Here is a 92,171-nt window from a genome sequence, read left to right as displayed (position 1 = left end):
GGATAGCCGTTGGCGACGCCGCCGAGCGAGCAGATGATTTCGCGCAAGGCGCGGTCGTTCATGTCCATGACGCGGCGCCAGGCGACGCGGCGGGTATCGATGGCCTGCTCGTTGCCCCAGTAGATGTGGTTGTCGATGAGCGCTGAGAGCAGGTTATGCGCGGTGGTGATGGCGTGAAAGTCGCCGGTGAAGTGGAGGTTCATGTCCTCCATCGGCACGACCTGGGCATAGCCGCCGCCGGCAGCACCGCCCTTGACGCCGAAGTTGGGCCCGAGCGAGGCCTCGCGAATGCAGATGATGGCTTTCTTGCCGATGCGGTTCAAACCATCACCCAGGCCGACTGTCGTCGTCGTCTTGCCTTCGCCGGCCGGCGTCGGGTTGATGGCGGTGACCAGGATGAGCTTGCCGTCCTTGTTGCCCTGCACCGACTGGATGAACTCGGCCGACACCTTGGCCTTGTCATGGCCGTAAGGCAGAAGATGCTCCGTCGGAATGCCGATCTTGCCGCCGATCTCCTGGATCACCTTCTTCTTCGCACCACGCGCTATCTCGATGTCGCTCTTTACGTCGGCCATGGACTGTTCCCTCGGGTTCGATCTGATTTGCCGGAGCTTGGTCGCCCGGCGCTTTGTCGCGTGCATAGAAGCCCGAGAGGGAAGGGGTGCGCCGTCTCAAAACAGCCGCGCAATACACGGATTGCGACAGGGCGGAGTGGTCATCGGCGAATGGCGAAATCGCGACGGCTCAGGCCGTCGCGATGCTCATTCCCGTTGCGTCTCGGGCTATCGGCCGCTGATGTTTCACCGCCCGACCGCTATTACCGGTCGAGCACCTGGCGAATCTCGACGATCTGGGAGCGGGCGCGCAAGAGGTTGAAGCCCATCGTCGCCAGATGCGACGGGAAGATGAAGCTGGACTCGTTGCCGTTGGAGATGATCCAGGGCTGCATGTTGAGCGCGTCGCGCATCTGGGTCTGCATCGTATCCCACAGCGTGGTGATGTTGCGCTCGCGGATGACCGCCGAAAAGTCCGTGCGGGTGGCGTGCAGCATCCCGTAATAGGCGTAGAGCTGGCCGTAGGCGAACCAGAAGCGGTCATCGGCGCGGGGATCGAACCAGCCGGCGTCGGAGGCCTCGAGCTGGCCGCGCAGAATATCGGAGGTGGAGCCGATGTCGCCGGAAATGCGGTCGAGGAACTGGAGCAGGTTGTCGGCGCGCGCGTCGAAGGTCGCCTCGCATTTTTCCAGGCTGGTATTGAAGGTGCGAAGCTTGGTGATCGCCTCGCGATAGACGCTGGGCGTCGGCCGGGTCGGGCCGCGCAGGCCGACATACCAGGCGTCCTCGTCCCAGGCGAGCGCGGTGCGTGCGTCCTGCAGGTTCTGGTCTATGCGCGAGGTGCCGCGTGCACGGCCAAGGGCGTCCACCAGCTCCGTCGTCGTGCGGCGCAGGACCTGATTGATGCCGAGCTGGAAGGCGGCCTTGTTGTCGAAGAAGGGCGTGTTGCGCCACGGCACGCCGAAGAAGCCCAGCTTCGAGGCAAGCATGGAGGAAATCCATGCGTTCCTGTTGACGTTGAAGTCGATGAGATCGGCCGAAACGGCGGCAATCTCGGAACGCTTGCAGGTTTGAGGCTGGGTCTGCGCGGTCGTCGTGCCGCTCGCTCCGCCTGTCACGGGTTGTCCGCTCTGGCCGGTGCCGGAGCTGTCCCCTGAAATCGGATCGCCGGCAACGACGTTCGTCGCCTTCGCGGTGGTTGAGGTGGCGGCTATCCGGGTCGGGTAGTCGGGATCGAAACCGTTCCAGACCTGTGTGACGTAGAAGAAATAGCCGTAGAGGAAGACGATGCCGACCAGGATCAGCCCGAGCACGGCCCGTAGAATGAGGCCGCGATTGCCATACCAGCGGCCGGCCCACATGAAGGGCCACAACAGGATGCCGATGAGAAGGCCGATGCCGCGGCCGATCCATTGGAAGACCCAGGTGAAGAAGTTCACGATCGGATCAAGCATCTGGTCCCCCTCGTAGCTGCGAAGCACTGGTGCCGGACGGGCGCCACATCACGCCTTGTCCGACAGGCCGTAAAGGCGCGCGCGAAACGCATCCTTGTCTTTCAGATATGTGGTTTTCAAGAGGTCCACAACATGGGATCGCCATGGCGCGGTGAAGCTCTCGTAATCCTTGTAGAAGCCCTGCTTGTTGAAAACATAGCGCGAGATGAAATCGGCCGGCACGAAATCCGAGATCAGGCGGTTGGTCAGCCAGGCGTCGGGATGGTCCGGCTTGGCGCGCACCACCAGAAAGCGGTGCAGCGGATCGACGTCATCGAGCTTGAGCTGGCCGAACTGCGCGATCTGGCGCTTGGCGGCGTTGAGGAACGGGAAAGTGCCGTCGCGGTTGATCAGGTCGGCATGGCTGTGGATCCAGGTCTGGAGCCAGACCTTGTCGGCATTGGCGAGGCTGCGCTCGGGCTCTGACTGGCGGATAAGCGCCAGGATGGCCATTTCGGCGCGGTGTTCGAGATAGTTCGACGCCTCGATCCATGAGGCGCGGGGCAGTTCGAGACGGCCCGTTGAGGCAAGGAAACGGAACACGCGGTCGGCGTCATTGATCGAGAGATAGCTGACCTGCCATGGCCGCGAGCGGCGGAAGCCAGGTGCCGACGGATCGCTGATGACGGTCGTCATGTCGGGATCGACAAAGACATAGAGTCCGCCGAAATGGCTGGTCCAGTAGGCGTTGTGGCGGAAGATGACCTGGTCGGGCACCAGCGCGTTTTCGCGGATGTCGCCGGTGACTTTGGCCAGTTCGACCATGCGCTCCAGCATCGCGGTGTCGCGCCAGGCGTCCGGCTCCTGCTTCAGCCGGTCGACCAGCTTGCCGAGTTCGGTCGCCTTGCCGAGCACGTCCTCCGCCGACAGGACGCGGAACTCGACCTGGTTGATGGACAGCAGGTCCTCGATGTCCTCGACCTTGGAGACCGAATCCTCGATCTCGCCGTAGATGACATCCTTGATGGTCAGCGCGTCGATGGCGCGGGAGTTCTTGGTGAAGAACTCGTAGAGCAACTGCGAGGTGTTGGAAAACGCCGTGTGGACGACCGGCAGGTCGGCTTGCGCCGGCGTCAGGATGATGAAGCGGCGATTGACCTCGTTGGGGTCGAGATAGAGCCGGTCGTCCAGTTCCTCGGCGATCTGCGGGGAAAAACCGGAGCGGTCGATCTCGAAGGACTTCAGCTTCGTCGGCTTCAGCCCGAACGCCTTCAGCGCCTTGTTATAGCGCTCGATGAGATGCGGCTCCTCGACCGGCAACAGGCGGCCGTAGATGAGATCGTTGTCGCGGAGGAGGTCCATCAGAATTGCCCCTCACTCTTTTCCTGCAGAGACGGGGAAAGGTAGATCCCAAACGATGACGCCCCCCTCTCCCTGTTCTTCACGGGGAGAGGGTAAGGGTGAGGGGCGACGAGACGGTTCAAGAGAGGATCTCCCGGTAGGTCGACGCTGCCATAAATCGCAAATCTCGGGCCTCGACGGGATCCAGCCGGCGCTCAAGGGCGGCAATGATCGTGTCAATCACAGCATCTCGCTCAGTCAGTGCATCCGCATTCCAGAACCGCAAGACGGACCATCCTTCAGCAATCATGAATTGATCGCGTCGCCGATCATATTCGTTGTCTAGATGCTGGCTGCCATCGAGTTCAACCACCAACCGACCTTCGCGGCAGGCAAAGTCGGCGAAATACGGCCCGATCGGAAGCTGGCGTGTAAACTTGGCGCCATTCACCTGTCGCCCCTTGAGATCTGACCACAATGCCCGTTCAGCATCATTGTCTGCCTTGCGCAGGGATCGCGCTCGATGGGTTCGCGATGATTCCGGTCCGCGCATCAAGATGCCCCTCACCCTTACCCTCTCCCCGTGAAGGACGGGGAGAGGGGGGCGTCAGCGTTGGAGCTTCCTCCTTCTCCCTGTTCTTGGGGAGAAGGTGCCGGCAGGTGGATGAAGGGCAATGTTCCCTCACGCATTCCAAGCCCCCTTGGCCTTCAACCCCTCGATCTCGCGGATCGCCCGTTCGCGCAGTCTGGTGTCGCGGATCATCTTTTCGACGACGGCGTCGTCGGAGCGGTCGGAGTAGCGGAATTCGGAATCGGCGTAGCGGTTGATCTCCTGCATGACCATGTCCATCGAGAATGGCCCGCGCAGTTCCTCGATCATGGCGCGCTTGTCGTCGTAGCCCTTGTGCATGAAGGCTTCGGGCTTCTCGAACCACTCGTCGGGAAGCTCGATGTCCATGGCGCGCATCTTGATGGCGTCGGTGACGTTCTTGATGGCGCGGCCGGTGAAGCGGGGCTCGGCTTCCTTGATCTGATGCAGGTAAGTGCCGACATCGGCCATGGTCTTCGGCTCGCCATTCACCTTCATGAAGCGGTCGTAGACTTTTACCAGCCCGTCCTCATGCGGCTTGGAGTAGCCTTCATAGGCGTTTTCGACGGCGCGCTGGATTTCCTGCGCGGCGTAGAGATCGTGCTCGCCGAGAGGGATCTTGTGGTTCTTGCCGGCGAGAAGGACGAAGATGTCGATATAGTCGTCGCGGCTCTGCGGGCCGTCGACCAGCCAGCGGGCGCCGGCGCGCTGGCGCAGCGCGTCGTCGACATTTTCGGGATAGTTGGAAAACATGCCGAAGGAGCAATTGCCGCGAATGACGGTGGAGGCGCCGGAAAAGGCTTCCATCAGCACGCCGGTGATTTCCTGCTGGCCGGCCGAGGCGCGGTCGTCGGAGCGTTTGGCGGCGACCTGGTCTATATCGTCGACCGTGCCGAAGCCGATGGCGCGCGGGTTCAAGACATTGGTGATGAACTGCTTGCAGTTCTGGCCGGACTTGCCCTGATAGGACGAGATCTGGTCGACGCCGAAATTCTCGTAGACGAACTGGTAGCCGGCGGTCTGACAGTAGCCGTGGAGCAGGCCGGCGATCATCTGGATCAGCGTCGTCTTGCCGGTGCCGGGTGAGCCGTCGCCGATGAAGGTGAAGAGGAAGCCGCCGAGCTCGACGAAGGGGTTCAGTTCGCGGTCGAAATCATAGGCCATCAGCATCTTGGCGAGCTTGACCGACTGGTATTTGGCGATGTGGTTGCCGACGACTTCGTCCGGCTTCTTGAAGGTCATCACCAGCGGCTTCGACTTCTTGCCCGGGGCAACATCAAAGCCGTCGATGGTGAAATCGTCGGCGTCGATGCGGATATGCGCGTTCTCGAAGGTGCCGAGACCGTCGAAGCGGCCCTTTCGCGTCAGCAGGCCATCGATGGCGGTGCGGGCGAAGGCGCGGGCGCGCGTCATCAGGTCGGCGTCGTCCTTGGCGCCGGAAATAGCCCGGTCGAGACCGGCGATCAGCGCCTTCAGCGCGTCCTGCGCCGTGTCGAAGAGGAAATCCGGCTCGGCGATGTCATTGGGCGCCTCGCCATCGGCGTCGATGGTCTGGAGCAGATAGGAGGCGAGCGTGAAGGCCGAGACATAGGCCGAGGCTGTCAGCAGCTTCTTGAAATGCGTCGCCTCGTCGCCTTCCAGCGGTGCGCGGGCGTTTTTGGCCTGCAGGCTTTCGAGGTCGCCGCCGCGCGCGAAGACGTCTGCGACGGCCAGCGCGATGGCGAGGCCGCGGCGGGCGCGATAGAGCAGCGTGTGCTGCGAGATGCTCATCAGCTGGTCGTCGGGGCGGATCGCGCCGACGGTCTTCGCCAGCTCGATCTCGCGGGTCTTGCGCACCGAGCCGGTGGAGACAGTGGAGACGAAGCGGCGGTTGGTGCCGGCGAGTGCGGTGCCCGACTGGCCGGACGAATCCTCCAGCACGACGATGCGCGTGATGAAGCTCTGCGCGGTGGCGCGATGCTTTTCGATATCGGCTTCGGGAATGGTGGTCAGGCCGGTGTCCATCAATTTCCTCCCGGAAGCGCAGTGCTTTGAATGATCGAGATTCCCCCACTCCGGTTTGCTTCGCAAACCACCTCTCCCCCCTCCGGAGGGAGAGGAACCCAAGTTCTGTGAGGTCGCGATCTTGGCGATTGGCGTTTCCTCTCCCCCGGGCAGGGGGAGAGGTGGCGCGCGCAGCGCGACGGAGTGGGGGTGATTTCCTCGGCCGGAAGCAGATTTTCGCTAAACATCTGAAATCACCTGTCCGTTCGACAGGATGTGGACCTTGTAGCCGCCAAAGATCTTTTCCGTTTCGCCGGCGGCGTAGAGCGCCTGATAGGCTTCGTGCGGGATCAAAGCGTGTTTCTCGTAGTCGCTGACGCCCTGGCGGGCGGCTTCGAGATCGTCGGTGTTGATGAAGAATTCCTGTGTCGCCTTCTCGCTGGACCAAAGGCCGCGACGGCCGGGCTTTTCGCCCTTGGAATAAATCTCCTGGATGGTCCAGGTCAGCAGCCAGGCGTTTTCGGGCTTGCGCACCTTGGAAAGCACTTCGGCGACGGAAGAATTGTGCTCGGTGATGCCTGCCGAATAGAAGGGACCGAGCACGACGCGGCGCAGCTGCTTGGGATGCAGCGTCTCGAAATCCTTGTCGAGATTGTTGGCAATGGTTGCCGGCGACAGCGTGTAGGCGGAGTTCTTTTCGGTGAAATCGTCGAAGCGATGGGCAAGCTCTGGGTTGAGCAGTCCGTCGACGGGAAGCGGGATCTTCACCTTTTCGTTGAGCTTGCCGTCGCTGGTGACGAGCTGCCTGACCATGCCGTCGGAAGAATCCTCCACCGTCGCCATGTAGATCAGCGGCAGGTTGGCGCTGCCGTCGAACGACGCCCAATGGACGAGATAGTAGGGCCGCATGGTTTTCGGGTTGACGGAAACCTTGGCGGTCTGGGCCAGGAGAAACGGCCCGAAGACCGCGCCGTCCTCGACGTCTTCCAGATAGAGCCGCTCGGCCATGGAGCGCTGGAGGGCCTGCGGAAACGCCTTGTGGCGCAGGATGAAATCGGCCATCTCGCCGCGCAGTTCCTTGGGCGAGGGGATTGCGGCGAGGCGTTCGGTGGCCGTGCGACGATCGTTTTCCAGTTCGAGAACGTTCTGGAAGATCGGAAAGCCGCTTTCGGCGCGCGAGATCTTGAAGGTCTCCATGAAGCCGAGGCGATTGCGCCAGCAGGAGAACGACTTCTCCAGCCGCGCTATGTATTCGGCAACGACCTTGGCGACGATGCCATGCCGGTAGAGCGGCGAGCGATCGTCGCGCATGAAGATTTCGAGACCGCTGAGGGCGGCGCGAATGGCATCGAAATAGCGCGTGGCAGCGTCGGTCTCGGCGCTCATGCGGGTATGCCGGGCCTAGGTCCGCACATAATCCGAGGCGTTGTGCTTCTTCAGCACTTCCTCGAAGCGGCGGGCGAAGGCATCGTCGGCAAGCTTCTTGCGGCGCTGGATGTCGGCGGTCGCCACCATGTTCTTCTCGTGCATTTCGAGAAGGTCACCGATGTGCTTCTGCGCGGCGGCACCGATGCCGGCCATGGTTTCCTCGGCGGTGTTGTCGACCTGACTGCCCAGCGTGTTGATCTTGTGGGCGACATCCTGCTGCGCGGCGGTCTTCAATGAGTCCTCAAGTGCCTTGTAGAGAACGATGCGCTGCTCGGTGTCGATGGTCAGCTTGTTGATCAGCGTGTTCTGCGCGGCGATCTGGTTGTTGAGCGAATCGACGAAGGTCTGGAACATCGAGGTGTAGCGTTCCAGCGTCTGGCTCTCGGCCAGAAGCTCCTGCTCCTTGGCCTGCTTCTCGTTGTATTCGGTCGCCAGCTTCGAGCGGTCGCCCTCAAGCTGGGTGCGCTCCTTCTGGCTGGTGGAGGCGGCGATCTTGTTCTCGATGTCGAGCAGCAGCGGGTTCAGCTCCTCGATGCGCTTCTGCGTGGTCTCGAGATTGGTCATCGTCACCTTGCGGCGCTCGATAACCTGGGCGAGGCTGGCCTCCGAGGTCTTGTAGCGGGCGTCCAGAACCTGCTTCTGGGCCTTGAGGATGCCGACGATGGTGTCGGACTTCGCCAGCAGCTCCTGGAGATTGCCGGCAAGCGACATGTTGCGGACGCGGTCGGTGCGCATGCGCTGCTTCTTCTGGGCCGAAAAGATGCCGACGAAGCTTTCCCAACCGGTGTAGTTCTTCATGCTCTCGAATTCGGTGCCGAAGACGTTGGTGGCGTCCTCCAGTCCGATGATCAGGTCGGCAATGTTGCCCTCCATCACCTTCTGCTGCTTCAGCACATCCTCGATGCGGGCGTTCTCAATGTCGAAATCGGCGGAACCGATCTTCTGGTCGGAGGTGGCGAGCTTTTCCAGCACGGTGCTGGACTGGTCGATCTTGGTGCGCATGTCCTCGACGACCTGTTTGGTCTTCGCAATCTCGGCGTCGAAATTCTGCAAGGTCGCCATATTGTCCCTCCGGGTGGCCTGCTCAGGTCGGGCCAATATAGGGTTGGGTCGTATCGATTGAAAGACGGCAGGCGCGCGTTTTGGGAGCAGTTGCAGCAATCTACACCGGATGGTTGATGCTGCCCGTGTCGCGCACAGATAAGTGAGCGGCGCGGCTCGCTCCGCCTTACCGCTTGAAACCACACCAAAATGGTGTTTGGCTTAAGGATACGAACGGCAAGAAATCGTAGCTACTGCCGCACAAGAATCACAATGGGAGAATTCCATGAATATGAAAGCACTCGCCGCCGGCGTTGGCCTGGTGGCATTTCTGTCGGCTGGTGTCGCGTCTGCTGCCGATCCTGAAAGCTGCAAGACCGTTCGGCTCTCCGATGTCGGCTGGACCGACATCCAGGCGACCACGGGCGTCGCCTCGGTGCTGCTGACCGCGCTCGGCTACGAGCCGCAGGTCATCCAGCTGTCGGTGCCGGTGACCTATGCGTCGCTGAAGAACAAGGATCTCGACGTCTTCCTCGGCAACTGGATGCCGTCGATGACGAGCGATATCAAGGAATATGCCGCCGACGGCTCGGTCGAGACCGTCAGCGAGAACCTGACCGGCGCCGGCTACGGCATCGTCGTGCCGACCTATGTCGCCGAAGCCGGCGTCAAGACGCTGACCGATCTCGGCAAGTTCAAGGACAAGTTCGACGGCAAGATCTACGGCATCGAGGCCGGCAATGACGGCAACCGAATCATCCTCGACATGATCAAGAACCCGGCCGACAACCTCGAAGGCTTCGAGCTGGTCGAATCGTCCGAAGCCGGCATGCTCACCCAGGCCGAGCAGTCGATGAAGAACAATGAGTGGATCGCCTTCCTCGGTTGGACGCCGCATCCGGTTATGGGGGCGATGAAGATCACCTATCTCGACGGCATGGGCGATTCCGGCTTCGGTGCCGCCACCGTCAGCACCAATGTGCGCAAGGGCTACCTGACCGAGTGCCCGAATGCCGGCAAGTTCATCGCCAACCTCAAGTTCAATCTGGACATGGAAGGCGAGATGATGGACGCGATCCTCAAGGGCAGCGACGCCAACACGGTCGCGACCGACTGGCTGAAGAAGAATCCGGACGCCGTGACGCCCTGGATTGCCGGCGTAACCACCTTCGATGGCGGCGATGCGGCTGCTGCGGTGAAGACCGCGCTGGGCAGCTGAGCTGGTTACTTTCCCTTTGAGGGCAGGGCCGTCGGGGTGTTCTGATGGGCCTTAACGGCATAGACCCCCACCCCTAACCCCTCCCCACAAGGGGGAGGGGGACGGTTTCGTGGCCTTGGCCACCTAGAGCGTTGAAGATTGAGGCTGACGGCTATGGAGCACGTTTTCCCTCCCCCTTGTGGGGAGGGGGTAGGGGTGGGGGTAATCGCTTAAACGGGGCGCTGCACCTCCAAGCGATGCGTGCCGCGCCACCTCTCCCGCACGTGGGAGGGTAAAGAGAATCGAGGGGACGCAATGGATCCGGTTTCGCAATTCCTGGCCAGCTACAAGATTCCGATCGGTGCCTGGGGCAAGGCGTTCTTCACCTTCCTGACCGACAATTTCGACGCGATCTTCCGCGGCTTCTCGAACGGCCTCAACTTCCTTCTCAACGGTCTGGTCGACGGTTTGCTGATGGTGCCGCCGGTGCTGCTGGTGCTGATCATCGCGGGCATTGCCTATTTCCTGCAGCGCTCGCGGCCGTTGGCAATCGGCGTCGCGCTCGGCCTGCTGTTCATCATCAACCAGGGCCTGTGGAAGCAGACGGTGCAGACGTTGGTGCTGGTGGTGGCTGCTGCCGCGGCCTCCATGGCCATCGGCGTGCCGCTCGGCATCTGGGCCGCGCACAAGCCGAAGGTCTATCGCATCATGCTGCCGGTGCTGGACCTGATGCAGACGCTGCCGACCTTCGTTTACCTGATCCCGGTGCTGACCCTGTTCGGCCTCGGCAATGCGCCGGGCCTCATCGTCACCATCATCTTCGTCATCCCGACCGCCGTGCGGCTCACCCATCTCGGCGTCGTCTCGGTGCCGACTTCGATCGTCGAGGCGGGCGAGGCATTCGGCGCGACCAAGCGGCAATTGCTGTGGAAGGTCGAACTGCCGGCGGCCTTGCCGACCATCATGGCGGGGCTGACCCAGTGCATCATGCTGTCGCTGTCGATGGTGGTGTTCGCAGCCCTTATCGGCGCCGGTGGACTCGGCACGGAAATCAACCGCGCGCTCGGCTCGCGCAGGATCGACCTCGGGCTTGAGGCGGGTCTGGCAATCGTCGTGCTCGCCATCGTGCTCGACCGCATGACGCGCATCGGCGTCGGAGGCAAGAAATGAACGTCGCCGTAGACTTCAGGAATGTCGACATCATCTTCGGCCCGGACACGGCCGATGCGCTGGCCATGGTCGATGCCGGTGCGAGCCGCTCGGAAATCCTGGAAAAGACCGGCAATGTGCTGGGCTGCGCCGGGGCCAACCTCACTGTCCATGAGGGTGAGATTTCGGTGCTGATGGGCCTGTCCGGCTCGGGCAAGTCGACGCTGCTGCGCGCCGTCAACCGGCTCAACATCGTTTCGCGCGGGCAGGTTCTGGTCAAGGATGGCGACAAGACCGTCGATGTCGTGACCTGCGACGAGCCGACCTTGCGCCGCCTGCGCCAGAAGCAGGTGGCCATGGTGTTCCAGCAGTTCGGCCTCCTGCCGTGGCGCACCGTGGAGGAAAATGTCGGCCTCGGGCTGGAGCTCGCCGGCATGCCGGAGGCGGAACGCAAGCAGAAAGTCGGCAAGCAGCTCGAACTCGTCAATCTGACGCCATGGGCCAAGAAATACGCCCATGAGCTTTCGGGCGGCATGCAGCAGCGCGTGGGGCTTGCCCGCGCCTTCGCCACGGAAGCGCCAATCCTGCTGATGGACGAGCCATTTTCGGCGCTCGACCCGCTGATCCGCACCAAGCTGCAGGACGAGCTTCTGCAGCTTCAGGAGAAGCTGAAGAAGACGATCATCTTCGTCAGCCACGATCTCGAAGAGGCGCTGAAGATCGGCAGCCACATCACCATCATGGAGGGCGGGCGCATCGTCCAGACCGGCGCGCCGGAAGACATCGTGCTGCGCCCGGCCAACGACTATGTCCGCGAGTTCATTTCGAATGTGAACCCGCTGTCGGTGCTGACGGCATGGAACGTGATGCGCGACCGGCGCGATCTGGAATCGGCCGGCCGGGGCGGCTGGCTCTGGCTCGACCGGCGCCAGACGACGCGCTTCAAGATCGACAAGGACGGGATGGTGGCGGCCGCCGAACGCAACGGCCAGCCGGCGGTGTGGGTGTCGTGCGACGACATCGAAAACCTGCCTGATGACGCCCCGCAGGTGTTCTGGGCAAAGCCCGGCACCTCGCTGAAAACGGTGATGCTCGCCATGCACCGCTCGCAGACCTCGCCGGTGGCGTTGTTCGACGAACAGTCGCGGTTTGTCGGCGCGATCGGGATCAGGGACGTGTTGTCAGCGGTGCTGAGGCGGTAGACTCCTCGCGAAGCGGGTGATCCTAAGGCCTTTCACCGCGATGTGACTGGCTCTGGGTGCAATCGCATGGACCATCGACGGCGTCTGTGCGAAACTCTGTCATCGTCGCATCCATCATCCGCGCGTCCGATGCCAGAAACAATCACCATTCCCCGCACCAGAACCAAGCCGAAGACCGAGCGGCCGAAGCTGCACAAGGTCATCCTGATCAATGATGATTTCACGCCGCGTGAATTCGTCGTGCGGGTGCTGAAGGCCGAGTTCCGGATGAGCGAGGATCAGGCGCATCGCGTCATGATTACCGCGCATCAGCGCGGCGTCTGCGTGGTCGCGGTGTTTACGAAGGATGTCGCCGAGACGAAGGCGACGCGGGCGACGGACGCCGGCAAGGCGGCGGGCTATCCGCTGATGTTCACGACCGAGCCGGAGGAGTGAGCAGTCCTTCTCACCTGGAGACGCTGTGCTGCCCCTCATCCGGCCCTTCGGGCCACCTTCTCCCCGTGAACGGGGAGAAGGAAGGTCAGGTGTGTCTCACCCAGCCGGCTGCTTGGTCTTGCGCAGATAGGGCAGGATCGTATCGAAGGCGCCGAAGCGCTTGATGGCGTCTTCGTTGGAGACGGCGGCGGTGATGATGACGTCTTCGCCCTGCTGCCAGTTGGCAGGCGTCGCGACCTGGTGCTTGGCGGTGAGCTGGATCGAATCGATGGCGCGCAGGATCTCGTTGAAGTTGCGGCCAGTGGTCATCGGGTAGGTGAGGATCAGTTTTATCTTCTTGTCCGGGCCGATGACGTAGACCGAGCGCACAGTGGCGTTGTCGGCTGGCGTGCGACCTTCGGAGCTGTCGCCGGCGCCCTCCGGCAGCATGTCGTAGAGCTTGGCGATCTTCAGGTCCTTGTCGCCGATCAGCGGGTAGTCGACGCTGAAGCCGGTCGCGGTCTTGATGTCGTCCTTCCACTTGGCGTGGCTTTCGACCGGATCGACCGAGATGCCGATGATCTTGACGCCGCGCTTGCGGAATTCGCCTTCAAGGCCGGCCATGGTGCCGAGTTCGGTGGTGCAGACGGGCGTGAAATTCTTCGGATGCGAGAACAGCACGGCCCAGCCGTCGCCGATCCATTCATGGAACTTGACCGTGCCTTGGGTGGTCTCGGCGGTAAAATCGGGGGCGGTTTCGTTGATGCGCAGGCCCATGGCTCGCTCCTCTCGGTTCTTAACTATTGATTGGCCGCCCAAGATAGCGCAATCTGCGCGATTTTGGAGGCCGAAACGGGCTCTATCAGGTCTTCGGGAGAACGACCAAGGCGGATTTTCCACCTTTGGAGGAAAAACATACTCCTATTGGGGGAGGGGTTACGCCTTGGCCCTCAAAGGGGAAGCGTTAGCGCCCCTCGCGGTACCACATGGAGCCGAGCGCCAGGAGGAGCAGGCCGAGGCCGAAGAAGCCACCGAACATCGGCACGCGGCTGACCGATTTCAGCACGCTGTCATTGGTGGTGCGCAGGCCGATCCAGTCGCGGCCGGAGGCTTCCGCCGTGCCGCGTACGGGTACCACGCTCGGCACGCTGATGCCAGTGAGGCCGGCGAGCCGGCGCACGCTGCCGCCGCTCGCCTCGACTGCCGGCCGTACGATGTTCTCCGTCGAGATGACGTCGGCGAATTCCGGCGCGTTGATCGGGCCGATATGGGCGAGCGCGGTGAGATCGCCATTGGCGACCTGATAGAGGCCGATCTCGTTGGTCTCGACGCTTCCGGCGAAGATGCCCGGCTCGGATTGCGAAAGCGGCACGGTCATCGCCTTGCCGGACGGCGTGATGACCTGGGCAGCGCCGGGATCGTCGCTCATCGTCTGGCGGCGCACGTCCAGCGTCATGCCGCGGCCATTGGCGGTGAGGCGTTCTTCCTCGAGTTCCGGTTCCTTCATCAACCAGTGGGCGATGCGGCGATAGAGCGAGACATGCGGGCCGCCGCCCTCGAAGCCGCGCGCCCACAGCCAGCCCTGATCGGACAGGAACATGCCGACGCGACCTTCGCCCTTGCGGTCGAGCAGCAGCAGCGGGCGGTCGTCCGGCCCCTTCATCACGACTTCGCCCTCGGGCCGGTCGATGCCGATAAGGCGGAACCAGCGGCTCCATTTCGGCGGCTCGGTGCCGGAGCCTTCGAGGCCGCGCGTGACGGGATGGCGTTTGCCGACGTCCGTCAGGCGGGGATAGAAGGCCTGATCGACGACCTCGCCGCTGGGCATCGCCGGCAGGGCCGACATCAGCGGCGTGCGCGCGATCGACTGGTCGCCGGCATATTCGGGGCCGGCGGCAATCAGGAGCGCGCCGCCCTTTTCGACATATTCGGCGATGTAGTCGTAATAGAGGATCGGCAGCACGTCGCGGTGCTGGTAGCGATCGAAGATGATCAGGTCGAAATCATTGATCTTGTCGACGAAGAGTTCGCGCGTCGGGAAGGCGATGAGCGACAATTCGTTGATCGGCGTGCCGTCCTGCTTTTCCGGCGGGCGCAGGATGGTGAAGTGGACGAGATCGACCGAGGCGTCGGACTTGAGCAGGTTACGCCAGGTGCGCTCGCCGGCATGCGGCTCGCCCGAGACCAGCAGCACGCGCAGGTTTTCGCGAATGCCGTCGACCAGCGCGATGGCGCGATTGTTGGTGTCGGTGAGTTCACCGTCGACGCGGTCGATCTGAAGCTCGACGATGTTGCGGCCGGCAGTCGGGATGGTGATGTCGACCGGCATTTCCTGGCCGATCGTCGCGCGCTCGACCGAGACCTGCTGGCCGTTGACGGAAACGCGGACGTCGACTTCGCCGGTCGCGCCGCCGGTATCGAGCACGCGATAGGTCATGGCCAGCGGCTTGCCGACGATGCCGAATCGCGGGGCTTTTTCGAAGCGGATGCGGCGGTCGCGCTCGTTTTCCTCGCCGGTGATCAGGGCATGCAGCGGTGCGTGGAAATTGGGTGCGGCGGGCACATCATGCACTTGCCCGTCGGTGACCATGATGGCGCCGCCGATGCGCGAGGGCGGAACGTCTCGGAAGGCGCCGTCGAGGGCCGAGAACAGCCGCGTCTGCGTGCGCTCGTCGGCGGCATCGGCCTTGCCGGCCTCGACCACGCGCACCTCGAACTGCTTGAAGCGGGCAAGCCGTTCCTGCAGCGTGGTGACGGCCTGGTCGGTTTCGGCGGTGCGGTTGCCGATGTCCTGGCTCTGGCTGCGGTCGACGATCAGCGCGACGACGCTTTGCAGGGGCTCGCGGTCTTCATCGAGCAAAACGGGATTGATGAGGGCTGCGGCAAGGGCTGCAAGTGCTGCAAGGCGCAGCCATCCGCCGCGCTGGCGGAACCACAGGCCGAGGATGGCGAGGATCGCCAGGGGCACGATGATGGCGGCGACCAGCGGCCAGCCGAGCAGGGGTTCGAAGGAAAGGGACCAGTTGTTCACGCTACTGCCCCAGCCTTTCGAGCAGCACCGGCACGTGGACCTGATCGGATTTGTAGTTGCCGGTCAGCATGTACATGACGATGTTGACGCCGGCGCGGTAGGCATAGATGCGCTGCATCGGGTCGGCCGGCACGGTCGGCAGCATCGGCTCGCCATTGGCGTCGATAGCCCATGCGCCGGCGAAATCATTGGCGGTGATCATGATCGGGGTGACGCCGTCGCCGGTACGCACGGGACGATGTTCGGGATTGGTCGCCTCGGCCGAGGCTTCCACCCAAAGCGGGCTACCGTTGAAGCGCCCGGGGAAATCCGGAAGGATGAAGAAGGATTTGGTCAGGACGTGGTCGGCCGGCACCGGTTCCAGCGGCGGCACGTTGAGATTGCCGAGGATGTCGCGCAGCCGCTCGGTTGCGGGGCTGGCGGAGCCGGCGTCGATGCCGGTCGAATACTGGTCGCGCGTGTCGAACAGCACCGTGCCGCCCTGCTGCATATAGGCGTCGATGCGGGCGATGGCCTGCTCGGTCGGCATGGCCGCGTTCGGGTCGATCGGCCAATAGATGATCGGGTAGAAGGAAAGCTCGTCCTTCGCGATGTCGACGCCGGCCGGCTTGCCGGGCTCGAGTGCCGTCTTGTCGATGAGGAAGCGCGACAGGCCGTCGAGGCCGGCGCGGCTGATGGCGTCGATGGAGGCGTCGCCGGTCAGCACATAGGCGAGGCGGGTGGTCGAGACAGCTTCGATGGCTTCTGCATCGCCCGGCTTGGCGTCCTGCGCCATGGCATGCGAGGAGAGCGCGAACATGGCGCCGGCGGCAAGCAGGACGACAGCCGCCGAACCTGCCGCTCTTGCTGCCTTGCGGCGGCGGTTGAACATGCCGCCCATCCAGAAGACGGCGAGGGTGTCGAGAAGCATCAACAACAGGGCAGCAGCCACGAGCGGACCTTTCAGATCCCGGGATTCGTCGAAAGCATAGCGCATTTCGGTGACCGGCGCTGCGACCTGCGGACGGACGAGCGGGGTGAAGGCGGCATCGGCGCCAAGCAGGTTGTGGGCAACGACGCCTTCCTCGCTGCCATAGAGGCCGGGCGGGTTTTCGATGGTGACGGGTGCGGGGCCTTGTCCGACGGTCAGCGGCCGGGCATCGGGCGTCGGCGGCACGAGCGCGCCATTGGCTGCGATCATGCGATAGGGCGCGAGCGAGGCAATCTGGCCTTCGGCGTTTGCGGCAGCAGAACCCTGGTTGCGTGAAAGCTGGACGAGACGGCGCAGCATCTCGACGAAGCTGCCCGAGATCGGCAGGTTGGACCACGTCGCTTCCGGCGTGATGTGGAAGAGGACGACGGTGCCTTTTTCGCGCTTCGCTCCGGTGACCAGCGGCGTGCCGTCGGCAAGGCTTGCCCAGGTGCGCTCGACGATATCGGCGGTCGGCTCGGCCAGCACCTGCCGGCTAACGGTGACCTCGGAGGGTGGGGTCAGGTCGGCAAACGGGCCGGCTGGGAATTCTGCCACGGCCTGCGGCTCGGTCCAGGACAGTGCGCCGCCGAGCGAACGTTCGCCGAGGCGCAGGCGCACAGGCAGAAGCTCTTCGTCATTGCCGGCTGCAGCGAGGCGCGAGCCGGCGAAGCGCACCAGCGTGCCGCCATTGTCGACCCATTCGATGAGTTTCTGGCGTGCAGCGTCTGGGATGGTGCCGACGTCGGCCATGACGATCATCGCCGGCTTCTGGTCGAGAAGCTGCGGGATGGCGTCGGCAAGGTCGGGGCTACGGGGCTCGACGAGATCGGCGAAAGGCTCGAGTGCGCGGCGGATGTAATAGAGCGGCGACAGCAGCGGCTGGGCCTGATCGGCCTCGGACTGGGAGAGCAGGCCGACGCGCCGCCGCTTGGAGCTTTCATCCAGTACGCGCACGGCTCCGGCCTGGTTTTCGCCGTCGATGGCGATGGCGGCGAAATCGTTGCGCAGTTCGAACGGCACCTGCATCTGGCCTGTCGCCGTCGTTTCGCCTGCGCCGAAGGTGAGTGCGGCATCGGCGATGCGGCGGCCCTTGTCGTCGAATGCCCCGGCAGTGACCTGGCGCGGGCCGGCATCGCCGGGCGGACGAATGGCGGTTAGCGCAAAACCTTCGAGCTGGTTTTCGGCGGCCTTCAGCCCGACCGTGTTGAGCCGGTCCGGAACGACCCATACGACGTCGGCGGGGTTCTTGCCGAGCAGGGTGTTGAAGGCGGCTTCGTCGCCCTGGGCGGCTAGGCCGTCGGCAAGGATGGCGACGCTGGCGCCGGGCAGCGCTTCAAGCGCTGCGGCGACCCGCGCATAGACGGCTGGGCGATCGGTCGGAACCGGACGCGGCTTGGTGGCGCGCAGCTTGTCGCGGGCGGCATCGGCGTCGAAGGGGCCGATCTCGGCATTCGGCTTTTCGGCGGTGAAGGCGAGCAGGACCGGCACGCCCGTCGAATTGGCATCGCCGATCAGGCGCTCGGCGGTGGCGACGCGGCGGTCCCAGTCGGGAGCGCTTGCCCAGTCATTGTCGATGACCAGCGCCAGCGCGCTGCCATTCGTGGGCAGTTTTTCACGCGGATTGAACACCGGCTCGGCCAGCGCCATGACGACGAGGGCGGCCATCAGCAGGCGCAGCAGCGTCAGCCACCACGGGCTCTGATGCGGCGTTTCCTCGCGCTTCAGGACGCGGGCGAGAATCTTCAGCGGCGGAAACACTTCCGTCTGCGGTTTCGGCGGCGTCAGGCGCAGCAGCCACCAGATGACCGGCAGCGCCAGCAGGCCCCAGAGGATGGCCGGAAAACCGAAGGAGAGCGGGAGCCAGCTCATGCGCGGGCCCCGGAGGCGTAGCCGCCGTCGGCGGTCAGCGCCATGTGAATGCGCACCAGCGCGTCGGAGGCGAGGCGGTCGGTGTGGTTGACTGTGTAGCTCCAGCCGAGACGCTTGCACCAGGCCGCCAACTCATGGCGGCGGGCGTTATAGAGTCGCTGGTACTCCTCGCTCAGCATTTCGGCACGGCCGGCGGTCAGCTTGTCGCCGGTCTCGGGATCGGTGAATTCGGTGCGGCCGGCATAGGGGAAGGTTTCCTCGGCCGGATCGGCGATCTCGATCAGATGGGCGCGAACGCCATGCCGGGCGAGCACATCGAGCCATTCCTGGGTTTCCTCGACGGGATCGAGAAAATCGCTGGCAATGACGATATCGGAGAAGCGGCGGATGGCGGTGAGGTCAGGCCGTGCCGGCAGGCTGGAGGCGTGGGACAGGTGTCCGGCAAGCCGCTCGGCGCCGTTGCGGGCGGTGAATGGGTCGGTGAGGCCAGGCCAGGCGATACGCTCGCCGCTGCGCGACAGAAGCTCGGCCAGCGCAAGCGTGATCACCAGTGCGCGCGATTCCTTGGAAACGCTGGCCGTGGTCGATTTGTAGAGCATGGAAGCTGAAGGATCGGCCCAGAGCCAGACGGTATGGGCTGCCTCCCATTCGCGGTCGCGGACATAGGTATGGTCGTCGCGGGCCGAGCGGCGCCAGTCGATGCGCGACATGGCTTCGCCCTCGACATAGGGCCGGAACTGCCAGAAATTTTCGCCGATGCCGCGCTTGCGGCGGCCGTGCCAGCCGCCGATGACGGTGTTGACGACACGGCGGGCCTCGATCAGCAGGTCGGGAACGAGCGAAGCGCGCAGCCTTGCGCGGGCAAGGGCGTCTCGCGTGCCGACCGGGGAGGAGGCCTCGCCGATGCGTGCCATCAGACCCCTTTCACCAGCCGGGCGACGACATCGCGCACGCTCATGCCTTCGGCGCGGGCGGCGAATGTCAGCGCCATGCGGTGCTGCAACACGGGTTCAGCCAATGCCTTGACGTCGTCGATGGAGGGGGCAAGACGCCCTTCATAGAGCGCGCGGGCGCGGGCGCAGAGCGTCAGCGCCTGGCTGGCGCGCGGGCCGGGGCCCCAGGCGACATGCTTGTCGGTCTCGGCATTGCCCTGACCCGGACGGGCGGAGCGGACGAGATCGAGGATCGCCTCGACCACGCTTTCGGGCACCGGCATGCGGCGGATAAGCTGCTGGATTTCCTGGAGCCGCGAAGGCGTCAGCACATTCGCCGCCTTTGCGTCCTCGACGCCGGTGGTTTCGAGCAGGATGCGGCGCTCGGCCTCGATGTCGGGATAGAGAATATCGATCTGCATCAGGAAGCGATCGAGCTGGGCTTCCGGCAGGGGATAGGTGCCTTCCTGCTCCAGCGGGTTCTGGGTGGCCAGAACGTGGAAGGGGGCGGGCAGGTCGTGGCGGGCGCCGGCGACGGTGACGTGGTATTCCTGCATCGACTGCAGCAGCGCCGACTGGGTGCGTGGCGAGGCGCGGTTGATTTCGTCGGCCATCAGCAATTGCGCGAAGATCGGGCCGGGAATGAAGCGGAAGGAGCGCTTGCCGGCCTCGTCCTGCTCCATCACTTCGGAGCCGAGAATGTCGGACGGCATCAAATCGGGCGTGAACTGGACGCGGCGGGCATCCATGCCGAGAACGATGCCCAAAGTCTCGACCAGCTTGGTCTTGGCAAGGCCGGGAACGCCGACCAGAAGCGCGTGGCCGCCAGCCAGCAGTGCGACGAGCGTGCGCTCGACCACGCTTTCCTGGCCGAAAATGACCTTGCCGACGCCGTCGCGGACCTTGGAGATGTCAGCCAGTGCCGTTTCGGCCTGCGCCACCATTTCCTTTTCGCCGATCGATGGGTCCTTGACGATTATGCTCATGCCGCTTCGATCCTCGTTTGTCTGGAACGTCGGCCGGCAACGTCCAGTGCCGCGATTCGCACGCCTATGGTGCCATTGAATGAACTTAAATCACTCATCTAGGCTGACAAGCGCAACAACAGTGACTATTTCGTGACCATGACCAAAGTCGAAGATCATCGTGAACAGACCCTGACCAGCGTTGCCGACACCGCCGGGCTGTCGGCGCTGATCTCACGCGCGGCCCGCGCAGGCAAGGGTCTGCCGCCGGTCGAGCGCTGGAATCCCGACTTCTGCGGTGATCTCGACATGGAGATCCGGCCGGACGGGACCTGGTTCTATCTCGGCACGCCGATCGGGCGCATGCCGCTGGTGCAACTGTTCTCGACGGTGCTGCGCAAGGATGCCGACGGCAAGACCTATCTCGTCACGCCGGTGGAAAAGGTTGGCATCAGGGTGGTCGATGCGCCGTTCGTTGCGGTCGAGATGAATGTCTCGGGCGAGGGCGATCGCCAGGTCATCACCTTCCGCACCAATGTCGGCGATGTCGTTGAAGCGGGGCCGGAACATCCGCTGCGTTTCGTTGACGAGGACGAGACCGGCGGTCTGAAGCCCTATGTCCTGGTGCGCGGAAGGCTGGAAGCGCTGGTGGCGCGGCCGGTGATGTACGAACTGGTCGAACATGGCGAAGAAATCGAGATCGACGGTGAGCTGATGTTTGCGGTGCGGGCAGGCGGCGAGGTCTATCCGATCATGCCGGCCGAGAAACTTCGGCAGTTGAGCGCCTGAGCCATGGACAACGCAGTCGCAACGCATTTTTCGGCTCTCGATTTCCGCAGGCGTGTGGAGCGGGAGCGCGAGCCGGAACCGGACCCGGACTATGGCGACCATCGCTTCAATCCGGGTTTTGGCCATCTGATCCGCCGCGATAATCTGCGTGACGCTGCCGTGTTGATTCCCGTGGTAGATCATGGCGACGAGGCCAGCGTGATCCTGACCAAGCGCACAGAAAAACTGCGCAATCATTCGGGGCAGGTGGCGTTTCCCGGAGGACGCATCGACCCGACCGACCCGACGCCAGAATTCGCCGCACTGCGCGAGACGATTGAGGAAATCGGGCTGGGCGAGGATCATGTCGAGGTCGTCGGGCGCATGCCGGACTATGTTGCCGGCAGCGGTTATCGCATCGCGCCGGTGCTTGGCATCGTGCGGCCGGGGTTTCATCTGACGATCAATCCGCATGAAGTGGATACGGCCTTCGAAGTACCGCTGCGTTTCCTCATGGACCCCGCCAACCACCATCAGAGCAGCCGGATGTGGAACGACAAGGAATGGGTCTTCTACGACATGCCCTATGGTGGGCAGCGCATCTGGGGCGTCACCGCCGGCATCATCCGCACGCTTTATGAAAGGCTCTATGCATGAGCGATAAGGCGTCGATCGCCGACCGGGCCAAATGGCTCGGCGACAAGGATATTCAGCGTCTTCTGGCAGCGCTCTCGGCTGATGGCGAGGAAGCACGCATCGCTGGCGGCGCGGTGCGCAATGCGCTGCTGGGCGAGATGGTTTCCGACATCGACATCGCCACGACCAATCGGCCGGAGGAGACGACGCGGCGCGCCGAGGCTGCCGGCTTCAAGGCCGTTCCGACCGGGGCCGAGCACGGCACGATCACCGTCATTGCCGGCGGCAAGCCGTTCGAGGTGACGACGCTGCGTGCCGATGTCGAGACCGACGGGCGGCGCGCCAAGGTGCGCTTCGGCCGTGACTGGAAGAGCGACGCCGAGCGGCGCGACTTCACCATCAATGCGCTTTACGCGGAAGCAGACGGCACCGTGATCGATCTTGTCGGCGGGCTTGCCGACCTCGAAAGCCGCACCTTGCGTTTCATTGGCGATGCGGAAGCGCGCATTCGCGAAGACTATCTGCGCATCCTGCGGTTTTACCGGTTCTTCGCCTGGTACGGCTCGGGCCGGCCGGACGCCGAGGGCGTGAAGGCCAGCGCGCGGCTGAAGGACGGGCTCGACCAGCTTTCGGCGGAGCGCATCTGGGCCGAACTGAAAAAGCTGCTTTCTGCGCCCGACCCCTCGCGTGCGCTTTTGTGGATGCGGCAGGCCGGTGTTTTGACGCGCATCCTGCCCGAGAGCGAGAAATGGGGCATCGACGCCATTCACGGGCTGGTGAAGACCGAGCGTGATCTGGGCTGGAAGCCCGATCCGTTGCTGCGGCTCGCGGCGATCGTGCCGCCGGATGCCGCGCGCATGGCCGGGCTGGCCGAGCGGCTGAAATTTTCAAAGGTGGAGAGCGAACGCCTGCTGCAGTGGGCGGGCGCGCCGGCGCCGGTATCGACCTGGACTGAGGGCGCTTTTGCAAAGATGCTCTATCGTGGCGAGCCGAAAGGTTTTGCCGATCGCCTGCGTCTGGCGCTGGCTTCGGCGCGCGCCCGTGCGGTCGAGGACGACAAGGCGCTGATGGAAGCCGGCGGGTTCTCGCGATTGCTGGCTTTCGCGGAAAAATGGGAAAGGCCGGATTTCCCGGTCAAGGGCGCGGATTTGACCGCGCTGGGTGTCACGCAAGGGCCGAAAATGGGCGATACGCTACGAGCGCTGGAAACCGCATGGGTCGATTCCGGCTTTGCGCTCGATCGCGACGCGCTGCTTGAGCGCGCCGCCGACAGTTTTAAAACAACAAGTTAGCGGATTTCGATCAGGCCGCGTCGCGGACTTTTTCGATCCGTGAGCGGATCGCTTCGATCATGGTTTCGCGGATGATCGTCTCGCCGTGTGTTTCGCGCATATGCTCGACTGCGCGGCGCATCACTTCGGCTTCTTCCTCATGCTTCGTATGCCAGTCGCAGCCGGGAACAAGCGATCCGCATTGAAATTCCTTCATTGGTTTTCCTCCTAATCCTCGCTCTTGGTGGCGGACAGGATGATAACACGGAATGGGGCAATAAGTTGCGTCTGCGGGCCTGGATCAACTCATTCTGATCAAGGCTTGTTTCAGTTCAACGAAACGGCATTCGAACGGGCCAGCCAATCGCTGACGAGCTTGGCGTCTTCGTCGCCGAGGCCATGGTCGGCCTTGATCATGTGTGCGTCGATGCGCGCGCCGTGATCCTTCAGCATCGCTTCGAGGGCGGGTGCGAAGGGCGAATAGGTGACGTCGGCCTGACCGGCGACGACGAGATAGCGGACGCTGGACAGATCGACCGCCGGGATTTTTTCCAGCACCGACATCGGCCGCAGCAGCACGGCGCGCTCAACGAGGCCGGGGTGAAGCAGGGTCAATGCGGCCAGCAGATTGGCGCCGTTGGAATAGCCGACGAAGGTGGTGTGATCGAGATCGAGCATCTTCTTCTTGACGGCGTCCTGCAGGAAACCGGCAAAGGCGTTTGCTTCCGAGCGGATGTCGCGCTGGTCGAATCGGGTCGGCGTCAGGCGGGCGTACCAGCGCTTGCTGCCATCCTGTACGACGCGGCCGCGCACGCCCATCAGCACCGAGCGCGGGGCGATGCGGGAGGCGAGCGCCATCATCGTCGTCTCGTCGCCGCCCGAGCCGTGAAGGAGCACAAGCGTTTCGGCAGTGGCCTTTTCCGGTCGCTTGACGAGGACGGTGAAGTCTTTCGCGCGGATGATGGACGACGAGGCGGCCGCGGGCGGAACGGCGGCGCTGTTTGCAGGAGCGCGCGAATCCTGTTCGATCATGGCCTTGACTGGCTCGGCTTTAAGGCTTTTCACGGGCGTCTCGGCCGACAGATCCGGGCAGCGCGCCGCAGCCGCACCTGCGGGTTTCGGTGATTCCTTGCTGCTGTTGGAGGCCGCCATCTTTGCCTGCGAACCGTTGCGCTCGCAATCAGATAGATCGCGCGCGCCGGCTGCGCCAGCAAAACCGAGGACAAGAATAAGCGCCATCGCGCCGAGGAGAGACTGCTTGATCATGGACGGACACTGTCAGCTAAAAGTTAACTAAAATTCTAGAGCCTGATCCATCACAAGAGATTCCGGATCGTGCTCTATCGTCTTGTTTCGCCACGATCTTTCCGGAAGCCGGGTTCCGGCTGCCGATCATGGTTTAGCGCGTTTCGCGGGAGGCCCAACCCCACCGCATTTCATGTGTCATGCGTAGATTCTAAGTGTTACAGCGTCCTTTGCGCGTCGACTGGACGCGCGGCGCTGTAAGCAGGGCGGCGCGTTTTCACGCTCGCCCCAGCTTCATCCAAGTCCTAATCAGAATATTTTCGTTTGTCACCACGCAATCTTACAGGTGGTAACAATCCGGCATAAGTGTCGCTTTCAGGTCACATTGCCTATAAGCGACATGCTACGGGCGAGGTCACGGCCACTTCACCTCGGGCGGCATGCTCGACAGGATCGAGTTGACGTTGCCGCCGGTCTTCAGGCCGAAGATGGTGCCGCGGTCGTAGAGCAGGTTGAACTCGACATAGCGGCCGCGGCGAATCAGTTGCTCCTCGCGGTCGCCATCGGTCCAGTTCAGGCCGAAATTCTTGCGCACCAGATGCTGGTAGACGACGAGGAAGGAACGGCCGACATCCTGCACGAAGCGGAAATCGGCTTCCCATCCGCCCTTTTCCTGTGGCGACTGCAGGTAGTCGAAGAAGATGCCGCCGACGCCGCGCGCCTCGTTGCGGTGGGGGAGATAAAAATACTCGTCGCACCAGGCCTTGTAGCGGTCGTAGTCGGCGATTGCGGCATGCTTGCCGCAGGCGAATTGCATCGTCTTGTGGAAGGCGAGCGTGTCCGGGTCGTCCTGCGTGCGGCGCCGGTCGAGCACGGGGGTGAGGTCGGCGCCGCCGCCGAACCATTGGCGCGAGGTCACGACCATGCGCGTGTTCATGTGCACGGCGGGCACGTTGGGGTTCCAGGGATGAGCGATCAGCGAGATGCCGCTTGCCCAGAAACTGGGATCTTCCTCGGCGCCGGGCATCTGCTTGCGGAACTCCGGAGAGAATTCGCCGTGGACGGTGGAGGTGTGAACGCCGACTTTTTCGAAGACGCGGCCATGCATCATCGACATGATGCCGCCACCGCCCTTGCCCTCCTCGCGTTGCCAGGGGGTCTTTTCGAAACGGCCCGGCGACCAGGAGGCCTGCGGGCCGGTGAGATCGTCCTCGATCTGCTCGAAGCCGGCGCAGATGCGGTCGCGCAGTTCCTCGAACCAGGCGCGCGCGCGTTCCTTCTTGCCTTCGATGTCCGCAGGCAATCCCGCCGGTATTTCAGCTCGCTCCATAGGCACTCGTCTCCACTCACTGTCTTGCAGGCCTGCCGTCCCGTGATTGGCGCCTGCGAAAATGACTCGTCTTTTCCCGCGCGATCCCTAATCTGTAATTGATCAGGGTCAAGGAGTTAGTCGTGCGTACCCCGACGAGACCGCCGCTCGATGGTCTGAAAAGAAGGCTCGATCAAAGCCGGGCTGAGCGTGAACGTACGCCGCGCGACGGCTTTTTGCGCGAGACCTTCGTGTTGCCCCGTCCGGACGCCCGCGCCAAGGCGCAGGAGTGGTTCGAACGCTGGCCGAAGCAGGCCTACTGGACAACGATCGAAAGCTGGTTCGAGCGACCGGGCGATGTCATCGAATTCACCATCCGGCGTCTGCCGACTTCCGACTAGACTGTGTTGAGATTCAGGCGGGCGGTGGCCAAGTTCAGAGCTTTCCGCATTCGCGGCTGGATTTTCGATGCGATGCGGTCAGAAGCAGGCGCGGGCCGGGTCCATCTTCGCTGAGATGGTCGTCGGCATTGTGCAAGGGGCAGCGGTCGATGGACATGCAGCCGCAACCGATGCAGTTGGTCAGCCCGTTGCGCAGTTTCTGCAACTGAAGAATGCGCTGGTCGAGATCAGCGGCCCAGCCTTCCGAAAGCACGCGCCAGTCCTCCCGAGTCGGCGTCCTTCCGTCCGGCAGCGCGGCGAGGGCGGCGGAAATATCGGCCAGCGAAATGCCGACCTCCTGCGCGACCTTGATGACGGCGACGCGGCGCAGCACGTCCTGGCCGTAGCGCCGCTGGTTACCGCCGGTGCGGTGGCTTTTGATCAGGCCCTTCGTCTCGTAGAAATGAAGCGCTGAAACCGCGATGCCGCTGCGATGCGCCACCTCGCCGACCGATAATTCCCTGCCCATGTCCGACTTTCCGCTTGACCTCAACTAATGTTGAGGTTGTAGCAAGATATCCTTCAGGACGCAAATCGAAGGATGAGATGATGTTCACACGGCTGAGAATCGGTGGGTCGGTCAGGGTCCGGGGGCGCAAGATCGCAAGCTGGGCGATCGTGGCCGGCGTGGAGGATGTTTCAGCCGAGTTGCCGGATCGCTTCGCCCGCAGCCATCGCGGCACTCAGCGCGAGATTGAGGCTGCGGCCGCCGCCCTTCATCGGAATGAGGAGCCGCGCGTCGGCGGTCTCATGCACGTCTTCTGGTACGCCCGCCGATTCGCGGCCAAACAATATTACGTCGCCGTCAGCGTAGCGAAACTGCGTGTAGGGCAGGGCGGCTTTGGTCGAGAAAAGAACAAGGCGGCGGCCTTCGGCCTTTCGCCACGCCTCAAAAGCCGTGAAATCGACATGGCGCGTCAGGGAGGCCATTTCGAGATAATCCATGCCGGCTCGTCTCAGGTTCCGGTCGGAAAGATCGAAGCCGGCCGGCTCTATGATATCGACGGCAATGCCGAGGCAGGCGGCCATGCGCAGGATGGTGCCGGTGTTGCCGGCGATGTCGGGCTGGTAGAGGGCGATGCGGATGCCGTCGGCCAATATCTTCACTCGCTAATGTGTTGCGGTACAGCCACAGGCGCCGCAAGGTTGCGACAATTTGGCAGTTACGCGTGGTCTTGCGCGCCGAATGCGGTTATAGAGCCGTCATTGTCAACTCGAACCGACGGAGGCAGTCATGACTATGCGTGTATTCTTGCTCCCGGCCCATGCCGCACGACGCTGACGGCGGTTTTCGGTTCGAAGCTTTCCTTTGACATTCTAAAGCACCAGTAACTCCATTTCCGCGTATTCGTGCGCGTGTCTTTGCTCCCGATCCACGGCCTCTGGGCGTGATGTCGGCCTGGGTTTGGCGCTTTAACTCTGACATTTCGAAGCTTCAGGACTCGATTCCCGCCGGAACTCTTTTCCGTTTTCAAAGGAATCCGACGATGTCTTTTTCATTCAGGGGACGAAAATCCCCACCTGAACCAGCCCCTTTGTCGCGGCAGCCGAACGGTCGCGTGAGCCTGTCCGAACGCAAGCTGTCGGCCTGGGCGATGGTCATGGGCGTGCGGCTGCCGTCTGACTACCCCGAGAGCCGGATGCGGCGTCGCGGCGGTTTGCCCGATGTCGACTTTTCCGGTGCAAGCCCCGATCCGGGCTACCGCTCGCCATTGCAAAGGCTGAGCGATCGCATTGCTTCGGCGTTGCGGTCTCTCAGGGACTGGCGGGCTCCTGCCACGACCGTGGCAGGAGCGGTCGCCGAAGATATCGGCGAATCCGCGCGGACACCCTACATTGAGGAGAACGGGCCCGCCCTGGCGGGCAAGCCCGATCAAGCCGGTGAGGAGACGCTCGAATATGATGGCGGTGAATCGGTTCGCCGCGCTGCATGACGCAACGCTGTAACATGATCGCGGATTGATTCCGGGGCATGTTACAAGTTGTTGCTTTTACGAATGATTTGCCCGAACGGCGCGCCGCTTTTCGGGAAAGGCACCAAACAGAGAATGAACGATGTTTCGCTGGTTTGAAAAAAGGTTAGATCCGTTTCCCGCCGCGGAGCCGGTCGAGCCGCCCAAGACGCTGGTGGCCTTCTGCCTCCATTACACCAAGGGATCGTGGCCCTTCATTGCCGTCTCGGCTGTTCTGACGGCGCTGGTCGCGCTGGCCGAAGTGTGGATGTTCGGCTTCCTCGGCTCGATCGTCGACTGGCTGTCGGCACAGAATCGCGAGACGTTCCTCCAGACAGAGGGCTGGAAGCTGGCGGCGATGGCTTTCGTCGTGCTGTTTCTGTTGCCTGGCACGGTGTTCATAAATTCGATGGTCAACCAGCAGACGCTGATGGGCAACTATCCCATGCGTATCCGCTGGCAGGTGCATCGCTACCTGCTCAAGCAGTCGATGACCTTCTATCAGGACGAGTTCGCCGGCCGCATCGCCACCAAGCTGATGCAGACCGCGCTCGCCGTGCGCGAATGCGTGATCAAGCTGGTCGACGTGCTGAACTATGTCATCGTCTATTTCCTCGGCATGCTGGCCATCGTCGGATCGGCCGACTGGCGGCTGGCTGCGCCGCTGGCAATCTGGCTCGTCTGCTACGTCATCCTGCTGCGCTATTTCATACCCCGGCTCGGCAAGGTGGCCGAAGAGCAGGCTGATGCGCGTTCAGTGATGACGGGACGCGTCGTCGACAGCTACACCAATATCCAGACGGTGAAGCTGTTTTCGCACAGCCGGCGTGAAGCCTCCTTTGCGCGCGAGGGCATGTCGAGCTTCCTCGAGACGGTCTACCGCTCGATGCGGCTGGTCACCGGGCTTTATGGCGTTCTCTACGTCCTCAACTCGATCCTGCTCACCGCCGTCACAGCACTCTCCATCTGGCTGTGGCTCGGCGAGGCCGTGTCGATCGGCGCGGTCGCCGTCGTCATCGGGCTGGTGCTGCGTCTGTGGGGCATGTCGCAATGGATCATGTGGGAAGTGTCGGGCCTGTTCGAGAATATCGGCACGGTGCAGGACGGCATCGGCTCGATTTCGATGCCGCGTCTTGTCGAGGACAAGCCCGGTGCGAAGGAGATCGTCGTCAGCAAGGGCGAGATCGCGTTCGAGAATATCGGCTTCCATTATGGCAAGGGCAAAGGCGTCATCGAGCATCTGTCGCTGACGATCAGGCCGGGCGAGAAGGTCGGTCTGGTCGGGCGCTCGGGTGCGGGCAAGTCGACGCTGGTGAACCTTTTGCTGCGCTTCTACGATCTGGAAAGCGGCCGCATCCTTGTCGATGGCCAGGATATCTCGGCCGTGGCGCAGGATTCGCTGCGCGCCGAGATCGGCATGGTCACGCAGGATACGTCGCTGCTGCATCGCTCGGTGCGCGACAATATCCTCTATGGCCGTCCCGACGCCGACGATGAGATGATGGTGGAAGCGGCGCGGCGCGCCTCGGCTGCCGAATTCATCGCCGGGCTCTCCGATCCGAAGGGACGCAAGGGCTACGACGCTCATGTCGGCGAGCGCGGCGTGAAATTGTCGGGCGGCCAGAGGCAACGCATCGCCATTGCCCGCGTTATGCTGAAGGATGCGCCGATCCTCATTCTCGACGAGGCGACGTCTGCGCTCGATTCCGAGGTCGAGGCGGCAATCCAGGAAAACCTCTACCGGCTGATGGAGGGCAAGACAGTGATCGCGATTGCCCACCGGCTTTCCACCATCGCCGCGATGGACCGGCTGGTCGTCATGGATCAGGGCCGGGTCATAGAGGAAGGCTCGCATGAGGAACTCGTCGCACGCGGCGGGCTCTATGCGCAGCTCTGGAATCGGCAATCTGGTGGCTTCCTGCCCAGTGACGAATCGGTTGAGAATGGACCCATAGGAAAGGGTCTCGCCGCCGAATGAGCATGCGCGCCGTCTATGAGATGTTCGAAGGCTGGGTGAACCCGTTTCGGGAGCCCCGGAGCCTTCGGCCACCCGAGACGGTGTGGGGCTTTATCTGGCACTATGTCGGCCAGGCAAAGCTCGCCTTCTTCGCCATGCTGGTTATCGGTGGAATAGCCCCGCTCGTCGAAGCGGGGCTTTTCTACTTTGTCGGGCACCTTGTCGATATTCTCGATCAGGCGTCTGGCAACAGAAGCTGGCAGGGGCTCTGGGACGCTGCCGGCATGCAGCTGCTGTTCATGCTGGTCACCGTCCTAGTGCTGAGGACGATCGTCGAGGCGCTGTCCGACCTGATCGATGAGCAGACCATCACGCCGGGATTCTACAATCTCGTGCGCTGGCAGGCGCATCGCCATGTCTCGCGCCAGTCCTATGCGTTTTTCCAGAACGATTTCGCTGGCCGCATCGCCACCAAGGTGTGGCAGGCGGGGCAGGCGACGGGCGACCTGATGGAAAGCTTCATCGAGGTCGTGTGGTTCATGATCATCTATACGATCACCACGCTGGCGCTGGTGGCCAGCCTCGATCTCAGGATGGCGGGGCTGGTGGTGATCTGGATCGTGGCGTTTGGCTTCGTCGCCCGCCATTACCTGCCGTCGATACGCAAGCATGCCGAGGCGACGGCCGAGGCCGGTTCGATGATCAATGGCCGGATCGTCGATTCCTATTCCAATGTGCTGACGCTGAAGCTGTTCGCCGCCGATGGCGACGACCGCTACATCCGCAACGGCTTCGACATCTATGTCGAGACGCAGCGGCCGTTCATGCGCAAGCTGACCGGCCTGCGCATCAGCATGACCGCGCTGTCGGGTGTGATGATCACGGCGATCGCCTGCTTTGCCGTGTTTCTGTGGGTCGAGGGCACGATCACGGTCGGTGCGGTCGCCTTCACGCTCAGCCTCGTGTTGCGTCTCAACATGCTGCTGCTGCGGCTGATGATGCAGCTCAACGGCATCCTGCGAAATCTCGGCGTGCTGGAAAACTCCAAGGCGCTGATCTCGCAGCCGCTGGGGCTGACCGACAAGCCCGGTGCGAAGGACCTGGTGGTCAAGGGCGGCGAAATCCGCGCGGAGAATGTCGTCTTCCACTACGGCAAGGGTGGCGGCGTGCTCGAGGGCATCGATCTTGTCGTCAAGCCGGGCGAAAAGGTTGGGCTGGTCGGGCCGTCCGGCGCCGGCAAGACGACGCTCGTCAATCTGATGCTGCGGCTCTACGACCTCGAAGGCGGCAGGATCCTGATCGACGGGCAGGATGTCTCGACGGTGACGCAGAATTCGCTGCGCGCCAATATCGGCGTCGTCAGCCAGGATACCGCACTTTTCCATCGCTCGCTGCGCGACAATATCAAGCTCGGCAAGCCGGACGCGACCGAGGCCGAGGTGATCGCGGCAGCACGAAAGGCCGAGGCGCATGGGTTCATCGGCCGGCTGCGCGACAACAATGAGCGCTCCGGCTACGACGCCTATGCCGGCGAGCGCGGCGTGAAGCTGTCGGGCGGCCAGCGCCAGCGCATCGCCATTGCCCGTGTTTTCCTGAAGGACGCGCCTATATTGGTGCTGGATGAAGCGACGTCGGCGCTCGATTCGGATGTCGAAGCGGCGATCCAGGAAAATCTCCATGCGCTGATGCAGAACAAGACCGTCATCGCCATTGCGCACCGCCTCTCTACCATCGCAGCCCTCGACCGGCTGGTGGTGCTCGATGACGGACGCATCGTCGAGCAGGGCACGCATGATGAGCTGGTCGAGATGGATGGGCTTTATGCGCGGCTGTGGAAGCGCCAGTCGGGCGGCTTCCTGTTCCATGAAGACCAGATCGAAGCGACGAGGCCGGCCGAATGAAAGACGGCGGTTTTAGCGACAGGCTGTGGCGCAGGCTGGAAGGCTGGATCGATCCGTTCCAGGACACCGACCGCGAGGTGCTGCCGGCCAATGCATGGCGCTTCATCCTTTATTTCGCCAGCCAGGCCAAGGGACCGTTCATCCTGCTCCTGATCGTCGGCGGCCTGAGTGGGGCGGTCGACGCCGCGCTCTACTGGTCCGTCGGCTGGCTGATCGACCTTCTCGACAAAACGAGCCCGCAGGCATTGCTGACCGATCACTGGCCGGAACTGGTGGGGCTCATGGCGCTGCTTCTGGTGGTGCGCAGCGTGGTGATGATCGGCGGCGCGATCGTCGAGCAGCAGATGGTCGTGCCTGGGTTTTTCTCGATGGTGCGCTGGCAGGCATTCCGCCGCGTCATCGAGCAGCCCTACGATTTCTACCAGAATGATTTTGCCGGGCGCATCGCGACCAAGATCATGCAGGGCGGCGAGGCCGTCGGCGATTTTATCGTCAACGTGCTCCAGACCATGTGGGCGTTCCTGACCTTCATGATCCTGACGACGACGATCTTGATAACCGTCGATCCGCTGATGGGCGTTGTGGTGACGGTCTGGTTCATTTTGTATGGAGCGATCGTCTATTTTCTACTGCCTGAGATGCGCCGCGCCGGCCGCGCGACGGCCGACGAGCGTTCGATCTTCAACGGCAGGCTGGTCGATGCCTTCACCAACATCATGGCGGTGAAGCTCTTCGACAGCGGGCGGCGCGAACATGCCTATGTCCGCGACGGGTTGGAGCGGTTTCTGGTCGCCGTTGTTCGGCTGACGCGGTCGGTGACGCTGGTGCGCAGCTCGATCGCCATACTGAACGGCTTCATGATGGGATCGGTGGCGGCGATCTGCATCTACAAATGGACCGGTGGCGGCATTTCCACCGGCGCCATCGCTGCCTCGCTCGGCCTTGTCTTCCGGCTGAACCAGATGTCCGGCTGGATCATGTTCAATATCAGCGGCCTGATCCGCAATTACGCCACCGTGCAGGATGCCACCCGCACGATCTCGGTGCGCCCGGCGATCCGGGATGCGGCGGATGCCCTCGTCATGCCGCGCGCCAAGGGCGATATCCGTTTCGAGAACGTCTCCTTCCATTACGGCAAGGGTGGCGGCGTCATCGAAAACCTGAACCTGCATATCAGGCCGGGCGAGCGCGTGGCGCTGATCGGCCCGTCGGGGGCGGGCAAGACGACCATCGTCAATCTGGCGCTGCGGCTGTTCGACGTCGAGCAAGGCCGCATCCTTATCGACGGGCATGATTTGCGCTCGGTCACGCAAGGCTCGCTGCGCGCGCAGTTCGGCGTGGTCAGCCAGGAGGCGATGCTGATGCATCGCTCGATCCGCGACAATATCGGCTATGGCCGCGAAGGGGCGACGCAGGCCGAGATCGAGGAGGCCGCCGAGCGGGCGGCGGCGCATGAGTTCATCGTCGATGTCTCCGATCCAAAGGACAGGCGCGGCTACGATGCCCATGTCGGCGAGCGCGGCGTAAAACTCTCGGGCGGCCAGCGCCAGCGCGTGGCCATCGCGCGCATGATGCTGAAGGACGCGCCGATCCTCATTCTCGACGAGGCGACCTCGGCGCTCGATTCGGAAGTCGAGGCGGCGATCCAGGACAATCTCTACCGGATGATGGAGGGCAAGACCGTCATCGCCATCGCTCACCGGCTTTCCACCATCGCAGCACTTGATCGTCTGATCGTGCTGGATGATGGCAAGATTGTCGAGGAAGGCACGCATGAAGCGCTGATCGCCAGGGACGGGCTTTATGCGCAGCTGTGGAAGCGCCAGTCGGGCGGCTTCCTGGCCGATCGGCTCGCCGCGGAGTAGGCGGTCATGTCGCTTCGTCCACCCGGCAAGTATTCGCATCCATCGCAGGAAACAGGCTTCAACGTGCTCGAGCACGAGATGCTGGCGGAAATGGCCGTATCGCTCGGCCGCGCCGGACAGCGCGCCGAGGAGGCGCTGGCGCTGCTGCGCGATCACCAGGGCGACGAGGCAACGAGACCGAAGCTGCTGAAAGCGGCGGCGCGGGCCGTGCATGCCTATTTCATCCAGCGCGAGCTTTGCGGCCTGCGCCGCCATGACGACGTGATCCGCGATCTCGCCATTCCGAAGGAAGTGCTGGTCAGGCTCGGGGCGATGTGAGCGCGCTCATTCAAGCCATTCGGTGATGAAACTATCGCTGGCGTGAATGTCGATCGTTTCCAGCAGGTCGGGACCGATGTTTTCGAATTTGTGCGGCGTGTTGGCCGGTGCGACAAGGACCATGCCGGCCCGTGCTTCGATCTGCTGGTCACCGACCGTGAAGCGGGCGCGGCCGGACCGGATGATGAAGGTTTCGGCATAAGGATGCCGGTGCAGCCTTGGCCCGCTGCCGATCGTTTCCGAGCTGTTGAAGATTATCGAAACCGGTGAGCCGCATGCGGTACCCGGCAACTCGCCGTGCCACAAGGTCGGCGATTCGGCCCAGCCATCGCGATCGATCACGGTCACCATGGCGGCGACGATACTCTGGAGCGTTGCTGCATGTCGAGGAGGCGGGCGGGGAGTGCCGTTTTCTACCTTGTTGATAGACTCTCCACAGCCACCCGCGACAATCTGCCCTGACCCCTTGTCCCGTCTGGACAAGAGCCGGCTTCGCGCATAAACCGAGTGCCAAATGCCGGAGGAATTCGTCAGCCTGCTCCGCTATGCGGTTGCGGGCTGTCGACAGTGAGCGGGGACATGGCTCGACCGCCGGCGTGGGTAAGGCGAAAGGATCATATCTCGTGAGCGCAAACGACACGATCGACCCAACCCGTCGTGATTTTCTTTATGTGGCGACCGGCATGGCCGGCGTCGTTGGCGCTGGTGCGGTCGCCTGGCCGTTCATCGATCAGATGCGCCCCGACGCCTCGACGCTTGCAGCCTCCTCGGTCGAGGTCGACGTTTCGTCGCTGACGCCGGGCATGTCGCTGACGGTCAAGTGGCGCGGCAAGCCGGTGGCTATCCGCAACCGCACGGAAAAAGAAATGAAGGATGCCGAGGCCGTCAGCCTTAGCGACCTCAAGGACCCGCTTGCGCGCAACGCCAATCTGGCCAGCGACGCGCCCGCGACCGACGCGAACCGCACCGTGCCGGGCAAGGAAGCCTGGATGGTGATGGTTCAGGTCTGCACCCATCTTGGCTGCATCCCGCTCGGCGAGCAGGGTGAATATGGCGGCTGGTTCTGCCCGTGCCACGGCTCGGCATACGATACGGCCGGGCGCATTCGCAAAGGACCGGCGCCTGAGAACATGGCGATCCCGGTATTCTCGTTCATTTCCGACACTTCGATCCGGATCGGCTAAGGCAGAGGGAACTTAATCCATGAGCGGTGGACACTCGACCTATTCGCCAAAAACAGGCATCGAACGCTGGTTCGACGCGCGCATGCCATTGCCGCGCCTCATCCATGATTCGTTCGTCTCTTTTCCGGTTCCGCGTAACCTGAACTATGCCTACACCTTCGGCGGCATCCTTTCGCTGATGCTGGGCGCGCAGATCCTGACCGGCATTGTGCTGGCCATGCACTATGCGGCAGACACGACGCTGGCTTTCCAGTCGGTCGAAAAGATCATGCGTGACGTGAATTCGGGCTGGCTGTTGCGCTACCTGCATTCCAATGGCGCTTCGATGTTCTTCATTGCGGTCTACATCCACATCATGCGCGGCCTCTACTACGGCTCGTACAAGGCGCCGCGTGAGCTGCTCTGGATTCTCGGCTGCATCATTTACCTCCTGATGATGGCGACCGGTTTCATGGGCTACGTGCTGCCTTGGGGCCAGATGTCCTTCTGGGGCGCCACCGTCATCACCGGCTTCTTCACCGCCATTCCGCTGGTGGGCGAGTGGATCCAGCAGCTTCTGCTTGGTGGCTTCGCCGTCGACAATCCGACGCTGAATCGCTTCTTTGCGCTGCACTACCTGCTGCCCTTCATGATCGCCGGCGTCGTCATTCTTCATATCTGGGCGCTGCATGTGGTCGGCCAGACCAACCCGACCGGCATCGAGATCAAGTCGAAGACCGACACCGTGGCCTTCACGCCCTATGCGACCATCAAGGATGCGTTCGGCATGGTCGTGTTCCTCGCCGTGTTCGCCTACTTCGTCTTCTACATCCCGAACTATCTCGGCCACCCCGACAACTACATCGTTGCCGACTCGCTGAAGACGCCGGCCCATATCGTGCCTGAATGGTACTACTTGCCATTCTACGCGATCCTGCGCGCCATCACCTTCAACATCGGTCCGATCGACTCGAAGCTCGGCGGCGTGCTGGCCATGTTCGGCGCCATCGCGGTCCTGTTCTTCGTGCCGTGGCTGGATACGTCGAAGGTTCGTTCGGCCGTCTATCGCCCATGGTACAAGCTGTTCTTCTGGCTGTTCGTTGCCAATGCCATCTTCCTCGGCTGGCTCGGTTCGCGCCCCGCGGAAGGCACCTATGTGGCACTGGCCCAGGCCTCGACGCTTTACTACTTCGCGTTCTTCCTCGTCATCATGCCGGTTCTCGGCCTGATCGAGACGCCGCGGCGGTTGCCGAACTCGATCACCGAAGCGGTGCTTGAGAAGAACAAGTCCGGCTCGGGTCACCCTGCGGGTGCTGCGGCATCGCCGGAAACCAAGGGCTGAGCGAGAATCTTGAGAGGAATGTTCGCATGAAAAAGATTCTCACTGGATTGGCTGTGTTCGGACTGGTCGTTGCCGGCGCTTTCGGTGCCGCCATCGCCGCCGAGGAAGGCCACAACGAGGCTGAGCCGACCCATTTCCCGATCCACAAGCCTACGCAGGAAAAGTGGTCGTTCGCAGGTCCGTTCGGTACCTACGACAAGGCCCAGCTCCAGCGCGGCCTGAAGGTCTACAAGGAAGTCTGCTCGGCCTGTCATTCGATGGAGCTGGTGGCTTTCCGCACGCTGGAAGATCTCGGTTATTCCGAGGCCCAGGTGAAGGCTTTCGCTGCCGAATACGAAGTGCAGGACGGCCCCAACGCCGATGGCGAGATGTTCACGCGCAAGGCGATCCCCAGCGATCACTTCCCTTCGCCGTTCCCGAACCACGCTGCGGCTGCCGCTGCAAACGGTGGTGCTGCACCGCCGGACTTCTCGCTGATCGCCAAGGCGCGCGGCGTGGAGCGTGGGTTCCCGACCTTCATCTTCGACATATTCACGCAGTATGCCGAAGCCGGCCCGGACTATATTCACGCACTGCTGACGGGCTTTGACGAGCAGCCGCCTGCGGGAATGCAGATTGCCGAGGGCACGCACTACAACCCATATTTCATTGCCGGCAAGTCGCTGGCCATGGCCAAGCCGATCTCGGATGACCAGGTCACCTATGACGATGGCGCGCCGCAGACGGTCGACCAGTATTCGCGCGACGTTTCCGCCTTCCTGATGTGGGCCGCCGAGCCGCATCTGGAAGCGCGCAAGCAGACCGGCTTCCGAGTCATGGCCTTCCTGCTGCTGTTCGGAGCGCTGGTCTACCTGACCAAGCGCAAGGTCTGGTCGGGCGTCGCCCACTAAGCGTGGTCACGGCAAAATCAAATCTGGAAGAGGGCGCTGAGAGCGCCCTTTTCTTTTTGTCCGCACGGTCGCACAACTAGATCGCCGTGCGTCCGTTCGGACGCACAAAGGACGATCAAGCACTTTGAATGAGGATCGGAATATTCCGAAAACCGGTAACCACTTTTCGGTCCGATGCTCTAAGCCTCAACGGAACAATCTCATGAAATCCTCCCTCGAAGAAACCTTGATCTCCGCGATCCGCAACATTCCGGACTATCCCAAGCCGGGCATCATGTTTCGCGACATCACCACGCTGCTCGGCAATGCGCGGGCTTTCCGGCGCGCCATAGACGAGCTGGTGCACCCCTATGCCGGCTCGAAGATCGACAAGATCGCCGGGATCGAGGCGCGCGGCTTCATCCTTGGCGGGGCGATGGCGCACCAACTCTCGTCAGGCTTCATTCCGATCCGCAAGAAGGGAAAGCTGCCGCACGAGACCGTGCGGGTGGCCTACAGCCTGGAATACGGGCTGGACGAGATGGAGATGCACAAGGACGCCGTCACGGCCGGTGAGAAGGTTATCCTCGTCGACGACCTGATTGCCACCGGTGGCACGGCTGAGGGCGCGGTGAAGCTGCTGCGCCAGATGGGCGCCGACATCGTCGCTGCCTGCTTCGTCATCGACCTGCCGGAACTCGGCGGCCGGGCAAAGCTGGAGGCGCTGGACGTGCCGGTGAGGACGCTGGTCTCATTCGACGGGCATTGAGGCTTTGGGAGGTTGGCGCTGCCGCTCATCCCGATTGCAAATAGAGTTCGACCCCCACTCCGTCTCGGCTTCGCCGAGCCACCTCTCCCCCGATCGACGGGGGGAGAGGAAACGCCGGCCGCAAGGCTTGGCACCCTTCCTCTCCCCTTTTTAGGGGGAGAGGTGGCTCGGCGAAGCCGAGACGGAGTGGGGTGGGCCGCGCTATATACGATTGGGGAGAAGGTCGCGGCAGCGCCGAGCCCTAAATAGTTCTCAATCCGCCTTCACCAGAACCGCGCTTTCGAACTCAAGAACCTTGTCGCCGGTCGAATCGAAGGCGTCGGCGCGTATGGTCACGAGCCGCCATCCGGGACGGCTGGCGACCGGCCTATGGCTCAAGCCGGTGCGGGTGAAGGTTACTGTTTCGCCGGCATAGACCGGCTTCAGCCATTTCAGGTTCTTAAAGCCGGGTGAGGGGCCGAATTCCGGCTTAGGGCCGGGGCCGTCCCATTTACCGTCTGCCAGCGCCTGCTGTTCAAGATTGTAGCGCATCCAGGTCGCGGTGGTGTGCCAGCCGGAGGCGCAGAGCCTGCCGAACACGCTGTTCTCGGCCTTCTTCTCATCCATGTGAAAAGGCTGCGGGTCGTACTTGGCGGCAAAAGCCTTGATGGCTTCGGGCTCGAATCTGTGCGAGCCGAGCGTGACCGTGGTGCCGATGCCGAGGAATTCGTCCAGCGTCATGCCGTGCCCTCACGCGTCAGGAACATCCCGGTGTTTTCCAGTTCGATCACGCTTTCGCCCTTCTGGTTGAAGAGTTCGTGACGGCAGGTGACGAAGCCGAGCGTCGGCCGCGATTTCGATAGCCGCTTGGCAAGGACGGAGCTGCGGCCGGTCAGCGTGTCGCCGGCCAGCACCGGCTTCTTCCAGCGGGCATATTCAATGCCGGGCGCGCCTTGCGAGGTGGAGTCGAGCAGGAAGGCATCGCACATCATGCGCATGAACATCGCGCAGGTGTGCCAGCCGGAGGCGGAAAGGCCACCGAGAATGCTCGCCTTGCCTGCTTCCTCATCAAGGTGCATCGGCTGAGGGTCGAATTCGCCGGCGAATTCTATGATCTCGGCTGCGGTGACAATTTTCGTGCCGAGGTCGATCGAGCCGCCTTCGGGGAAATCCTCATAGGCCCATTTCTTGGTGGTCATGCCGCAATCCTGTTCAGGCTTGAACTTTCATAGTGCCAATTCTCGTCACCCCCGGCAAGGCCGGGCGTGGCGCCACAGGTGCCTTACGGTTGTTACAGCCAGCCGCGCCGCTTGAAATAGAGGTAGGGCAGGATGGCCGACAGGACCATCAGGCAAAGCGCAAAGGGATAGCCGAGAAGCCATTTCAGTTCGGGCATGATGTCGAAATTCATGCCGTATATGGAGGCGACGAGCGTCGGCGGCAGGAAGACCACGGCAGCCACCGAGAAGATCTTGATGATGCCGTTCTGCTCGATGTTGATCATGCCCAGCGTGGCGTCGAGCAGGAAGGTGATCTTGTTGGACAGGAACGAGGCGTGGTCGGTCAGTGACGAGACGTCCCGCGACAGCGTTTTGACACGGGCGCGCACATCCTTGCTCTTGGCCTGCATGGTGACATTGCCGAGAAACCCTGAGAGCCGCTGAAGCGTCATCAGGCTTTCGCGGATGTTGGAGGTCAGTTCCTCCTTGCGGCCGATGGCCTGCAGCACCTTCTTGAAGTCGTGGTCGCGCTTGGAGGCGTTCTTTTCGGATGACTGGAAGATGCCATGCGAAATGGTGTCGATGTCGTGGCCGATACGCTCCAGAACGTCTGCAAGGCGGTCGACGATCGCTTCGAGCAGACTGACGAGGATGGTCTCGCCATTGGTGCAGCCCATGGTGACTTTTTCGGCCCGCAAGGGAAAGGTCTGGAACGCACGTGGTTCGTGGTAGCGAATGGTGATCAGTCGTTTGCCCGACAGCACGAAGGTCACTGGCGACATGATGGGATGATCCTCATCCGTCTTCGCCGGCAGCGTGGCGGTCATGAAGTAGGCGCCGTTCTCGATGTAGAGGCGCGAGGAAATCTCGATCTCCTCCATCTCCTCGCGCGTCGGTACGCCAACGCCGAGCCACTTCTCGACTTCCACCTCTTCTTCCTTGGTGGGGACAACGAGATCGGCCCAGATCACCGCATCCTTGTTCGCCTCGAGATCGTCCACGGGGCGCAGGCGATCATTGTCGAGGACAAAGGCCTTGATCATCGCTGGGCTCCGTTTCTTGAGAGAAAGCGCGTTAGAAGCCGACGCTTGGTTTAAGTGAACGCCGTAGACCTCGGCGTTCAATGCGTCAAGAATTGGGTATCGGCGTTACATCGCTGCGATCAGGTGTTGAACTTGAACATCAGAACGTCGCCGTCCTGCACGACATATTCCTTGCCTTCGTCGCGGGCCTTGCCGGCTTCCTTGGCCGGCACTTCGCCGCCAAGCGTGACGAAATCATTGTAGGCGATGGTCTGGGCGCGAATGAAGCCGCGTTCGAAGTCCGTGTGGATGACGCCGGCGGCCTGCGGCGCCTTGGTGCCCTTCTGGATGGTCCAGGCGCGCGTTTCCTTGGGGCCGGCGGTGAAATAGGTGATCAGGTGCAGGAGGTCGTAGCCGGCGCGGATAAGCTTATCCAGGCCGGGTTCCTCGAGGCCGAGATCGGCGAGGAACTCCTGAGCTTCTTCGTCGGGAAGCTGGGCGACTTCGGCCTCGATCGCTGCCGAGATAACGACGGTGCCGGCACCTTGCGCGGCTGCCATCTTCTCCACGGCCTTCGTGTGCTCGTTGCCGGTCGCAGCCTCGGCTTCCGAGACGTTGCAGACATAGAGGACGGGGTGCGAGGTCAGGAGGTTGAGGCCCTGCAGGATGGCGAGGTCTTCCGCCGCGATGCCCTTGAGCAGCATGCGCGCGGGCTTGCCTTCCTGCAGCAAGGCAAGCGCCTGCTCCATCATCGGCAGGATGGTCAGCGCTTCCTTGTCCTTGCTGCCGGCGCGCTTGCGGAACTGGACGATGCGGCGCTCGAGGCTTTCGAGGTCGGCGAGCATGAGCTCGGTTTCGACGGTCTCGGCGTCGGCGACCGGGTCGATGCGGCCCTCGACATGGGTGATGTCGTCATCCTCGAAGCAGCGCAGCACATGCACGATGGCGTCGACCTCGCGGATGTTGGCGAGGAACTGGTTGCCAAGGCCTTCGCCCTTCGAGGCGCCGCGCACGAGGCCGGCGATGTCGACGAAGGAGATGCGGGTCGGGATGATCTCCTTCGACTTCGCGGCGTCGGCGATCTTCTTCAGGCGCGGATCGGGCACGGCCACTTCGCCGGTATTCGGCTCGATGGTGCAGAAGGGGTAGTTGGCGGCCTGTGCTGCAGCCGTGCGCGTGAGCGCGTTGAAAAGCGTCGATTTGCCTACGTTGGGCAGACCGACGATGCCGCATTTGAAACCCATGATGATAAAGCCTTATCGAGAAACCAAGATTTGCTCAGGGCTATGGGCGAAAGGGTCGATGATCGTCAAGCCTTCGATGACCTGACCGTCCTTCAAATCCTCGGAAAGGAAGTATTTGCAGCCCAGTTCGAGCGCTGAGGCGAGGAGAAGGCAGTCCCACCAGGAGAAATGGTAGCGCTGACAGATGCGCCGTGCCTCGACTACAGTGGCTAGTCCTATAGCTGTTGAGCCGAAATCGGCAAAACTGTCGACTTGATCGAATGGGTCGGCGTGATCGAATTTCCCAGCCTTTCGAGTAAGTACGCTGGTGACTTCGTTTAGGGCCTGCAGGTTGGTCACTCCCGCGTCTGCCCTGGTCAACGACACCAACCAGTTCCTGGCGCGTTCGCGTTCTTCTATTTCCCTGAGCTGGATCGAATACAGAAATGTCGTGCTGTCGATAAATGTCCTAGCGGCGGGCATTGCGTTCTTCGGCGGTGGGCATACGTCCGTTTTCGGTTATATCCCACTTAGGCCCGTCGAAGACACGCTGCAAAGCCTCCAGCCGGCGCTTTATCTCGTCTGCTTTGGTGGTTTCCTGGGAGGTTTCCCGCTCCAGCAAGTCGGCGACATATTGCGACATGCTCTTGCCAGCCTTGGCTGCGTTCACTCTGGTGTCCTGCAGCAGCTCTTCTTTCAGCGATATGGTCAAGTTTTTCATGGCTCAAATCTCACGAAAACACGAGGTTCGTGAGAAATATAGCGATAATGGGAGATTGCTTCAAGAAATCAGGCCATCGCGCCGTTTGAACGCTATGCAGAAGTGACTGCCGGTGCGTAGCCGGGCAAAGTCACTCTTTGCCGCCGAACAACTTCTTCAGCATGGCGGCCATCGGGCCGCTTTCGGGAATTTTTGCAACCGGAGCCTGCGGCTTGCGGGCTTGCCTGATGTGGCTTTGGGCCTTTGGTGCCTTCGGCGGCGGCGCGTCTTCTGCGCCGGTCGGCTGCAGCTTGTCGCGCAGTGCCAGCGTGATGCGGTTCATGAAGCCGCTTTCGTCGCCCTTGATGAGCAAAGGGGCGTTGTCCGCTATTGAGTCCAGAAGCACGTCCAGCCATTCGCTGTCGGCTTTGGCGAAGTCGCCGAGCACATGGTTGTGCACCATTTCCTTGACGCCCGGATGGCCGATGCCGATGCGCACGCGGCGGTAATCCCTGGCGATGTGCTGGTCGATCGAGCGGATGCCGTTGTGGCCGCCAGCGCCGCCGCCGGTCTTCACCCGCACCTTGCCGGAAACAAGGTCCAACTCGTCGTAGAAGACGGTGAGATCAGAAGGCTGGAGCTTGTAGAAGCGTAGCGCCTCGCCGACTGACTGGCCGGACAGGTTCATGAAGGTCTGGGGCTTCAGGAGGATGACTTTTTCGCCGTCGAGCTTGCCTTCGGCGATCAGGCCCTGGAATTTCTTCGACCAGGGCGAAAAATCATGGCGGCGGGCGATTGCCTCCGCCGCCATGAAGCCGACATTATGCCGGTTGTTGGCATATTTGGCACCCGGATTGCCGAGACCTGCAAAAAGCAGCATCGATGCGGCCCTCCGGAGCCTCGAAGATTACTCTTCGGTTTCAGCCTCGGTCTCGGCCGGGGTCTCGGCCGCGGCTTCAGCTGCGTTGTCTTCGCTCTTGAGGCCAGCAGGTGCGGCAACGGTCGCGATGGTGAAGTCGCGATCGGAGATGACCGGCTTCACGTCCTTGGGCAGCTTGATGGCCGAGATGTGAACCGAATCGCCGATGTCGAGACCGGTGAGGTCGACTTCGATGAATTCCGGGATCGCATTGGCCGGGCAGTGGAATTCCACGTCATGGCGAACGATGTTGAGAACGCCGCCGCGCTTGATGCCGGGCGACTTCTCTTCATTGGTGAAGTGAACCGGAACGTTGACGTTGACTTCGGTGTTCTTGCCGACGCGCAGGAAATCCACATGCATGGGGAAATCGCGGACCGGGTCGAGCTGGTAATCCTTCGGCAGGACCTGAATCTTCTTGCCGTCAAGGTCGATCGTCGCGATGGTGGTTTTGAAACCGCCGCCGTGGATCTTGTAGTAGATGTCCTTGTAGGACAGGGCGATCGCCAGGGGAGGCTGCTTGTCGCCGTAAATAACTGCAGGCACTTTACCGTTGCGGCGAACTGCACGGGCGGACCCCTTACCGACCTGTTCGCGAGCTTCGGCCTTGAGCTCATAAGTATCGTGGCTCATGGCATTTCCTTTCGTGTTATGGAGCATCTCCGGATACCGCGACGGCGGGTGCCGAAAATGTCGAAAGCCGCGAATTTCGCGGCCCTCGCCCGCGTTGCCTCCAAGGGTGTCTACGCGGGTGGCGGCTCTATAGCCGAAGGTACATCTAAGCGCAAGGTTTGGCGCGAAATCGCCGTTCTCAGGCGGGTTTTGCCTTGTTGAACTTCTTCTTCGGCTTCTTGTGCGGCGGCTCGCCTGAAAAACCCTCGGTTCTGGGCTTGGATTTGTTGGGCTTGAACTTGCCCTTCTTCTCGTTGTTCCAGGAAGGGGCGGCTGCAGCTTCGGGGGCAGGGGCCTTGCCGTCAATCTTCTGGATCGTCACGCCCTTTTCGCCGGTGCCGGTCTCCTTGACCGCCGCCCAGAAGCTATTTGCCTTGTCGCCGGCGATCTCGAAATGGCTGTCGGTGTCGTTGATCTTGATCGAGCCGACCGCACGCTTGGTGATGTGGCCGGCCTTGCAGATCATCGGCAGCAGCCAGCGCGGCTCGGCACGATGCTTGCGGCCGACGGTGACGCGGAACCAGACGCCATTGTCGAAGTCGCTGCGGTCGCGCGGGGCGGCATCGCCACGGCCTTCGCCACGCGGTGCGCGCTCGGCAAAGTGCGTCGGCGCGTCCATCAGCTCTTCAGGGGCAGGGCGCGCGGCAAGCTGCAGCCGCAGATAGGCGGCAGCGATGTTTTCGGCGCCGTGTGCCTTCATCAGCTCTGCGACGAAAGCGACCTCATCCTCGGTCGGAGCGACCGAAAGTGCCGGGTCTTCAAGGATTTGCTCGCGATTGTGACGCTCGATGTCGCTGGCGGTCGGTGCGGGCACGGTGCGCGCCGTTAACTTCGCCAGTTTCAGCACGCGGCTGGCAGCGCCGCGGCGGTGAAGCGGCACGATCAGCGTGCAGATGCCCTTGCGGCCGGCGCGCCCGGTGCGGCCGCTGCGGTGGAGGAGCGTGTCGGGGTTGGTTGGCAGATCGGCATGAATGACCAGGCCGAGATTGGGCAGGTCGATGCCGCGCGCCGCGACGTCGGTCGCCACGCAGACGCGCGCCCTGCCGTCGCGCATTGACTGCAGCGCGTTGGTGCGTTCGGCCTGGCTGAGTTCGCCCGACAGCGAAACCACGGCAAAGCCGCGATTGGAAAGGCGGCTGGTTAGGTGCTTCACGGCTTCGCGTGTGTGGCAGAAGACGATGGTGTTCTGGGAATCGAAGAACAGCAGCGTGTTGATGATGGCGTTTTCGCGATCGGCGGCGGCCACCAGGATCTGCTGGTATTCGATGTCGCTGTGCTGGTCGCTTTCGCCCTCAGCGGTGATGCGATGGGCGTCGCGCTGGAAGCGCTTGGCAAGCTGCGCGATCTGGTTTGGAACGGTTGCCGAGAACAGAAGCGTGCGGCGTTCAGCCGGAGCGGCGGCGAGAATGAATTCGAGATCGTCGCGGAAGCCGAGATCGAGCATTTCGTCGGCCTCGTCGAGCACGACGGCGCGAAGCTCGGAGATATCCAGCGAGCCGCGCGTGATGTGGTCGCGCAGGCGGCCGGGTGTTCCGACGACGATGTGCGCGCCGTCTGCCAGGGCCCGTCGCTCAGTGCGCATGTCCATGCCGCCGACGCAGGAGCCGATGCGGGCACCGGTTTCGCGATAGAGCCACTCGAGCTCGCGGCGAACCTGCAAGGCCAGTTCGCGCGTCGGCGCGACGATCAAGGCAAGTGGCAGGCCGGCGGCGCCAAAGCGTTCGCGCCCTTCGAGCAGCGTCGGGGCAATCGCGATGCCGAAGGCAACCGTCTTGCCGGAGCCGGTCTGCGCCGACACCAGAAGATCGGCGTCGCGCGCCTCCGGGGTCAGCATGGCGCGCTGGACGGGGGTGAGGGTCTCGTATCCACGCGATGCGAGTGCGGCAGCCAGCGCGGGCGCCATCAGTTCAAAGTCGGTCATCAAGTCAGGCTTTCATCGTAAGCGCGGCGGTGACAGGCTTCTGGTCAACGACAGGCCGCGCGGTTCGCAAATCTTTTCGAACCCTCCCCTAAAGCCTCTTGGCGAAAGCAGCAAGTCGTGGCGTGCAATCGATCGAAAGACGATAATCCGGTTGAAGCGATGCCAAAGTGGGAATAATGTCGATTTACCGGGGGCATGGTGGACTCCCCGTTTGAGGCGCAATGCCCAAGCTCCGCCTTCGCTGCTGCATGCGGAGGATACCATGCCACGAAGAATTTCAGCCCAAGACCTTATCGCCTTGATCGGAACCGACCGGTTTCCGCATGTCGTCGATGTGCGCCGCGAGTCCGTTTTCAAGGAGTCGCCGACGCGCATAGCGGCGGCGGTATGGCGCGATCATATGAAGATCGCGGAATGGTCGCCGGAGTTTCACGACGGAAAGCAGATCGTCGTCTATTGCACGCATGGGCACAATGTCAGCGAGATAGCGGCTGCAGGGCTTGCCCGTGCCGGGGCCGACGTCGCGATCCTTGACGGCGGCATTGACGCTTATGAAGAGGCCGGGGGCGTTCTGGTCGCCCGCGCCGGGACCGGTATCGATGTTGCCGCCGGACCAAGCGTCTGGGTGACGCGGGAGCGGCCAAAGATCGACCGTATAGGCTGTCCTTGGCTTATCCGGCGGTTTATCGATCCATTCGCGGTTTTTCATTTTGTTGCAGCGGAATGGGTGAAGGATGTCGCCGAAGAAATCGGAGCGATTCCTTATGATATCCAGGATGTCCATTATTCGCATCGCGGGGAGGGCTGCACATTCGACACGCTCATTGCGGAGTTCGGCCTTTCCGATGCGCCGCTTCTCCATCTGGCGCGGATAGTGCGCGGTGCGGACACGGCCCGGCTGGATATCGAGCCACAGGCGGCGGGTCTCCTGGCGGTCTCGCTTGGACTTTCAGCAACCGAGCAGGATGATCTGCGGCAGCTGGAAAAAGGCATGGTCATCTATGATGCAATGTATGGCTGGTGCAGGCATGCAGCCGACGAGCGCCACAACTGGCCGGCGGCAGCATGACGATGGTTGAGAACGCAGTCGTGTCGGAGCTGGATTTCGAGTTGCCAGCGCCGACCTTCGCCGAAGCGACGAAGGTTTTTGCCAAGATCGGCCTGCTGTCATTCGGTGGGCCTGCCGGGCAGATCGCGCTGATGCACCGGATACTGGTCGACGAAAAGCGCTGGCTCGACGAGCCGCGATTTCTGCATGCGCTGAACTACTGCATGCTCCTGCCGGGGCCGGAGGCGATGCAGCTTGCAACCTATTCGGGCTGGCTGCTGCATGGGGTTCGCGGCGGGCTGGTCGCCGGGCTGCTGTTCGTGCTGCCGGGGGCCGTCGTCATCACGCTGCTGTCGGCGATCTATATGACGGTTGGCGACGTGCCGCTGGTTCAGGGCCTGCTGTTCGGGTTGAAGGCTGCCGTGCTGGCGGTCGTTCTGGAGGCGCTGATCAAGGTTTCGAAGCGGGCGCTGAAGGGCGGTTTCATGGTCGCGCTGGCCGTGGCGGCATTTGTCGCCATCGCCTTTCTGAAGGCGCCGTTTCCGGTGATCATCGCGGTTGCGGCGCTGTGCGGAGCGGTGGGCCATTTTTTCACTGCCAGACAGCCAATTCCTGATGATGAGCAGGAAGCATCTATTCCCGTTGCCGTCATGCCGGACTGGACGCGGCCAAGCTGGCGTCGTTTCCTGATGACGCTGTCCGTCTGGCTGGCGATCTGGTTAGTGCCGCTGGCGGTTCTGCACATAACGCTCGGCGGGGCGAATGTCTTTGCAGCAGAGTCGCTGTTCTTTTCGAAGATGGCGGCCGTCACTTTCGGTGGTGCCTATGCGGTGCTGGCCTATGTCGCGCAGCAGGCCGTGGAGGTTCATGGCTGGCTGAAGCCAGACGAGATGCTGACCGGGCTCGGCCTTGCCGAGACCACGCCGGGGCCTCTCATTTTGGTGCTGGTGTTCGTCGGCTTTCTCGGCGGCGCGCGCCTTTCCGGTTTCGAGCCGCTGATTGGTGGGCTGGAAGGTGCGCTGGTCACCCTGTGGTTCACCTTCGTGCCGTGCTTCCTGTGGATTTTTGTCGGTGCGCCATTTGTCGAGACCGTGCGCAACATCCGCTGGCTTGCCGGCGCGCTCAGTGCGGTCACCGCTGCGGTCGTCGGCATCATCGCCAATCTGGCAGTGTGGTTTTCGCTGCATGTGCTGTTCGGCCATGTCGGCGAATGGAAGGTTGGACCGTTCACGCTGCCGGTGCCGGATTTTTCGTCACTGGATATAGCTGCAGGCGTCATCGCAATTGCCGCAGGCGTCGCGCTGATCAGATGGCATGCCAACATGATCGCTGTGCTGGTTGCGGCGGCACTGGCCGGGATGGTGTGGACGCTTGTGTAGGGCTCGAGAGCCGAAGCCTCATCCGTCACAATAGAATCAGGACGACAGCCTATCTGCCTGTTCCTGAATCGATTTCCCGAAATCAGGTTTCGGGAAATCGTTGCCGAAACTCAATCGAACAGGCTGGAAACCGATTCTTCCGTTGCCGTGCGCGAAATTGCTTCGCCGATGAGATCGCCGATCGAGACGACGCGGATGTTCTGCGCGGCATCGATGGTCGAGGTCGGCTGGATCGAATCGGTGATGACCAGTTCCTGGAGCTTCGAGCCGGCAATGCGGGCAGCAGCACCACCCGAGAGCACGCCGTGGGTGATGTAGGCGGTGACGCTGGTCGCGCCATTGGCCAGCAACGCGTCGGCCGCGTTGCAGAGCGTGCCGCCCGAATCGACGATGTCGTCGATCAGCAGGCAGTCCTTGCCGCGCACGTCGCCGATGACGTTCATGACTTCGGATTCGCCCGGGCGCTCGCGGCGCTTGTCGACGATGGCGAGCTGGGCATCGATGCGCTTGGCCAGCGCGCGGGCGCGAACCACGCCGCCAACGTCCGGCGAGACGACCATGACGTTGTTGAGCTGCTTGTACTTGGCCTTCACGTCGCGCGCCATGACCGGCACGGCGAAGAGGTTATCGGTCGGGATGTCGAAGAAGCCCTGGATCTGGCCGGCATGAAGATCGAGCGTCAGGACGCGGTTGGCGCCGGCACGTGCGATCATGTTGGCGACGAGCTTGGCCGAGATCGGCGTGCGGCCCGATGCACGGCGATCCTGTCTTGCGTAGCCGAAATAGGGAATGACCGCCGTGATGCGCCGCGCCGAGGAGCGCATGAACGCGTCGATCATGATGAGAAGTTCCATCAGATGATCGTTGGTGGGGAAGGAGGTCGACTGCAGGATGAACACATCCTCGCCGCGCACATTCTCCTGGATTTCGACGAAGATTTCCTGGTCGGCGAAGCGCCGAACGCTCGCCTTGCCGATCGGCACGTTCAAATAGCGGGCGACCGCCTCAGCCAGGACCCGATTGGAATTGCCTGCGAAGAGTTTCATGCACCGTTCCTGGTGAAGGATTTCATCGGGCTTTTAGCGGGCTGCGCCGCTATTGCAAGCGGCGTCGGATTATTTCGTCGGATATTCCAAAGAAACGGTGCTTCATCGCAACAGGATCACCCCGTGGAGCCGGCCAGCCACGTGGCCAATTGATCGACCGTCGTGTCGGCGATGGCCTGCATGGCGGTTGCCGGAACCGACGACCAGCCGTCGCCCCCCGTCACCTGAACCTTCTGCTGGCCGTTGATGCGGTGCAGCCTCGTGCCTGCGGGATCGTATACGTCCCAGACATAGACCACGGTCGTTTCCTTGCCCTCTGTAAGCGCCGAGAAATAACCCTTGAGGATATGAGTCGCCGATCCGTCCGACCCGCCGGCAAGGCGGATGCCCCGTTGGCGGGCACGGCTTGCCAGCCGTTCGGTCAGCGGGGTCGCGGCCTCGACGCTTGCGCCGACGATCGGCGCAATCTGGATGCGGGCGTTGGTGGGGATGGCCGCAGTGGTACCTGCCGGCGCGGGGGACGGCGCCGTCGGCGACGACGGCTGAGGCGTGGTCGTTCCGGTCGGGGAAGGCTGGCCCGCGGTTGCGCCCTGCTGTTGCTGGGCAGATATTGCCGACGGCTCAAGAACATCCTGCGTGCTGGTGCAGGCGGTCAGCGCGGCGACTGCGAGCAGGGACAGAGCGCTTGCCGGCAATCGCCTCATTGTTCTCGAACTCCCCGGCGATATACGCGCAACCATCTTCACCAGCGGATTCACTTCACGATCAAGTCGAGATCATGGCGCGAAAGCGGCTTCGGTTGGGAATCCGTCGTCAGGTAGGTACGCCCGAGCGTCATCGCGGTTTCGGTTTCTGAATCCATGATGATCATATGGGCAAACAGCGTCATGTTGGGCGCGATCGGTTCGGGATTGCCCTGGTAGAACATCGGCATGTCCATCCAGGACGGAGTGAAGCGCGCGCCGAGCGAATAGCCGCAGGCGTTGAGCCGGTGCTTGGTCAGGCCATGTGCTTCCATGACTTTGGCGTGGGCGTCGAAGACATCGCCGAAAGTGTTGCCGGGCGTCATCGCCTTTTCCACGGCGATGAGCGCGTCGCGGGAAGCGTCGAACAGTTCCTGATGGCGTTTGGAAACCTTGCCGGTCAGCACGGTGCGCATCATGGCAGCGTGGTAATGGTGGAAGACGCCGGCCCATTCCAGTGTCAGCTGGTCGTTCTTGTTGAGCTTGCGGCGGCCGGCCTTGTAGCGGCAGAGCAGCGCGTCGGAGCCCGAGCCGATGATGAATTCGTTGGCGGGATAATCGCCGCCGCCTTCGAAGATCGCGCCCTGCATGGCGGCAAGGATCGCACCTTCGTCCGCACCCTGCTTGATGAGCTTCAAGCCGGCATCGAGCGCGTCGTCGGCGAGATTGGCGGCCTTTTCGGCCTTCTTGATTTCGGCCGGGCTCTTGAACAGGCGCAGCCGGCTGATGATGCCCGAGGCGTCGACGATCTGGCCGAAGGTCTGGAGCTGTTCGTCCAGCCGGCGGCCATTGTAGGCGGTAAGGCCATGCGTGTCATATTCGATGCCGATGCGGGCACCGAGAAGGTCCAGGTCGTTCAGCAGGTTGCGAAGGTCGAGCGTCGGGTTCGCGCCATCGCGGTCCGTCCACAAGACGATGTTCTCGATGGTCGAGGTGTGCCTGGCCTGGCGCAGATCGGCCGAGCGCGTCAGCAGAACCATCGAGCCGTCGGCCTTCATGACGAGGCACTGGAAGAAGCAGAAGCCGAAGGTGTCGTAACCGGTCAGCCAGTACATGCTTTCCTGCGCGAACATCAGGATCGCGTCGAGCTTCTTCTCCGCCATCTCGATGACCAGCCGGTCGCGGCGGGCGTCAAACTCGGAGCGTTCGAAATGCAGCGCCATCAGATGTCCTCCAGAATGATTGCCGATATCTGCCGGCCATAATCCGCTTCCTTGCGGTGGGTGGAGCGGCGATAGGAATAGAACAGGTCTTCTTCGGCATAGGTGCAGCGGTCGAGGCTTTCGGCGTTGACCCCTGCCTTTAGCAAGCGATCGACCGTGTAGAGATTGAGGTCGAACATGGCGTGGCCGGGCGTTTTCGACGGTGCGAAGTAACGCGCATTTTCGCCGTCGACTTCCACGAAGCGCGCGACGAATTCGGGGCCGACCTCGTAGTTGTCGGGACCGATCGAGGGGCCCAGCACGGCGACGATACGCTCGCGCTTGGCGCCCAGACCTTCCATGGCGGTGATGGTGTTTTCGAGCACTCCGGTGAAAGCGCCTTTCCAGCCGGCATGGGCAGCACCGATCACCTTCGCCTCGGCATCGGCAAACAGCACCGGCCCGCAATCGGCGGTGGTCGCGCCGATGGCGATGCGTGGGCGGTCGGTAACGATTGCGTCAGCTTTCGGCCGTGCACCGGAAAACGGCTCGCGCGCCACGATCACGTCGGGCGAATGGATCTGGTGTGCGCTTAGCAGCGAATCGACATCGACGCCCATCCAGGCGGCCACACGTCGGCGATTCTCGCGCACCAGCGACTGATCGTCATTGGAGCCCGAGCCGATGTTGAGGCCTTCATAGATGCCGTTGGAGACGCCGCCGACACGGGTGAAGTAACCGTGCCTGATGCCTTTGGTTTCAGCTTCGCCGAGCAGGGCGGAACGGATCGGGTTCAGCGTGATTTGATCTGACATATGCCGCCTTGTTCTTCGCGAAACCCATTCCGTCAAGGCGAAACTTCGCCAGGCGAGCCTCGCTTGCAATGGTGCGGACGGGACAGTGAGGCAGGGGATTGGCCGAGTCAATCCGCATCGGGAAAGGGCGAAACGGCTGTTCCCGAAGGCAAAATCGCCAGCACTTTGAACAGGTCGCCCATGGCGGAAGGGCCTGCGAGACGCTCGACTTGCCCCCGGATTTTTTCCTGGCCGGCGGCGTCCATAGCTGCCCCCAAATGGCCAGCACGTTCCAGCAAGCCCATCTCCAGGAGGAAGTGACCCTGGGTCATGAGATGGGCGTCGAGCCGCTTTCCCCGCGCGGTTGCAGCAAGTGCTGAAAAATCGACATGGGACGTGATGTCGGCATGGCCGGGGCTTGCCAGTACATCCTCGTATTGATGCTTTCGCAGCGCCTGCAGCGTGTCGCCAATGCCGGGCTCGAGATGGCCGTAGTCGATGAACAGACCAGCTCCGCCATGTGTGGCTATCCGGTCGGCGATTGCGTCCATCAGCGCGGTTCGCGCCGGCGCAAGCTCGGCGATGGCGCCGTCTGAAGCGGTGGCGGCGTTGCCCGGCAGCAGGGACGGGTCGAGCGAAGCAGCGCCGGCGAGGAAATGAAGCTCGCCGGCTTCGCTCAGGCCGACCATGCGCTCCCGCCACTTTCCGCTGGTGCGCACGAACTGGCGGATCGGGATAGCGTCGAAAAGCTCGTTGCCGACGATGATCAGCGGGTTTGCCGGCAGGGTCTCGATGGACTGATGCCAGTCGATGCGGGCCTGCGTCCCGGTCAACGTTTTCTTTTGTATCTCAACCAGCCGGGGGCTGGTTTCGATCATGGCGAAGGAGGCTTGGGCAACGAGTGAAGGGTCGAGCTTCAACAGCGTGCGCAATATGTCCTTCATCAGGGTGCCCCGCCCCGGCCCGATCTCGGCGATCGTGACGGGTAGGGGCCGCCCGGTTGCCTGCCATGCCGTATGCAGCCAGACGGCGACGAGTTCGCCGAACATCTGGCTGATTTCAGGCGCGGTCGTGAAATCGCCAGCGACGCCAAAGGGCTCGCGGTTGGTGTAATAGCCGTCTTCGGGATCGAACAGGCAAAGCGCCATGTAATCGGCAACCGAAATCGGCCCGTTGGCGGCGATCAGCCTTTTGATGCGCTGCTTGAGCGCAGTCATGCGGCCTTCGGCTCAGGCGTGGGCTTGGCCGTGACCATGGCCCAGACACCGAGCAGGACCATCGGCACGGACAGAACCATGCCCATCGTCAACCAGCCGCCGAAGAGGTAGCCGAGCTGCGCGTCCGGCTCGCGGAAGAATTCGACGAAGATGCGCGACAGCCCATAGCCGGCGACGAAGGCGCCGGCGACGAAGCCCGGCCTCTTCAGTTTGAAAAGCGTATGGGTGAGGATGCGCAGCACGCAGAACAGGACGAGACCTTCAAGTCCCGCCTCATAGAGCTGGCTCGGATGGCGCGTGAACGGGCCGCCTGTGGGAAACTCGAACGCCCAGGGGACGTTGGTCAGTCTGCCCCACAGTTCGGAATTGATGAAGTTGGTGACGCGCACCAGCCCGAGCGCGACAGGTACGCCGGCGGCGACCACGTCGAACATGGTCCAGACTGGAATGCCGCGCTTGCGGGCAAACAGGATCATCGCCAGCGTCGTGCCGGTGAAACCGCCGTGGAACGACATGCCGCCCTGCCAGACCTTGAAGATGTCGAGCGGGTTCTGGATATAGCGCGCCAGATCGTAAAACAGGATGTAGCCGACACGGCCGCCCAGCACGACGCCGACTGCCGCCCAGACGAGGAAATCGTCAAGGTCTTCCGGCTTCATCGGCAGATTGCCGTTGTTCCAGAGGCTCGGCGTGGTCACCAGCCGCTTGCCGTACCACCACGCAAACAGGATGCCGACGATATAGGCAACGCCATACCAGTGGATCGCCAGCGGCCCGATCTGGACGATGACCGGATCGATGTTGGGGAAGGGCAGGGCAGCCAGAGGCAAGGCAAGATAGTCGCTCAAGAAAAACTCCCGGGTCGGGCGGCGGTTCGGCGCGGACCATGATGCAGGCTTTTGGCCGGGTCAAGGCAGGGGAGGGATCAACTCAAACGTGATAGGGGTCAGCTTTCGGGGAAGGCGTTGTAGTCGCGCTTCGTTCACGCTTTACGGTCGGTTATCTGCGCCTTGTATTTCGCTTCTAGCCGCTCAAATGCCTCATCGATCGGGATCACTCGCCCGGCCTCCGCATCAGCTATCCCGCGGGCGATGGCTGCATCGAGTGCGGCGAGTTTCGTCTCGCGCTCCTGAATGAGGCGCACGCCCTCACGCAGCACTTCGCTCTTCGAATTGTAGCGGCCGCTGGTCACCAGCTTGTTGACGAATTCCTCGAGCGGTCCGCCGAGATCTGCGCTTATGGCCATGGGCTGATCCTTTCATTGTCTGCCGAATTTAATAACTGTTATTGACGGCATCAAGTCGCAGGCCAGATCGCCGTGCGTCCATTCGGACGCACGGCGATCTAGCACTTTGAATGAGCATCGGACTATTCCGAAAACCGGATTCCACTTTTCGGTCCGATGCTCTGAGCAACGATCTTGCATTCGCGGTCGCGCGGCACTACGTCAAAACTTCAACCAAGAGGGTTTGCCATGTCGACCGGACCGAACCGCATTCTCGACGAATTCGCCAAGCTGGTGACGGACGCTGCAGGTGCTGCGCAAGGCGTGCGCCGCGAGGTCGAGACCGCCTTCAAGGGACAGGCCGAGCGCATCCTCAATTCCATGGATGTGGTGCAGCGCGAGGAGTTCGAGGCACTGCGCGAAATGACGCTGAAGCTTCGCGCCGAGAACGAAAAGCTCACCGGGCGAGTCGCTGAGCTCGAAGCCAAATTGGCCAAGACGCCGGGTCAAAGCCAGGCAGCAGCCGAAGAAGCGCCGGCAAAACGGTCCACGAAGGCCGCTCCCAAAAAATAATTGAAAATATTTCGTTAACCTTTTCCACAAAGCCCGATCCGAAAAAGCGCTTTCGGCTGAATCGCTTATCGGTCTTCGATGAATCTTTGTGCGAGCGGCTTTCCACACCCTTGTGCCCCTTGCCGCAAAAAAGGGGCTGTTCACGCGACTCTGCATCAATACACTGAATTTGTTGCATGATTCGTAACGGGGTCATGCGCCGGGTGGTGGGGACCCGGTCCCAGTGTGCGTAGCAGACCAAATCCTGCCGACCGTGTTCGAGATTAAGATTGTTCGCGTGTGCCTTTCCGCGGAGTGCGGGAATAGCGCTCCCAGAACGTCAGGAAGCATTTTATGGAACTTGTCGAGCTGGAATACGCACGTGAAATCCACCCGGTGGATGTCATCGAGCAGGTCGCGCACAACAATGAATGGTCGTTCGAACGCACGGGCGATGACGAGATCGCCATCTCCGTCGTCGGCACCTGGACGGACTACCATATCTCATTCTCCTGGATGGAGGACTTCGAGGCGCTGCATCTGGCCTGCGCCTTCGACATCAAGGTGCCGGAGACGCGCACGCTCGAAATCATGCGGCTTCTGTCGCTGATCAACGAGCAGATGCTTTTCGGCCATTTCGATCTCTGGGAGCAGGAAGGCGCGATCATGTTCCGCCAGTCCTTGCTGCTTGCCGGTGGGGTCGAGCCGACCAGCCAGCAGGTCGAGATTCTCCTCTCCTCGGCGCTGGAAGCTTGCGAATGCTATTTCCAGGCGTTCCAGTTCGTTGTCTGGTCGGGCACGTCCGCCAAGGACGCGCTGGCCGGCGTGCTCTTCGAGACATTTGGCAACGCATAAGTTTTCCATGACCGCAGACACAACAAGAAAACCGGAGATCACCTTCGCCGATTTCGATCGCGTCGACATCCGCGCCGGCACGATCGTCGAGGTCGAACCATATCCGGAAGCGCGCAAGCCTGCCTTCAAGCTGAAGATCGATTTCGGGCCGGAAATCGGCATCAAGAAATCGTCAGCGCAGATTACCAAATACTATTCCATCGACACGCTCGTCGGCCGTCAGGTTTTTGCCGTGGTCAATTTCCCGCCGCGCCAGATCGGCAAGTTCATGTCCGAAGTCCTGACGCTTGGCTTTCCTGATGAAGAAGGCGATGTCGTGCTCGGCGCCATCGAGCGGCGTGTGCCGGATGGCGGGCGGCTGTTCTAGCGTTCGGTAGAATTCGAACCGACGGCTGCGACAACCGCCGGTCCGAAGACCTCATCACGACAAATGATGGACCTTTTGCAGCCCGTAGACCGGCGTTGCGATGCCTTCCTGCCGTGCCTTGAGCTGCAGCGACAGATACTGCGAGTAATGACGCGACTGGTGGAGGTTGCCGCCGTGGAACCACAGCGCTTCCTGCTGCGTCGGCTTCCACATGTTGCGCTGTTCGCCTTCCCAGGGGCCGGGGTCCTTGGTGGTGTTTGAGCCGAGACCCCAGACCTTGCCGACCTTGTCGGCAACTTCCTTGGAGATGAGGTCGGCAGCCCAGCCATTCATGGAGCCGTAGCCTGTGGCGTAGACGACCAGATCCGCCGGCAGTTCGGTGCCGTCGGTCAGGATCACCGAGTTTTCCGTCAGTTCCTTCACGTCGACGCCGCTCTTCAGCTTGATCGAGCCGTTGGCGACGAGTTCGGAGGCACCGACATCGATGTAGTAGCCGGAGCCGCGCCGGAGATATTTCATGAACAGCCCGGATTCGTCGTCGCCGAAGTCGAGCATGAAGCCAGCTTTCTCAAGCCGCTTGTAGAAATCGGCGTCGCGTTCGCGGATCGCATTGTAAACCGGGATCTGGAACTCATGCATGATCCTGTAGGGCAGGGAGGCGAAGATCAGATCGGCCTTCCGCGTCGTCATGCCGGCTTCGACCGCCTGTTCCGAATAGAGCGAGCCAAGCCCAATCTCCATCAGCGAATCCGACTTGACGATGTGGGTCGAGGACCGCTGCAGCATGGTGACGTCAGCACCCGCTTCCCAAAGGGCTGCACAGATGTCGTGCGCCGAATTGTTGGAACCGACGACGACGACCTTCTTGCCGGCGTATTTTTCCGGGCCGGGGTGTTTCGAGGAGTGCTGCTGGTCGCCCTTGAAGATATCCATGCCCTTTATCTTCGGCATGTTGGCCTTGCCGGACATGCCGGTGGCCAGCACGAGCTGCTTGGGCTTTAGCACGATCTCCTTGCCGTCGCGCTCGACGACGACAGTCCATTCCTTGGTTTTCTCGTCGTAGGAAGCGCTCTTGCACTCGGTCGAGCTCCAGTAATTGAGCTCCATGACCTTGGTGTACATTTCCAGCCAGTCGCCGATCTTGTCCTTCGGCGCGAAGACAGGCCAGTTCTTTGGGAAGTCGATATAGGGCAAATGGTCGTACCAGACCGGATCGTGCAGGCAGAGCGACTTGTAGCGCTTGCGCCAGCTGTCGCCGGCGCGCTCGTTGCGCTCGATGATGATGGTCGATACGCCAAGCTGGCGCAGCCGCGCGCCGAGCGCGATGCCGCCCTGGCCGCCGCCGACGATGACGCAATAGGGCTGGCGCGAGAAGCCGAGTTCGCTGGCTTCCTCCTCGCGTTCTTCCTTCCAGGTCTTGCGGTTCTTGCTGGAGCCGTGCTTGGCGCCCATCGGGCGGGCAAAGCCCAGCGGCTCCTCATGGCCTTTCAACTCGCTCATCGTCGTCAGCAAAGTCCAGATGCGGCCGTCCTTCAGGCGGATATGGCCGTAACCGCGTGCGACATTCGTCTCGAAGGTGATCCAGCCGTCGATGACGCCGTCGGCTTCGCTAACGTCTTCGCCTTCGGCCAGCGCCCATTTCTCGGGCTTGGTGGCTACCAGCTGTTCTTCCAACATCTGGCGGACCTGATTGGGGCCCTCCATAGTCTTGATGTTCCAGGTGAATGTAACGAGGTCGCGCCAGTAGCAGTCTTCCTGAAACAGGCTGACTGCCGTGTCGATGTCGCCGGCGGCCAGCGCTTGGCCGAAGCGGTCGAGCAAATCGGCAAGTGTCTTTTGCGGTGCCTTTTCGAGCATGGATGATCCTCCCATCGGTGCTGAAATATCGCTGCGACGTGCCTGTCTCCTCCGGGCCGTCTCGAAGCGAATGCGGGAGTATCTGCAAAGATCGTGATGGTCGTCACGCCCGACCATAGTTTGCAGGTGATTCAAATGCTTATGGGAATCGCAGTTTGCGCCTGATGTCAGGCCGGTACCTTGATGATCGCCCTCAGGCCGCCCAGCGGGCTGTCATCCAGCGTGATGTCGCCGCCGTGGCTGCGGGCGATGTCGCGGGCAATGGCGAGACCCAGGCCTGTGCCGCTGGCGTCCAGATTGCGGGCCTCGTCTAGCCGCACGAAGGGCTTGAACACCTCTTCACGCTTTTCCGGAGGAATGCCCGGGCCGTTGTCGTCGACGACGACCGTCAGCGAACCGCGCGTATGGGTGGCGTTGACGCGGACTTCCTTGGCATAGCGGAAGGCGTTGCCGGTGATGTTGGCGAGAAGCCTGCTGAACGCGTTGGGGCGGACATGGATATCCCGGTCACCAACGAGCGATGTGGCCAGCTTGCGCTCACGCAGCTTGGCCTCTTCGCCAAGCTGGTGGAAATAGGCGTCGAGATCGAAGCGGCCGGGGTCTTCCGAGGCCTCACCGCGGGCGAATTCGAGATAACCTTCCAGCATCGACTGCATGTCGTCGATGTCCTGGTTGAGGGCTGCCAGGTCCGGTTTCTTGCCGGACAGAGCCAATTGCAGCCTGAAGCGCGTGAGGATCGTTCTCAAATCGTGACTGACGCCGGTCAACATCGCCGTGCGCTGCTCGATCTGGCGTTCGATGCGCTCGCGCATCTGGATGAAGGCGAAGCCGGCACGGCGCACTTCCTCCGCGCCGCGCGGGCGGAAATCGCGCGGCATCGGGCGGCCCTTGCCGAAACTCTCGGCGGCTTCGGCGAGCGCCAGGATCGGCCTGATCTGGTTGCGCAGGAACGGAATGGCGATCACCAGCAGCACCAGCGAGGTGCCGACCATCCAGATCAGGAAGATGTGGGTGTTCGACGCGTAAGCCTGACTGCGGCGCACGAAAACGCGCAGCACCTTGTTTTCCAGCTGTATGCGCACTTCGACGATGTTGGAGTTGCCCACCGTATCGATCCAGAATGGCCGGTTGATCTGCCGCGTGATCTCCGACGACAGGATCTGGTCGAGAATCGAGAAGAACGGCTTCGGCCCCGGCGGCGGCAGGGGGTCGGGCGGCAGGATGTCGATCTTCAGCGAGAGCCGGTCCTGCGCGATGCGAATGACGTTGGCGTAGTCGTCGTCATGCGGATAGGTCTCGATCATGTCGATGATCGCGGCGATGTCGCGGGTCACGGCCTGCGACAGGCGCAGCGTCACCGTCTGCCAGTGGCGTTCCATGAAGTTGAAGGCGACGACCGACTGCAGCAGGATCATCGGCGTTATGATGATGATCAGCGAGCGCGGATAAAGCCGCTTCGGCATATATAGCGAAACGAGCCGCCAGAAGCGTTTCCAGTTTTTCGGCACGGCGGCAACCGCGCGCCTGGCGCGCGCGACAAGATTTTCGTTTCCCGGTCCGTTCAGTTCCGAAGTCGCCATCTGCCGTTTCCATCCGCCGATGGCTTGCTGTTAGCAAAGCCATTGGAAGGGTCAGTCTATTCCACATGCGGACAGGCGAGAAGAGCCTAGAGAAATCAAACGGTTAGGTGCGCAGTCCAGTGTGCGCCGCCGTTTGAGTTCATTGCGTTGTTTCGAAGACGAAAGCGCAACACCAAACCCGGTCCGATCCGATCAATATAGGGAGTTCGGGCCGATTCCCAATCGGAAACGCGGGCGTCCGATAAAGACGCCCAACGTTGCAGGCGCCTATTCGACACTCAGCCGGTAGCCGATGCCGCGAACCGTCTGCAGCCAGACCGGATTGGACGGATCGCGCTCGATCTTGCGGCGCAGCCGGTTGATCTGGACGTCGATCGTGCGCTCGCCGACATCGGATTCCCCGGCGACAAGCTCGTGGCGTGGAATGGTTTCGCCCGCACGCTCGGCAAAGATCGCAAGAATCTCCTGCTCGCGGTCGGTGAGTTTCAGCGGTTCGCCGCCCTTCTTCAGTTCGCGCTTGGCGATCTGGAATGTGTAGGGGCCGAATACCAGCTGCTCGACCTTTGGTGTGGCCGCCGGCCCGCCACGGCGCAAAATATTGTTGATGCGCAGGATGAGCTCGCGCGGATCGAACGGCTTGGGCAGATAATCGTCCGCACCGGCTTCCAGCCCAGTGATGCGGCTGTCGGTTTCCGACAGCGCCGTCAGCATCAGGATCGGTACGGATTTCTCTGCACGCAGCGACTTCGTCAGGTCGACGCCGTTCTCGCCGGGCATCATGACATCGAGGATCAGCAGATCGAAATCGAGCCCGGCCAGCTTGCGCCGAGCCTCGCCGGCATTGCCGGCGACGGTGATGCGGAAGCCGTTCTCGCTGAGATACTGCTTCAGCAGGTTGCGGATGCGGGTGTCATCATCGACGACAAGGAGATGCGGTGCATCATCTTCCGGCGCTGTCGGATGGTCGGCTATCTCATTCGTCTCCATGGCTCTCCCTCAGCGCATTTCCCGGCAGATTGTCAATCTGCGCTCTTAATTCCGGGTTGACCATCGCTTTGAGGAATTGTTCGATCCCTTCGCGCTCGGTCGCTCGTGCACTCTCCAATGCCGCACTGATGCGGCGTGACTGTGGCCGGGCCAGGTCCAGAGCCAGCGCGCGGCCCTTTTCGGTTGGATAGAGCTCACGCTGACGCCGATCGCGCGGCCCCTGTATCTGTATGACATGGCCGGTGTCGATCAATTGCTTCAGGACGCGCGCAAGGCTCTGCTTGGTGATTTTCAAGACGTCGAGCAGTTCGGCAACCGTCAATCCGGGCATCCGGTTCACGAAATGCAGGATGCGATGATGCGCGCGGCCGAAGCCGTATTCTGCCAAAATCTGGTCCGGGTCGGAAGTGAAATCTCGATAGGCGAAGAAGAGCAGCTCGATGATGGCCAGATCGATGCCATCCTCGTTGGAGAGTGCGGTTCTGATTGGTTTGGCATCCTTGCCGTTACGATCTGCCATGGGTCTCCTGTGAGGTCGCTCAAATTTATGTCAGCCTTGTTGACATATTTTAGCGGCACTGGTAATTTTTGCCAAGCTTTTCGGCCAATTGCGAACGAAAAGGCAAGCCTCAGCCGTTTTTTCCGGAACTTCGTGAGTTTGCCTTGTCGATCATATCGGCCAAGGCTTCAAGCCATCAATCGACATTGTGGCTGGTGTATTTCGACCCCGAAACGTGTGCGGGCGAGGACCCGCTGGAGGATATCATGGCATCCGTTCCCTTCGATCAGCTGGATGGTTTCATCTGGATGAATGGTGAGTTCGTAAAGTGGGCTGATGCCAAGATTCACGTACTCACGCACGGTTTGCACTATGCAAGTGCTGTATTCGAGGGCGAGCGCGCCTATGGCGGCGAGATTTTCAAGCTGACGGAGCATACGGAGCGCCTGCATGAGTCGGCGCGTATTCTCGGCTTCACGATTCCCTATTCGGTCACCGAGATCGACGATGCCTGCCGTGTGCTCTTGAAGAAGCAGGGTCTTCTGGACGCCTATGTGCGGCCGATCGCCTGGCGCGGCAGCGAGATGATGGGCGTTGCGGCGCAAAGCAACCGCATTAACTGCGCCATCGCCATCTGGCAGTGGCCGAGCTATTTCGACCCGGCGCAGAAGCTGAAGGGCATCCGCCTCGACCTGGCCGAATATCGCCGTCCCGATCCGCTTACGGCGCCATCGAAGTCGAAGGCTGCCGGCCTCTACATGATCTGCACCCTGTCCAAGCATGCGGCGGAAGCCAAGGGCTATGCTGACGCGATGATGCTCGACTGGCGCGGCCAGGTGGCGGAGGCGACCGGCGCCAACATCTTCTTCGTGAGGGATGGCAAGCTCCACACGCCCAAGGCCGATTGCTTCCTGGACGGCATCACCCGCCGCACGGTGATCGGGTTGGCTAAGGATCGCGGGATCGAAGTAATCGAGCGCGCAATCCTGCCGGAAGAGCTTGAAGGTTTCGAGCAATGCTTCCTGACCGGCACGGCGGCGGAAGTTACGCCGGTGTCCGAAGTTGGCCCATACAGCTTCCAGGTTGGTGAAATCGCCAAGACGCTGATGGAGGATTACTACGCCGCCGTTCAGCCCAGGCAGGCGATTGCTGCCGAATAAGACCACGTCGATCGCCACCAAAGAAGCGTTTTCTTGCGGGCTGCCTTCGGGCAGCCCGTGTCATTTCAGCGGCTTAGCATTTGACTTTCGTCTAAATCGGCGTCTCATGTTGCTCATCGACTCGCGCGAGTCGGTTTTACTGTTGGAGGGATAGTAATATGGAAGCGCTTCTTCCGATCATCATACAGCTGGTAACCGGCGCCGTAGGCGGCCTCGGAGTTGGTGCGGCACTCAAGCAGGCAGCGATGAGTGCAGCGGTAAAAGTGATCTCGGGTGCCGTTGGCGGCGTTGCTGGCGGGCAGATTCTGACGAATGTTCTGAGTGATCCCAATGTTGCGGGCGCCCTGTCGGGTTCGCTCGGCAATGCAGTTGGCGGTGTGGTCGGCGGCGGTGTGCTGACGGCAATCGTCGGTGCCGTCATGGGCGCCATGAACAAGCGCTGAGCGCTACAAATTCCAGATCACGGGCGGTCTTCGGGCCGCCCGTTTTGTTTGGGCAATGCGGTGGACGCTGGGAACGATCCTGCATAAGTATCGCCTGACAAAGCGAAAGGAAAATCATGGGTCAGCTCAATGCGGGCATCATTCCGGTCACTGCCTTCCAGCAGAACTGCACGATCCTGTTCGATACCGAGACCAAGACGGGCGTCGTGGTCGATCCCGGCGGCGATGTCGACCGGATACTGGCGGCATTGAAGGACAACGGCATCACCATCACGGCGATCTGGTTGACCCATGGCCATATCGACCATGCCGGTGGGGCGATGGAGCTCAAGGAGAAGCTCGGCGTCGACGTCATCGGACCGCATGAGGCCGACCAGTTCCTGCTCGACAATATCGAAACCCAGGCCGAGCGCTTTGGCCTGGCGAAGGACGAGGTGCGCAACTGCGTGCCCGACCGCTATCTCACCGAGGGCGAAACGGTTTCCTTCGGCGACCATGTTTTCGAAGTGCTGCATTGCCCCGGCCACGCGCCCGGCCATGTCGTCTTCTACAATCGCGATGCGAAATTCGCCCATGTCGGCGATGTGCTGTTCCACGGCTCTGTCGGCCGTACCGACCTGCCGGGCGGCGATCACGAGGCGCTGATTTCCTCGATCAAAAACAAACTTCTGCCGCTGGGCGACGATATTGGCTTCATCTGCGGCCACGGCCCGGGCGGGAAGTTTGGCGAAGAGCGGCGCAGCAATCCGTTCCTAGTCTGAGACGCTAAACCGGCTCCTGCACGGCGGCGATGCGGCGATAGACGAATGTGGTCGCCTCGTTGCTGCCATCGGCGCGAGCGGTGGCCAGCGCGTCCTCGATCAGCATGCTCATACGCGCATGGATCGGCGATTTCGCGCAGGCCGGGTCGGTGGCAGCCGGATCGCCGGCGATTGCCATGGCCTGGCAGCGGCAGCCGCCCCAGTCGATCTCGCGGCGGTCGCAGCTTCGGCAGGGTTCCTGCATCCAGCCGGTGCCGCGGAAGGCGTTGAATGCCGGCGAGTCGGTCCAGATTTCAGCGAGCGAGCGGTCGCCGAAGCGTTCGAATGTCAGCGTGCGAATGGTGTGCGCGGCATGGCAAGGCAGCACCGTGCCATCGGGCGCGACCATGAAAGCGTCTCGCGCCCAGCCGCCCATGCATGGCTTGGGGTAGGTGGCGAAGTAATCCGGCGTGACGAAATCGATGTTCATGATGCCGCGCAGGCGTTCGCGTGCGGTCTCGACGATTTCCACCTGCCGTTCCACGGCAGCCCGGTCCGGCATCAGGGCGTCGCGATTGACCAGCGCCCAGCCCGAATATTGCACATTGGCGATTTCCAGCCTTTCAGCGCCGAGTGACAGCGCAAGCTCGATAAAATCCGGCACTTCCTCGATATTGTGCCGGTGGATCGGCGCGTTGACGGTGAGCGGCAGGCCCGCCGCCTTGATGCGCCGCGCCGTTTCCAGCTTCTTCTCATGGCTGCCGCGATTGTTGCCGATGCGCTCGGTGGTCGCGGCGCGTGCACCCTGGAAACTCAATTGCACATGATCGAGGCCGGCCTCGGCCAGCGCGCGGATGCGGCCTTCGGCAATGCCGACGCCGGCGGTGATGAGATTGGTGTAGACGCCGCGCGAGGAAAGCCCGGCGACGAGTTGCTCCAGGTCTCGGCGCAGGGTCGGCTCGCCGCCGGAAAGATGGACCTGCAGAACGCCGAGATCAGCCGCTTGGCGGAAAAGATAAAGCCAGGTCTGCGTATCGAGTTCGCGATTGGCCTTCATCAGTTCCGTCGGGTTGGAACAATAAGGGCATTGCAGCGGGCAGCGATGGGTCAGTTCCGCGAGCATGCCGATCGGGGGCAAAAGAGGTTCGCTCATAGCTTCACCAGCAGGTTGTCGGACCATTCCTGGAGGAACGCGGTGACGTCGGCGGCAACGTCTTCCTCCGCAGCATCATATTCCGCCGCCAGATTGGCGATGATGGTTCCGACATCTGCCTTGCCGTCGCAGCGGCGCAGGATGTCGAGGCTGATGTCGTTCGGCCAGAACACCTTCTCCGGCGAGAGAACCGACCAGGCCTGCCGCACCGGATCGAACTGGATGCGAACATGGCGCGGCAGGGAAGGGGTCGCCTGAAGCGTGACAATCCTGCGTTCGCGGGTCAGTGTCATCCGCGCTCCTCCGGCCGAAAGGCACCCGGCGGGATGTGGCCCGCCTCGCCATAGGCATGCATCAGCGCATCGAGCATTGCCCACAGTATATCGCATTTGAAGACCAGCGCATCGATTACCGACTGCTGGCGCTCGGGGTTGTCGGCGTGGGCCAGCACATAGGCGAGTGCAAAATCGGAATCGCGCGAGGCCTGATCCGGCCGCGGCTTGAAATAGGCGAGGATGTCTTCGGTGACGTAATCATATTTCGCCAGCATCGCCGGCACGCGCTCGGCAATGATGACCGGCGAAAACAGTTCCGTCAGCGATGAGCCGACGGCCTCCAGCAGCGTGCGGTTGGTGCAGAAGGAAAGATAGGCGCCGACCGCGAAGCGCGTTGCCGGAAGCGCCAGCCGCTCGCCGATCACATCTTCCGCTGGGAGACCGAGGCCGGTCGCCAGCTTGAGCCAGCGGGCGATACCGCCGTTCCAGCCGTCTGCGCCGTCGTGATCTTCGATGCGCTTGCGCCATTCGGCCCGGAAGGCAGGGTCTTCGGCGCGCGCCAGGATCATCGCGTCCTTGCGCGGAATGACCGACTGATAGCAGTAGCGGTTGAGCGCCCAGGCCTGCATCTGGCCTTTCGTCAGTGCGCCTTGTGTCATCTGGTGATGAAACGGGTGAAGGTTGTGGTAGCGCTCGGCGCCGACCTGGCGCAGCACGGCTTCGAACTGCTGTCTGGTTAGCCCGTTCTTGGCGGCGTTATGGAAATCGCTCACAATTCTATCTCCATGCCGTCATAGCCGACTTCCCAGCCTGCGGACCTGACTGCCGCATGCTCGTGCGAATTCTCGTCGAGGACCGGGTTGGTGTTGTTGATGTGGACGAAGATGCGCCGGGAAATCGGCACATCCGCCAGCCGGACGATGGAGCCGCTTTCCCCTGACATGGCAAGGTGCCCCATGCGGGCGCCTGTCTTGGTGCCGACGCCTGCCGTTACCATTTCATCGTCGGTGTAGACCGTGCCGTCGAAGAGCAGGCAGGAGGCGCCTGAAAGCCGCTGGCGGAGATCCGGATCGACCCGCGCGCAGCCGGGAATGTAGAAAGCCGAGTTCTCCGGCCTGGAACCGGCAAGCCTTACAGCGATCGTATCGCCGCTGTCCGAGCCGAAATTGTCGTTCGGCCGGCTGGTGTCCTCGAGATAGAGCGCGATCTTGCCCGGCACGGCGAAAGTCTCGATGCGCACACCGGTCTCGTTTCCCTCGGCGTCTTGAATGCTGGTCTCCTGATTTTCCATGAGCCTGTGGCGCGGGACAATGGACGGATCGAGCACATTGAAGATCGAATTCGCTCGCAGTGCCGACAGCACCTGCTCGGTGGCATAGATCGCGAATGGCTGACGCTCGCGCAGGCTGAGCAGGCCTGCGACATGGTCGACGTCGGCATTCGTCAGCACCACGGCGCGGATAGGCGTGGAGCGCAACGCGTCGTCAGGTTGGGGCTGCAGTTCCGGCGTTTCCGCAATCTGCTGGCGGATATCGGGGGACGCATTGAAAAGCACCCAGCCCCGCCCGTCGGCGGACGCGGCGAGACTGGATTGCGTCCTTGGTCTCACGCCTGCGTTGCCCGCGCGTGCCGCACGGCTGAGCCGGTAGTTGCAGTTCCATTGCGGGAATCCGCCGCCCGCCGCCGATCCGATGATCTTCACGCGCATGGCGAAGTCCGTCTTGCAAATTTCCAGTCAACCACCATTCTCCCCTGCCAAGCGCAATGCCTGCAAGGTCAAATTTCAAACCATTACGGCCCAAGCGGTCATGAACGGCGCGTGCCCCTGCAAGCAGTGGGCACGCGCCTTCTTGGCCTACTTCTTGGGAGTGATTTCAGCAGGCAGATACCGCGAAATTTCCATTCCTGCCGATACCTGGCACATTGTAGGCTTCGTCCAGCTCTTCTTCATGTCTTTCTCCTTTGTACCGGCCCCAAAGGCCGATTCCTTCGATCCTCAACCATTGCCTTGGCACCTATGTGCAATGGTCCGTCCATAAATGGACTAATGAAACAGCAGGTGCTTAAATAGCTAAACAAACTTATGTGAACATCCGTTCCGAAACTATCCGCCAGCCAGCGGCTTCTTCTCCTCCAGCGGAAATCCTGCTTTTTCCCAGCCATCGGCACCCGCTGGATACCAGATCACCGAGCTGTGGCCCCATTCGATCGCGCGCCTGGCAGCGTTCCAGGACATCCAGCAATCGGTCATGCAATAAAACAGGATAGGGCGGGCCTTGTCGTTGCCGGTATGCGCCGAAAGGCCGTCGCGGAAATAGGCTTCCTGTTCCTTCGTCAAGGCGCCGTAGCCGACATTGGCAAGCCACACGCTGCCGGGAATATCGCTGCGAGGCTTGTCGCGCCAGATCGTGCCGGCGGGCAGGTTTGCCGGCTTCGGCGTGTTGGGCATGACGTCGAAGAAGACCGCCTTCTTTTCCCGCCACAAGGCCTGAGCCTCGGCCGTCGTCACCACCTGCGCGCCGTGCAAGGTCTCAGGCGTGGGGGCACGATATTCGTCCGTGCGGTAGCCGTCCGGCTCGGCGACATCGCCGGCGAAAGCCGCCGGCAGATGCATCGAACTCAAAAGGCCCGCAACGAGCAGCAAGATCGTTCCCTTTCTTTTCATCGTCTTCGGCATTTCCGCCTTGGCGCCGGTAGCCTGTTGCTGCCGGCTGATTTCAGCCTCTATTCCGTAATCGGTTGGTCGCGCTCATCGAGCAGCGGCACGTTGTATTCGAGCAGGAGCTTGTTGATCTCGCCCTGATTGTCCTTGATGAAGTTGTTCAGCGTGCGCTTCCATTCCTGGTCGGACGGGCGCACGCCCATGGTGATGCGATAGACCATGCGCGAGCCGGTCTTTTCCTTGACCAGCGGCACGACGGCGAGATCGGCGTTAGCCTGCTTGGCGTAGTAGCCGGCCATCGGACCCCACAGCACCGCCACATCGATGACGCCGGCAAGCATGTCCTTGATCATGACCTCGGCCATGGAGGGAGCCAGCCGGGTGTCGACCATCAGCGGGTAGTTCTTGGCCTTCTTCATCAGCTTGGCGGCAGCCATGTTCGCCGATGGCGGCGTGCCGCCGACGATGCCGAGCCGCTTGTCGGCAAGCTTGGGATCCTCGATCGTCTCGACGCCGTCGAGATCGCCACCCTTCTTGTAAACCATCACATAGGTCGAGCGGTAATAGGCGTTGGTGTTCTGCACCAGCTCGTCGCCCTGGGCATAGCCCATGATGATGTCGCAACGATTGGCGCGAAGCGTGTTGCGCACGAAGCCGGTGGCCATCGGGAACCACGTGTAGGCCACGGACTTGCGCCCGAGCTTGGAAGCGACGAGTTCGGCGAGCTTGTTTTCAAAACCCTGGCCGTTCTCGTCGGTGAAAGGCATGTTGGAGGGGTCTGCGCAAACGCGCAACACGTCCGGGTCGACCAGTTCGCCGGCTGCACCCAGGCCGGCACCTTGAGCGAAGGCGGAGCCGGGCAGGGCGACCGTCAGTGCCAGGGCAGCTGCGGCCCACCGGAAACGGGGAAATTTGTGCCCCAATGCCATCATCCACCCATGCATGAAGATTCGTGGTCTTTTGCGGCCTGCGGCTTGTCGGCTTTCTTGGCCGGACGTCCGCGTGGCAGGTCGCCGACGGCGCGGGCGCGCAGGTAGACGTAGAGGTCGTCCATGTAGCAATAGACGTTCTTGTTGTCGCCAAAGGCCGGCATCACGTTTTCCTTGCCGCCGCCGACATTCTTGCGGCCCTCGGCAACGACGGAAAGGAAGGTTCCGTAGTCCATCGTCTTGAGCGAATCGGCCAGTGCGGGAGCGTAGCTCGAACCAACGCCGTCCGGGCCGTGGCAGACGTGGCAGTCCGAATTGAAGCGGCGATAGCCGCTGAATGTGTACCAGTCGACAGTGCCGTCGTCCTGAATCTTGTATGTCGGGTTTCCATCCGCATCGACATATTTCCCGTCATCGTCGGAGACTGCCGCCGCCTTCTCCTTGCTATCTTGTGCTTGTGCCGGACCAGTGCCGGCGACCGCAAGAAGGGAGAGGGCGAGAGCGGAGAGTACGATGCGAACAGACATTCAAAACCTCATGTTTCAACGCGTCACGGCACGAACCGTTTTTCGAAGTTTCTGCGCGGCACGTGCTTATGTCAGTGAAGGCGAGAGCCCGGGACGGATTGTCGGTTCGTTCCGGGCTCTCGTTACTCAATGCCTTGCAAGCGCAAGGTTCAGTCGTTCAGCTCCGGACGATCAGTCCGGCAAGCCGAAGACGGTCAGCTGACCACCGAGCGTGGTGTATTCAGCCAGTCCGGCGTAGCCACCGACGGCACCAAGACCTGCCGTGCCGACCACTGCTGCTTCGTCGCCCTGGGCGCGGCCCTGATCGACGGCACCGTGCCATGCAGCGGCGTTTTCAGGCGCCATCAATCCGCCAGCCAGACCGATGCCGGCCCAGCCGCCAACGCCCGACAGAACGGCAATGTACTGCTTGCCCTTGTGCTCGAACGTGTTGATGTTGCCGATGATGCCGGAAGGGGTCTTGAACTTGTAGAGTTCCTTGCCTTCCTTATCGACTGCCTTGATGTAGCCTTCGAGCGTGCCGTAGAAGACAACGTCGCCTTCGGTGGCGAGAGCGCCTGACCAGACCGAGAACTGCTCGGGCTTGGACCAGACGATTTCACCCTTGGCGGCGTCCCAGGCAATGAAGTTGCCCATGCCGCCGTGGCTGTCAGGTGCCGGATACATCGACACCGTGGCGCCGACATAAGGCTGACCAGCGGTGTAACTTACCCGGTAGGGCTCATAGTCCATGCAGACATGGTTGGTCGGCACATAGAACAGACCGGTCTTCGGCGAATAGGCTGCCGGCTGCTGGTCCTTCGTGCCGAGTGCCGCCGGGCAGATGCCCGTCGAGTTGGTGTCTTCGCCATTCTGCTGGGTCGAGTATTTGGCGACGACCTGCGGGCGGCCATACTGGTCGCTCTTGGGGTCCATGATGACTTCCGTCGCCCAGTTCACCTTCGGGTCGTATTTCTTGGCGACCAGAAGTTCACCGGATTCACGATCCATCGTGTAGGCGAAGCCGTTACGGTCGAAATGCACCAGAACGTCATGCTTCTTGCCGTTGACGTCCATGCCGTCGACAAGGATCATCTCGTTGACGCCGTCGTAGTCCCACTCGTCATGCGGGGTCATCTGATAGAGCCACTTGGCTACACCAGTATCCGCATCGCGGGCCATGATGGTCATCGACCAGCGATTGTCGCCGGGCCGCTGCACAGGGTTCCAGGTCGAAGGATTGCCGGTGCCGTAGTAGACGAGGTTCAGCTTCGGATCATAGGCATACCAGCCCCAGGTCGCGCCGCCGCCCGTCTTCCACTGCTCGCCTTCCCAGGTGTTGGTGCCGGAATCCGGGCCAACTGGCTTGCCGAGCTGCGTGGTCTTTTCAGGATCGATCAGCGTGTCCTTGTCCGGGCCCATCGAATAGGCCTTCCAGGCAACCGAGCCGTCCTTCAGGTTGTAGGCAGCAGTCCAGCCGCGAACACCAAATTCACCGCCGGAGATGCCGATGATGACCTTGTCCTTGACGACCATTGGTGCGGCCGTGCCGGATTCGCCCTTGCTGCCGTCGGCAGCATCGCCGTTCTTGACCGACCATGCGACCTTGCCGGTCTTGGCGTCCAGCGCCGTAACCGTCGTGTCCGCCTGGTTGATGATGATCTTGCCGTCACCGTAGGCTACGCCGCGATTGACCGTGTCGCAGCACATGATCGGGATGACGTTCGGATCCTGCTTGGGTTCGTACTTCCAGAGAATCTTGCCATCGTTGTTCAGGTCGAGCGCGTAAACGATGTTCGGGAAAGGCGTGTGCACATACATCACGTCGCCTATCACAAGCGGCCCGCCTTCATGGCCGCGCAGCACGCCGGTGGAGAACGTCCACTTGACCTGCAGGTTCTTCACATTCTCGGCAGTGATCTCTTTAAGCTTGGAGAAGCGGGTATTGGCGTAGTCGCCCGTAGGCATCGCCCAGTTCTTGGCGTCGTCCGCCAGTTTTATCAAGTCGTCGTTGGCCAGTGCTCCATAAGCCGTGGTGCAGGTCAGAAACGCCGCGGCTAATGAGATGTACTTAGCTTTATTGAGTGCACGCATTCGAAATCCTCCCGGGGTTCACAATCAGGAATCGACCGTCGCGCCCACGAGGGCTTGCCCAAGCGATTCATGTGGGGGAAGTATTTCCGGCAGCGTGTCACGACCTAAGCCAGATAAGCAGAGGGCACCGTTACCGCCCACCTCACTTGGCCTACGAAAGACTGTCGCCGCTCCCTAATGACGGTGACGCCCTTGAAGCCGGAAACAAGGAAAGGCTATGTCATAAAAATTTTCATGGCAAGCAGAAACCTCCAATATTATATTGCAGTGCAATATAATAAATACTGCATCGCAATATAAATGATTCTAGACTTGTATGAAGTTAATATTAGAGAAAAATTGCCTTTGTGATGGCACTGATAGGCTCAAATTCTATCATTGAATGATCTTATAAAGAGAAGCTGGATCGTATTTCTTTCTTGTATATTTAGAGTTTTCGCACCTGCAAGCATGGAGTGTATCGAGTAAGCCAAACTAGTGCCGATGGATGAAACAATGGCTTGATTTCGATTTTTTATGGTTGCGATGCATGCCGCCGAAACAGGGTCTTTAGAGGCATTTGACGCCCATCCAGAGCTTTCAGGGGCCCGATCGCCACATCCTCCTTTGGTCCTATATGGCAAGTTGACCGATCGGATCACATATTGCCAACTGGCAAAACACGGGAGGATTTGACCATGTTTTCGAGATTGCCGATCTTTCTGGCTACGGCCGTCACCCTGGCGGGAATCGTCCCGTCCTATGCGGAGAGCGACTATCCCACCTCTGCCCTGGCCGACTATGTCTATGGCTGCATGAAATCCAACGGCGAAACCCGCGACATGCTCGATCGCTGCTCATGCTCGATCGACGTGATCGCCTCGGTCATTCCCTATGACCATTACGTCACGGCTGAGACCTTCAAGCGCATGGGCCTGACCACGGGCGAGGCGTCCGGGCTGTTCAAGGAGAGCGCGGTGGCAAAGGCGTCCCTCACCGAGCTGAAGAGGGCGCAGGCGGAAGCCGACATCCGCTGCTTCTGAGAGGCTGCCTGCTCTACTCTGCCGGCCATCTGACGCGGCAGAGCGAGTTCTCAAGAGCTTATAGGCCGGTCGCCTCCAGCGGCCACTGGTTGCGGAACACGTTGCCGTCGGTGTCGGTTGCCTCGACGCGGATTTCGTCACTTCCGGCCGGCTTGTAGTCGAAGCGGAAATTCGGATCCTCGGAAATCGAGATACCACCCTCCATACTCAGGATCTGGCGATTCCCTTGAGAAATCAGCAGCTTCTGGACGAAATGCGGCGGGATGAAATACTGGGTGATCGGGTCCTTCTGCAGTCCCGAATTGTTCGGATGACGAATCATCAGTTGCAATTCCGGGACTTTGGCGCCGCTCGAGGCATCTTCCGCGAACTGGCGCAATTTCATCTGGCCCATGGTCTTCTTCGCCTCGTCCGCGTTCTTGACCGCCGGTGCCGAGCAGCCGCCGGATGCCTTGACGTAGGTCTGGACCATATGGAGCTGGCCATCCTGCGTCTCGGCAATCGCGCGGATGTAGGAATAGTCGTTGACCCGCATGCGCGTTGCCAGATGGGTGATGCCGGAATCCTTGCCGAACTGGAACGTCGCCGCGACCGGGGCGGGATTGACGTCGACGATGACGGTTATGGCTTTCACGCCGTCCGGCGCCTTTGCCGGGTCGATATAGATATCGATCGGGACAAGGGCTGCGTCCTGCGCGCGCTTGGGTGCCTCAAGCCTGAGGAGGCCGGTGTCGAGCTGGATCGCGCGGTCGCCGAAGACATCCGGCTTCAACCCGTCCCATATCTTGCTGGCGGGCGGGCTGGCGGTTTCCGCATACGCTGCCCCCGGCAAGCTGCCGGCCATGCCGACAAGGCAAGCCGCTACCGCCGCTATTCGCGCGTGACGTAAAATGTGCATTCCAATGCCTCCACCAGGTCGAGAGGTGGTGCCCAGGCTGATAAAATCATAGTCCTCGATCGATGCCTTGGCAAACGGGCTGTCTTTCACCTTACCGTGTCATTCCCATTCGAGTTCGGCATAGGCGGCGGTGGCGTTGCGCTGGTTGTATTCGTCAAAAAGCGCCCAGTTGTCCTTCTCGCTCAAGCCGGCTGTCTGCACTGCCTCGCTGAGCGGCGTACCGCCGGCAATGGCCTCGCGCAGATCGGTGGCCAGCGCCTGGAAATAGCGAAGCTCAGGAACAAGCGCGTCCGGCCAGTCCGATGGAACCGGGCCATGGCCCGGAACGGCGCGTGCAGCCTTGATATCCGTCAACGTGCCAAGCTGATCTATCCAGCCGAGAAAGGAACCGTCCAGCGTCGGCAGGTGACCCCTGAAGACGAGGTCGCCGGTGAAGAACGTCCTGGTTGCGGTGTCGAAAACGGTGAGATCATTGTCGGTATGGGCGGGCTTCCAGGCGCGCAACTCGATGCTGCGTCCGCCGAGGTCTAGCGTCATCGGGTCGGTGACGACGACCGTCGGCGGCACGATCTCGATGCCTTTCATCAAGCCTTCGCCGATCTGGTTGCGGTAGCTTTGAAGGTAGAACTCACCTCGTGCTTCCAAAGCGCGCGGCAGGTTGTGATGACCGACGATCGTTGCGCCGATGTCGCGGAAGGCGGCGTTGCCGAAAATATGGTCGGGGTGCATATGCGTGCTGATCAGGTATTTGACCGGTCTGTCGGTGACCTCGCGGATCGCAGCGATGAAGGCTTCGGCCTCGATCATGCTGCCGCCGCTGTCGACGACGGCAACGGCCTCCTTGCCGACGATGACCCCGAGATTGCAGATCGCGCCCTGGTTGGTCTCCGTCATCAACTCGTTCACGCCGGAGAAAGCGTAGATACCGTCACCAATGTTCTTGAGCATGAAATCGCGGCCGGCGGCGATCGCCGGCAGGCAACAAGGCGGCAGGAAAGCGCCGGCGCCTACACAGGCAAATCCCTTGACCACTTGCCGCCGGAAAAGATCGGTTCTCATGGCTCAGCCTTTCCTGTTCGTTCCTGCCGGCATCACAACACATCCGCGAACTTTTCGCGAAAGGAACGTCCGAGATCGCTCATGACCTGCGGGTTGCGATATTGCCGCGGCAAACGCACATCGAAGATCCCGCGCACATGGCCGGGGCGGGGCGACAGAACGATGATGCGATCCGACAGCATCAGCGCCTCGCGCACATTGTGCGTCACCATCAGCGCCGTCGTCGGCCGGGCCGACCAGACGGATAGCAGGAGATAACGCAGCCGCTCCGCCGTCTGCTCGTCGAGCGAAACGAAGGGCTCATCGAGGAAAAGCACCGCTGGCTCGGTGGCAAAGGCGCGCGCCAGCGCCACGCGGCGCGCAAGCCCGAGCGAAAGCTCGGATGGATAGAGCGAGCGCATCGTCGACAGGCCAAGGGTCTGGAACAGGGAATCGAGATTTGCCTGCCTCAGGCTCTTGGGCAGCGCCAGGCGGATGTTTTCTTCGACGGTGCGCCAGGGCAGGAGGGTCGGCTCCTGGAAGACGGCGGCGACGCGGTTGTGTTCGCCTTCGGGCAGTCGAAACGAGCCGCTAAAGTCTTTTTCGAGTCCGAGCAGAATGCGCAGCGTCGTCGTCTTGCCGCAGCCCGATGGTCCGAGCAGGCAAGCGAATTCGCCATGCCGGACTTCGAAGGACAGATCTTTCAGCGCCGTGACCGATACGCCTTGCGCCGAGCGGAAGGTCTTTTCGGCTATGTCCACCCTAAGCGGGGCGACGGCGCCAACGGGTTGCATGTCGTTCAAAGGGCTGCACCAGAAGAAGTTCGATGAGGAGCATGATCGCGACGAAAGTCAGCGTGTAGGCAAGGATCGCGGCGACGTCGAAAAGCTGGAAGTAGAGATAGATCTGAAAGCCGACGCCGTTGGAGCGGCCGAGCAGTTCGACCACCAGCACGATCTTCCAGATCAGCGCGATACCGGATCTGGACGCTGCGGCGAAATAGGGCTGAAGCTGCGGCAGGAGAACGTGGCGGACACGGTCGAGCGCGCTGAAGCGATAGACCTGTGCCATCTCGCGATAGCGCGGATCAAGCGCACGAGCGCCTTCGCGCATGGTGACGATGACATTCGGTATCTTGTTGACGGCAACGGCGCCGATGGCCGCGACTTCGTTGAGGCCGAACCAGATATAGGCGAGCACGATGATGACCAGCGCCGGCACGTTCAGGAACAGGATGACCCAGGCGTTGAAGAACTGGTCGGCGCGCCGATAGCTGCCGAGGGCGATGCCGATGACGGAACCGATCGTCATCGCCAGCACGAACGAGGCGGCGACGCGGGCGAGCGTCATGCCGAGATGGTATGGTAACTCGCCACTTACGGTGTCCTTGACCAGAACCTGCCAGACCTGACCGGGGTGCGGAAAGGCCCTGCTCGGCCACATCGTTGCGGCGAGGCTCCACAGCAGGAAGAGGCCGACCAGCGAGATCAGGACTGTCAGTGCGGGCGTCAGCGCTTGTCCGAGGGCGCTTGAATTACTGGATGACCTGCCCGGCTGGCTCTGCTGGTCCTCGGAATTCGCTTCGCGCAGCGTCATCTGGTCAATCCCGACCAGAACGTGCCCGGTGCCATTTCGCGCGCTTCTCCAACGAGCTTCTCGCCACCGACCGCGGCGAGCACGGCATACAATTTTGCGGCGTCGGCTTCTTCTTCCGCAATCGGCCGCGTCGGAATGCCTTCGCGGTAGCGGTCGCGAAGTTTTTCGAGTTCCTTGCCTTCCGCGCGCATCAGCGGTGCGAGGCGAAGCCATTCCCCGTCCGATTGCGCCAGCAGTTGCTTCGCAGCGGCGGAAGCCTTGACGAAACCGATGGCGGCGGCCTGGTTTTCTTGCGCCCATTTCTCGTGGAAAATGTAGCCCAGGGCTGACACCGCGCCAGTTGCACCCAGTGCCTTTGCTGCTTCATTCGCGCCGACTAGACGGCGAAAGCCGTTGGCTTCGAGACGCGCGCAGAAATGCCAGAAGTTCAGCACAGCATCGAGTTCGCCATCCATCGCCTTTTCGGCAAGCAGCGGCGGTGCGCCGTAGACGATGTCGTTCTCAGTCGGCAGGTCGACCTCGAAGTCGCGCTTGGCCATGGCCTGGATGAGCAGCCAGCTCTTGTCGATCGGCCCGCCAGCGACGCCGATCTTCTTTTCCTTGAGGTCGGAGACGGTTTTGACCGGCGAATCCTGCTTGACCATGATTGCGCCGACCGCGGTCGAATAGGGCACCAGCGTCAGGTCTTCGCCGGACGAGCGCTGGCGCGAGACCCACAGCCAGTCCGAAACGATCATGTCGACTTCGCCTGCGAGCAAAGCGACGTTGGTGGCATCCTCACCAGCGAAATTGACGACGTCCAGCTCGATGCCGTTGGCGGTGTCGAGCTGGTGCTGTTTTATGGTGTCCAGCTCCCAGCTGACCGTGCCGAATTTCAACACGCCGATGCGAACCTTGCCGGCGGCATAGCCGGAGCCGCAGCGCGACGCAAAGACGCCGGTCAGCCCGAGAGCTGCCAGTCGTAGGATGTTGCGTCGTGAAATCAGCAAATCGTCTCCTCCCAAAGACAGGCCGATGGATCAGGTATCCGCAGTCAGATCGCGCGCCCCTTGTCGGGGAATGCGCATTTCCAGCGAACGATCTTGAACGTCGGGTGCTCGCTCGACCATTTTGCCAATTCGGCCGGAGCCAGGATCATGCATTGCATGAGAGAGCCATGGCTCTCGAAATAGAGATGTTCGTCGCGGCAATTGCCGGGGTTTGCGGTCAGGCAAACCGTCAGGACGAGATCGACCATATCCATTTCAGCACCTTTCGCCACTGTTGGCGCTCGCCCATGATCGGCCCGGCGGATGTCACATCCGGTTCCGATCGCCCGTTGCCCGCGTTTCCCCAAGGTGCCATTGGGAAACCTTGGGAAAGGCTACGCGTTCACCCTTATTGCGTCAATAACGATGGCCGAAGGGAACTTGTTTCACTTGGCGCAAATGCGCAGGGCAGCACCTTGGTATGATTGACTTCCGGCATTCACCGACTAGCTTCCCTTGTCGCGAGTGCCGCAATTCCAACAAGGGATGGCTGGATACTCCGCATACCCGCATCAAAAGGGCGAGCCGGCGGGAGGAAAAGAGCGGCATCGCCCGTCGTTCAGGGCACCCTGACGATCAATGGGGAAATACCATGCGCTCAATTGTACTTTTCGCAGCCCTATCCACCGCCAGCATGCTGGTCAGCCACGCCCAAGCGCAGGACGCAGCCGCCGGTGAGAAGGTCTTTGCCAAATGCAAGGCCTGCCATGTCGCCGATGAAGACAAGAACAAGATCGGGCCTTCGCTGCACGGCCTGATCGGCCGGACGGCGGGAACCCATGAGGGGTTCAAATATTCGCCGGCCATGGTCGCTGCGGGTGCGGGTGGGCTCGTCTGGGACGAGGCCCATCTTAAGGACTATCTGCATGATCCGAAGGCGAAAGTTCCAGGCACGAAGATGGCGTTCCCCGGCTTGAAGTCGGATGACGATATCGCCAATGTCGTCGCATATCTGAAGCAATTCACGCCGTAACCACAAGGTTGACGAGCGCCGCTCCCGAGGCTCCCTCGGGGGCGGCAGTTCTCGTATGAGGCGGCGGGGGTCAGGCGGCGCTTCGAAGCCCTTGCAGGGCGGTCGGCAAGTCTAGCAGGCTGTCACAGACCATATCGGCGCCGAGTTCTTCCACCGGAACCTGCGTATAGCCGCCGCGTACCAGAACGACCGCCATGCCGGCGGCGCGTGCTGCCCCGACATCTGCCGAACTGTCGCCGACCATCAGTGCGTCGGCCGGCTCGACGCGAAGCCGCTCCAGGGCCAGGAACAGCGAGTCGGGCGCAGGCTTCTGGTGGCTGACGGCATCGCCGCCGACGATCGCACCAAGCTGGTCGGTAAATCCGAAATGCAGCAGGACCTCGCGGGTCGCCAGTTGCGGCTTGTTGGTGGCAACGCCAAGGGCTACGCCGGCAACGTGGAAATGCGCGACCGTCTCCTTCGCGCCCGGCATGAGGGTGGTTAGCTTGGTGAGATGCCGCCGATAGATCGGCGCCATGTCGCGGTTAGCCTGCTCAAGGGCTGCGCCGTAGAGCGGCATTCCCGATGCCGTAAAGGCGCGTTCGACCAGCTTTTTGACGCCATGTCCTATCATCGATTTGGCTTGCGCCAGCGAAAGCGGCGGCAGGTGGCGCGTCGCCAGAAGCTCGTTGACGGCAGCACCTATATCGGGCGCGGAATCGACCAGCGTCCCATCGAGATCGAAGATGATTGCCTTGGGAAAGGCAAGGGAAGTTCCCGTCTCGCCGCTCATGCGGTCTCCTTCCATTTTATGGAGCAACCTATCGAGGTGATTTGTTCAACCGGACCGTCGCCGGTGCGGGCGACCTGCTTCATGGCCTCGTAGAGATCGCGCCTGAGGCCTGGCGGTCCGGCTTCCTTGCGCGAGGCGTCAAGGCGGCCGCGATATTGCAGAGTCAGGTCGTTGTTGAAACCGAAGAAATCCGGCGTGCAGGCAGCGCCATAGGCGCGGGCGACGGTTTGATCCTCGTCGTGGAGGTAAGGGAAGGTGAAGCGGTTCTCGGCGGCGAAGAGCTTCATCTTGTCGAAGGAATCGTCAGGATAGGCGTTCGCATCGTTGGAATTGACGGCGACGAAGCCGATGCCTTCCTTTTTCAGGTCGCTGGCGTCGCGCACGATGCGCTGGATGACGGCTTTCACATAGGGGCAATGGTTGCAGATGAAGGCGATGACCAGCCCGTTCGGGCCGGCCTGATCGAACAGCGAATGGGATTTGCCGTCGGTGCCGCGAAGCGTGGCATCGACAGCCGGCCATCCGAAATCGCAAACGGGCGGCGTTGATGCCATGGTGCCCTCCTGATCAATCTTACGCCGCTTTGCGCACGGCGCCATCCGCCGCCTCGCGAATGGCAGCGATATTGGCGCGGTAGGCGGCCTCGGCGCCGCCCTTGAAGACAGCCGAGCCGGCGACGAGGACGTTCGCGCCCGCTGCAGTGACCAGCGGCGCGGTTTCCGGCGTCACGCCGCCGTCGATTTCGATGTCGATCGGGCGGTTGCCGATCAGCGCCTTGACGCGCTTCACCTTCTCAACCACGGCCGGAATGAAGGCCTGGCCGCCGAAGCCGGGATTGACCGTCATCAGAAGCACGAGATCGAGCCGGTCGAGCACATATTCGATGACACTTTCGGGCGTCGACGGGTTGAGCGAAACGCCGGCCTTCTTGCCGAGATTGCGGATCGCCTGCAGAGAACGGTCGAGATGCGGGCCCGCCTCTGCATGAACCGTAATGATATCGCAGCCGGCATCGGCGAATGCCGCAAAGTAAGCGTCGGCGGGCGCGATCATCAGATGGCAATCGAAGACCTTGTCGGTGCGATCACGAATGGCCTTGATGATTGGCGGGCCGAAGGTGATGTTCGGCACGAAATGGCCGTCCATGACGTCGAGATGAATCCAGTCGGCGCCGGCGCGGACCACCGCCTCGACCTCATCGCCGAGGCGCGAAAAGTCGGAGGACAGGACTGAGGGGGCGATGATTGTGTTGGCGGTCATGTCTCGTTCTCACCTTATTTGCACGGCGTTTGCCAGTCACATTGCCTTACCGATTGCGACGCCTCAAGGAACCGCGCCGTCAACCGGATCGCCGTCGAGCTTCCCTTCCACGAAAACCCGGCTGCCGCGGATATCCGGCTCTTCTATTGTGATCAGATCGAGCCTGGTCAATTTTTCGCTCCGCCCGGCGAACAGGCGGTTGGCCTGCCGGAGGCGTGCCCGGTCGAGCGCGTTGCGGATCGACCTGGCGTTGGAAAAGTGGGGCAGCTTCATCCTGAGAGGGATATACTCCTCCAGTGCCGCCGCCGCACCTTCGCTCAACCGGTAATTCTGGCCAGCCAGCATGATCTCGGCAATCGACTTGAGTTCGACGGGACTATAGTCGGGGAAATCGAGATGATGGGCAATGCGCGAGCGCATGCCCGGATTGCTGTTGAAGAAGCGGTCCATCTTGTCCTTGTAGCCGGCGAGGATGACGACGAGATCGTCGCGGTTGTTTTCCATGCACTGCAACAGGATTTCGATGGACTCCTGACCGTAGTCCCGCTCGTTTTCGGGCTTGTAGAGATAGTAGGCCTCGTCGATGAACAGCACGCCGCCCATGGCGCGCTTGATCACTTCGCGTGTCTTGGGCGCCGTGTGCCCGACATATTGCCCGACAAGATCGTCGCGGGTGACCGAAACCAGATGTCCTTCGCGCACATAGCCCAGCCGGTGCAGAATCTCCGCCATACGCAGCGCCACCGTGGTCTTGCCGGTGCCGGGATTGCCGGTGAAGTTCATATGCAAGGTCGGCGTTTCGGCGGAAATGCCGAATTTGCGGCGCAAGCGGTCGACGAGCAGGAGGGCAGCGATTTCGCGGATGCGTGTCTTAACGGGTACCAGCCCGACAAGGTCACGGTCGAGCTTGTCGAACACGTCATCGATGTTCGATGCTTCGAACTCCTCCTGCAGATTGACCGTTTCATCGTCGCCGACGGCCGCCTGATCCAAGCTGCTCAACATGGCGCACTCCTGTTTGTGCCGGGAAACCGCCTGGCAACGCTGCTCCAATCGCTGGAGCAGCGTTGCAAACGGCTGCTACGATCGCTCGCCTTCGGGCCGATCGGTCGCGTAGGGAACGATGGAGTAGCCCTGGCTGCGGCCGTCGCGCTCCTGGCGCAGCAGGCGGAAGCCCGGTTCGTTCGGCGGCCGGTTGACGATGAACGACATGCGCGGCGCTTCCCAGCCCTTGCTCGAGTCGAATGCGGTGACGCGGATGTACATATTGGGCAGCGCTTTGCGGCAATTGTTGATTTCCATCAGGATGCCGGCGGGATCCTTCAGGTCGAACATCGGATTGCCGTACATCTCCCAATAGGTATTGCGGGGATGCGGATCGTCGGAATATTCGACGCTCACGGCCCAGTGGTTCTTCAGTGCGTATTTGATCTGCGCCGAGATTTGCGCGTCGGTCAGGTCGGGCAGGAACGAGAACTGTCCCTGCGTGACCTTGTTTCCGGGATTGGTCATCATGGCTATGGTCCTTCCTTAGAAGCTCGGGGTCGCGGTCGGCACGAAATCGGCGGTGTCGGTCGATTCGTAGTTGAAGGTCACGTCCTTCCAGGTCGTCAGTGCGGCCTTCAGCGGCGAGCACCATTTTGCCGCGTCTTCGAGGATTTGCGGGCCTTCGCGCAGATAGTCGCGGCCCTCGTTGCGGGCGAGGATCATCGCTTCCAGCGCCACACGGTTGGCCGTTGCGCCGGCCTGAATGCCGTCGGGATGGCCGATGGTGCCGCCGCCGAACTGCAGCACCACATCCTCGCCGAGATAGTGGATGAGCTGGTGCATCTGCCCGGCATGAATGCCGCCGGAGGCCACAGGCATGACCTTGTTGAGCGAGGCCCATTCCTGGTCGAAGAACAGTCCGGTCTCGAGGTTCTGCGGCGTGCGTTCCTCGCGCAGCGTATCGTAGAAGCCCTTGATCATCAGCGGGTCGCCCTCGAGCTTGCCGACGACGGTGCCGGCATGGATGTGGTCGACGCCGGCCATACGCATCCACTTGCAGATGACGCGGAAGTTCATGCCGTGGTTCTTCTGGCGCGAATAGGTCGAGTTGCCGGCGCGGTGCAGGTGCAGGATCATGTCGTTCCTGCGTGCCCACTTGGCCATCGACTGGATAGCGGTGTAGCCGATGACGAGGTCGATCATGATGATGGCCGAGCCGAGCTGCTTGGCGAATTCGGCGCGTTCGTACATCTCCTCCATGGTGCCGGCGGTGACGTTGAGATAGTGGCCCTTGACCTCGCCGGTCGCAGCCGACGCCTTGTTCACCGCCTCCATGCAGTAGAGGAAGCGGTCGCGCCAATGCATGAAGGGCTGCGAGTTGATGTTCTCGTCGTCCTTGACGAAATCGAGCCCGCCTTTCAGCGCCTCATAGACGACGCGGCCATAGTTGCGGCCGGAAAGGCCGAGCTTGGGCTTGGTCGTGGCGCCGAGCAGCGGCCGGCCGAACTTGTCGAGCCGCTCGCGCTCGACCACGATGCCGGTCGCCGGGCCCTGGAAGGTCTTCAGGTAGGCGACAGGGATGCGCATGTCTTCCAGACGCAAGGCCTTCACCGCCTTGAAGCCGAAGACGTTGCCGATGATCGATGCCGTGAGATTGGCGATCGAGCCGGGCTCGAACAGGTCGAGGTCGTAGGCGATGTAGGCGAAGTACTGCTGTTCGGTCTTGGTGCCGGGGCCGGTGTTGGGCACCGGTTCGGAACGATAAGCCTTGGCGCGGTAGAGCTCGCAGGCGGTCAGCCGATCGGTCCAAACGACGGTCCAGGTCGCCGTCGAGCTTTCGCCTGCGACCGCGGCGGCTGCCTCCTCATGGTCGACACCTGGCTGCGGCGTGATGCGGAACATCGCTATCAGGTCGGTGTCCTTGGGCCGGTAGTCCGGCTCCCAGTAACCCATCTGCTTGTAGGGGAGGACACCGGAGCGATAGCGCTCCTTGCCTTCCTTGAGCGTTCCAGTCGTGTTTATGTCCACCTTGTTCATGACAAATCTCCTTCTGGTTGCTTCATGCTGCCTTGGCAGCCGCGATATGCGGGTCGAGTTTTCCCGCGGCGTAGCGTTTGGCCATCTCGTCGAGCGCGATGACCTTGATCTTGGAGGCGTTGCCGGCGGTGCCGAAGCGCTCCAGCCGGTCGCGGCATAGGTCGCGCATGGCGTCCATCGCCGGTTTCAGGAATTTGCGCGGGTCGAACTCGTTCGGGTTCTCGGTGGCGATGCGGCGGAACTGGCCGGTCATCGCCATGCGGCAATCGGTGTCGATGTTGACCTTGCGCACGCCGTGGCGGATGCCGCGTTCGATCTCCTCCACCGGGACGCCGTAGGTCTGGGGCATCTCGCCGCCGAACTTGTTGATGACGTCCTGCAATTCCTGCGGCACCGAGGAGGAGCCGTGCATGACGAGATGGGTGTTCGGCAGCTTGTGGTGGATCTCCTCAATGACCCGCATGGCAAGAATGTCGCCATCGGGCTTGCGGGTGAACTTGTAGGCACCGTGAGAGGTGCCGCAGGCGATTGCCAACGCATCGACCTTGGTGCGGGCAACGAAATCCACGGCCTGGTCGGGATCGGTCAGCAACTGGTCGTGCGACAGCACGCCTTCTGCGCCGTGGCCATCCTCGGCCTCGCCATGGCCGCTTTCGAGCGAGCCGAGCACGCCGAGTTCGCCTTCCACCGATGCGCCGACCCAATGGGCCATGCGCGAGACGCGCTCGGTGATGGCGACATTGTAATCATAGCTCGCCGGCGTCTTGGCGTCGGCCTCCAGCGAGCCGTCCATCATCACCGAGGTGAAGCCGTGGCGGATGGCGGTGAGGCAGGTGGCTTCGTTGTTGCCGTGGTCCTGATGCATGCAGACCGGTATCTGTGGATAGATCTCGGCCAGCGCGTCGATCATCTTGGCCAGCATGATGTCATTGGCGTAGGAGCGCGCGCCGCGTGACGCCTGGATGATGACCGGCGCGTCGCAGGCCTTGGCCGCCTCCATGATGGCGAGGCCCTGTTCCATGTTGTTGATGTTGAATGCCGGCACGCCGTAGCCATGTTCGGCGGCGTGGTCGAGCAGTTGTCTCAGCGTGATGCGCGCCATGGCTCAGGCCTCCTCTTTCGTTCTGATGTCTTGCTTGGTGGTTTCGATCGTCCGGCCGATGGCGACGGCGGTGTCGGCCATGCGGTTCGAAAAGCCCCATTCGTTGTCGTACCAGGACATGACCCGGACCAGCGTGCCCTCGATGACCTTGGTCTGGTCGAGCGCGAAAGACGACGAGGCCGGATTGTGGTTGAAGTCGATGGAGACCAACGGCTCATCGACGACCGATAGAATGTGCTTCAGCCGGCCCTTGGTCGCCGCGATCATCGCCGCGTTGACTTCCTCGACGGTGGTCGGGCGCTTCGGCACGAATTTGAAATCGATGACCGAGACATTCGGGGTCGGCACTCGGATCGAGACGCCGTCGAGCTTGCCGTTGAGTTCCGGCAGCACCAGGCCGACAGCCTTGGCCGCACCCGTCGAGGTCGGGATCTGGGAGAGGGCGGCGGCGCGGCCGCGGTAGAGATCCTTGTGCATCGTGTCCAGCGTCGGCTGGTCGCCGGTGTAGGAATGGATCGTCGTCATGAAGCCGCGTTCGATGCCGATGGCGTCGTTCAGCACCTTGGCGACAGGCCCGAGGCAGTTGGTGGTGCAGGAGGCGTTGGAGATGACGATGTGATCGCTGGTGATCTTGTCGTCATTGACGCCGTAGACGACCGTGAGATCGGCGCCGTCGGCAGGTGCCGAAACGAGGACACGCTTGGCGCCGGCGTTGAGGTGGGCGGACGCCTTCTCCCTCGAGGTGAAGATGCCGGTGCATTCCAGCGCGATGTCGACGCCGAGTTCGGCGTGCGGCAGTTCGGCCGGGTTGCGGATGGCCGTGACCTTGATCGGCGGCAGGTCATCGACCTCGATGGTATCGCCCTTGACCGTGACGGTGCCGGGGAAGCGACCGTGCACCGAGTCATAGCGCAGCAGGTGGGCGTTGGTCTCGACCGGGCCGAGATCGTTCACTGCGACCACCACGATATCGGTCCGCCCGGACTCGATGATGGCACGCAGGATGTTGCGGCCGATCCGGCCAAATCCGTTGATTGCGACGCGAACTGCCAATTCTCCCTCCCGTTCAGATGATGAGCCGCCGGGCCGCATCTGCGACCGCTTCAGGCGTGATGTTGAAATGCCGATAGAGATCGGGTGCAGGCGCGCTGGCACCGAAGCCGGTCATGCCGACGAAAGCGCTATTGTCACCGATCCAGCGGTCCCAGCCGAGGCGAGCGGCAGCTTCCACCGCAACGCGCGGTGCCGAGCCGAGAACCGACTTGCGGTAATCCGCGTCCTGTTCCTCGAAGAGTTCCCAACAGGGCATCGAAACGACGGCAGCAGCAAGTCCATGTTCGGTCTGCAGCTTTTCAGCGGCTGCAACCGCGATCTCGACTTCCGAGCCGGTGGCGATCAGCGTGGCGGCGCGCGGGCCGTCCGTCTCGCGCAGAACATAGGCACCGCGCGCCGAGCGGTTCTCATCGCTATGCGCCTGACGCAGCATCGGCAGGTTCTGGCGCGACAGCACGAGAACGCTCGGCCGGTCCTTGGACTTCAATGCCAGTTCCCAGCACTCCGCCGTCTCGATGATATCGGCGGGGCGGAAGAGGTTCAGGTTCGGCGTCGCGCGCAGCATCGCCAGATGCTCGACGGGCTGATGGGTGGGGCCGTCTTCGCCGAGCCCGATGGAATCATGCGTCATGACATAGATGACGCGCTGGCCCATCAGCGCCGACAGCCGCATTGCGCCGCGCGCATAGTCGGCAAAGCAGAGGAACGTGCCGCCATAGGGCACGAAGCCGCCATGGAGCGCGATGCCGTTCATGGCTGCGGCCATGCCGTGTTCGCGGATGCCGTAATGGATATAGCTACCAGCATAGTCGCTTGGCGCGACGCGGTTCATGCCCTTGGTGATGGTCAGGTTCGAATGGGTCAGGTCAGCTGAGCCGCCGACGGTCAGGTCGGTTGCAGTGTTGATCGTGCCGAGTGCCATTTCGGAGGCCTTGCGGGTGGCGACCTTAGTCGCCTTCTCGAAATGCTCCTTGCGGAAGGCGTTGAGTGCTTCGAAAACGGCGTCAGGCAGCTCGCCGGCTATGGCAGCCTCGAAAACCTCGCGCTGTGGCGAGCCGTCGAGGCGCTGTTCCCAGATGCGGCGCTTCGCTTGCCCACGCGCGGCTATTCCACGCCAGGCATCGAGGATGTCTGCCGGCACATCGAACGGGGCAGAGGCCCAGCCGATATTTTCGCGCGTGGCGGCGATTTCGGCATCGCCTAGCGGCGCGCCATGGGTCTTTTCCGACCCTTGGAGATTGGGCGCACCCTTGCCGATCAAGGTCTTGCAGGCGATCAGCGAGGGGCGGTCGGATTGACGGGCATTCTCGATCGCCTCGGCAATTGCCCCCGGGTCGTGGCCGTCAATCGACTGGACATGCCAGCCGGCTGCTTCGAATCGCGCCGGCTGGTTCATCGAGGTCGAGAGCGAGGTCGGCCCGTCAATGGAGATCGAATTGTCGTCCCAGAAAACGATCAGCCGGTCGAGCTTCAGATGGCCGGCAAGGTCGATCGCCTCATGGCTGATGCCTTCCTGAAGGCAGCCGTCGCCGGCAATGACATAGGTGTGGTGGTCAACGAGATCGTCGCCGTGGCGCGCAGCCAGCATGCGTTCCGCCAATGCCATGCCGACGGCGGTGGAAATGCCCTGGCCGAGCGGGCCGGTGGTGGTCTCGATGCCGAGCGCGTGGCCATATTCCGGGTGGCCGGCGGTGCGGCTGCCCAGCTGGCGGAAGCTCTGCAGCTGCTCGATCGGCATGTCGTCATAGCCGAGCAGGTAATGCAGCGCATATTGCAGCATTGAGCCATGTCCGGCCGACAGCACGAAACGGTCGCGGTCGGGCCAGCGGGGGTTTGATGGATCGATGGCGATGAAGCGGTTGAAAAGCACCGTCGCGACATCGGCCATGCCCATCGGCATGCCGGGGTGGCCGGAATTGGCCTTCTGCACGGCGTCCATCGCCAGCGCGCGGATGGCATTGGCCATGTCGCGTTCGGAAACGGCGGTTTCGGGGGCGGTCCTGATGGCGGTCTGGCTCATGACACGTTCCTCCGGGTCCGCGAGTGGATCCTCACTGGTATCGGTCTCTCGACCACTGGGCAGAGAAGGTCAGCGAGCCCTCGTGCAAGGATCTCGATCATGCGTTGAAGTCTCGATGAAATCGGGCGAGGGGGCGTTCTGCAGGTGCTCATCTTCATCACTCCTCACGACATCCGGTTCTGGCGTTCGATCAGTTGCAGGATCAGCGGGGTCAGGATCAGCTGCATGGCGAGGTCGAGCTTGTTGCCCGGCACGACGATCGAATTTGCTCGCGACATGAAGCTGTCGTGGATCATCGACAGCAGATAGGGGAAGTCGATGCCGCGCGGCCTGGCGAAACGGATGACCAGCATCGATTCATCCGGCGTCGGTATCCAGCGCGCGATGAACGGGTTCGACGTGTCAACGATCGGCACGCGCTGGAAATTGATGTCGGTCAGCGTGAATTGCGGCGTGATGTAGCGGATATAGTCCGGCATCCGGCGCAGGATCACGTCCATCACCGCTTCGGTCGAATAGCCGCGCGTGGTGCGGTCACGATGGATCTTCTGGATCCATTCGAGATTGATGACCGGCACGACGCCGATCTTCAGATCGGCGAACTTCGCCAGATCGACCTTATCGGTCACCGCGCAGCCATGTAGCCCTTCGTAGAACAGCAGCTTGCTTGGCTCGAATTCGCGCCATGGCGTGAAGGTGCCGGGAGGCTGGCCGTAGAGCTTGGCTTCCTCCTCGTCGTGGACATAGGTGCGGGTCTTGCCGGAACCGCGGCGGCCATATTCCTCGAAAACCGATTGCAGGGTTTCGAGTTCGTTGGCCTCGGCATTGAAATGGGTGAAGTTTGGATTTCCCCTCTTTTCCTCCTCGGCGACCTTTTCCTTCATCGCGGCGCGGTCATAGCGATGGAAGGCGTCGCCCTCGATGAAGGCGGCGTCGATGTTCTCACGCCGGAAAATCTGCTCGAAGATGCGCTTGACCGAGGTCGTTCCCGCGCCTGAAGAGCCGGTGATCGATATGATCGGGTGCTTGGCTGACATGCTGAATTCTCCCGATCAGGCGCGAAACAGGCCGCGATTGCCGAACAGCGGCGAGCGTTCGCCAATGCTCGACGGATCCGTGTGGTAGCGGGTGATGCGCGCCACTTCCTTGGCCGAGCCGAAAACCACCGGCACGCGCTGGTGCAGGCTGTTCGGTTCGATTTCGAGGATGCGGCCGATCGTGTCGGTGGCCGCGCCGCCGGCCTGTTCGATCAGGTAGGCGATCGGGTTTGCCTCGTAGACGAGGCGCAGCCGGCCTTGTCCGTAGCCGCGGCGCTTGTCGCCCGGATAGAGGAAGACGCCGCCGCGCATCAGGATGCGGTAGCAGTCGGCGACCAGCGAGGCGATCCAGCGCATGTTGAAGTCGCGCTCGCGCGGGCCTTCGCTGCCCTTCAGGCAGTCGTCGACATAAAGCCGGACGGCCTCGTCCCAATGGCGGTAGTTGGCGGCGTTGATGGCGAATTCATGCGCGCGGGTTGGCACGATCCGGCTCTCATAGGCCTGGACGAAGGTGCCTAACCGTGTCGACTGGACGAAGACATGCGTGCCGCTGCCCAGCGAGAGCACGAGCGCCAGCTGCGGGCCGTAGATGAAGAAGCCGGCACCGATCTGCTTTTCGCCCGGCTGCAAAAAAGTGGCGGCCGGGTTGCCGTCCGGCGCGCCAGTTGCAGGGAGGAGCGAGAAAATCGTGCCGATAGAAACATTTGTGTCGATGTTGGACGAGCCGTCGAGCGGGTCGATGGCGATGCAGATCGGGGCATCCTTGTTGAGCAGGACCGGCTGCTCCAACTCTTCGGAAGCGTAGAGGGCGACGGGTGCGTGGCGCATTGCGTCAAGGAAGATGTCGTCGGCGTAGACGTCGAGGTCCTTCTGGGCGTCGCCGTCGGCGTTGAAGCCGCCGCGGGTTCCAGCGAAGGCCTTGCCGAGCACGCCCTGATTAATGGTGTGGCGGACCTTGACCGCGGCCTGTGCGAGCTGGCGAACCGTCGCGGCAACCGCCGCGCGCAGATCGTCTTGCTCCTTGCCGACATAGGAATTCAGAACCGCATCAAGGGTTGCCACAGTCATTGTCGTCTCCTCCGCCTGTTCCGGTTGGAGTGGTCAGGCACAGGGGAATGAGAGCAAAGCGATGAGGATAAGTAAAATTTAATAACTTTACCTAGTCAGTAAAATTCTCTTATTATGCTGTATGCGCAACCTGACCCTCAAGCAGTTCCGGGCCGTCGAAGCCATCGTCTCCCACGGCAAAATCATCAATGCTGCCAAGGTGTTGGGACTTTCGCCGCCGGCGATCACCATCCAGTTGCGGCAGATCGAGGAAGAACTTGGCCTGCAGCTCTTCGATCGCACCAATGAAGGTATGCGTCCGACTGCCGCAGGTCTGGCCTTCGTCGACACGGCGCAGGCGATCGAGGAACGCATGCGGCTGCTGGCGGACCAGATCGACGCGATCAAGGGCGTGCGCACCGGCAGCCTGAGGCTCGGCGTGGTTTCGACGGCCAAATATTTCGCGCCGAGGATGATGGCGGCCTTCATGAAGGATTATCCCGACATCGATATGCGGCTTGCCATCGGCAACCGTGCAGAGACCATCGCCCGCCTGAAGAACCATGAGGTCGATATCGCGCTGATGGGCCGGCCGGCGAAGGACGTGCCGGTGCGGGCGTCGGCGTTCGGCGATCATCCGCTGGTGATCATCGCTGCCCCGGAGCATCCGCTGGCGAAGGCGCGCGATATTTCCAAGGAGCGCATCGCGCGCGAAAACTTCCTGATCCGCGAGCCGGGTTCCGGCACGCGCATTTCGCTGGAGATTTTCCTGAGCGAACTGCCCGGACGGCTCGACGATCTCGGCATCGAGATGGATTCCAACGAGACGATCAAGCAGGCGGTGATGGCGGGGCTGGGCATCGCCTTCATCTCCGCGCACACTATCGCGTTCGAGGTGGAAGCGGGGCGGCTCGTCATTCTCGATGTCGCCGGCATGCCGATCCGGCGGCAATGGTTCGCCGTCATGCGCACCGACCACGCAATCTCGCCGGCGATGGCGACGTTCCATGATTTCCTGATGCGCAAGGGCGCGATGTATCTGCCGCTGTTCGGAAAGCTCTATCCTGACCCGGAAGTGAGACGCGGCTGAGCTAAATCACTTCTTGGGAAGGGTTTCCGCGACCGTTTTGGCGAGCTGATACAGCCGCTGCTCGATCAATGTCGGCACCTCGCAGACATAGGTCAGCGATTGCACGCGCTCTTCGAACACGCGCGTCTGCCAGGTCAGTTGATCGGTGCGCTTCGTCACTTCATTCTGGTCGGCATCAGGCTTGTTGCGCAATGCATCGACATCGGACGACTCTTTCCGCAGCGCGGTCGCCATTTCCAGTTGCTTGTGCGCATAGCGGGCAATGCCGGAAATGACATGCGAGCGCTCGGCGTTCATGTGGTCGAACAGCCCCTGAACCAGCATGGTCAACTGCGGCTCCAGCTTCTCTGGCGGCAGAGTAGCGGCGAACTCCTTGATCTCCTTCTGCGCTTCCGGAAGCGGCAGGCGCCGGGCCGCCAGTTCCTTCACACGGTCAGAGATATCCTCGTCATTCGACCAGTCTTTCGACGCTTCGGGCAGGTCTGGTCCGTTCCATATCTGGCCGAGCGAAAGTTCCGGCACCTTGCGCTGGATGCAGGGCCAGTCGGGATCATTGTTGGCGGCAGCAAGCGCTGAACTGGAGAAGCTGGAGGCCAGCAGAATGGCTGTCAGGCAGCGAACAGGGCCGGTTCGTCTCATCAGGCATTTCCTCCCGTATCCTGTTTGCGGTTCATGAGACCGCGCGATGGGTCGTAGGCGATGATCGCCCCGCCAAGGAACAGCAGCGTGCAGCCGAGAACCACCGCCAGCGAGAGCCAGTCGATCTGGCCGTAGAAGGCGAAGCGCACCAATTCGACGGCATAGGTGAACGGGTTGGCGAGGCAGATCTTGTAGAGCAGGGGGCTCGATTCCTGGATGCGCCACAGCGGATAGAGCGCCGGCGAGGCGAAATAGGCCGGGAAGATCACGAAATTCATGATGCCGGCGAAGTTTTCGAGCTGCCTTATCATCGAAGACAGCAGCATGCCGAGCGCGCACAGCATCAGCCCGGACAGAAACAGCGCTGGCAGCACTATGACATAGCCGATGGGGGGGGCCTTCACGCCCCAGAACCAGGCGACGACCAGAAACGCATAGACCTGCGCAATCGAGACCGTGACGCCGGCGAGCAGCTTTGACACCAGCAGGAACCAGCGTGGGAAGGGGCTGACCAGCAGCGTGCGCATATTGCCCATCTCGCGGTCATAGACCATCGACAGCGATGACTGCATGCCGCTGAACAGCAGGATCATGCCGCAGAGGCCAGGCGTGATGTAGACCTCATAGAGGACATAGGTCTTGTAGGGCGGGATGATCGAGACGCCCAGCACCTGGCGGAAGCCGGCGGCGAAGATGAACAGCCACAGCAACGGCCGGACCAGCGAGGAGATGAAACGCTCGCGCTGGTGGATGAAGCGCAGGCCCTCGCGCAGCAGAATGCCTTTCAGGCAGATGAGATAGTTGACCAGCCTGTAGGGTTTCGAGCGCACGGGCACGATGCCGGCGCCGGTCGCGTTTGTGGGCAAGGCCGTGCTCATGTCTGCGCCCCCGTTGCCTTGCGCGCGTCGAGCCCGCTCAGTTGCGAAAACGCTTCGCGGATCGTCTGCTTGCCAGTCGATTTCACGACATCTGCGACGCTGCCCTTGGCAACCAGGTTGCCCTCGCGCAGCACCACGACATGATCGCCGTCGTCAACCTCGTCGATGAGGTGGGTGGCCCAAAGCACGCCGATGCCTTCGGTCACCACGAGCCGTCTTATGGTGGCCAGAATGCTGGCGCGCGACTGGATGTCGAGGCCGACAGTTGCTTCGTCCAGCAGCAGCAGCGAAGGGCGGTGCAGCAGCGCGCGTGCAATCTCGACGCGCCGCATCTGGCCGCCGGAAAGGCTGCGCGCCTTGTCATGCAGCCGATCACTCAATTCGACGGACGCCAGCAGCGCGTCGATACGCTGGCGGGCATCACGCGTACCGATGCCGTGAAGCGAGGCGTGGTAGGACAGGTTCTGGTAGACGCTGAGATCGAGATCCAGCGTGCGCGCCTGGAAAACGATGCCGAGCCGCCGCAACGCCTCGCCCGAAGCGCGATCGATATCGTGGCCGAAGATGCGGATCGCGCCGTTGCGCGTGTTGTAGAGGTGGCTGATCAGCGAGAACAGCGTCGTTTTGCCGGCGCCGTTGAGGCCGAGCAGCACGGTAAAGCTCGCCGGTGCGATCGAGAAGGAGACGTCGGACAGCGCGCGTTTCGAGCCATAGGAATAGCTGAGCGCGGCGACATCGAGAGCCGCCACACCGCCACTGCCATTGGTCTTCACGTGCTGCAAGCTGGATAGCTCCTTCCCTGCCGTGCAGGATAGCCCGCAAGTCGGCTCCACTCCATCGGACTATTTGATGGTGATCGTGCCTTTCATGCCTCGGTCGGCGAGGTCTGGCACGGACCA

95 protein-coding genes are annotated in these 92,171 nt (G+C 62.0%); 29 read left to right on the top strand and 66 right to left on the bottom strand.

The genetic code is table 11. The features are described 5' to 3' along the window. The 7 genes from BM413_RS25705 to BM413_RS25675 form a co-directional block, all read right to left on the bottom strand. A partial coding sequence (locus BM413_RS25705; RefSeq protein ID WP_139238650.1) for a formate--tetrahydrofolate ligase occupies positions 1-575 on the bottom strand: 575 nt, incomplete at its 3' end. 242 nt (positions 576-817) lie between these two features. Continuing rightward, entirely contained in the window at positions 818-2,008 is a 1,191-nt protein-coding gene (locus tag BM413_RS25700; protein ID WP_091917711.1) for a DUF2333 family protein, read from the bottom strand. A gap of 48 nt (positions 2,009-2,056) precedes the next feature. Beyond that, the gene (locus BM413_RS25695) at positions 2,057-3,349 is read right to left on the bottom strand and encodes a DUF6638 family protein (protein ID WP_091917710.1); all 1,293 of its coding nucleotides are present in this window, start codon (positions 3,347-3,349) and stop codon (positions 2,057-2,059) included. Positions 3,350-3,467: 118 nt separating this feature from the next. Then, positions 3,468-3,881, bottom strand: a complete 414-nt coding sequence (locus BM413_RS25690) for an endonuclease domain-containing protein (protein ID WP_091917709.1) — start codon at positions 3,879-3,881, stop codon at positions 3,468-3,470. 129 nt (positions 3,882-4,010) lie between these two features. Next, complete coding sequence (locus BM413_RS25685) at positions 4,011-5,921, bottom strand: AAA family ATPase (protein WP_091917708.1); 1,911 nt, start codon at positions 5,919-5,921, stop codon at positions 4,011-4,013. A gap of 219 nt (positions 5,922-6,140) precedes the next feature. Then, complete coding sequence (locus BM413_RS25680) at positions 6,141-7,286, bottom strand: hypothetical protein (protein WP_091917707.1); 1,146 nt, start codon at positions 7,284-7,286, stop codon at positions 6,141-6,143. A gap of 15 nt (positions 7,287-7,301) precedes the next feature. Beyond that, positions 7,302-8,390, bottom strand: a complete 1,089-nt coding sequence (locus BM413_RS25675) for a coiled-coil domain-containing protein (RefSeq protein ID WP_091917706.1) — start codon at positions 8,388-8,390, stop codon at positions 7,302-7,304. A gap of 271 nt (positions 8,391-8,661) precedes the next feature. Between BM413_RS25675 and BM413_RS25670 the strand changes: the two genes are divergently transcribed. The 4 genes from BM413_RS25670 (at position 8,662) to clpS (ending at position 12,353) form a co-directional block, all read left to right on the top strand. Continuing rightward, a complete protein-coding gene (locus BM413_RS25670; protein WP_175544440.1) occupies positions 8,662-9,588 on the top strand; it encodes a choline ABC transporter substrate-binding protein in 927 nt (308 codons plus the stop codon). 294 nt (positions 9,589-9,882) lie between these two features. Further along, complete coding sequence (choW, locus tag BM413_RS25665) at positions 9,883-10,737, top strand: choline ABC transporter permease subunit (RefSeq protein ID WP_091917704.1); 855 nt, start codon at positions 9,883-9,885, stop codon at positions 10,735-10,737. Then, complete coding sequence (gene choV, locus BM413_RS25660) at positions 10,734-11,918, top strand: choline ABC transporter ATP-binding protein (RefSeq protein WP_091917703.1); 1,185 nt, start codon at positions 10,734-10,736, stop codon at positions 11,916-11,918. Before choW ends, choV begins: the two co-directional genes overlap by 4 nt. 129 nt (positions 11,919-12,047) lie before the next feature. Beyond that, the gene (gene clpS / locus BM413_RS25655) at positions 12,048-12,353 is read left to right on the top strand and encodes an ATP-dependent Clp protease adapter ClpS (protein WP_091917702.1); all 306 of its coding nucleotides are present in this window, start codon (positions 12,048-12,050) and stop codon (positions 12,351-12,353) included. Positions 12,354-12,449: 96 nt separating this feature from the next. Here clpS and BM413_RS25650 read toward each other — a convergent pair whose 3' ends face one another. The 5 genes from BM413_RS25650 to BM413_RS25630 form a co-directional block, all read right to left on the bottom strand. After that, positions 12,450-13,109 carry a peroxiredoxin gene (locus tag BM413_RS25650; protein ID WP_091917701.1) on the bottom strand — a complete coding sequence of 220 codons (660 nt, stop codon included), beginning with the start codon at positions 13,107-13,109 and terminating at the stop codon, positions 12,450-12,452. Between the two features lie 187 nt (positions 13,110-13,296). Beyond that, positions 13,297-15,363, bottom strand: coding sequence for a hypothetical protein (locus BM413_RS25645; protein WP_091917700.1), 2,067 nt, complete (start codon positions 15,361-15,363; stop codon positions 13,297-13,299). 1 nt (position 15,364) lies between these two features. Next, positions 15,365-18,184, bottom strand: a complete 2,820-nt coding sequence (locus BM413_RS25640) for a DUF4159 domain-containing protein (protein WP_091917699.1) — start codon at positions 18,182-18,184, stop codon at positions 15,365-15,367. Continuing rightward, positions 18,181-19,098 (bottom strand): DUF58 domain-containing protein, encoded by a 918-nt coding sequence (locus BM413_RS25635; RefSeq protein ID WP_091917698.1) that lies wholly within the window; start codon positions 19,096-19,098, stop codon positions 18,181-18,183. Before BM413_RS25635 ends, BM413_RS25640 begins: the two co-directional genes overlap by 4 nt. Continuing rightward, complete coding sequence (locus BM413_RS25630) at positions 19,098-20,102, bottom strand: AAA family ATPase (RefSeq protein ID WP_091917697.1); 1,005 nt, start codon at positions 20,100-20,102, stop codon at positions 19,098-19,100. The genes BM413_RS25635 and BM413_RS25630 overlap by 1 nt, the downstream gene beginning before the upstream one ends. A 138-nt stretch (positions 20,103-20,240) precedes the next feature. On the opposite strand from BM413_RS25630, the gene BM413_RS25625 reads away from it, so the two are divergent. Genes BM413_RS25625 through BM413_RS25615 form a run of 3 tightly spaced genes read left to right on the top strand, consistent with a single transcriptional unit; the run spans position 20,241 to position 22,777 of the window. Then, the gene (locus BM413_RS25625) at positions 20,241-20,870 is read left to right on the top strand and encodes a DUF1285 domain-containing protein (protein WP_091917696.1); all 630 of its coding nucleotides are present in this window, start codon (positions 20,241-20,243) and stop codon (positions 20,868-20,870) included. A gap of 3 nt (positions 20,871-20,873) precedes the next feature. Continuing rightward, positions 20,874-21,506 (top strand): CoA pyrophosphatase, encoded by a 633-nt coding sequence (locus BM413_RS25620; RefSeq protein WP_091917695.1) that lies wholly within the window; start codon positions 20,874-20,876, stop codon positions 21,504-21,506. Beyond that, on the top strand, positions 21,503-22,777 hold the full coding sequence (locus tag BM413_RS25615; RefSeq protein ID WP_091917694.1) for a CCA tRNA nucleotidyltransferase: 1,275 nt from the start codon (positions 21,503-21,505) through the stop codon (positions 22,775-22,777). Before BM413_RS25620 ends, BM413_RS25615 begins: the two co-directional genes overlap by 4 nt. A gap of 10 nt (positions 22,778-22,787) precedes the next feature. Here the strand turns inward: BM413_RS25615 and BM413_RS25610 are convergent, their stop codons facing one another. The 3 genes from BM413_RS25610 to hemF all read right to left on the bottom strand — a co-directional run bounded on the left by BM413_RS25610 (position 22,788) and on the right by hemF (position 25,331). Then, a complete protein-coding gene (locus BM413_RS25610) occupies positions 22,788-22,973 on the bottom strand; it encodes a DUF1059 domain-containing protein (protein WP_091917693.1) in 186 nt (61 codons plus the stop codon). Between the two features lie 110 nt (positions 22,974-23,083). Continuing rightward, positions 23,084-24,022 carry an alpha/beta hydrolase gene (locus BM413_RS25605; protein WP_091917692.1) on the bottom strand — a complete coding sequence of 313 codons (939 nt, stop codon included), beginning with the start codon at positions 24,020-24,022 and terminating at the stop codon, positions 23,084-23,086. A gap of 394 nt (positions 24,023-24,416) precedes the next feature. Then, positions 24,417-25,331: an oxygen-dependent coproporphyrinogen oxidase gene (gene hemF / locus BM413_RS25600; protein ID WP_091917691.1), complete on the bottom strand. Its 915-nt coding sequence runs from the start codon at positions 25,329-25,331 to the stop codon at positions 24,417-24,419. A gap of 122 nt (positions 25,332-25,453) precedes the next feature. Here hemF and BM413_RS25595 point away from each other — a divergent pair, with 122 nt between their 5' ends. Further along, positions 25,454-25,711 (top strand): hypothetical protein, encoded by a 258-nt coding sequence (locus tag BM413_RS25595; protein ID WP_091917690.1) that lies wholly within the window; start codon positions 25,454-25,456, stop codon positions 25,709-25,711. Positions 25,712-25,745: 34 nt separating this feature from the next. On the opposite strand, the gene soxR is transcribed toward BM413_RS25595, so the two are convergent. Together soxR and BM413_RS25585 are read right to left on the bottom strand one after the other, a co-directional pair. Continuing rightward, positions 25,746-26,219, bottom strand: a complete 474-nt coding sequence (gene soxR / locus BM413_RS25590; protein ID WP_091917689.1) for a redox-sensitive transcriptional activator SoxR — start codon at positions 26,217-26,219, stop codon at positions 25,746-25,748. Positions 26,220-26,389: 170 nt separating this feature from the next. Then, positions 26,390-26,848, bottom strand: a complete 459-nt coding sequence (locus BM413_RS25585) for a tRNA (cytidine(34)-2'-O)-methyltransferase (RefSeq protein WP_091917688.1) — start codon at positions 26,846-26,848, stop codon at positions 26,390-26,392. A gap of 461 nt (positions 26,849-27,309) precedes the next feature. On the opposite strand from BM413_RS25585, the gene BM413_RS25580 reads away from it, so the two are divergent. The 5 genes from BM413_RS25580 (at position 27,310) to BM413_RS25560 (ending at position 33,743) form a co-directional block, all read left to right on the top strand. Next, entirely contained in the window at positions 27,310-27,684 is a 375-nt protein-coding gene (locus tag BM413_RS25580; RefSeq protein ID WP_139238649.1) for a hypothetical protein, read from the top strand. 121 nt (positions 27,685-27,805) lie between these two features. Further along, positions 27,806-29,680 (top strand): ABC transporter ATP-binding protein, encoded by a 1,875-nt coding sequence (locus BM413_RS25575; RefSeq protein WP_091917686.1) that lies wholly within the window; start codon positions 27,806-27,808, stop codon positions 29,678-29,680. A gap of 2 nt (positions 29,681-29,682) precedes the next feature. Beyond that, positions 29,683-31,560 carry an ABC transporter ATP-binding protein gene (locus BM413_RS25570; RefSeq protein WP_091917714.1) on the top strand — a complete coding sequence of 626 codons (1,878 nt, stop codon included), beginning with the start codon at positions 29,683-29,685 and terminating at the stop codon, positions 31,558-31,560. Continuing rightward, positions 31,557-33,425, top strand: a complete 1,869-nt coding sequence (locus tag BM413_RS25565) for an ABC transporter ATP-binding protein (RefSeq protein ID WP_091917685.1) — start codon at positions 31,557-31,559, stop codon at positions 33,423-33,425. Before BM413_RS25570 ends, BM413_RS25565 begins: the two co-directional genes overlap by 4 nt. 6 nt (positions 33,426-33,431) lie before the next feature. Then, entirely contained in the window at positions 33,432-33,743 is a 312-nt protein-coding gene (locus BM413_RS25560; protein WP_091917684.1) for a DUF6665 family protein, read from the top strand. A 6-nt stretch (positions 33,744-33,749) separates the two neighbouring features. Here the strand turns inward: BM413_RS25560 and BM413_RS25555 are convergent, their stop codons facing one another. Beyond that, complete coding sequence (locus BM413_RS25555; RefSeq protein ID WP_091917683.1) at positions 33,750-34,094, bottom strand: cupin domain-containing protein; 345 nt, start codon at positions 34,092-34,094, stop codon at positions 33,750-33,752. Between the two features lie 272 nt (positions 34,095-34,366). On the opposite strand from BM413_RS25555, the gene petA reads away from it, so the two are divergent. The 4 genes from petA (at position 34,367) to BM413_RS25535 (ending at position 37,886) form a co-directional block, all read left to right on the top strand. Then, complete coding sequence (petA, locus tag BM413_RS25550; protein ID WP_091917713.1) at positions 34,367-34,927, top strand: ubiquinol-cytochrome c reductase iron-sulfur subunit; 561 nt, start codon at positions 34,367-34,369, stop codon at positions 34,925-34,927. A gap of 19 nt (positions 34,928-34,946) precedes the next feature. Continuing rightward, entirely contained in the window at positions 34,947-36,248 is a 1,302-nt protein-coding gene (locus BM413_RS25545; RefSeq protein ID WP_091917682.1) for a cytochrome b, read from the top strand. Positions 36,249-36,274: 26 nt separating this feature from the next. After that, on the top strand, positions 36,275-37,138 hold the full coding sequence (locus BM413_RS25540; RefSeq protein ID WP_091917681.1) for a cytochrome c1: 864 nt from the start codon (positions 36,275-36,277) through the stop codon (positions 37,136-37,138). A gap of 202 nt (positions 37,139-37,340) precedes the next feature. Beyond that, positions 37,341-37,886 (top strand): adenine phosphoribosyltransferase, encoded by a 546-nt coding sequence (locus BM413_RS25535; RefSeq protein ID WP_091917680.1) that lies wholly within the window; start codon positions 37,341-37,343, stop codon positions 37,884-37,886. Positions 37,887-38,138: 252 nt separating this feature from the next. On the opposite strand, the gene BM413_RS25530 is transcribed toward BM413_RS25535, so the two are convergent. The 9 genes from BM413_RS25530 to BM413_RS25490 form a co-directional block, all read right to left on the bottom strand. Continuing rightward, positions 38,139-38,606, bottom strand: a complete 468-nt coding sequence (locus BM413_RS25530) for a MaoC family dehydratase (protein WP_091917679.1) — start codon at positions 38,604-38,606, stop codon at positions 38,139-38,141. Further along, the gene (locus tag BM413_RS25525) at positions 38,603-39,064 is read right to left on the bottom strand and encodes a MaoC family dehydratase (RefSeq protein WP_091917678.1); all 462 of its coding nucleotides are present in this window, start codon (positions 39,062-39,064) and stop codon (positions 38,603-38,605) included. Before BM413_RS25525 ends, BM413_RS25530 begins: the two co-directional genes overlap by 4 nt. 92 nt (positions 39,065-39,156) lie before the next feature. Continuing rightward, positions 39,157-40,128 carry a magnesium/cobalt transporter CorA gene (gene corA, locus BM413_RS25520; protein ID WP_091917677.1) on the bottom strand — a complete coding sequence of 324 codons (972 nt, stop codon included), beginning with the start codon at positions 40,126-40,128 and terminating at the stop codon, positions 39,157-39,159. A gap of 119 nt (positions 40,129-40,247) precedes the next feature. After that, a complete protein-coding gene (gene ychF / locus BM413_RS25515) occupies positions 40,248-41,351 on the bottom strand; it encodes a redox-regulated ATPase YchF (protein WP_091917676.1) in 1,104 nt (367 codons plus the stop codon). A gap of 12 nt (positions 41,352-41,363) precedes the next feature. Next, positions 41,364-41,813, bottom strand: coding sequence for a PIN domain-containing protein (locus BM413_RS25510; protein ID WP_091917675.1), 450 nt, complete (start codon positions 41,811-41,813; stop codon positions 41,364-41,366). Then, entirely contained in the window at positions 41,800-42,051 is a 252-nt protein-coding gene (locus BM413_RS25505; RefSeq protein ID WP_091917674.1) for a DUF6364 family protein, read from the bottom strand. The genes BM413_RS25510 and BM413_RS25505 overlap by 14 nt, the downstream gene beginning before the upstream one ends. A 130-nt stretch (positions 42,052-42,181) precedes the next feature. Further along, positions 42,182-42,910, bottom strand: coding sequence for an aminoacyl-tRNA hydrolase (pth, locus tag BM413_RS25500; RefSeq protein ID WP_091917673.1), 729 nt, complete (start codon positions 42,908-42,910; stop codon positions 42,182-42,184). 27 nt (positions 42,911-42,937) lie between these two features. Beyond that, positions 42,938-43,582 carry a 50S ribosomal protein L25/general stress protein Ctc gene (locus BM413_RS25495; RefSeq protein ID WP_091917672.1) on the bottom strand — a complete coding sequence of 215 codons (645 nt, stop codon included), beginning with the start codon at positions 43,580-43,582 and terminating at the stop codon, positions 42,938-42,940. A gap of 178 nt (positions 43,583-43,760) precedes the next feature. Beyond that, positions 43,761-45,542 carry a DEAD/DEAH box helicase gene (locus BM413_RS25490; RefSeq protein ID WP_091917671.1) on the bottom strand — a complete coding sequence of 594 codons (1,782 nt, stop codon included), beginning with the start codon at positions 45,540-45,542 and terminating at the stop codon, positions 43,761-43,763. Between the two features lie 262 nt (positions 45,543-45,804). Between BM413_RS25490 and BM413_RS25485 the strand changes: the two genes are divergently transcribed. Together BM413_RS25485 and chrA are read left to right on the top strand one after the other, a co-directional pair. Further along, positions 45,805-46,611 (top strand): chromate resistance protein ChrB domain-containing protein, encoded by an 807-nt coding sequence (locus BM413_RS25485; protein ID WP_091917670.1) that lies wholly within the window; start codon positions 45,805-45,807, stop codon positions 46,609-46,611. Beyond that, positions 46,608-47,969: a chromate efflux transporter gene (gene chrA, locus BM413_RS25480; RefSeq protein ID WP_091917669.1), complete on the top strand. Its 1,362-nt coding sequence runs from the start codon at positions 46,608-46,610 to the stop codon at positions 47,967-47,969. Before BM413_RS25485 ends, chrA begins: the two co-directional genes overlap by 4 nt. Positions 47,970-48,079: 110 nt before the next feature. On the opposite strand, the gene BM413_RS25475 is transcribed toward chrA, so the two are convergent. From BM413_RS25475 to BM413_RS25445, 7 genes are all read right to left on the bottom strand, one after another. Beyond that, positions 48,080-49,015, bottom strand: a complete 936-nt coding sequence (locus BM413_RS25475; protein ID WP_091917668.1) for a ribose-phosphate pyrophosphokinase — start codon at positions 49,013-49,015, stop codon at positions 48,080-48,082. 116 nt (positions 49,016-49,131) lie between these two features. Continuing rightward, positions 49,132-49,719: a hypothetical protein gene (locus BM413_RS25470; protein WP_091917667.1), complete on the bottom strand. Its 588-nt coding sequence runs from the start codon at positions 49,717-49,719 to the stop codon at positions 49,132-49,134. Between the two features lie 50 nt (positions 49,720-49,769). Continuing rightward, positions 49,770-50,921 carry a M24 family metallopeptidase gene (locus tag BM413_RS25465; RefSeq protein ID WP_091917666.1) on the bottom strand — a complete coding sequence of 384 codons (1,152 nt, stop codon included), beginning with the start codon at positions 50,919-50,921 and terminating at the stop codon, positions 49,770-49,772. Then, a complete protein-coding gene (pgeF, locus tag BM413_RS25460) occupies positions 50,921-51,715 on the bottom strand; it encodes a peptidoglycan editing factor PgeF (RefSeq protein ID WP_091917665.1) in 795 nt (264 codons plus the stop codon). The genes BM413_RS25465 and pgeF overlap by 1 nt, the downstream gene beginning before the upstream one ends. A 107-nt stretch (positions 51,716-51,822) precedes the next feature. Next, entirely contained in the window at positions 51,823-52,911 is a 1,089-nt protein-coding gene (locus tag BM413_RS25455) for a class I SAM-dependent methyltransferase (RefSeq protein WP_091917664.1), read from the bottom strand. Further along, the gene (lgt, locus tag BM413_RS25450) at positions 52,908-53,759 is read right to left on the bottom strand and encodes a prolipoprotein diacylglyceryl transferase (RefSeq protein WP_091917663.1); all 852 of its coding nucleotides are present in this window, start codon (positions 53,757-53,759) and stop codon (positions 52,908-52,910) included. The genes BM413_RS25455 and lgt overlap by 4 nt, the downstream gene beginning before the upstream one ends. A 134-nt stretch (positions 53,760-53,893) precedes the next feature. Further along, positions 53,894-54,157: a type II toxin-antitoxin system ParD family antitoxin gene (locus BM413_RS25445; RefSeq protein WP_091917662.1), complete on the bottom strand. Its 264-nt coding sequence runs from the start codon at positions 54,155-54,157 to the stop codon at positions 53,894-53,896. 228 nt (positions 54,158-54,385) lie between these two features. On the opposite strand from BM413_RS25445, the gene BM413_RS25440 reads away from it, so the two are divergent. The 3 genes from BM413_RS25440 to BM413_RS25430 all read left to right on the top strand — a co-directional run bounded on the left by BM413_RS25440 (position 54,386) and on the right by BM413_RS25430 (position 55,910). After that, positions 54,386-54,709: an accessory factor UbiK family protein gene (locus BM413_RS25440; protein WP_091917661.1), complete on the top strand. Its 324-nt coding sequence runs from the start codon at positions 54,386-54,388 to the stop codon at positions 54,707-54,709. A 333-nt stretch (positions 54,710-55,042) separates the two neighbouring features. After that, positions 55,043-55,543, top strand: a complete 501-nt coding sequence (locus tag BM413_RS25435; RefSeq protein ID WP_091917660.1) for a type III secretion system chaperone family protein — start codon at positions 55,043-55,045, stop codon at positions 55,541-55,543. A 7-nt stretch (positions 55,544-55,550) separates the two neighbouring features. Next, positions 55,551-55,910, top strand: coding sequence for a tRNA-binding protein (locus tag BM413_RS25430; RefSeq protein WP_091917659.1), 360 nt, complete (start codon positions 55,551-55,553; stop codon positions 55,908-55,910). A gap of 54 nt (positions 55,911-55,964) precedes the next feature. Here BM413_RS25430 and BM413_RS25425 read toward each other — a convergent pair whose 3' ends face one another. The 4 genes from BM413_RS25425 to BM413_RS25410 form a co-directional block, all read right to left on the bottom strand. Beyond that, on the bottom strand, positions 55,965-57,767 hold the full coding sequence (locus BM413_RS25425) for an NAD(P)/FAD-dependent oxidoreductase (protein WP_091917658.1): 1,803 nt from the start codon (positions 57,765-57,767) through the stop codon (positions 55,965-55,967). Positions 57,768-57,934: 167 nt separating this feature from the next. After that, positions 57,935-59,347 carry an ATP-binding protein gene (locus BM413_RS25420; protein WP_091917657.1) on the bottom strand — a complete coding sequence of 471 codons (1,413 nt, stop codon included), beginning with the start codon at positions 59,345-59,347 and terminating at the stop codon, positions 57,935-57,937. Between the two features lie 267 nt (positions 59,348-59,614). Then, positions 59,615-60,334: a response regulator gene (locus BM413_RS25415; protein WP_091917656.1), complete on the bottom strand. Its 720-nt coding sequence runs from the start codon at positions 60,332-60,334 to the stop codon at positions 59,615-59,617. Then, on the bottom strand, positions 60,321-60,854 hold the full coding sequence (locus tag BM413_RS25410) for a MarR family winged helix-turn-helix transcriptional regulator (protein ID WP_091917655.1): 534 nt from the start codon (positions 60,852-60,854) through the stop codon (positions 60,321-60,323). The genes BM413_RS25415 and BM413_RS25410 overlap by 14 nt, the downstream gene beginning before the upstream one ends. A gap of 245 nt (positions 60,855-61,099) precedes the next feature. Here BM413_RS25410 and BM413_RS25405 point away from each other — a divergent pair, with 245 nt between their 5' ends. The 3 genes from BM413_RS25405 to BM413_RS25395 all read left to right on the top strand — a co-directional run bounded on the left by BM413_RS25405 (position 61,100) and on the right by BM413_RS25395 (position 63,197). Beyond that, the gene (locus tag BM413_RS25405) at positions 61,100-61,993 is read left to right on the top strand and encodes a branched-chain amino acid aminotransferase (RefSeq protein WP_091917712.1); all 894 of its coding nucleotides are present in this window, start codon (positions 61,100-61,102) and stop codon (positions 61,991-61,993) included. A gap of 158 nt (positions 61,994-62,151) precedes the next feature. Beyond that, the gene (locus BM413_RS25400) at positions 62,152-62,436 is read left to right on the top strand and encodes a hypothetical protein (RefSeq protein WP_091917654.1); all 285 of its coding nucleotides are present in this window, start codon (positions 62,152-62,154) and stop codon (positions 62,434-62,436) included. Between the two features lie 116 nt (positions 62,437-62,552). Further along, positions 62,553-63,197, top strand: a complete 645-nt coding sequence (locus BM413_RS25395) for an MBL fold metallo-hydrolase (protein WP_091917653.1) — start codon at positions 62,553-62,555, stop codon at positions 63,195-63,197. A 4-nt stretch (positions 63,198-63,201) separates the two neighbouring features. Here the strand turns inward: BM413_RS25395 and pqqE are convergent, their stop codons facing one another. Genes pqqE through pqqB form a run of 4 tightly spaced genes read right to left on the bottom strand, consistent with a single transcriptional unit; the run spans position 63,202 to position 66,312 of the window. Beyond that, the gene (gene pqqE, locus BM413_RS25390) at positions 63,202-64,329 is read right to left on the bottom strand and encodes a pyrroloquinoline quinone biosynthesis protein PqqE (RefSeq protein WP_091917652.1); all 1,128 of its coding nucleotides are present in this window, start codon (positions 64,327-64,329) and stop codon (positions 63,202-63,204) included. Further along, on the bottom strand, positions 64,326-64,622 hold the full coding sequence (gene pqqD, locus BM413_RS25385) for a pyrroloquinoline quinone biosynthesis peptide chaperone PqqD (RefSeq protein WP_091917651.1): 297 nt from the start codon (positions 64,620-64,622) through the stop codon (positions 64,326-64,328). Before pqqD ends, pqqE begins: the two co-directional genes overlap by 4 nt. Next, entirely contained in the window at positions 64,619-65,377 is a 759-nt protein-coding gene (gene pqqC, locus BM413_RS25380; protein ID WP_091917650.1) for a pyrroloquinoline-quinone synthase PqqC, read from the bottom strand. The genes pqqD and pqqC overlap by 4 nt, the downstream gene beginning before the upstream one ends. Next, positions 65,374-66,312, bottom strand: coding sequence for a pyrroloquinoline quinone biosynthesis protein PqqB (gene pqqB / locus BM413_RS25375; protein WP_091917649.1), 939 nt, complete (start codon positions 66,310-66,312; stop codon positions 65,374-65,376). The genes pqqC and pqqB overlap by 4 nt, the downstream gene beginning before the upstream one ends. Between pqqB and BM413_RS33255 the strand changes: the two genes are divergently transcribed. After that, on the top strand, positions 66,311-66,643 hold the full coding sequence (locus BM413_RS33255) for a hypothetical protein (protein ID WP_162931578.1): 333 nt from the start codon (positions 66,311-66,313) through the stop codon (positions 66,641-66,643). The two genes, pqqB and BM413_RS33255, sit on opposite strands and share 2 nt — an antisense overlap. Positions 66,644-66,708: 65 nt before the next feature. Here BM413_RS33255 and BM413_RS25370 read toward each other — a convergent pair whose 3' ends face one another. From BM413_RS25370 to BM413_RS25355, 4 genes are all read right to left on the bottom strand, one after another. Further along, positions 66,709-67,269 (bottom strand): PQQ-dependent catabolism-associated CXXCW motif protein, encoded by a 561-nt coding sequence (locus BM413_RS25370; RefSeq protein ID WP_091917648.1) that lies wholly within the window; start codon positions 67,267-67,269, stop codon positions 66,709-66,711. 59 nt (positions 67,270-67,328) lie between these two features. Beyond that, on the bottom strand, positions 67,329-68,189 hold the full coding sequence (locus BM413_RS25365; protein ID WP_244538024.1) for a substrate-binding domain-containing protein: 861 nt from the start codon (positions 68,187-68,189) through the stop codon (positions 67,329-67,331). Between the two features lie 5 nt (positions 68,190-68,194). Beyond that, positions 68,195-68,722, bottom strand: coding sequence for a c-type cytochrome, methanol metabolism-related (locus BM413_RS25360; RefSeq protein WP_091917646.1), 528 nt, complete (start codon positions 68,720-68,722; stop codon positions 68,195-68,197). A 171-nt stretch (positions 68,723-68,893) separates the two neighbouring features. After that, positions 68,894-70,795, bottom strand: a complete 1,902-nt coding sequence (locus BM413_RS25355; protein ID WP_091917645.1) for a methanol/ethanol family PQQ-dependent dehydrogenase — start codon at positions 70,793-70,795, stop codon at positions 68,894-68,896. 677 nt (positions 70,796-71,472) lie between these two features. On the opposite strand from BM413_RS25355, the gene BM413_RS25350 reads away from it, so the two are divergent. Beyond that, on the top strand, positions 71,473-71,817 hold the full coding sequence (locus BM413_RS25350) for a hypothetical protein (protein ID WP_162931579.1): 345 nt from the start codon (positions 71,473-71,475) through the stop codon (positions 71,815-71,817). Between the two features lie 58 nt (positions 71,818-71,875). Here the strand turns inward: BM413_RS25350 and BM413_RS25345 are convergent, their stop codons facing one another. The 6 genes from BM413_RS25345 to BM413_RS25320 all read right to left on the bottom strand — a co-directional run bounded on the left by BM413_RS25345 (position 71,876) and on the right by BM413_RS25320 (position 76,592). Next, positions 71,876-72,715 carry a quinoprotein dehydrogenase-associated SoxYZ-like carrier gene (locus tag BM413_RS25345; RefSeq protein WP_091917643.1) on the bottom strand — a complete coding sequence of 280 codons (840 nt, stop codon included), beginning with the start codon at positions 72,713-72,715 and terminating at the stop codon, positions 71,876-71,878. A 99-nt stretch (positions 72,716-72,814) separates the two neighbouring features. Next, positions 72,815-73,774: a quinoprotein relay system zinc metallohydrolase 2 gene (locus BM413_RS25340; protein WP_091917642.1), complete on the bottom strand. Its 960-nt coding sequence runs from the start codon at positions 73,772-73,774 to the stop codon at positions 72,815-72,817. Between the two features lie 32 nt (positions 73,775-73,806). Next, positions 73,807-74,547: an ABC transporter ATP-binding protein gene (locus BM413_RS25335; RefSeq protein WP_091917641.1), complete on the bottom strand. Its 741-nt coding sequence runs from the start codon at positions 74,545-74,547 to the stop codon at positions 73,807-73,809. Then, positions 74,516-75,349, bottom strand: a complete 834-nt coding sequence (locus tag BM413_RS25330; protein ID WP_091917640.1) for an ABC transporter permease — start codon at positions 75,347-75,349, stop codon at positions 74,516-74,518. The genes BM413_RS25335 and BM413_RS25330 overlap by 32 nt, the downstream gene beginning before the upstream one ends. Then, positions 75,346-76,338 (bottom strand): ABC transporter substrate-binding protein, encoded by a 993-nt coding sequence (locus BM413_RS25325; RefSeq protein WP_091917639.1) that lies wholly within the window; start codon positions 76,336-76,338, stop codon positions 75,346-75,348. Before BM413_RS25325 ends, BM413_RS25330 begins: the two co-directional genes overlap by 4 nt. 44 nt (positions 76,339-76,382) lie before the next feature. Beyond that, positions 76,383-76,592, bottom strand: coding sequence for a hypothetical protein (locus BM413_RS25320; RefSeq protein WP_091917638.1), 210 nt, complete (start codon positions 76,590-76,592; stop codon positions 76,383-76,385). A gap of 377 nt (positions 76,593-76,969) precedes the next feature. Between BM413_RS25320 and BM413_RS25315 the strand changes: the two genes are divergently transcribed. Continuing rightward, complete coding sequence (locus BM413_RS25315; protein ID WP_091917637.1) at positions 76,970-77,350, top strand: c-type cytochrome; 381 nt, start codon at positions 76,970-76,972, stop codon at positions 77,348-77,350. 70 nt (positions 77,351-77,420) lie between these two features. Here the strand turns inward: BM413_RS25315 and gph are convergent, their stop codons facing one another. From gph to BM413_RS25260, 11 genes are all read right to left on the bottom strand, one after another. Beyond that, a complete protein-coding gene (gph, locus tag BM413_RS25310) occupies positions 77,421-78,122 on the bottom strand; it encodes a phosphoglycolate phosphatase (RefSeq protein ID WP_091917636.1) in 702 nt (233 codons plus the stop codon). Beyond that, complete coding sequence (locus tag BM413_RS25305) at positions 78,119-78,676, bottom strand: thioredoxin family protein (protein WP_091917635.1); 558 nt, start codon at positions 78,674-78,676, stop codon at positions 78,119-78,121. Before BM413_RS25305 ends, gph begins: the two co-directional genes overlap by 4 nt. 19 nt (positions 78,677-78,695) lie before the next feature. Next, positions 78,696-79,382, bottom strand: a complete 687-nt coding sequence (gene rpe / locus BM413_RS25300; protein WP_091917634.1) for a ribulose-phosphate 3-epimerase — start codon at positions 79,380-79,382, stop codon at positions 78,696-78,698. A 63-nt stretch (positions 79,383-79,445) separates the two neighbouring features. After that, positions 79,446-80,387 carry a CbbX protein gene (gene cbbX / locus BM413_RS25295; protein ID WP_091917633.1) on the bottom strand — a complete coding sequence of 314 codons (942 nt, stop codon included), beginning with the start codon at positions 80,385-80,387 and terminating at the stop codon, positions 79,446-79,448. 75 nt (positions 80,388-80,462) lie between these two features. Continuing rightward, the gene (locus BM413_RS25290; RefSeq protein WP_091917632.1) at positions 80,463-80,897 is read right to left on the bottom strand and encodes a ribulose bisphosphate carboxylase small subunit; all 435 of its coding nucleotides are present in this window, start codon (positions 80,895-80,897) and stop codon (positions 80,463-80,465) included. 15 nt (positions 80,898-80,912) lie between these two features. After that, on the bottom strand, positions 80,913-82,406 hold the full coding sequence (locus BM413_RS25285) for a ribulose-bisphosphate carboxylase large subunit (protein ID WP_091917631.1): 1,494 nt from the start codon (positions 82,404-82,406) through the stop codon (positions 80,913-80,915). A gap of 22 nt (positions 82,407-82,428) precedes the next feature. After that, on the bottom strand, positions 82,429-83,508 hold the full coding sequence (fba, locus tag BM413_RS25280) for a class II fructose-bisphosphate aldolase (protein WP_091917630.1): 1,080 nt from the start codon (positions 83,506-83,508) through the stop codon (positions 82,429-82,431). 3 nt (positions 83,509-83,511) lie between these two features. Next, positions 83,512-84,561 (bottom strand): type I glyceraldehyde-3-phosphate dehydrogenase, encoded by a 1,050-nt coding sequence (gap, locus tag BM413_RS25275; RefSeq protein ID WP_091917629.1) that lies wholly within the window; start codon positions 84,559-84,561, stop codon positions 83,512-83,514. A gap of 13 nt (positions 84,562-84,574) precedes the next feature. Then, positions 84,575-86,581, bottom strand: coding sequence for a transketolase (gene tkt / locus BM413_RS25270; RefSeq protein WP_091917628.1), 2,007 nt, complete (start codon positions 86,579-86,581; stop codon positions 84,575-84,577). A gap of 164 nt (positions 86,582-86,745) precedes the next feature. Then, on the bottom strand, positions 86,746-87,618 hold the full coding sequence (locus BM413_RS25265) for a phosphoribulokinase (RefSeq protein WP_091917627.1): 873 nt from the start codon (positions 87,616-87,618) through the stop codon (positions 86,746-86,748). 15 nt (positions 87,619-87,633) lie between these two features. Continuing rightward, positions 87,634-88,686, bottom strand: coding sequence for a class 1 fructose-bisphosphatase (locus BM413_RS25260; protein ID WP_091917626.1), 1,053 nt, complete (start codon positions 88,684-88,686; stop codon positions 87,634-87,636). A 121-nt stretch (positions 88,687-88,807) separates the two neighbouring features. Between BM413_RS25260 and BM413_RS25255 the strand changes: the two genes are divergently transcribed. Next, positions 88,808-89,755 carry a LysR family transcriptional regulator gene (locus BM413_RS25255; protein ID WP_091917625.1) on the top strand — a complete coding sequence of 316 codons (948 nt, stop codon included), beginning with the start codon at positions 88,808-88,810 and terminating at the stop codon, positions 89,753-89,755. Positions 89,756-89,761: 6 nt separating this feature from the next. On the opposite strand, the gene BM413_RS25250 is transcribed toward BM413_RS25255, so the two are convergent. From BM413_RS25250 to BM413_RS25240, 3 genes are read right to left on the bottom strand one after another with little or no spacing between them, the layout of a single operon-like run. After that, entirely contained in the window at positions 89,762-90,394 is a 633-nt protein-coding gene (locus BM413_RS25250; RefSeq protein ID WP_091917624.1) for a hypothetical protein, read from the bottom strand. Beyond that, positions 90,394-91,272 carry an ABC transporter permease gene (locus tag BM413_RS25245; protein ID WP_091917623.1) on the bottom strand — a complete coding sequence of 293 codons (879 nt, stop codon included), beginning with the start codon at positions 91,270-91,272 and terminating at the stop codon, positions 90,394-90,396. The genes BM413_RS25250 and BM413_RS25245 overlap by 1 nt, the downstream gene beginning before the upstream one ends. After that, positions 91,269-92,054 (bottom strand): ATP-binding cassette domain-containing protein, encoded by a 786-nt coding sequence (locus BM413_RS25240; RefSeq protein ID WP_091917622.1) that lies wholly within the window; start codon positions 92,052-92,054, stop codon positions 91,269-91,271. Before BM413_RS25240 ends, BM413_RS25245 begins: the two co-directional genes overlap by 4 nt. Positions 92,055-92,171: the final 117 nt, after the last annotated feature.

The organism is Mesorhizobium sp. YR577 (genome assembly GCF_900116595.1).
Classification (GTDB): domain Bacteria; phylum Pseudomonadota; class Alphaproteobacteria; order Rhizobiales; family Rhizobiaceae; genus Mesorhizobium_M.
The sequence above is the reverse complement of the archived record's forward strand: the minus strand, read 5'-3'. Positions and strand labels throughout refer to the sequence as shown.

Bases quoted from the DNA above. Each gene is read 5' to 3' on its own strand.
- BM413_RS25700 (WP_091917711.1), bottom strand. From the start codon at position 2,008: ATGCTTGATCCGATCGTGAACTTCTTCACCTGGGTCTTCCAATGGATC.
- BM413_RS25695 (WP_091917710.1), bottom strand. From the start codon at position 3,349: ATGGACCTCCTCCGCGACAACGATCTCATCTACGGCCGCCTGTTGCCG.
- BM413_RS25690 (WP_091917709.1), bottom strand. From the start codon at position 3,881: ATGCGCGGACCGGAATCATCGCGAACCCATCGAGCGCGATCCCTGCGC.
- BM413_RS25685 (WP_091917708.1), bottom strand. From the start codon at position 5,921: ATGGACACCGGCCTGACCACCATTCCCGAAGCCGATATCGAAAAGCAT.
- BM413_RS25680 (WP_091917707.1), bottom strand. From the start codon at position 7,286: ATGAGCGCCGAGACCGACGCTGCCACGCGCTATTTCGATGCCATTCGC.
- BM413_RS25675 (WP_091917706.1), bottom strand. From the start codon at position 8,390: ATGGCGACCTTGCAGAATTTCGACGCCGAGATTGCGAAGACCAAACAG.
- BM413_RS25670 (WP_175544440.1), top strand. From the start codon at position 8,662: ATGAAAGCACTCGCCGCCGGCGTTGGCCTGGTGGCATTTCTGTCGGCT.
- choW (WP_091917704.1), top strand. From the start codon at position 9,883: ATGGATCCGGTTTCGCAATTCCTGGCCAGCTACAAGATTCCGATCGGT.
- choV (WP_091917703.1), top strand. From the start codon at position 10,734: ATGAACGTCGCCGTAGACTTCAGGAATGTCGACATCATCTTCGGCCCG.
- clpS (WP_091917702.1), top strand. From the start codon at position 12,048: ATGCCAGAAACAATCACCATTCCCCGCACCAGAACCAAGCCGAAGACC.
- BM413_RS25650 (WP_091917701.1), bottom strand. From the start codon at position 13,109: ATGGGCCTGCGCATCAACGAAACCGCCCCCGATTTTACCGCCGAGACC.
- BM413_RS25640 (WP_091917699.1), bottom strand. From the start codon at position 18,184: ATGAGCTGGCTCCCGCTCTCCTTCGGTTTTCCGGCCATCCTCTGGGGC.
- BM413_RS25635 (WP_091917698.1), bottom strand. From the start codon at position 19,098: ATGGCACGCATCGGCGAGGCCTCCTCCCCGGTCGGCACGCGAGACGCC.
- BM413_RS25630 (WP_091917697.1), bottom strand. From the start codon at position 20,102: ATGAGCATAATCGTCAAGGACCCATCGATCGGCGAAAAGGAAATGGTG.
- BM413_RS25625 (WP_091917696.1), top strand. From the start codon at position 20,241: ATGACCAAAGTCGAAGATCATCGTGAACAGACCCTGACCAGCGTTGCC.
- BM413_RS25620 (WP_091917695.1), top strand. From the start codon at position 20,874: ATGGACAACGCAGTCGCAACGCATTTTTCGGCTCTCGATTTCCGCAGG.
- BM413_RS25615 (WP_091917694.1), top strand. From the start codon at position 21,503: ATGAGCGATAAGGCGTCGATCGCCGACCGGGCCAAATGGCTCGGCGAC.
- BM413_RS25610 (WP_091917693.1), bottom strand. From the start codon at position 22,973: ATGAAGGAATTTCAATGCGGATCGCTTGTTCCCGGCTGCGACTGGCAT.
- BM413_RS25605 (WP_091917692.1), bottom strand. From the start codon at position 24,022: ATGATCAAGCAGTCTCTCCTCGGCGCGATGGCGCTTATTCTTGTCCTC.
- hemF (WP_091917691.1), bottom strand. From the start codon at position 25,331: ATGGAGCGAGCTGAAATACCGGCGGGATTGCCTGCGGACATCGAAGGC.
- soxR (WP_091917689.1), bottom strand. From the start codon at position 26,219: ATGGGCAGGGAATTATCGGTCGGCGAGGTGGCGCATCGCAGCGGCATC.
- BM413_RS25575 (WP_091917686.1), top strand. From the start codon at position 27,806: ATGTTTCGCTGGTTTGAAAAAAGGTTAGATCCGTTTCCCGCCGCGGAG.
- BM413_RS25570 (WP_091917714.1), top strand. From the start codon at position 29,683: ATGCGCGCCGTCTATGAGATGTTCGAAGGCTGGGTGAACCCGTTTCGG.
- BM413_RS25565 (WP_091917685.1), top strand. From the start codon at position 31,557: ATGAAAGACGGCGGTTTTAGCGACAGGCTGTGGCGCAGGCTGGAAGGC.
- BM413_RS25560 (WP_091917684.1), top strand. From the start codon at position 33,432: ATGTCGCTTCGTCCACCCGGCAAGTATTCGCATCCATCGCAGGAAACA.
- BM413_RS25555 (WP_091917683.1), bottom strand. From the start codon at position 34,094: ATGGTGACCGTGATCGATCGCGATGGCTGGGCCGAATCGCCGACCTTG.
- BM413_RS25545 (WP_091917682.1), top strand. From the start codon at position 34,947: ATGAGCGGTGGACACTCGACCTATTCGCCAAAAACAGGCATCGAACGC.
- BM413_RS25540 (WP_091917681.1), top strand. From the start codon at position 36,275: ATGAAAAAGATTCTCACTGGATTGGCTGTGTTCGGACTGGTCGTTGCC.
- BM413_RS25535 (WP_091917680.1), top strand. From the start codon at position 37,341: ATGAAATCCTCCCTCGAAGAAACCTTGATCTCCGCGATCCGCAACATT.
- BM413_RS25530 (WP_091917679.1), bottom strand. From the start codon at position 38,606: ATGACGCTGGACGAATTCCTCGGCATCGGCACCACGGTCACGCTCGGC.
- BM413_RS25525 (WP_091917678.1), bottom strand. From the start codon at position 39,064: ATGACCACCAAGAAATGGGCCTATGAGGATTTCCCCGAAGGCGGCTCG.
- corA (WP_091917677.1), bottom strand. From the start codon at position 40,128: ATGATCAAGGCCTTTGTCCTCGACAATGATCGCCTGCGCCCCGTGGAC.
- ychF (WP_091917676.1), bottom strand. From the start codon at position 41,351: ATGGGTTTCAAATGCGGCATCGTCGGTCTGCCCAACGTAGGCAAATCG.
- BM413_RS25510 (WP_091917675.1), bottom strand. From the start codon at position 41,813: ATGCCCGCCGCTAGGACATTTATCGACAGCACGACATTTCTGTATTCG.
- BM413_RS25505 (WP_091917674.1), bottom strand. From the start codon at position 42,051: ATGAAAAACTTGACCATATCGCTGAAAGAAGAGCTGCTGCAGGACACC.
- pth (WP_091917673.1), bottom strand. From the start codon at position 42,910: ATGCTGCTTTTTGCAGGTCTCGGCAATCCGGGTGCCAAATATGCCAAC.
- BM413_RS25495 (WP_091917672.1), bottom strand. From the start codon at position 43,582: ATGAGCCACGATACTTATGAGCTCAAGGCCGAAGCTCGCGAACAGGTC.
- BM413_RS25490 (WP_091917671.1), bottom strand. From the start codon at position 45,542: ATGACCGACTTTGAACTGATGGCGCCCGCGCTGGCTGCCGCACTCGCA.
- BM413_RS25485 (WP_091917670.1), top strand. From the start codon at position 45,805: ATGCCACGAAGAATTTCAGCCCAAGACCTTATCGCCTTGATCGGAACC.
- chrA (WP_091917669.1), top strand. From the start codon at position 46,608: ATGACGATGGTTGAGAACGCAGTCGTGTCGGAGCTGGATTTCGAGTTG.
- BM413_RS25475 (WP_091917668.1), bottom strand. From the start codon at position 49,015: ATGAAACTCTTCGCAGGCAATTCCAATCGGGTCCTGGCTGAGGCGGTC.
- BM413_RS25470 (WP_091917667.1), bottom strand. From the start codon at position 49,719: ATGAGGCGATTGCCGGCAAGCGCTCTGTCCCTGCTCGCAGTCGCCGCG.
- BM413_RS25465 (WP_091917666.1), bottom strand. From the start codon at position 50,921: ATGGCGCTGCATTTCGAACGCTCCGAGTTTGACGCCCGCCGCGACCGG.
- pgeF (WP_091917665.1), bottom strand. From the start codon at position 51,715: ATGTCAGATCAAATCACGCTGAACCCGATCCGTTCCGCCCTGCTCGGC.
- BM413_RS25455 (WP_091917664.1), bottom strand. From the start codon at position 52,911: ATGACTGCGCTCAAGCAGCGCATCAAAAGGCTGATCGCCGCCAACGGG.
- BM413_RS25445 (WP_091917662.1), bottom strand. From the start codon at position 54,157: ATGGCCATAAGCGCAGATCTCGGCGGACCGCTCGAGGAATTCGTCAAC.
- BM413_RS25440 (WP_091917661.1), top strand. From the start codon at position 54,386: ATGTCGACCGGACCGAACCGCATTCTCGACGAATTCGCCAAGCTGGTG.
- BM413_RS25435 (WP_091917660.1), top strand. From the start codon at position 55,043: ATGGAACTTGTCGAGCTGGAATACGCACGTGAAATCCACCCGGTGGAT.
- BM413_RS25430 (WP_091917659.1), top strand. From the start codon at position 55,551: ATGACCGCAGACACAACAAGAAAACCGGAGATCACCTTCGCCGATTTC.
- BM413_RS25425 (WP_091917658.1), bottom strand. From the start codon at position 57,767: ATGCTCGAAAAGGCACCGCAAAAGACACTTGCCGATTTGCTCGACCGC.
- BM413_RS25420 (WP_091917657.1), bottom strand. From the start codon at position 59,347: ATGGCGACTTCGGAACTGAACGGACCGGGAAACGAAAATCTTGTCGCG.
- BM413_RS25415 (WP_091917656.1), bottom strand. From the start codon at position 60,334: ATGGAGACGAATGAGATAGCCGACCATCCGACAGCGCCGGAAGATGAT.
- BM413_RS25410 (WP_091917655.1), bottom strand. From the start codon at position 60,854: ATGGCAGATCGTAACGGCAAGGATGCCAAACCAATCAGAACCGCACTC.
- BM413_RS25405 (WP_091917712.1), top strand. From the start codon at position 61,100: ATGGCATCCGTTCCCTTCGATCAGCTGGATGGTTTCATCTGGATGAAT.
- BM413_RS25400 (WP_091917654.1), top strand. From the start codon at position 62,152: ATGGAAGCGCTTCTTCCGATCATCATACAGCTGGTAACCGGCGCCGTA.
- BM413_RS25395 (WP_091917653.1), top strand. From the start codon at position 62,553: ATGGGTCAGCTCAATGCGGGCATCATTCCGGTCACTGCCTTCCAGCAG.
- pqqE (WP_091917652.1), bottom strand. From the start codon at position 64,329: ATGAGCGAACCTCTTTTGCCCCCGATCGGCATGCTCGCGGAACTGACC.
- pqqD (WP_091917651.1), bottom strand. From the start codon at position 64,622: ATGACACTGACCCGCGAACGCAGGATTGTCACGCTTCAGGCGACCCCT.
- BM413_RS33255 (WP_162931578.1), top strand. From the start codon at position 66,311: ATGGCGAAGTCCGTCTTGCAAATTTCCAGTCAACCACCATTCTCCCCT.
- pqqB (WP_091917649.1), bottom strand. From the start codon at position 66,312: ATGCGCGTGAAGATCATCGGATCGGCGGCGGGCGGCGGATTCCCGCAA.
- BM413_RS25370 (WP_091917648.1), bottom strand. From the start codon at position 67,269: ATGAAAAGAAAGGGAACGATCTTGCTGCTCGTTGCGGGCCTTTTGAGT.
- BM413_RS25360 (WP_091917646.1), bottom strand. From the start codon at position 68,722: ATGTCTGTTCGCATCGTACTCTCCGCTCTCGCCCTCTCCCTTCTTGCG.
- BM413_RS25355 (WP_091917645.1), bottom strand. From the start codon at position 70,795: ATGCGTGCACTCAATAAAGCTAAGTACATCTCATTAGCCGCGGCGTTT.
- BM413_RS25350 (WP_162931579.1), top strand. From the start codon at position 71,473: ATGTTTTCGAGATTGCCGATCTTTCTGGCTACGGCCGTCACCCTGGCG.
- BM413_RS25345 (WP_091917643.1), bottom strand. From the start codon at position 72,715: ATGCACATTTTACGTCACGCGCGAATAGCGGCGGTAGCGGCTTGCCTT.
- BM413_RS25340 (WP_091917642.1), bottom strand. From the start codon at position 73,774: ATGAGAACCGATCTTTTCCGGCGGCAAGTGGTCAAGGGATTTGCCTGT.
- BM413_RS25335 (WP_091917641.1), bottom strand. From the start codon at position 74,547: ATGCAACCCGTTGGCGCCGTCGCCCCGCTTAGGGTGGACATAGCCGAA.
- BM413_RS25330 (WP_091917640.1), bottom strand. From the start codon at position 75,349: ATGACGCTGCGCGAAGCGAATTCCGAGGACCAGCAGAGCCAGCCGGGC.
- BM413_RS25320 (WP_091917638.1), bottom strand. From the start codon at position 76,592: ATGGATATGGTCGATCTCGTCCTGACGGTTTGCCTGACCGCAAACCCC.
- BM413_RS25315 (WP_091917637.1), top strand. From the start codon at position 76,970: ATGCGCTCAATTGTACTTTTCGCAGCCCTATCCACCGCCAGCATGCTG.
- gph (WP_091917636.1), bottom strand. From the start codon at position 78,122: ATGAGCGGCGAGACGGGAACTTCCCTTGCCTTTCCCAAGGCAATCATC.
- BM413_RS25305 (WP_091917635.1), bottom strand. From the start codon at position 78,676: ATGGCATCAACGCCGCCCGTTTGCGATTTCGGATGGCCGGCTGTCGAT.
- rpe (WP_091917634.1), bottom strand. From the start codon at position 79,382: ATGACCGCCAACACAATCATCGCCCCCTCAGTCCTGTCCTCCGACTTT.
- cbbX (WP_091917633.1), bottom strand. From the start codon at position 80,387: ATGTTGAGCAGCTTGGATCAGGCGGCCGTCGGCGACGATGAAACGGTC.
- BM413_RS25290 (WP_091917632.1), bottom strand. From the start codon at position 80,897: ATGATGACCAATCCCGGAAACAAGGTCACGCAGGGACAGTTCTCGTTC.
- BM413_RS25285 (WP_091917631.1), bottom strand. From the start codon at position 82,406: ATGAACAAGGTGGACATAAACACGACTGGAACGCTCAAGGAAGGCAAG.
- fba (WP_091917630.1), bottom strand. From the start codon at position 83,508: ATGGCGCGCATCACGCTGAGACAACTGCTCGACCACGCCGCCGAACAT.
- tkt (WP_091917628.1), bottom strand. From the start codon at position 86,581: ATGAGCCAGACCGCCATCAGGACCGCCCCCGAAACCGCCGTTTCCGAA.
- BM413_RS25265 (WP_091917627.1), bottom strand. From the start codon at position 87,618: ATGTCAGCCAAGCACCCGATCATATCGATCACCGGCTCTTCAGGCGCG.
- BM413_RS25260 (WP_091917626.1), bottom strand. From the start codon at position 88,686: ATGACTGTGGCAACCCTTGATGCGGTTCTGAATTCCTATGTCGGCAAG.
- BM413_RS25255 (WP_091917625.1), top strand. From the start codon at position 88,808: ATGCGCAACCTGACCCTCAAGCAGTTCCGGGCCGTCGAAGCCATCGTC.
- BM413_RS25250 (WP_091917624.1), bottom strand. From the start codon at position 90,394: ATGAGACGAACCGGCCCTGTTCGCTGCCTGACAGCCATTCTGCTGGCC.
- BM413_RS25245 (WP_091917623.1), bottom strand. From the start codon at position 91,272: ATGAGCACGGCCTTGCCCACAAACGCGACCGGCGCCGGCATCGTGCCC.